Source organism: Meridianimarinicoccus aquatilis (assembly GCF_004358675.1).
Lineage (GTDB): Bacteria > Pseudomonadota > Alphaproteobacteria > Rhodobacterales > Rhodobacteraceae > Meridianimarinicoccus > Meridianimarinicoccus aquatilis.
Genome location: NZ_SMZO01000008.1, coordinates 1 through 109,741, shown reverse-complemented (window position 1 = coordinate 109,741; position 109,741 = coordinate 1). Strand labels below are relative to the sequence as shown.

77 protein-coding genes and 1 riboswitch are annotated in these 109,741 nt (G+C 57.2%); of the genes, 49 read left to right on the top strand and 28 right to left on the bottom strand.

What is annotated here, in order from left to right; translation table 11 throughout:
- From E2L05_RS05400 to E2L05_RS05345, 12 genes are all read right to left on the bottom strand, one after another.
- A partial coding sequence (locus E2L05_RS05400; RefSeq protein ID WP_208016229.1) for a hypothetical protein occupies nucleotides 1-264 on the bottom strand: 264 nt, incomplete at its 3' end.
- The gene (locus E2L05_RS05395; RefSeq protein WP_133341874.1) at nucleotides 261-1,280 is read right to left on the bottom strand and encodes a HupE/UreJ family protein; all 1,020 of its coding nucleotides are present in this window, start codon (nucleotides 1,278-1,280) and stop codon (nucleotides 261-263) included. The genes E2L05_RS05395 and E2L05_RS05400, both read right to left, overlap by 4 nt.
- On the bottom strand, nucleotides 1,277-2,107 hold the full coding sequence (locus tag E2L05_RS05390) for a peptidyl-prolyl cis-trans isomerase (protein WP_165971694.1): 831 nt from the start codon (nucleotides 2,105-2,107) through the stop codon (nucleotides 1,277-1,279). The genes E2L05_RS05395 and E2L05_RS05390 overlap by 4 nt, the downstream gene beginning before the upstream one ends.
- Before the next feature lie 17 nt (nucleotides 2,108-2,124).
- A complete protein-coding gene (locus E2L05_RS05385; protein ID WP_133341872.1) occupies nucleotides 2,125-2,712 on the bottom strand; it encodes a HupE/UreJ family protein in 588 nt (195 codons plus the stop codon).
- A 2-nt stretch (nucleotides 2,713-2,714) separates the two neighbouring features.
- Nucleotides 2,715-3,791 carry a hypothetical protein gene (locus E2L05_RS05380; protein WP_133341871.1) on the bottom strand — a complete coding sequence of 359 codons (1,077 nt, stop codon included), beginning with the start codon at nucleotides 3,789-3,791 and terminating at the stop codon, nucleotides 2,715-2,717.
- The gene (locus E2L05_RS05375) at nucleotides 3,788-4,405 is read right to left on the bottom strand and encodes a DUF3604 domain-containing protein (protein ID WP_165971693.1); all 618 of its coding nucleotides are present in this window, start codon (nucleotides 4,403-4,405) and stop codon (nucleotides 3,788-3,790) included. The genes E2L05_RS05380 and E2L05_RS05375 overlap by 4 nt, the downstream gene beginning before the upstream one ends.
- A 261-nt stretch (nucleotides 4,406-4,666) precedes the next feature.
- Nucleotides 4,667-5,626 carry an alpha/beta hydrolase gene (locus E2L05_RS05370; RefSeq protein ID WP_133341869.1) on the bottom strand — a complete coding sequence of 320 codons (960 nt, stop codon included), beginning with the start codon at nucleotides 5,624-5,626 and terminating at the stop codon, nucleotides 4,667-4,669.
- A 144-nt stretch (nucleotides 5,627-5,770) separates the two neighbouring features.
- Entirely contained in the window at nucleotides 5,771-6,802 is a 1,032-nt protein-coding gene (locus E2L05_RS05365) for a serine hydrolase domain-containing protein (RefSeq protein WP_133341868.1), read from the bottom strand.
- Nucleotides 6,799-7,521 carry a hypothetical protein gene (locus E2L05_RS05360; RefSeq protein WP_243721881.1) on the bottom strand — a complete coding sequence of 241 codons (723 nt, stop codon included), beginning with the start codon at nucleotides 7,519-7,521 and terminating at the stop codon, nucleotides 6,799-6,801. Before E2L05_RS05360 ends, E2L05_RS05365 begins: the two co-directional genes overlap by 4 nt.
- Before the next feature lie 9 nt (nucleotides 7,522-7,530).
- Complete coding sequence (locus tag E2L05_RS05355; protein ID WP_133341867.1) at nucleotides 7,531-8,385, bottom strand: SDR family oxidoreductase; 855 nt, start codon at nucleotides 8,383-8,385, stop codon at nucleotides 7,531-7,533.
- A 302-nt stretch (nucleotides 8,386-8,687) separates the two neighbouring features.
- Nucleotides 8,688-9,311 (bottom strand): outer membrane protein, encoded by a 624-nt coding sequence (locus tag E2L05_RS05350; protein ID WP_133341866.1) that lies wholly within the window; start codon nucleotides 9,309-9,311, stop codon nucleotides 8,688-8,690.
- A gap of 117 nt (nucleotides 9,312-9,428) precedes the next feature.
- Nucleotides 9,429-10,469, bottom strand: coding sequence for a GlxA family transcriptional regulator (locus tag E2L05_RS05345; RefSeq protein ID WP_243721880.1), 1,041 nt, complete (start codon nucleotides 10,467-10,469; stop codon nucleotides 9,429-9,431).
- 149 nt (nucleotides 10,470-10,618) lie between these two features.
- Between E2L05_RS05345 and E2L05_RS05340 the strand changes: the two genes are divergently transcribed.
- The 12 genes from E2L05_RS05340 (at nucleotide 10,619) to E2L05_RS05285 (ending at nucleotide 40,129) form a co-directional block, all read left to right on the top strand.
- Entirely contained in the window at nucleotides 10,619-10,963 is a 345-nt protein-coding gene (locus tag E2L05_RS05340) for a hypothetical protein (RefSeq protein ID WP_133341865.1), read from the top strand.
- 298 nt (nucleotides 10,964-11,261) lie between these two features.
- Nucleotides 11,262-12,914 carry a magnesium-protoporphyrin IX monomethyl ester anaerobic oxidative cyclase gene (gene bchE, locus E2L05_RS05335; protein ID WP_133341864.1) on the top strand — a complete coding sequence of 551 codons (1,653 nt, stop codon included), beginning with the start codon at nucleotides 11,262-11,264 and terminating at the stop codon, nucleotides 12,912-12,914.
- Nucleotides 12,907-13,506, top strand: a complete 600-nt coding sequence (gene bchJ, locus E2L05_RS05330) for a bacteriochlorophyll 4-vinyl reductase (protein WP_133341863.1) — start codon at nucleotides 12,907-12,909, stop codon at nucleotides 13,504-13,506. The genes bchE and bchJ overlap by 8 nt, the downstream gene beginning before the upstream one ends.
- A 230-nt stretch (nucleotides 13,507-13,736) precedes the next feature.
- The gene (locus E2L05_RS05325) at nucleotides 13,737-14,897 is read left to right on the top strand and encodes an ABC transporter permease (RefSeq protein WP_133341862.1); all 1,161 of its coding nucleotides are present in this window, start codon (nucleotides 13,737-13,739) and stop codon (nucleotides 14,895-14,897) included.
- Nucleotides 14,898-14,906: 9 nt separating this feature from the next.
- Nucleotides 14,907-15,731, top strand: a complete 825-nt coding sequence (locus E2L05_RS05320; RefSeq protein ID WP_133341861.1) for an ABC transporter ATP-binding protein — start codon at nucleotides 14,907-14,909, stop codon at nucleotides 15,729-15,731.
- Entirely contained in the window at nucleotides 15,728-17,176 is a 1,449-nt protein-coding gene (locus tag E2L05_RS05315) for an MlaD family protein (RefSeq protein ID WP_133341860.1), read from the top strand. Before E2L05_RS05320 ends, E2L05_RS05315 begins: the two co-directional genes overlap by 4 nt.
- A 15-nt stretch (nucleotides 17,177-17,191) precedes the next feature.
- The gene (locus E2L05_RS05310) at nucleotides 17,192-17,806 is read left to right on the top strand and encodes a PqiC family protein (protein ID WP_133341859.1); all 615 of its coding nucleotides are present in this window, start codon (nucleotides 17,192-17,194) and stop codon (nucleotides 17,804-17,806) included.
- Nucleotides 17,807-18,114: 308 nt separating this feature from the next.
- Nucleotides 18,115-35,772, top strand: coding sequence for a beta strand repeat-containing protein (locus E2L05_RS05305; protein ID WP_133341858.1), 17,658 nt, complete (start codon nucleotides 18,115-18,117; stop codon nucleotides 35,770-35,772).
- Entirely contained in the window at nucleotides 35,685-36,518 is an 834-nt protein-coding gene (locus E2L05_RS05300) for an Ig-like domain-containing protein (protein ID WP_133341857.1), read from the top strand. Before E2L05_RS05305 ends, E2L05_RS05300 begins: the two co-directional genes overlap by 88 nt.
- 378 nt (nucleotides 36,519-36,896) lie before the next feature.
- Nucleotides 36,897-37,448, top strand: a complete 552-nt coding sequence (locus tag E2L05_RS05295) for a heme NO-binding domain-containing protein (RefSeq protein WP_133341856.1) — start codon at nucleotides 36,897-36,899, stop codon at nucleotides 37,446-37,448.
- Between the two features lie 11 nt (nucleotides 37,449-37,459).
- Nucleotides 37,460-39,193 carry an ATP-binding protein gene (locus tag E2L05_RS05290; protein ID WP_133341855.1) on the top strand — a complete coding sequence of 578 codons (1,734 nt, stop codon included), beginning with the start codon at nucleotides 37,460-37,462 and terminating at the stop codon, nucleotides 39,191-39,193.
- Nucleotides 39,194-39,484: 291 nt separating this feature from the next.
- Nucleotides 39,485-40,129, top strand: coding sequence for a cyclic nucleotide-binding domain-containing protein (locus E2L05_RS05285; protein ID WP_133341854.1), 645 nt, complete (start codon nucleotides 39,485-39,487; stop codon nucleotides 40,127-40,129).
- Between the two features lie 78 nt (nucleotides 40,130-40,207).
- On the opposite strand, the gene E2L05_RS05280 is transcribed toward E2L05_RS05285, so the two are convergent.
- The gene (locus E2L05_RS05280; RefSeq protein WP_133341853.1) at nucleotides 40,208-40,798 is read right to left on the bottom strand and encodes a rhodanese-like domain-containing protein; all 591 of its coding nucleotides are present in this window, start codon (nucleotides 40,796-40,798) and stop codon (nucleotides 40,208-40,210) included.
- A 346-nt stretch (nucleotides 40,799-41,144) separates the two neighbouring features.
- On the opposite strand from E2L05_RS05280, the gene E2L05_RS05275 reads away from it, so the two are divergent.
- The 7 genes from E2L05_RS05275 to E2L05_RS05245 all read left to right on the top strand — a co-directional run bounded on the left by E2L05_RS05275 (nucleotide 41,145) and on the right by E2L05_RS05245 (nucleotide 47,550).
- Nucleotides 41,145-42,212 carry a LacI family DNA-binding transcriptional regulator gene (locus E2L05_RS05275; RefSeq protein ID WP_243721879.1) on the top strand — a complete coding sequence of 356 codons (1,068 nt, stop codon included), beginning with the start codon at nucleotides 41,145-41,147 and terminating at the stop codon, nucleotides 42,210-42,212.
- On the top strand, nucleotides 42,209-43,504 hold the full coding sequence (gene xylA / locus E2L05_RS05270; RefSeq protein WP_133341852.1) for a xylose isomerase: 1,296 nt from the start codon (nucleotides 42,209-42,211) through the stop codon (nucleotides 43,502-43,504). Before E2L05_RS05275 ends, xylA begins: the two co-directional genes overlap by 4 nt.
- Before the next feature lie 333 nt (nucleotides 43,505-43,837).
- Nucleotides 43,838-44,569: a zinc uptake protein ZrgA gene (gene zrgA / locus E2L05_RS05265; protein WP_133341851.1), complete on the top strand. Its 732-nt coding sequence runs from the start codon at nucleotides 43,838-43,840 to the stop codon at nucleotides 44,567-44,569.
- 1 nt (nucleotide 44,570) lies between these two features.
- The gene (locus tag E2L05_RS05260; protein ID WP_133341850.1) at nucleotides 44,571-45,266 is read left to right on the top strand and encodes an ABC transporter ATP-binding protein; all 696 of its coding nucleotides are present in this window, start codon (nucleotides 44,571-44,573) and stop codon (nucleotides 45,264-45,266) included.
- Nucleotides 45,263-46,513: an ABC transporter permease gene (locus E2L05_RS05255; RefSeq protein WP_133341849.1), complete on the top strand. Its 1,251-nt coding sequence runs from the start codon at nucleotides 45,263-45,265 to the stop codon at nucleotides 46,511-46,513. The genes E2L05_RS05260 and E2L05_RS05255 overlap by 4 nt, the downstream gene beginning before the upstream one ends.
- Before the next feature lie 33 nt (nucleotides 46,514-46,546).
- A complete protein-coding gene (locus E2L05_RS05250; protein ID WP_133341848.1) occupies nucleotides 46,547-47,047 on the top strand; it encodes a DUF3299 domain-containing protein in 501 nt (166 codons plus the stop codon).
- 26 nt (nucleotides 47,048-47,073) lie between these two features.
- Nucleotides 47,074-47,550: a DUF3299 domain-containing protein gene (locus E2L05_RS05245; protein WP_243721878.1), complete on the top strand. Its 477-nt coding sequence runs from the start codon at nucleotides 47,074-47,076 to the stop codon at nucleotides 47,548-47,550.
- 84 nt (nucleotides 47,551-47,634) lie between these two features.
- Here E2L05_RS05245 and E2L05_RS05240 read toward each other — a convergent pair whose 3' ends face one another.
- The 5 genes from E2L05_RS05240 to E2L05_RS05220 all read right to left on the bottom strand — a co-directional run bounded on the left by E2L05_RS05240 (nucleotide 47,635) and on the right by E2L05_RS05220 (nucleotide 53,999).
- Nucleotides 47,635-48,072, bottom strand: a complete 438-nt coding sequence (locus E2L05_RS05240; RefSeq protein WP_133341846.1) for an acyl-CoA thioesterase — start codon at nucleotides 48,070-48,072, stop codon at nucleotides 47,635-47,637.
- Nucleotides 48,073-48,109: 37 nt separating this feature from the next.
- Entirely contained in the window at nucleotides 48,110-49,138 is a 1,029-nt protein-coding gene (locus tag E2L05_RS05235) for an L-idonate 5-dehydrogenase (RefSeq protein WP_133341845.1), read from the bottom strand.
- 312 nt (nucleotides 49,139-49,450) lie between these two features.
- Nucleotides 49,451-50,977: a gamma-glutamyltransferase family protein gene (locus E2L05_RS05230; protein WP_133341844.1), complete on the bottom strand. Its 1,527-nt coding sequence runs from the start codon at nucleotides 50,975-50,977 to the stop codon at nucleotides 49,451-49,453.
- Between the two features lie 115 nt (nucleotides 50,978-51,092).
- Nucleotides 51,093-52,640 carry an amidohydrolase family protein gene (locus E2L05_RS05225; RefSeq protein ID WP_133341843.1) on the bottom strand — a complete coding sequence of 516 codons (1,548 nt, stop codon included), beginning with the start codon at nucleotides 52,638-52,640 and terminating at the stop codon, nucleotides 51,093-51,095.
- Between the two features lie 405 nt (nucleotides 52,641-53,045).
- Complete coding sequence (locus tag E2L05_RS05220) at nucleotides 53,046-53,999, bottom strand: MYG1 family protein (RefSeq protein ID WP_133341842.1); 954 nt, start codon at nucleotides 53,997-53,999, stop codon at nucleotides 53,046-53,048.
- Between the two features lie 263 nt (nucleotides 54,000-54,262).
- Here E2L05_RS05220 and E2L05_RS05215 point away from each other — a divergent pair, with 263 nt between their 5' ends.
- The 15 genes from E2L05_RS05215 to E2L05_RS05145 all read left to right on the top strand — a co-directional run bounded on the left by E2L05_RS05215 (nucleotide 54,263) and on the right by E2L05_RS05145 (nucleotide 76,351).
- Nucleotides 54,263-54,823, top strand: coding sequence for a helix-turn-helix domain-containing protein (locus E2L05_RS05215; protein WP_243721877.1), 561 nt, complete (start codon nucleotides 54,263-54,265; stop codon nucleotides 54,821-54,823).
- 11 nt (nucleotides 54,824-54,834) lie between these two features.
- Nucleotides 54,835-57,276, top strand: a complete 2,442-nt coding sequence (locus E2L05_RS05210) for a GcvT family protein (protein ID WP_133341840.1) — start codon at nucleotides 54,835-54,837, stop codon at nucleotides 57,274-57,276.
- Between the two features lie 27 nt (nucleotides 57,277-57,303).
- Nucleotides 57,304-59,751 (top strand): GcvT family protein, encoded by a 2,448-nt coding sequence (locus tag E2L05_RS05205; RefSeq protein WP_133341839.1) that lies wholly within the window; start codon nucleotides 57,304-57,306, stop codon nucleotides 59,749-59,751.
- A gap of 191 nt (nucleotides 59,752-59,942) precedes the next feature.
- On the top strand, nucleotides 59,943-61,145 hold the full coding sequence (locus E2L05_RS05200; RefSeq protein ID WP_133341838.1) for a TsoY family (seleno)protein: 1,203 nt from the start codon (nucleotides 59,943-59,945) through the stop codon (nucleotides 61,143-61,145).
- 683 nt (nucleotides 61,146-61,828) lie between these two features.
- Complete coding sequence (locus E2L05_RS05195) at nucleotides 61,829-63,001, top strand: PP2C family protein-serine/threonine phosphatase (RefSeq protein WP_243721876.1); 1,173 nt, start codon at nucleotides 61,829-61,831, stop codon at nucleotides 62,999-63,001.
- Nucleotides 62,998-63,342 carry an STAS domain-containing protein gene (locus tag E2L05_RS05190; protein ID WP_133341836.1) on the top strand — a complete coding sequence of 115 codons (345 nt, stop codon included), beginning with the start codon at nucleotides 62,998-63,000 and terminating at the stop codon, nucleotides 63,340-63,342. The genes E2L05_RS05195 and E2L05_RS05190 overlap by 4 nt, the downstream gene beginning before the upstream one ends.
- 5 nt (nucleotides 63,343-63,347) lie before the next feature.
- Complete coding sequence (locus E2L05_RS05185) at nucleotides 63,348-63,764, top strand: ATP-binding protein (RefSeq protein WP_164686896.1); 417 nt, start codon at nucleotides 63,348-63,350, stop codon at nucleotides 63,762-63,764.
- Entirely contained in the window at nucleotides 63,761-66,796 is a 3,036-nt protein-coding gene (locus tag E2L05_RS05180) for a PAS domain-containing hybrid sensor histidine kinase/response regulator (RefSeq protein WP_165971692.1), read from the top strand. Before E2L05_RS05185 ends, E2L05_RS05180 begins: the two co-directional genes overlap by 4 nt.
- A complete protein-coding gene (locus E2L05_RS05175) occupies nucleotides 66,793-68,472 on the top strand; it encodes a DUF3131 domain-containing protein (protein WP_133341833.1) in 1,680 nt (559 codons plus the stop codon). Before E2L05_RS05180 ends, E2L05_RS05175 begins: the two co-directional genes overlap by 4 nt.
- Nucleotides 68,469-69,623, top strand: coding sequence for an acyltransferase (locus E2L05_RS05170; RefSeq protein WP_133341832.1), 1,155 nt, complete (start codon nucleotides 68,469-68,471; stop codon nucleotides 69,621-69,623). Before E2L05_RS05175 ends, E2L05_RS05170 begins: the two co-directional genes overlap by 4 nt.
- Nucleotides 69,624-69,627: 4 nt before the next feature.
- Complete coding sequence (locus E2L05_RS05165) at nucleotides 69,628-71,466, top strand: glycosyltransferase (protein WP_133341831.1); 1,839 nt, start codon at nucleotides 69,628-69,630, stop codon at nucleotides 71,464-71,466.
- Complete coding sequence (locus E2L05_RS05160; RefSeq protein ID WP_133341830.1) at nucleotides 71,456-72,778, top strand: DUF3131 domain-containing protein; 1,323 nt, start codon at nucleotides 71,456-71,458, stop codon at nucleotides 72,776-72,778. Before E2L05_RS05165 ends, E2L05_RS05160 begins: the two co-directional genes overlap by 11 nt.
- Nucleotides 72,775-73,893 (top strand): hypothetical protein, encoded by a 1,119-nt coding sequence (locus tag E2L05_RS05155; RefSeq protein WP_133341829.1) that lies wholly within the window; start codon nucleotides 72,775-72,777, stop codon nucleotides 73,891-73,893. Before E2L05_RS05160 ends, E2L05_RS05155 begins: the two co-directional genes overlap by 4 nt.
- A complete protein-coding gene (locus E2L05_RS05150) occupies nucleotides 73,890-75,395 on the top strand; it encodes a hypothetical protein (protein WP_133341828.1) in 1,506 nt (501 codons plus the stop codon). The genes E2L05_RS05155 and E2L05_RS05150 overlap by 4 nt, the downstream gene beginning before the upstream one ends.
- A 20-nt stretch (nucleotides 75,396-75,415) precedes the next feature.
- A complete protein-coding gene (locus E2L05_RS05145) occupies nucleotides 75,416-76,351 on the top strand; it encodes an alpha/beta hydrolase (RefSeq protein WP_165971691.1) in 936 nt (311 codons plus the stop codon).
- A gap of 80 nt (nucleotides 76,352-76,431) precedes the next feature.
- Here E2L05_RS05145 and E2L05_RS05140 read toward each other — a convergent pair whose 3' ends face one another.
- Nucleotides 76,432-78,873, bottom strand: coding sequence for a calcium-binding protein (locus E2L05_RS05140; RefSeq protein WP_133341826.1), 2,442 nt, complete (start codon nucleotides 78,871-78,873; stop codon nucleotides 76,432-76,434).
- Nucleotides 78,874-79,505: 632 nt separating this feature from the next.
- Here E2L05_RS05140 and E2L05_RS05135 point away from each other — a divergent pair.
- The gene (locus E2L05_RS05135; RefSeq protein ID WP_133341825.1) at nucleotides 79,506-81,989 is read left to right on the top strand and encodes a DUF6851 domain-containing protein; all 2,484 of its coding nucleotides are present in this window, start codon (nucleotides 79,506-79,508) and stop codon (nucleotides 81,987-81,989) included.
- Between the two features lie 9 nt (nucleotides 81,990-81,998).
- On the opposite strand, the gene E2L05_RS05130 is transcribed toward E2L05_RS05135, so the two are convergent.
- Genes E2L05_RS05130 through E2L05_RS05120 form a run of 3 tightly spaced genes read right to left on the bottom strand, consistent with a single transcriptional unit; the run spans nucleotide 81,999 to nucleotide 85,395 of the window.
- Nucleotides 81,999-82,553: a hypothetical protein gene (locus E2L05_RS05130; RefSeq protein WP_243721875.1), complete on the bottom strand. Its 555-nt coding sequence runs from the start codon at nucleotides 82,551-82,553 to the stop codon at nucleotides 81,999-82,001.
- On the bottom strand, nucleotides 82,546-84,420 hold the full coding sequence (locus E2L05_RS05125; RefSeq protein WP_133341824.1) for a glycerophosphodiester phosphodiesterase: 1,875 nt from the start codon (nucleotides 84,418-84,420) through the stop codon (nucleotides 82,546-82,548). Before E2L05_RS05125 ends, E2L05_RS05130 begins: the two co-directional genes overlap by 8 nt.
- A gap of 57 nt (nucleotides 84,421-84,477) precedes the next feature.
- Nucleotides 84,478-85,395 (bottom strand): LysR substrate-binding domain-containing protein, encoded by a 918-nt coding sequence (locus tag E2L05_RS05120; protein WP_133341823.1) that lies wholly within the window; start codon nucleotides 85,393-85,395, stop codon nucleotides 84,478-84,480.
- 181 nt (nucleotides 85,396-85,576) lie between these two features.
- Here E2L05_RS05120 and ugpB point away from each other — a divergent pair, with 181 nt between their 5' ends.
- From ugpB to E2L05_RS05095, 5 genes are all read left to right on the top strand, one after another.
- Nucleotides 85,577-86,890 carry a sn-glycerol-3-phosphate ABC transporter substrate-binding protein UgpB gene (ugpB, locus tag E2L05_RS05115; RefSeq protein ID WP_133341822.1) on the top strand — a complete coding sequence of 438 codons (1,314 nt, stop codon included), beginning with the start codon at nucleotides 85,577-85,579 and terminating at the stop codon, nucleotides 86,888-86,890.
- 62 nt (nucleotides 86,891-86,952) lie between these two features.
- The gene (gene ugpA / locus E2L05_RS05110; protein WP_133341821.1) at nucleotides 86,953-87,834 is read left to right on the top strand and encodes a sn-glycerol-3-phosphate ABC transporter permease UgpA; all 882 of its coding nucleotides are present in this window, start codon (nucleotides 86,953-86,955) and stop codon (nucleotides 87,832-87,834) included.
- Nucleotides 87,835-87,854: 20 nt separating this feature from the next.
- Complete coding sequence (gene ugpE / locus E2L05_RS05105) at nucleotides 87,855-88,691, top strand: sn-glycerol-3-phosphate ABC transporter permease UgpE (RefSeq protein WP_133341876.1); 837 nt, start codon at nucleotides 87,855-87,857, stop codon at nucleotides 88,689-88,691.
- 3 nt (nucleotides 88,692-88,694) lie between these two features.
- Nucleotides 88,695-89,747 (top strand): ABC transporter ATP-binding protein, encoded by a 1,053-nt coding sequence (locus E2L05_RS05100; protein WP_133341820.1) that lies wholly within the window; start codon nucleotides 88,695-88,697, stop codon nucleotides 89,745-89,747.
- Nucleotides 89,744-90,691 carry a glycerophosphodiester phosphodiesterase family protein gene (locus tag E2L05_RS05095; protein WP_133341819.1) on the top strand — a complete coding sequence of 316 codons (948 nt, stop codon included), beginning with the start codon at nucleotides 89,744-89,746 and terminating at the stop codon, nucleotides 90,689-90,691. The genes E2L05_RS05100 and E2L05_RS05095 overlap by 4 nt, the downstream gene beginning before the upstream one ends.
- 34 nt (nucleotides 90,692-90,725) lie before the next feature.
- Here E2L05_RS05095 and E2L05_RS05090 read toward each other — a convergent pair whose 3' ends face one another.
- The 4 genes from E2L05_RS05090 to E2L05_RS05075 form a co-directional block, all read right to left on the bottom strand.
- Nucleotides 90,726-91,205, bottom strand: coding sequence for a 6,7-dimethyl-8-ribityllumazine synthase (locus E2L05_RS05090; protein ID WP_133341818.1), 480 nt, complete (start codon nucleotides 91,203-91,205; stop codon nucleotides 90,726-90,728).
- Nucleotides 91,206-91,279: 74 nt separating this feature from the next.
- A riboswitch (FMN riboswitch) is annotated at nucleotides 91,280-91,412 on the bottom strand.
- 64 nt (nucleotides 91,413-91,476) lie between these two features.
- Nucleotides 91,477-91,905, bottom strand: a complete 429-nt coding sequence (locus tag E2L05_RS05085; RefSeq protein WP_133341817.1) for a GlcG/HbpS family heme-binding protein — start codon at nucleotides 91,903-91,905, stop codon at nucleotides 91,477-91,479.
- A 55-nt stretch (nucleotides 91,906-91,960) separates the two neighbouring features.
- Entirely contained in the window at nucleotides 91,961-94,135 is a 2,175-nt protein-coding gene (locus E2L05_RS05080) for a malate synthase G (protein WP_133341816.1), read from the bottom strand.
- Between the two features lie 97 nt (nucleotides 94,136-94,232).
- Nucleotides 94,233-95,105 carry a MurR/RpiR family transcriptional regulator gene (locus tag E2L05_RS05075; RefSeq protein WP_243721874.1) on the bottom strand — a complete coding sequence of 291 codons (873 nt, stop codon included), beginning with the start codon at nucleotides 95,103-95,105 and terminating at the stop codon, nucleotides 94,233-94,235.
- A gap of 106 nt (nucleotides 95,106-95,211) precedes the next feature.
- Between E2L05_RS05075 and E2L05_RS05070 the strand changes: the two genes are divergently transcribed.
- The 8 genes from E2L05_RS05070 to E2L05_RS05035 all read left to right on the top strand — a co-directional run bounded on the left by E2L05_RS05070 (nucleotide 95,212) and on the right by E2L05_RS05035 (nucleotide 104,371).
- Nucleotides 95,212-95,994 carry an N-formylglutamate amidohydrolase gene (locus E2L05_RS05070; RefSeq protein WP_133341815.1) on the top strand — a complete coding sequence of 261 codons (783 nt, stop codon included), beginning with the start codon at nucleotides 95,212-95,214 and terminating at the stop codon, nucleotides 95,992-95,994.
- Nucleotides 95,991-96,500 carry a TRAP transporter small permease subunit gene (locus E2L05_RS05065; protein ID WP_133341814.1) on the top strand — a complete coding sequence of 170 codons (510 nt, stop codon included), beginning with the start codon at nucleotides 95,991-95,993 and terminating at the stop codon, nucleotides 96,498-96,500. Before E2L05_RS05070 ends, E2L05_RS05065 begins: the two co-directional genes overlap by 4 nt.
- Entirely contained in the window at nucleotides 96,500-97,825 is a 1,326-nt protein-coding gene (locus tag E2L05_RS05060) for a TRAP transporter large permease (protein WP_133341813.1), read from the top strand. The genes E2L05_RS05065 and E2L05_RS05060 overlap by 1 nt, the downstream gene beginning before the upstream one ends.
- Nucleotides 97,826-97,893: 68 nt before the next feature.
- Complete coding sequence (locus tag E2L05_RS05055) at nucleotides 97,894-98,931, top strand: TRAP transporter substrate-binding protein (protein WP_133341812.1); 1,038 nt, start codon at nucleotides 97,894-97,896, stop codon at nucleotides 98,929-98,931.
- A gap of 90 nt (nucleotides 98,932-99,021) precedes the next feature.
- Nucleotides 99,022-100,386: a glutamine synthetase family protein gene (locus tag E2L05_RS05050; RefSeq protein ID WP_133341811.1), complete on the top strand. Its 1,365-nt coding sequence runs from the start codon at nucleotides 99,022-99,024 to the stop codon at nucleotides 100,384-100,386.
- Nucleotides 100,387-100,430: 44 nt separating this feature from the next.
- Nucleotides 100,431-101,804, top strand: a complete 1,374-nt coding sequence (locus E2L05_RS05045) for an aldehyde dehydrogenase family protein (protein WP_133341810.1) — start codon at nucleotides 100,431-100,433, stop codon at nucleotides 101,802-101,804.
- Nucleotides 101,805-101,807: 3 nt separating this feature from the next.
- Nucleotides 101,808-102,953, top strand: a complete 1,146-nt coding sequence (locus E2L05_RS05040) for an iron-containing alcohol dehydrogenase (RefSeq protein WP_133341809.1) — start codon at nucleotides 101,808-101,810, stop codon at nucleotides 102,951-102,953.
- 95 nt (nucleotides 102,954-103,048) lie between these two features.
- Entirely contained in the window at nucleotides 103,049-104,371 is a 1,323-nt protein-coding gene (locus tag E2L05_RS05035) for a cytochrome-c peroxidase (protein ID WP_133341808.1), read from the top strand.
- Here E2L05_RS05035 and E2L05_RS05030 read toward each other — a convergent pair.
- Both E2L05_RS05030 and E2L05_RS05025 read right to left on the bottom strand, forming a co-directional pair.
- Nucleotides 104,368-105,993 carry a CRTAC1 family protein gene (locus E2L05_RS05030; RefSeq protein WP_133341807.1) on the bottom strand — a complete coding sequence of 542 codons (1,626 nt, stop codon included), beginning with the start codon at nucleotides 105,991-105,993 and terminating at the stop codon, nucleotides 104,368-104,370. The two genes, E2L05_RS05035 and E2L05_RS05030, sit on opposite strands and share 4 nt — an antisense overlap.
- Nucleotides 105,994-106,034: 41 nt before the next feature.
- Nucleotides 106,035-106,496, bottom strand: coding sequence for an Lrp/AsnC family transcriptional regulator (locus tag E2L05_RS05025; protein ID WP_133341806.1), 462 nt, complete (start codon nucleotides 106,494-106,496; stop codon nucleotides 106,035-106,037).
- A gap of 130 nt (nucleotides 106,497-106,626) precedes the next feature.
- Between E2L05_RS05025 and putA the strand changes: the two genes are divergently transcribed.
- On the top strand, nucleotides 106,627-109,741 hold a 3,115-nt coding region (gene putA / locus E2L05_RS05020; protein WP_133341805.1), incomplete at its 3' end, for a bifunctional proline dehydrogenase/L-glutamate gamma-semialdehyde dehydrogenase PutA.

The window sequence follows — 109,741 nt, the reverse complement described above, 5'->3', positions numbered from 1 at the left end:
TGAAAAGGCTAGATCCGGGCGCATGCCGATGGCGGCGTAACCGAGTGCCGCCGCTGCAAGGAAGATGGGCAGTGCCGGTCTCACGGTGGATAGCGGACGGCCAGCAAGAAAAGCCGCCGTGCCGAGAAGCAACACACCTTGCAGCGGATCAGCCAAAGGGTGCAGAAGGCTCGCGTAGAATGGCCCAAGGTCGCCGAAAGCGTCGTGTGCGAAGGCTGGGACGGGCGCGAAAACGGCGAGAATGGCAAACCGCAGTCCCCTCATGTGACGAAGCCTGCGACGCGCTCGATCACCCAGAAGGCGGCAAGTGTTCCGACGCAATAGGACACAGCCCGAAGGCCTTTGGTTCCAGGTGCCGTCAGGCCCTTTGCGAGGCTGGGATAGAGCCGACTGAATGCGGCGCCAAGTGCCAGAGCCAGAACGATGAAGACAATTTGTCCAGCCTCCACGCCGAGGTTGAACGCCAGCAGGGCAAGGGGAACGTCGCCCTCGGGGAGGCCGACCTCAAGCAACGCACGCGCGAAGCCCAACCCATGCAGCAGGCCGAAGGCGAAGGCGACGGCCCATGGATAGCGTTCTGACAGGCGTGGCTGGTCGCCGTGCTCGTGCAGAAGTTCGGCTGCGAGGAAGGCAATCGAAAGCGCCACGATGGCCTCGACCGGGGGCGCAGGCACAACGATCCAGCCCAAGCTTGCGGCAGCGAGCGATAGCGAGTGTGCGACCGTGAACGACGTAACAGCGGTCAGCAGGGGCCGCCACGCCCGGATCAGCACGATCAGCATCAACACAAAGAGCAAATGGTCGATACCCTTCAGGATGTGATCAACGCCAAGTGAAAAATAGCCTGCCGCGATCCCAAGTGGCCCCGCCTTGAGTGGCACAGTAAAGGCCGGTGCGGCTGCGGTCAGGCGTACGGCTTGCGGCGTCTCGCCGGGCGCGAGCGCGTAGCGGACCAGAACATCTGTTTGCGTCTGATCCAGCCCATCAATCTGGATCTCGCCGCCGGGCAAACCGTTCTCGCACTTGGCAATCCAGTTGGTCAAAAAGGCGCGCCCGTCAAATACGGGTGCTGGCCCGCGCCGCGGTGTACAGACCTCGGGTAGCACGGCGTCGATTTTCATAGGCGCCCCATTCACCTGCGGTTTGCGCCAGGTGATGCGCCATTCGTCGACGTCGAGCGGTTGAATTTCCAAAAAGCCCGGCTCGAGCGCATGGGCATTGGCCGTCGCGGGCGCAAGCAATGACAGACACAGCGCGATCAGGGCCAAGAGCCGGATCATTGCCGGAGTCCCTCGGGATCATCCGGACGGACGATCAGGTAGCGCGCGACAAGGGCCTTGTAGCGCTCTTCGCGCAATTGCACCGACATCACCGCGCGCCAGTCGCTTTCGACTCGCTCGCGGATTTCGGAGAGCGGTGGAAGCCGCGTGTCGCGCCGCTCGGTTACCCGAACAAGGTGGCGGCCAAAGGACGAAGTGACCGGCCCGGCCCATTTGCCCGTTGGCAGTGTAGCCAGCGCCTCGAAGAAGCCTGTGCCAAAGGTGCCATCGACCACTCGCGGCGGGCCCGCGGGCAGGGTGGGCGGCAACAGGTTCAGCCGAACGCCATCGGGGATGCCTCCGGCATCCATCAGTGCGCGAATTTCCATCAGCGCTTCGGTTCCGATGGTATCATCGATCATGACCTGTTCGAAGCCAACAAGTGGCGCTTGCGCAAAGCGTTCGGGAAAGGCCGCGAGGTGAGCTTCGAGCGTGGCGTCATCAGGCGTGATTGCCCCGGCGCCGCTCTCGGTCAGGAATTCCATCTTCATCTGGAGGCGGCTGCGGATCACCGCGTCGCCGCGGTCGAGCCCAAGGGCCAGCGCCTCGCGCACGTAAACTTCCTCGCGCACGAAACTGTCGATAAGGTGGTTCAGCTCGGTGGGGTTTGGCGAGCGCCGCCATGTCGCCTCGAACGCGCCGGCGAGCCTGCGAGCGTCGTCTTCGGTCACGGTGATGACCTCGGCAGCCACGGGTGGCGGGGTGTCGTCAAACAGGGCAAACAGGGCGAACACCGCCGCCCCGAGCATGAAGAAATGGACCAGAGGTTCGCGCAGAACAGCGTTCATCGTGTCATTCCCACGGATCAGGCGACCCCGGTCAGGAAGGCCGCGCCGACAAGGGCGACGACTGCACCTGCAGCCCGCACCGCCCATGTGCCCCAAGGACGATCCCAAAGCAGTCCGATGGCGATGCCTGCGAGATGCAGCAAGCCCGTAGCAACAACGAAGCCCACCGCATAGGCGATCGGATCGGCGGCTGTCGGCAATTCGGTGCCGTGGGCATGGCCGTGGAAAATCGCAAAGACCCCAACGATGACGGCTGCGACCCAAAGCGGTGCTGGCACGGCCAGCGCAACGAGCAGGCCGAGCACGACGCCCGACAGGGCAATCCCGACTTCGACGGCCGGTAGTGGTACGCCGGCGACACCAAGTGCGCCACCAAATGCCATCACCATCGGGAAAACGACTGGCAACAACCAAAGCGCTGGTCGCCCCAAGACAGCCCCCCAAAGCCCAACGGCAACCATGGCAACAACGTGGTCCCATCCGAAGAGTGGGTGCAGGAAGCCGCTGGCAAGCCCGCCAGTGACACCTTCGCCGGTATGTGCCTGAGCTACCCCGGCCGCCAGAAGTGCTGCCACCGTAAAGGCTGAAAACTGCAACTGTTTCATTTCTAATTTCCCTGAAGTGGATCAAATGCCGTGATCCCGGCGTTTTGCGATCTGTACAAGTAGCTTGCGGCTGCGAATAACTCCGCTGCGTCGATACGCTGCTTTTCTTTGGCTGGCAAACGCGACATGGCGCTGCTGATCACCTCAGCCCGAGAAAAATCCCCAATTTCGCCAAAAGCCACCGCGACCGAACCGACGACTTCGGGGCGCTGTTGCGGTAGGCGGGCAAGGGCAGCCAGGATCCCGGCCTTCAAGCTTGGGTCCCCGTATTTCGCATGGACGGTCAAAGCTGCAATGACGTCTCTAAGGGCTTCTGTGCTTTGGTGTGACGCCTCAAGCCATGTGTTTACCAACCGTGTCACACCTGCAGATCCGTCAACTTCAATCAGTGCCGTTGCCCAAGCATCCAGGTGCGCTTCGCCTTTAAGGCGGGCAGCTCGGGCAATGCGCTCGCGCACATGGTCGCGATCTTCGTTGCGGTCGCTGAGGCCGAGCATAAGGATGTAGAACGATTGCCATGGTATCTCGCTGCGGTCGGTTAAAGCTTGCCGCGCAACTGCGCCGTTTATTGGTTGCGCCATCTCGCTTATCAGATCGTATGAGGCACGGCTGAGTTCGTCGATGGCTTGTTCGCGTAGAAAGCGATCAGGACCATGCAGCATTGCTTCGAAGAAACTGAAGCGTGCTGTCGGATCAATCTGCCAGTCAGAACCATGCGCGAGGATCTTTGCGGCCGCGCTTCGCCATGCTGCGTTTGCATAGCCAGCGCGCGACCACGCGTTCCCTTCACGCAGCATCAAAACGCCATCCGCTGGGTTCCTGTCCAACCGTCTTTTTGTGATGCTGTCGACCAGGAAAGGGATGGGAACGTCATTCGACGCACCCAACAGGAACATGACAGGTGCAAAGCTGTAGGGATTGTCGCGATCTTCTCGTGCGATGACAACCGCGTCCGCGGCCAAGAGACGATCAGAGACCGTCTCTTCGGGTTTCTCGACGCAGACGCCACAGGCGAGAGCGATCTGCGCGTTCCCAAAGGCGAGAAGCGCGATGAGCCCGATACGCTGCCCCCGGTTCAAAGCGTATACCAGATGAGAGAGGTATAGGCGCGTCCCTGTGGCTCCATCCAGCTTTCCGCGTGGCCTTGGGCACCTATTCGAAAGGCGCCATGGGCCGTCCAGCGCGAGGTCGGGATATCGATCACCCGCGCGTGATGGAAGGCTGGCTGCGCAGTCTCAGGAAACAAGATGTCTTTGGAGAGGTTCCCGTCTTGCGCAATGGCGAGAACGTCGCCGCGCCTCACGTCTTGGGAATTCGCCATCCATTTCCATAGGCTGCCGGGGCTGCACGACCCAAAGGTACCCTCTGTCGTGAAGGGATCGCTCATCGACGTCTTGTTAACGCCGTCTCGATAGGCGACGAAACGGTGGATGTTTGTGCCCTCAATGAGAGATATCCAGTCTCCCACAAGCCCCGCCTCCCAGAAGTAGGAAGGGTGAAGATGGCTATCGCCCCAGATCACCCGGTTCTGAGAGTTGTGCCCGACGAAAGCCCAGCACTGGTCACCCGTTGACGGCAATTCGTCCGGTGAAACCGCAAAATCCGTGCCGAAGGCAGTGCTGATTTCCTGAGGCAACGCTGTGCTTGCACACAGCAGAGCAGCAACCGACACATACAAGGATCGTGATGTCATCATCGATTTTCCCCCGGAGGGTAATGCCTAGATGATTGATCATATCAATCAACATCTAATTAGCTACATCAATGGGTGTCGTCGGCAACCTATTAATACTTGCAAACGAGTGCCTGCTTGTAATCTCAGACCGCCCGCGCGTCGGCGCGACATGCAAGGCGGCAGACCAAGGCCGCGAAGATAAGGGGCCAGTTTGTGCTCCGCCGCATTATTTTCCGGCATAGGGCAGACCTGAACACGGACACCCGACCATGAAGAATTCTAGCTTGGCGAAACTTTGCGTGGCCGTCGGTGAAAATAGTGCAGCAAAATCCATTTGATGCAAAGCTGCGAGATGCGCGGATCGAGTTCTTTTGTCATAAGCTCATCATATCGATCAAATGACGCGGGCGCATCGTCGGCACGCAATATATGCGTCAAACCTCTAAGGCAGTGCGTCTCAACTGGCCCCTGCGCCATGTTCTCAATCGATTTGGCGTCACTTGGTAGACATTGGATGTCGTTCGCGCCGGCGATTGCGAGCACGGGCACCTGAACTTTCGCAATCCAGGACTTAGGATCATGGGCAAAAAGTTCCCGAAGCATTTTTGACGGAATGTGCTGCCCCATAGCTGTGAACGTGTCGCTTTCTGACGCTTTGATCCGGTCGATGAGTTTTCTCTGTCTTCTAGGAATGCCGCCTCTGATGCAGGCTGAAAACCGGGCCATTGCGCCACGTATGCCGGGTGTCGTTGCCACCCGCTCCGCCATGTTGTCCGCCTGCCGCATCAATGTGTCTTCGACCGGCTGTATCGTAGGGCAAAGAAGCACGAGACCGATGACCTTTGGTTTCAAGTGCGCGACGACTGGGGCGATTATCGTACCTTCGCTGTGCCCCAACAAGACAATTCCTTCGATGCAGGGAACGGATGCAAGCATGTCGACGGCGGCACAGGCATCGTCGATCAGATCCGAAAAACTCGCGGTATTATAATCTCCGCTGCTATCACCGCAGCCACGCTTGTCATATCGATAACTGTTGATGCCGACGCGTTCCAGAGCATCAGCGATTACATTGAAAATATGAAGGTTTTGACCCTCCATGTTTGCATTGCGATCAAGCGGGCCACTCCCATGGAGCATCAAGACTGCAATCGATTTGTGGTTCGGCGTACTCAATACAAGGCTGCCGCTTAGGGTCACCTTTTCCCGGTGTACTTTTGCTTCATAAGTTCGGCTCACGAAGGCCTCCAAGATGCTGCCATTTCGTCCATGCAGACAGCCATTTCTCAATCAGCGTTTCTTTGGTGCAAAGTGCACACGGCTGGCAAAGTAACGCAGCAGAATCGCCGATCGACGGGCAATCATTGACTGCTGCACTCAACATTAAGAAATCCCATGTCTTTCGATGATACGCAGTGCTTTCAGCATGAAACTGATGGGGCGCTGCGGCGCGTCAGTTTGGTTGAATGTACCAATCAAATAGATGTCCGGCCCCGGCGCATGAAACGCAAAGGAGCCGCTGGCCCCGGAATGGCCGATCAACTCTGGCGTGGCGCGAAACAGGGTCATCCAGCGCGGCAATTTGATCCGCATCACCCCGTATCCGTACTGAAACGGGAAAAAAAGCCGGTTCCACTGGCGGATCTGTGCGGCATTCTCGGGGTTGAAAAGCTGGCCTTGAATGAACGCACGCAAGAAAGTCAGCAGGTCATCCATGGTTGACAAGATGCCTCCGTCAGGCCCCATGCTGGCTAGGGTGCGTGGAACATTCAGGCTTTGGGATTTGTAGTAAATCGGAAGCCCCGCGTCGTCGTCGTTCAATACGGCAGTTTCCCTTAGCCCGAGCGGCTCACAGATACGGCTTTGTACTGCTTGGTCAAAGGTTTGGCTTGTGACCGCCTCGATTACCGCACCAAGCAGTTGGTAATTGGTATCGGAGTAGTAGGACCTGCCGCTATCGGGCGCGGCTTGTGGCGGGAGCGCCCGCGTCATCTGCAATACATCGTGCAGGCCAAAGCTGCGATCAATGTTCTGTTTCAAATCCGCTGACAGATTGCTGGCGTAGTAATCGGCCAGTCCGGAGGTCTGGTGGATCAACTGTCGAACGGAAAGACTTGGCCCGTAGTCGACACCTTTCACGACATGCAGAGCGGACAGATCGACAGTGCGCAGAAGGCTCTGCACGGTCTGGTTCAGGTCAATCTGCCCCTCTTCCGCCAGTTGCAGGATCAGTGTCGCGGTAAACATCTTGGAAATGCTCGCGATCGCGAAAGGCGCCTCGGGCCTGGCAGCCGCGGCGCTGCCTTTGAACCGAACCTGACCATTGCCGGACTCAATGCGCAGGATCACGTTGTGGGTGTTCGCCTTCGCGCATTCAGTATCGATCAGCCTTTGCAAGTCTCCATTCAGTGTCATGGCTTTGATCCTTGTGCAGTATGGACTGCCATGGATGCTTGTGGCGTGGGTGCTTCGTGTCTGAACACGAGTGCGACACCAATCGCGATAAACCAAGCGATTGCGCCAAGTCCAAAGACAGCTCCAGCCGCGTCGCCAATCATCGGGATCAGGGTCAGTATCCCGCTTGCACCGGTCAACGCGCCTAAGCAGGCGGTACGTTTCCCCAAGCAACGCCGGATCCAACCGGCACTGCTGACGCAAGCAATCCAGACGCCGCCCACAATCTCGTTGCCGCCGCCAAGGCCAAGTTCGACGGAATGCAAGATGTGCCAAAGAGTTGCGGCAGCCTCAGGGTCGGTGCGGTAAAGTTCCCCGGCTTGCTCCACCGCTACATTGGCAATCATTCCGGCAGCCAGAAGGAGTCCAGCCCAGATGAAACCAATTCCTTTGGTGACAGCGGCACAGCTCGGCGGGGCGCAGGACAAACGCTGCGCCAGCGCTGCAACCAGCACCGCAAGAGCCAGTGCGTTGATTATATAAATCGCAGTGTTCCAAGCGATGAATATGCTGGGGGAAGCGGCGCTGAACGCAACCACGGCACGTGTGTCGATATCGGCTGTGCCGTATCCCATGGGGGCCAAGTGCGTGATCAAGAACGCAAAGCCGATCAAGTAAGTTGCGCCGCACACAAGTGCGGACAATCCGCCTAAGCGTTGAAGTGTGAAGATGGTTTTCATTTCATACCTTCAATGAAGCTTTTGCCCCGTGATCGCCGCGAAATGCGCCTCAAGATGGCGGGTGCCATGCGGCGCGCCGACCATGTCCAACCCAAGCGCCGTGAGAAAGAACTGTGCTGGACCATGGATGCGGCGCGGGGTCAGGTACGGCAGCAAGACAAGGGCCACCTTGCGCAGCCAATCGGGCAGCCGTGTAATTTTCGCTGGCTTGCCAACGGCCGCGAATGCCGCCTTTGCAAGGTCTGATTGGCTGAAAACGTCAGGGCCGCCCACGTCCAACCAATCCTGTCCCCGGGCGATAGCATTGGCAGCAGTGGCGGCCAGATCTGCCCCATGAATTGGATTGATCCGGTGTGCCCCGGAGCCGAAAAGCCAAACGCGGCCGGACCGTGCCATCGTCAAAAAATCGGACATGTCCGAGAAGTATCCGGACGGGGCAATCACACTCGAAGCTATGCTTGCGCTTTGTAACGACGTGACAAAGGCCATCTTGGCCGCGACCAGAGGTACTTGGGCCATTTGCCCGGCGTTCAGGACGTGGATATAGGCAAAGTGCGGCACATGGGCACGCAGCGCTTCGTCTAAAAGATTCAGGTTCGCTTGATAGTCGACGTCCCAATATGCCAACCCCTCTGCTTGACGGGTAATGCCAAGTGCAGAGATGACCAGATCGGCCCCGTCCATAATGCCTTTGAGAGTGTGGGGCAGGGTGGCTTCAGCCGATATCAACTCGTCGGCGTCGAGTTGACGTGCCCGCCCGGGGTCCCGGACCAGAGCGCGAACGTGCCAGCCGCGCTTGCGGTACTCACTACAAAGGTGGCGGCCAAGATAGCCGGTTGCACCGGCGATGAAGACGGTTTGCATAAGGTGTCTTTCGGTTCAAAAGTTTCCAAGGAGTGCCGTTCCGAGAGTGCTTGCAACCATGCCGACCAGTCGCGGCCCAGAGCGGCGGCACGCAGTCTGGCAATCGTTCCAGACCGTGAAGTACGCCGCCCGCGCCTTTGCAAAATACGCGCGCTTTGTATCGCGCCGGACAGCGCCACTTAGGGTGCATAGAGATCGGCAGGGGCTCGATTGGTCGTGATGCCTGTCCCTGATGATGAGGCATGACTGCTGGCTCTGCGTGCCAGCAGTGCCTGTTGTTTCTTGATCGCCCGGCGCAGGTATCAAAATGTATAAGCGGCGCCGAAATTGATGCTAGAGGATGCGTTGTCGATTGAGACCGCACGCCCGCTGACATCGCTGACTTTGGTGTCAGCCCAATTTCGGTAGCGGTAATCTGCAAACACGCGAGCACCCTCAGTCAACTGATATCCAAGGCCAAGGATCAACTGACCACCCCAAACCTCGTCGGACCCGTTGAGGAGCGTGGTCCCGTTTGCGCGGTAATCGTCGTATTCCAGTTTGCCATGGCCGATACCTGCGCCAAGATATGGCACCCACTTCGACTGTTCGCTCAAGGTGAAGTCATGAAGCACGTTCAGGAACACCGCTTCTTCGGTATAGGTGCCTTCGGTTGCGCCGTCGGTCTCTGACGCGCGGCCTGAAAATTGCAGTTCGGTTCTCAGCGACCCCAGTTTGCCCACCTTGCCAAAATCGTATCCGCCAAAGATGCTCAGATCCGCGCCTCCATCGAGCGAGATCGTCAGGCCACCGGCGCTTCCGTCCAAATCCTGGTTCTGGTTCACGACGCCGCCAACCAATGCGCCAAGATAGAAGCCGCCCTCTGCGAAGATCGGAGTGCTTGCCGCGAGGACGATGGCAGTTGTTACAAGTAAAGTGCGTTTCATGTCATTTATCTTTCTGTGAGTTGGGTTTGGGTTTGGTCCGGGCACAGGTCTTCGTCCGCGCCAACCGTGATGCGGTTGACGCGTGAGACGTGGCCAATGGAAAAATTCGTGCGTGGGTCAGTCGGGGCCGTCGCGGATCAATGGTGTCAGTTGAGATCCGCGAAACCGCTCGCGATAGTCTGTGGCAGAGACACCAAGATGCCGCTGAAACGCCCGGCGCATCCGCTCTGCGTTTTGGAACCCCGTTTGCAGCGCGACCTGTTCGACACCAATCGTCGTCGTCTCAAGGGCCACGCGTGCGGCTTGGACCCGCGCCGTTTCGACATAGGCGGCGGGCGTCATCTCTGTGTTGTCCTTGAACCGCCGCGCAAAGGTTCGTTCAGACAGCCCGGCGCGTGCGGCAAGTGCAGTCACTGTCAGCGGGTCACCGGGATTGGCGAGGATATAGTCCAGCGTTGCGTTGATGGCCGGGTCATCCGCACGTTGGGCCACAAGGTGCGCGCTGAACTGCGATTGGCCGCCGGGGCGCATCATGTACATCACGTTGTACCGCGCGACCTGGAGGGCGATGTCATGGCCAAAATCCATTTCGACCAGCGCCAGCGCCAGGTCCATCCCGGCGGTCACCCCGGCCGAAGTCCAGATATTTCCGTCGCGGACAAAAATAGCGTCGCGGTCAACCGCAACGGCTGGATAGCGCTGTTCCAGGATTGGACACCACCACCAATGGGTACTGGCGCGTTTGCCATCCAGAAGTCCGATTTCGGCAAGGATCATCGCGCCTGTACAAATTGACACGATCCGCCGTGACCGGGATGCAGACTGCCGCACGAAATCGAGCAACTCAGGATCCTTGATCGCGGCCATGGTGCCATGACCGCCGCTGACGATCAGTGTGTCGATGGGGCTCGTATCGGTGGCGGCATCTGCAAAAGCACGGTGGGCCGTCAGACTTAACCCGGACGTCGTCGGTAAAGGGCCGGTTTTGGACGCAACCAGGGTAACCGCATAAGGCTCCGGGCCTTCGGGTAAGAAATACTTCGTCCCCGTCAGCACTTCGAGCGGGCCGACGATATCAAGGATGTGGGCCTGCGGGAACGCCACCATCACAACGCTGCGGGTCTCGTATTCTGTCTGATATGTCTGTCTTTGTGTCATGGCCTGACATTAGGAGAAATTTTGTGATGACCGTTAGGACAAAGACCCCACCTTTTCCGCCAAATGACGCGGTTGATTTGCGAAGCCTGTGTATGCTGACATCGAAAAAACTGTCAGTTGACTAATCTTTATGACTTGCAGATCAAGGTGTGATCAAAAAACAGGAGAGCACTGTGTTTGCTAACGGAATTTCACTAGCCCTAGCCTTTTCATCGCTCGCAGCAATCGCCAATGCCGCCTCCTGTCCAGCAAGTGCACCCGAAGGCTACAAATGGCTTTCAGGTTACGTGGATGAGTTCCGTGCGACTGGTACGGTCAGTTCTTGGTTTGCTGATAGTCGGGCACAATTCCCCGATGATATCGCCCTGCTTGGTCTTCAGGCCTATTTTGATACCGATGGCGATATTACCGCAGCACGCCAGTTGTTTCTTGAGCGGGGCGGGTCGGACGAGGCATTCTCGATTGCGATGGCCTGCGCCCAAATAAAGCAGTGATCAGATAAAAGCTGTCTCAGGATAGGTGATGGCAGCTAACTTCTTGGCTAGATATTTCTGGTTTTGCAGACGCCGTAGCGTACAGCCGGTGCCGGCAAAGAGCCGTGAAGCCCCCAGTGTGAAGGGCGCGGCCATGATCCTATGGGGTCGTCTGTCGAAACGAGACAGCAGAGTATCTGTAAGCCTCGTTTGCCAAAAGAACTGCCGCGTCAGGAGAAGCCGACAAAGTTGATTTGTGTCAATTATGAAGGGCACATAATAGTGTAACACAAAATGGACACTTTTGATTGGAGTCGATATGCGAATCCTTTTTGTCCATCCGAATTATCGGTCTGGTGGTGCTGAAATCGCCGGAACGTGGCCGCCCGCTTGGGTCGCATATCTTACCGGACATCTCAGGCAAGCGGGCTTTGACGACATCCATTTCATCGACGCGATGACCGATGGACTGACGGATGCGGACCTTGCCCAGAAAATTGAGGCGATTGCCCCGGATGTGGTCGGGGTCACGGCGATTACTCCTTCGATTTACAAGGCTGAAGATGTCTTGAAAGTGGCAAGCGAGGTCGCCCCCGGTGCGGTCCGCGTAATGGGCGGCGTGCATGCAACGTTCATGTACAAACAGGTGTTGACGGAAGCGCCGTGGATTGATGTGATCGTCCGCGGCGAGGGCGAAGAGATTTGCACCGAACTGATGCGTGCCATCGAAGACGGGCGCTTTCCTGCCGAGCGTGAAAAGATCAATGGCCTTGCCTTCATTGATGGCGATCAGATTGTTGCGACCCAAGCCGCCTCTACCGTGAAAGACCTGTCCAAGATCAAGCCCGATTGGTCCGTGTTGGAATGGTCAAAGTACATCTATATTCCCCTGGGAACTCGGGTTGCGATCCCTAACCTTGCGCGGGGATGTCCGTTCACCTGTTCATTCTGCAGCCAATGGAAGTTCTGGCGCGACTATCGTGTGCGTGACCCCAAGGACGTCGTTGATGAAATAGAAGATCTTGTCGACAACCACGGGGTCGGGTTTTTCATCCTCGCCGATGAAGAACCCACGATCAACAAAAAGAAATTCGTGGCCTTTTGTCAGGAACTCATCGACCGCGACCTGCCCAAACGGATCAACTGGGGCATCAATACCCGGGTCACGGATATTTACCGGGACAGGGACTTACTGAAATTTTACCGCAGAGCCGGTTTGGTGCATGTCAGCCTTGGAACTGAGGCCGCCGCGCAGATGAAGTTGGACGTGTTCAACAAAGAAACCAAAGTTGAAGAAAACAAAGAAGCAATCCGTCTGCTGCGCGAAGCGGACATTCTTGTTGAGGCGCAATTCATCGTCGGGCTGGATAATGAAACGCCCGAAACACTCGAAGAAACTTACCAGATGGCGTGGGATTGGCAGCCGGATCTGGCCAACTGGTCAATGTACACACCGTGGCCGTTTACTCCGCTTTTCCAAGAGTTGAAGGATCAGGTCGAGGTGTTCGATTTCAGTCGTTACAACTTCGTCACCCCGATCATGAAGCCGGCTGAAATGGAACGGGGCGAGTTGCTGGATGGGGTGATGAACAACTATCGTCGGTTCTATATGAAGAAGGCGCTGTTCCATTACCCTTGGCGCGGCACCGGGTTCAGGCGGCGGTATCTGTTAGGGTGCCTGTATGCGTTCCTGAAAGCGGGCGTTGGCCGGACATTCTATGACTTGGGCAAAGTCGGTTACACTGGCCCACAATCCAAAAACAAGTTGGATTTCCACTTCGACGAGACGCGCACCATCGCCGAAGCGCAGATGGAAGACTGGGAAGCCTCGGCCGACAAGGCGGCAAAGGCCGCAGAACGGCGTGAGGCCGTCAAGGCCCAGACGATTGAGCGGAAACAGGCGTTCAAATTGCCAAACGGGGCCGAAATAAAGGCATGCGGCGCTGGCAACCAACAATTGGAGGATGTCTAGAGATGGCAATGCATCCCAAGGTCTCATTGGTCCAAACGCAATTTTGCAATTTTTGCCGGTTCTTGATCGTTTTTGCGGTCCAGTGCGGCGCGCGCAAATATTAGCGGCCGCAGGGATTTTTGATATCCCGGATGGCCTCAGCATGATCCCGGAAACGGATGCTGCCCGTCTGCATAGACAAATTCGGAAAGAAGAACCGGCATTGGCGCCCACCTTGGCCGCCAAAGCCGGTTTTGAAACCGCGAACTATATTCTTGCAAACCGGATTCCGGATCTCGCCCAAACTGTGCTGAAGGTTCTGCCAAGAAAACCGGCGGCACGGATTCTGTCGGGCGCAATCGAAAAACACGCGTGGACTTTTGCAGGATCCGGCTCGTTCAAAGTCCAGTCAGCTTGGTCTTTCACAATCACAAACAACCCGATCGTGCGCGGTGAAGTCAGCGGCGTACCCTTGTGCGCATGGCACACGGCAGTATTCGAGCGGCTTTATCGTGTGTTGGTCTCACCTGATTGTCGGTGCGAGGAAACACTCTGCGCAGCCCAAGGTTCGGGCAATACATGCCATTTCAAAATGAGCTTCGGTGACGCTTGATGATCTTCAAAGAGCGGCAGTTCTTGCTAAGTTGCCGGGCTTGTCAAGTTCCGGACCGATCGAAGCTGACGGTGTAGCAGCAGCGACTATGGGCCAAGGTTGTCTTTCTACCACGTTAGCCGGTGTCTGTTGCCTGTACGGTTGCTAAAGTCTTGCCAAGTCAGAATATCAAGCGATGCTTGGCACATGGCGACTTATGAATTCATTCAAATGCGGTCGGGGTTCTTTTGATGACCCTCTCTAATCCGGGTCTTGTAGAGAAACGGCGCGGTGAGATTGCTCTACAGGCCAAGGAAAACGGTGCCGGGGTACTGGGTGTCTCAGGAGATTGGACGTTGCATTCGAAGGCACCCGGCGCTGCGGGAATGATGTCTGCTATCGACGCGGCAGAAAGCGTTCGATCACTCACATTTGAAACTAGTGATCTCACCATGTGGGACAGCACATTCGTGACTGCTGTTCTGCAAGTGATGGAAAAGGCGAAGGTCAAAGGAATTGAAATCGACCTTGGGGGCCTGCCGTCCGGAGCACAAAGGCTTGTTGCCCTTGCTTCCGCTGTGCCCGAACGGCAAGGCGCGCGTCGAACGACGTCGCGCGATGGTTTTCTGGTTGCGGTGGGAAAAGGTTGGCTCGATTTCCAAAAGACATCGCTCGCAACGATCACGTTCCTTGGCGAAGCGACCATCGCACTGGCCCGTTTTTCTGTAGGGCGCGCAAAATTCCGCCGTGTAGACTTCATGATTGCAATCGAGGCTTGCGGGCCAAAGGCGCTGCCCATTGTGACACTTATCTCGATCCTGATCGGGTTGATCCTGGCATTTGTCGGCGCGGTGCAACTGCGCCAGTTCGGCGCGCAGATTTTCGTGGCCGACCTTGTCGCGATCGCAATGGCCCGCGAGATGGCGGCGATCATGACTGGCATCATCATGGCTGGCAGGACAGGCGCAGCTTTCGCCGCGCAGCTTGGCACGATGCAGGTCAACGAGGAAATCGACGCGTTCCGGACACTTGGCTTTTCACCGATGGAGTTTTTGGTGCTGCCGCGCATGCTCGCGCTGATCGTCATGATGCCGCTTCTGTGCATCTATGCTAATATCCTTGGAATTTTGGGAGGTGCGATCGTCGGTGTCGGCATGATGGGGCTGACTGCGACGGAGTATTACGTTCAGACAATCAACAGTGTCAGTCTGTTTGATTTTGCTTTCGGCGTTTTCAAAGGTGTCATTTTCGGCATTGTCGTCGCGCTTGCGGGGTGCCTGAAAGGCATCCAGTCCGGGCGTAGCGCCTCTGCGGTTGGTGACGCTGCCACATCGGCTGTGGTCATGTCGATTGTTCTGATCATTGTTCTGGATGGTCTTTTTGCAGTCGTGACCAGCATTTTGGGGATCTGAGGTTTTGAAATGACAAATATCACGCCCCCGCCGCGCCCCCATATCGAGGTGACCGGCCTTGACCTTAGGTATGGCGATTTCGTGATTCAGAAGAACCTGACCTTCACTGTGGGCCGTGGCGATGTGTTCATCATAATGGGCGGTTCGGGCTGCGGGAAAAGCACGGTGTTGAAATGCCTGATCGGTCTCAAGCCCCCGGCGAAAGGACGTGTTCAGATCGGCGAGACCGATTTCTGGGGCGCCGAGCAACAGCAACGCGAGGCCATGATGCGCGGGTTCGGTGTGTTGTACCAAAGCGGCGCCTTGTGGAGTTCCATGACGCTGGCCGAAAACGTCGGGCTTCCGCTGGGCGAGTACAGCAATCTGAGCCCTGCGGATATCCGCGAACTTTCGGCAATGAAGCTCTCTCTCGTCGGGCTGTCAGGCTTCGAAGACTATTACCCGTCAGAGATCAGTGGCGGGATGCAGAAGCGCGCCGGGATTGCGCGTGCCATGGCCCTTGATCCCGAGATCCTGTTCTTCGATGAGCCTTCGGCGGGTCTTGATCCGATCAGTTCGAAACTGCTCGATGATCTCATCCTTGAATTGCGCGAAAGCCTTGGCACCACGATCGTGATCGTAACCCACGAGTTGGCCAGCATCTTTTCAATTGGCAACAATTCGGTTTTTCTGGACCCGATCACCAAGACGATGATCGCGCAAGGTAATCCAAGTGAATTGCGCGATCATAGCCCGAACGATGGCGTGAGAGAGTTTTTGAATCGTGGCAAAAGTCACGAAGATAGAAGCGGTCCAAGCTCTGTGTCCGTGAAAAATGCAGAGGCTGCGACGTGAGTCAGAAAACCAATCCAAAGCTGGTCGGACTATTCGTGGTTGGCGCCTTCGTGCTGGCAATTGCCGGTTTGGTGCTTTTTGGCGGTGCGAACTTCTTGAGTGCCAAGCGAACTTATGTCTTGTTTTTTCAAGGGTCGGTCGCGGGCCTTCAGGTCGGAGCCCCTGTGAATTTTCGCGGTGTTCCGCTTGGACAGGTGACGGACATCAGCGTTACGTATTTTCCCGAAGACACGGAATCGCTCTTTCTTATTCCCGTCTACATCAGCATCGAGCCAAACCGCATTCGCGGTCAAATTACGGGGGACGGACGCACACTCGATGACCTGATCGCATTTGGGCTGAGAGCCGAGCTTGGCATGCAGTCTTTCGTGACAGGGCAACTGAGTGTCGAGCTTGATTTCAAGCCGTCGACGGCGGTCAAGTTGACCGGGCTAGATCCGGATGCTGAGGAGATTCCGACACTCCCCTCTGACACCGAGAAGCTGAAAGCCAGTGTCACACGGCTGGCGGATATTCTTCAAAACCTTCCGCTGGAAGAGATCGCTACAAATGTTGAAACAGCCGTGACGGCTGCAACACGCAGCATCATCCAGATCAGTACATCTGTTGACGCCATCTCTGGCAGGATCGGCCCCTTGGCTGACGATATCAGCGCCACGGTCGCGGATGTGCGTGCAACCGTGGAAGAAGCGAAGGCGCGTCTGGCGATGGAACCCGGCGAAGTGCTGTATTCTGCTGCTCAAAGCCTCGACCTGCTGCAACAGATTGCACAGAGCCTTGAATCGGAAGTATCGACGTTGTCGTCAGGGGCGACCGACACAATACAGGCGATACAGACGATCGCGCAGGATGGTCGGGCCCTGATCGACAGTCTCGATCAGGAAATCACTCCAATTTCCAACGATCTGAAACAGGCTCTGGTCACGGCGAACAGAACGATGGAGGACGCACGCAGCGTCATCAATTCGTTCGACACAAAAGCAGCCCCCTTGCTCGTCGAAGCGCAAGCGGCACTGGCCACAGCCACACAAATGCTTGACGACGCCCGTGGTCCGATCGCCTCCGTCGGCACACTCGCCGCGGAACTTACCACCGAGATCGGGCCTTTTACTGACAAAGCCGAAGAAACGATGGCTGCAGCCCAAATGGCGTTGGACGATGGCGGGCTGGCTATCAATGAACTCAGAACGCTTATTGCAACTGTGGAGGGCGGCGTGGAGCCAATCTTCGGACAGGCAGATGCGATACTGGACAACGCTGACGCAGCCATGCGCGACGCACGCAATGCCCTCGCGGGCGCGAGGTCGGTGATCAGCCCGGACTCGCCAACGATTGCGCAACTCGATACGGCGCTCAGGGAAATTCGCCGCGCGGCGGTATCTCTGCGCGAGTTTGCCAACTTTCTCGAACGTAATCCCAACGCGCTCCTTACAGGCAGACGATAGAAACGGAGACCTATTATGTTGCGCCGACTTTCGGTCCTTGCCGGGCTTTTGCTTTGTGCAGTGGTCGCTGGATGCACCAGCCAACCATCGAACTTTTATATCCTTTCTGCGCCGGTCTCTGCCTCGACAGAGGCCGTGCAGACGACGCGCAGGCGCGGACCGTTGATTGGGGTCGGCCCGATCACCATGCCGCAATATCTGGACCGAACTGAAATTGTGACGCGCGACACCGCGACCTCGGTAAATGTGAACGAACAAAATCGTTGGGGCGGCGGCCTGACCGAGAACTTCCAGAACGTTCTGGCCGAGGTTCTTTCCGAGCAGTTAAGAACGGACCGGTTGTTCTTGTACCCTTGGACGACGTCGGGTGACATGACCTATCAAATCACCGTGCAGGTCAACGCGTTCGAGGCTCGACCGGACGGGCAAGTCGTGCTTGATGCGCGCTGGACCGTACTCAGCGGCGGCACGCAAGAGGTGATCACAATGGGCCGAACCCTGCTGCGTGAACCGGTGAGCACTGCGCCAACTGGCGTAAGCGGCCCTGATTACACAAGAATTGCCGCTGCGATGAGCCGAAGTGTCGCCCGCCTTGCCCAAGAAATCGCAGCTTCAGGTCTGCGGAGTTAGGCGATTTCAAACCGGTAACGCGAGTTCGTCACAAAACAACTTTTGCAAGAACACCGAAGGCGCACACGTCTTGCGGGAAAAACAGCCGCCCCAACTACCGGAATGCCTGTATTGTTACCAACTTTTAGACGAATCTGTTGACTTATGTATCGTCAACCGAACAGGTAATTATCAATAAAACTTTAACGGTGCGTATTAAATCGGAACAATGTTGCGTCTATCCTGATTGCACGATGCGCCATCGCTTTGTCTGGCTCGAGCGCAACATCAGTTTCTGAACCGCACTTTTGACGGGGAAATTGATTGCAATGAACACGCCGCTTACACCAGAAGAACTTGTCAACAGCTTCCGCGTTGGTGAACAAACCCAGCCTTCTATCACAAGCCTTGACGACGGCAGCTATGTTGTTGTCTGGACCAGCGCAGGTCAGGACGGCAGCGGCAATGGTGTGATTGCCCAGAGGTTCAGCGCCCAAGGCGAAAGAATTGGCCTTGAAACGGTGGTCAACACCGATCGCAATGGCGCGCAATCTGATGCCAGTGTGGCAGGCACGGCGGATGGTGGCTATGTCGTTGTCTGGACTGGTGTTGACGATAACGGCACGGGCGTTCTGGGGCAGCGCTTTGATGCCCAAGGCGCAGCCGTGGGTGGCGAATTTGCGGTTCCGACAACCACCCTTGGCACGCAATCCGAACCAACAGTGGTTGGCCTGCCAGATGGTGGTTTTGCTGTTGCGTGGTTCAGCGATTATGGGGCGGGCAATGTGTATGTGCGAAACGTATTCGCGCAAGTGTACAATGCCAGCGGCGCGCCCGTGGGCGGCGAATTCGCGGTCAATAGCACAGGGGTCGCAACATCGGCTCCTCAAGACAATCCGTCGATTGCAGCGATAGAACCCGGGGCGGCACCCGGCCTGCCCGGCGGCGGTTTTGTGGTCGTTTTCGAAACGCCGGGCGATATACGCGCGCAGCGCTTCGATCAGGCAGGTGTGCAGGTCGGCCCGGAATTTGCCGTAAACACAACGCTCGGCGGGACTCAGGAAGCCGCTCGGGTCACCGGGTTGGACGGTGGCCGGTTCGTCGTAACTTGGAATGACCAAAATGGCCAAGATGGCAGCAGCTATGGTGTGTTCGCGCGTGTATTCGAAGGTGATGGAACCCCAGTCACCGGTGAAATTCAAATCAACATAGAGACGTCATCGGTCCAGTACGAACCTTCGATTGCTGCTACAGACGACGGTGGTTTCGTTGTCACATGGTCTGCGTTTAACTCGGCCGGTTCGGGCGATGGCAGCAGCTATGGCGTGATCTCGCGTCGCTTTGATTCTGATGGCGTTGCTTTGACCGGTGAAACGGTCGTCAACACCGAAACGTTGGGCAATCAAGACAACTCTGTCGTGGCGGCATTGCCGAATGGGGCTTTCGTGGTTGCATGGCGCAGCGACACCAGTGGGTCCGCGGGCGACGGAAGCGGCAGTGCAATTGCGCAGCGTTTGCTTGGCGATCCTGCGAGTTTCACAGCCGCTTCGGCCCGGCCCGAGGTAGAGGCGGTGAACTCCACCCGCGTCTTGAGCGAAGCCGACCTGAATGTCGCCGCTCAGAGGATCGACGCAGATGGGGCTGCCGCGGTGTCTGATATGGACAACGCGGATTTTGCCGGGGGGCGTTTGATCGTCGGTTCGTTGTCCCAATCCTTGCAAGAAGATGACTTTGCGCCGCAAGATGCCTTTGGGCAGGATGTTTTCGGTCTGCTGACCAGCGGGGCGGTTTCTGTTTCAGGCACTGCGGTGAGTGTGAACGGAACCGTTGTCGGGACGATTTCGTCGCCGGGCACAGATGGCTTGCCGCTGATCATCGACCTGAATGCGAACGCCACGTCCACAGCCGTTGAGATCCTTGTTGAGAACCTGTCCTATCGTAACCTGTCGGACGATCCGCGCGAACAGATGTCATTGGCCATTCAGCTTGAAGATGGTTCTGGTTCGGCAAGCACGCCGATTGTGGTCGATGTCACCATCACGCCCGAAACTGACATTGATGGCCGTGTGCGCGGTGAAACGCGGGTAAACACGGTCACGGAAAATGCGCAACAGGCCCCGGCGGTCGCAACGCTGGCGGATGGCGGCTATGTGGCGGTGTGGCAGTCCACCAATCAGGACAATCCGGGTGACAACAATGTTGGCGTCTTCGCGCAGCGCTATGACGCGAGCGGTGTTCCCACTGGATCGGAGTTTCAGGTCAACACCACCGTGGTATCTGGCCAGCGCACCCCTGATGTGGCTGGGCTGACCGATGGCGGTTTTGTTGTCGTTTGGGATGACGATAACATCAGCGGTATCCGGCTGAACCGCTACGATGCGTCGGGCGTGTTGACGGTGACTGAACTTCAGGTCGAAACCGAAAGCTCGTCCAGCCAAGTCACACCCAAGGTCGAAGGGCTTACCAACGGCGGATACATCGTCACTTGGGTGTCCAACACGTCTGGGGCGGCAGGTGATGGAAGCGGCACTGGGGTCATAGCCCAGCTGTTCAACGCTGGTGGGGCCGCTGTCGGCGGTGAGATTATCGTCAATCAGCAGACAATCGGGGCTCAAAGTCAGCAAGAGGTCGCAGCCCTGAGCGGGGGCCGTTTCGTTGTCACTTGGACCGATAGCGATGTGGCAAACGGCGACGGATCTTCATCGTCGATTGTGGCACGCATTTTTGACGCAAACGGCACACCGGCGACAGGTGATTTCACTGTAAACACCACAGCGGCGAACGCACAAAGCCAATCCGTCATCGCAGCGTTGAATGGCGGCGGCTTCGCAATTGCGTGGCGGTCAGAAGCGCAGGATGGCAGCCAAGGAGGGATCTTCGTCCAGCGCTTCAGCGACACGGGCACGCCAATCGGGGGAGAGGTGCGCGTCAATGACAGCACGTCGGGCGACCAGACCGATCCTGCGATCATTGCCCTAGATACGGGCGGTTTCGTCGTGTCCTGGACCGACACCACCACACCGGCACCCGGTAGCGGCTCTGACGTATTCGCGCAGGTTTTTGATGCGGATGGAACGCGCCTTGACAGCGAAGTTCTTTTGAACACCGAAGTTGATGCAACGCAGGACCAATCTGCCATGACCGCGCTGCCAAACGGCAATTACGTGGTTCTGTGGCAGTCCGATGCATCAGGGACGGCTGGGGATGGATCGTCCGACGGTATTTTCCAACAATTGGTCGGTGATCCAGCCGAGCTTACGGCATCGGCGGCGCCGGTGGTTTCGGGCCTTGCGCAAGGGGTCGTTCTGACCGAGACGGCGGCCAATGCCGGTGCGCTTTTGTTCCCGGCAGGCGCTGCATCGATTGCGGATTCAGATACAACCGATTTTGGCGGCGGTTCACTGACACTGCGGCGCGTCACCACGTCTGTGGACATCCTTGATTACAACGCACCGGATGACGTGGCGCAATTCAACCTTTCCGTGCAGACGGGTGGCCGCGTCGGGCTGAATGGCCCCTCCACGTTGACGGTTGACGGAACAGATGTCGCGACGATTGCGGAAGATGGGCAAGCCGGGAATGATCTGCGTCTCGTGTTTTTGCCCGGCACGGATGCCAATTCCATTGAGACGCTTCTAAGCGCGCTGACCTACACGACCGTGTCGGATGACCCGGCAGCCCAGAGCACATTTTCGCTCAGCGTGGTTGATGGCCAGGGTGGGGTCACTGCGCCGCTGGTTTTCACGCTTGATGTGACGCCAGACCCCGAAGCGGATGCACCAACCCCGGCGGGCGGCGAAACGCAGGTCAACAGTTTCACTCCAGGCGCTCAAGACGAACCGGATGTTGCGACATTGAACGATGGCGGCTGGGTTGTCGCCTGGACATCGAACGACCAGGACAGCAATGGCGACGGTGTCTTTATGCAACGCTATGGGCCGGATGGGTCACGCGCTGGCGGCGAGATTCAGGTTAATTCTACTGAAGCGGGCGCACAGCAGCGCGCGTCGGTCGCATCTCTGAGCGACGGCGGCTGGGTCGTGACGTGGGACGGCAATGGCGTCGGCGACACGTCGGGCGTGTTCTTCCAGCGTTACGACGCAACTGGAGCCGCGCAAGGGACAGAAACACTGATCAACGCCGGGGATACTGGATCGACGCAAGACAATGCGTCTGTGTCAGGTCTGCCAGGCGGCGGTTTCGCGGTCAGCTATGACGCCTTTGGGCTGGACGGCAGTAGCAACGGCGTTGGGATGAGGATTTTCGATGCTGCCGGCGCACAAGTGGGCACCCCGGTCATTGTGAACACAGAAACGTCTTCTACGCAGAACGACAGTGACATCGCGGTTCTGGCCGACGGGCGGATCGTGGTGACATGGAGTTCAGTCACCTCTGGCACCGCCGGTGACGGAAGTTCAGGCGGGATCTTCGCACGGGTGTTCAGCGCGACAGGCGTGCCAACCGGTCCGGAATTCCAGGTGAACAGCGAAACCGCCGGGTCACAAGATTCCCCGTCAATCGGTGCAACCAGCGATGGCGGCTTTGTCATCGCATGGTCCGATGGCAGCGGGCAGGACGGATCAGGCACAGGTGTCGCAGCGCAGCGTTTCGGCTCTGACGCCCTTCCGGCAGGTGGTGAATTCGTCGTCAACGAGCAGCGGAGCAATACGCAAAGCGAGCCAACTGTAACCGGCCTGAGTGACGGGCGCTTCGCGATTACGTGGACGGATTTCGTAGGGACGGATGGTGTTTTCGGCCAAATCTACTCGGCGACCGGCGCGCGCCTTGACGGGCAGTTCCAGATCAACACGACCACCGACGGTAACCATCGGCTCCCCTCCATCGCGGCGCTTCCTGATGGAAACATGGTTGCCGTCTGGCAAAACAGCGTCGGCGATGGGTCCGGCAATGGTGTGTTCCAGCAGATCGTCGGTGATCCGTCCGACTTTTCGCTGGACTCGGCCCCCGTGATCGACGGGTTGTCGACTGATGTGACCCTGAGCGAGGCGGATGTGAACGCCGGTCTGACCCGGATCGACGCGGATGCCACAGTTGCCGTCGGTGATCTGGACAGTGCGAATTTTGATGGTGGTCAATTGGCCATCAGTATCGACGAGGCGTTCAACACGATTGAACAGTTCGCGGGCCGCGATGGGGTTGCACAAGACCAGCTTGGTTTGGTGACAGGCGATGTGGGTAATGGTGATGTGACGCTTTCGGGCAGCGGTGTGGGGTCGACCGTGTCGGTGGACGGCACCGTTGTGGGCACCATTGCGTCCGACGGCGCCGACGGTCAGCCTTTGATCATTGACCTAAACGCCAGCGCCACATCCGAGACGATCGAAGCGCTGCTTGGCAACCTAGGCTATTCAAATCCGTCCGATGACCCGTCACCTGTGCGCCGTGTCCAAGTGGACCTGTCGGATGGTGATGGAAATTCCGCACAAAGCCAGTTCGTGGATGTGACGGTTGCGCCTGATGCAGACAGCACATTTGTGGCCGGACCTGACCGAATTGTGAATGCGCACCACAATTCCGAACAGTCACAGCCGGATGTGGCAAGCTTGACAGATGGCAGCACTGTTGTTGTCTGGCGCAGCTACGATCAGGACAGCCAGTCTACCTATGGGATTTACGGCCAGCTATACGATCCTGCTGGCGTCCTGACCGGGACGGAATTCCTGATCAACAGCACGGTAGCAAGCAGCCAATACGAACCGACCGTCACTGCGCTCAGCAATGGGGGGTTCGCCGTCGCGTGGCGTGATGACAGTGGCGATACGTCAAGCGCGCGAGTGGCCGCGCAGGTCTTTGACGCCTCTGCAACTGCGGTTGGCGGCGAAATCCAGGTCAACACAACGACCACCTCGGCACAGGGTGATCCAGCCATCGCGGGATATGTGGATGGTGGGTTCGTGGTTGCCTTCTATTCCGACGCTGGCGACGGGAGCGTGGACGCGGTACTGAGCCAGCGCTTCGACAACGCGGGGATCCCTGTCGGAGCCGAGCAAGTGGTAAACGTTGCCAATACGTTGGGGAACCAAAACCAGCCTGCGGTCGCCACGCTTGTGGACGGGTCCGGTAACAATGACGGCCATGTGGTCGTGTTTACGTCTGCCACCAGCGGTGCGGATGGCGACGGTGATAGAGACGGTGTGTTTGCCCGCCGCTACGACGCGGCTGGAAATCCAATTGGTAATGACGTTTTGGTCAATGACCTGACCGCAGACGACCAGTCCGAAGCAACTGTGACCGGTTTGACCGGTGGCGGATATGTCATTGCATGGACAGATGATGTCGCCGATGGCAGCTTGGGCGGTGTATACGCGAAAATCTATGATGTTTCGGGCACGCCCGTCGGAAGTGCCTTCCGCGTCAATACATCGACGTCAAGCACCCAAGCGGATCCCGATGTCGTGGCGTTGTCTGATGGCGGGTTTGTTGTTGCGTGGCGAGATGATAGCAGCCGCGACGGGTCCGGTGCCGGGATTTTTGGCCAACGTTATGATGCGACGGGCCAGCGGATCGACGGCGAAACGCAGATCAACCTTGAGTTCTCGTCGACACAAAGCGAGCCTGCATTGGCCGCGACCGCGGATGGCTTTACCGCTGTTTACACCGCGACAACATCCGCGGGGTCCGGGGACGGCAACTCGACCGGTATTGCCTTGCGCCGTTTTGAATCCATCCCCGCGACCGACACAAGCCCGCAGGTCGAGGATTTTGAACTCTACAAAACCCTCTATGCCAATGATGTGACGACGGGTCCCCGTGCCTTGGACAATGGCGTCGCGATTGTCGATCCCGACGGGGGAACATTCGACGGCGGTGTGCTGGAACTTTTCTATACGAAGCCCAGTACTGCGTTCGATCAGTTGTCGGTTCTTTCAAGCGGCCCGGTGACCATCACGTCCGGGACCGAACTGCGCGTGGATGGCACCATCGTCGGCACTATCGATGCGACTATGGACGGCACGAACGGTGCTGGCCTGCGGATTGATCTTGTCGCTGCGGCGGATGCGGCGGCAGTGCAGCTTTTGGTTGAACATCTTGCCTATGAGTCCACCGATGCGGCCGCAAATGTTTCGTCCACGAACCGGTCCATTGGCCTGACTCTGACCGACGGATCCGGCGGACGAAGCGAGCCACAGTCGATCCATGTTTCAATTTCTTCGGGCAACGATCCGGCAAGCGGGCTGAGCTTGGGCGATTGGGGTCTGACAGAGAACCAACAGGAAAGAGAGCTTCCAGGGACAACGGAGACTGCGTTGATTGCGCAACCGCTGGTCATCGATTCCGATGTGGATTTCGATGATTTTGCAGGGACCACCTTCAATGGTGGGTATGTCCGAATAACCAACGTCTTCTCCGGTGCAACAACACAGCAATTGTCCGTCCTCGATCAGGGCACTGGTGCGGGACAGATCGGCTTTGACGGTACCAGTGTCACCTTTGGTGGCACCGTGATTGGCACGGTGAATGGCACAAGCACGGGTATCGATGGCGCCGCGCTTCAGATTGATCTGACCGCTGCTGCAACGGCGGACGCTGTGGAAGCCTTGGTAGAGTCGCTCACCTATCAGCTTACCGGTGGTTTCAATTCCACAACGGCCGGTTGGGACGTCGTTGTGCGCAATGGGGCCGGGGCGCAGACACAGTTCAACCGGGTCACTTTGCCAGTCGACCGTGACATTGTGGATATTGCGCCGGCATCGGGCGAAGAACAGCAGGTCAACACCTTCACCCCGAATGCGCAGGACGATGCACAGGTCGCAGCCTTGGCCGGTGGTGGCTATGTGTTTGTCTGGAAGTCGGACCGGCAGGAAAGCCCGAACGCGCAAGATGGCGTTTTTGCGCAGATTTACGATGAATTCGGCCAGAAGCAGGGCGCAGAGTTTCGTGTGAATGATGCCGCATTGGGCGCACAGAACGAACCGGTCGTGATTGGTTTGTCGACGGGCGACTTTGTTGTCGCATGGTCAGACAACAACGGGCGCGATGGCAGCGGGGTAGGTGTGTTCGGGCAGCGGTTTGATGCCGTGGGCACCGCTCAGGGCGCCGTTATCCAGATCAATGACGAGACTTCATCGACCCAATCCGAGCCTCAACTTGCATCCTTGGACTCGGGCCGCTTCATGGCGACTTGGGTGTCGAACACATCTGCCACGGCGGGAGATGGGAATGGCACCGGAATCTTCGGGCGGGTCTTTGACGCCGCAGGTGCGGCAGAAGGGTCTGAATTCCAGATCAATACCACGACCCTGAGCACGCAAAGTCAGCCGAGCATGGCAACATTGCCCGGCGGTGATGTCGTTGTCATTTGGACGGATTTTGGCGGGGAAGATGGCGCAAGCGGTGGCATCTATGCTCAGCGCGTGGAGTCCACTGGGGCACTTGTCAGCTTTGACGGAACCACCTTGGGCGCGGCCGAAACGCTGATCAATACCACAACGGCCGGAAGCCAGTCGAACCCGTCTGTTGCCGTGCTGGAAACCAGCGCGACCCTGCCTTCGGGTGGGTTCGTTGTGGTTTGGCAAGGGCCGGATGCCAGCAGTGAAGGTGTTTTTGCGCAGATTTACGATACGACCGGGGCCGCGCAGGGCAGTGAGTTCGAAGTGAACACGCAGACCGCGTCGGTGCAACAATTTGCTGCTGTGATCGGGCGACCGGGCGGCGGCTTCACGATCGCATGGGAAGACTCAAGCGGCGTGGCTGATCCCAGCGGTGTCGGGGTCGTTGCCCGTGACTACGCGGCAGATGGCAGTGCGCTTGGTATTGCCTACTTGGTAAACTCCGAAACCAGCAGCACGCAGGCGGGGGTCACATTGGCCACGCTGACCAATGGCACAATGGTGACCGGATGGCATTCTCAGACCTCTGCAACCGCCGGGGATGGATCATCCAACGGTGTGTTCCAGAAACTGTTTGATGCTCCTGCACGTCCCGCCGGGGCCGAAGCGCCCGTAATGGTTGGGTTGCCCGCCGACGCCAGCTTTGATGAGGCGGCGATCAATGGAGGGCCGCAACTGATTGACACCGATGGTGTTTTGTCGCTGACAGATGCGGACTCACCCGATATGGACGGCGGGCGCATTTTGCTGGCCCGCGTCGTGACCACTGACAGCGCGCTGGCTGGTCAACTCGGGTCAGAAGCCGGGCCGACGGCTGACGCCTTTGGCGTTCTTGCAGGCAATGGCGTGACTGTGGCGGGTACTTCTGTCTTGGTGGGCGGAGTGACGGTCGGGACGATCAGTGCCGCTTTGAACGGTCTTGGCGGCGCGGATCTTGCTATTGATCTGGGCGCTGGTGCGACACCGGAACGTGTCGAGGCGGTTCTGTCGCGCCTCAGCTTCGCGTCGACCTCACAGAACCCCGCTGACAGCCGCTCCGTCATCGTTCAGGTCAGTGACGGTGATGGTGGCTCTGTCACGAGTTCCCCAATTGTATTGACCGTTACCCCAGAACAGGATCGCACCGCGCTTCCTGTCGAAGGCGAATGGCAGGTCAATACACAAACCGAAAACAACCAGTTCAGCCCGTCTGTCGCTGCGGTGTTCGACACATCCGGCACCCAGATCGGTACGGTGTCGGTCTGGGCAAGCACAGGTCAAGATCGGTCACAGGACACGGGCAACGGCGTTTTTGCCCAGCTGTTTGATTTAAACGGTGATCCGGTCGGTTCAGAATTCCGCATCAACAGCCATACCGAGTTTGGGCAAGAGGCGCCCGTGGCAACCGGCCTGCCGACAGGTGGGTTTGCCGTGGCTTGGGTTGATACCAGCTCGGCCAACCCAGCGGCCGAAGCGGCCGGACAATCCAGTGGGAACGAAGTCATTGCGCGCGTTTTCAATACGGACGGGACCCCGGCCACGGCTGAATTTCTGGTCAATGATCAGTTCAGCAGCACTCAGTCCGATCCTGCAATCACCGCGACCGCAGCGGGCGATTTGATCATCGCGTACCGCGATGACAGCGGTGCGGATGGAAGCGGGGCTGGCGTGTTCCAGCGCGTGTTTACCGATACCGGCGTTGCAGCAGGGCCGTCCGTGCAGGTCAATTCACAGACGTCATCAACCCAATTCGAGCCGGCCGTTGCCGCACTTTCGGGCGGTGGCAGTGTCGCTGTCTGGACGTCGGTCGCTTCCGCGCCCGCGGGCGATGGTAACAGCAACGGTGTCTTTGCACGCTTGTTCGACGCAGCAGGTGCCCCGGTCGGGTCTGAATTTGCAGTGAACACGACCACGGTTGGCGACCAGTATGAGCCAACTGTTGCTGCTCTTGCTGGCGGTGATTTTGTTGTGGCCTGGCGCGATAACAGCGGCCTAGACGGTAGCGGCTCGGCTGTGATGCTTCAGCGGTTCACGGCCGCAGGCAGCCCGGTTGGCGGCGAAATCCGCGTGAACGAAGTGACGGTCAATTCCCAATATGACCCTGAGATCGTGGCGCTCACCACTGGTGGTTGGGTTGTCGTTTGGACGGATAATTCCGCCGACGGGTCGGGCGAGGGCGTCTTTGGGCAGGAATACGCCGCCAACGGCGATCGTGTGGACGGCCAGTTCCAGATCAATACCGAAGTCAGTTCCAGCCAGAACGCACCTGTGGTCACAGCGTTGCCGGGCGGCGGGTTTGTGGTCAACTGGGTGTCGGCGACCTCGGGAACGGCGGGTGACGGATCTTCAAGTGGTGTCTTCCAGCAAGTGTTCAGCAGCAGCGCTGCCACATCGGGCGCACCCGTAATCGTTGGAATTACGGACCTGAACCTCACGGAAAGCGCCGTGAATGCAAGCGCGCAACATATCGCGGAAACCATCGGACTCGGTGATGCAGATAGCGCCGATTTTGCTGGCGGCGTTCTGACCGTGTCCATGGTAGAAAATGCGACGGTTCAGGCGCAATTCGCCGCGCCAGATGACTTTGCGCAGGACCAGCTTGTGCTGATCCCGTCAGCGCAGGTTACCGTTGCCGGGACGACCGTTCGGGTGAACGGCACCGATGTGGGGACAATCGGGTCAGATGGCGCAAATGGTGCGCCGCTCGAGATCACGTTCAATGCGTCAGCCGACGCGAATGCGGTCAAAGCGGTCGTGCGGTCGCTTGGCTATGCCAATACGTCCGACGATCCGACAACGACGCGGGAAATCGCGGTGCAGTTGACCGACGGTGATGGCGGCGCAACGCGTCAGACGCTGAATATCAGCATCGCGCCCGAGACCGATGGCGGTGTCGCCGTTGGCGGCGAAGCGCAAACCAACAGCTTTACCATCGGCGAACAGACCGACAGCCACGTCGCCGCGATGGCAGATGGCGGCTATGTCATCGTGTGGACGTCGACCAATCAGGATGCGACTGGCGATAATGACCAGGGCGTCTTTGCACAGCGGTACGACGCAGCAGGCGCACCGGTGGGCGGAGAGATCCTAGTAAATACGACAACAGTGGGCAGCCAAAGCGATGCCGAAGTCGTGGGCCTGGGCAATGGGGGCTTCGTTGTCGCGTGGCGTGACACATCGCGGGTCAACAGTGACCACTTTGATACGGAAATCGTGTTTCAGGTCTTCGACGCAGCGAATGCGAAGGTTGGCGGCGAAGTGGCCCATGACAGCCCGGTTACGCGAAGCCCGTCTGCGCCGGTGCTAGAAGCGTTCGATGGTGGCGGTTTCGTGATGGTGCATCAGGCGCTGCAACGATCCACTTTCCAATCGGATCGGATTGTGGGCCAACGCTATGACGATCAGGGCGGCGCTGTCGGCGCAGAGTTTGAGATCGTGCAAGCAGGTGCAAACGGCCTCGCGAACCCCGACGTCGCGGCGCAAGCTGACGGCACCTTCGCGGTGGTGTTTCAAAGCAACTTCATCGACAATCCCGGCGTCAACGATGCGGGTGTCTTCTTGCAGCGCTATGCGGCGGATGGCACCGCGACGGGCCTTCCGACTTTGGTCAACACGACCGTTCGTGCATCGCAATATGAACCGCGTATCGCTGCTTTGGATGGGGGCGGCTATGTCGTCGTGTTCCGGTCTGACAGGGGCGATGACTTTTCCTATACGACCTCACCCGGGGTCTATGCGCAGCAGTTTGATGCGTCCGGCGTTCCTGTGGGCACGCAGTTCCTTGTGAACAGCGTCGTCAACGGAAACCAATACCAGCCGGACGTGGCAGCCACACAAGGTGGCGGATTTGCGATCACCTATTCCGACAGCAACGGCACTGACGGCTCGGGCATCGGGGTATATCTTCAACAATATGATGCAACCGGGGCCCGCATCGATGGGCCGGTCCAGGTCAACGAAGAATTCTCGTCCAGTCAAAATGAAGGCAAAATAGCCGCGCTTCCGGATGGCAATTTTGTGGTGTCCTTTACGTCGCAGACCAGTGCCGGTGCGGGCGACGGAAGCGGCAACGGGGTCTTCCATCGGATTATTGGTGATCCAACGGACTTCAACTTCGGGCAGGGTCCTGTGTTGGCAGGGGTGAACCGCACCGTCACTTATGCCGAGAATACGTTGAATGGGCTGCCGCAGCTGATTGACGCGAATGCGGCGGCGGCGGTTTCGCATCCGACAGCCACAGATTTCGCGGGTGGGTCAATCCTTGTCTCCAACTTGATTTCATCGGCGCCACTTATCAATCAGATCAATGCGCCAGATGACCTTACGCAAGACCAGCTTGGCCTGCGCCAAACAGACAGGATCAGCATTAGCGGCGTCGCGGTCAGCATCGACGGCGTATTGGTGGCGAGCATTGTGCAGAACGGCCAAAACGGTTCTGTCTTTGAACTGAGCCTGACCAACAATGCGACGCCCGAATTGGTCGAACTGCTGGTCGAAAATCTGACCTATCGCAACATTTCCGACGATCCGCTGCCGACGCGTGAGTTGCGCATTCAGGTGACGGATGGCGACGGTGGGGCCTCTGATCCGCAACTGGTCACGATCAACATAACACCGACGCCGGATGCGGCTGTTGCCGTGGGCGGCGAGCGTACGATCAACACCACCGACACCGGGTCTGAGGCGGCGCCAAAAATTGCCGGACTTCCCGGAACTGGGGGCGACTTTATCGCTGTGTTCGAAAGCAGTGGCGCAGATGGGTCCGGCACCGGGTTGCTGGCGCAACGCTTTGACAGTCTGGGCAACCCTGTTGGGCGCGACGGAACCGGGCTCGCCGATGGGGTAACCGACGAATTCCGCGTCAACACAACAAGCGTGAGCGGAACCCAAAGCGACGCAGACGTAGCGGGCTTTTCGACCGGCGGCTTCGTGGTCGTCTGGAGCGATCAAACCATCGACGCAAGTTCGACCGGCGTTGCGGCGCAAATCTTCAACCCTGACGGCACGCTGAGCGGCACAGAATTCATCGTGCCATCGCTGACGAGTTCCACGCAGAACAACGCGTCTGTTGCCGTTCTGAGTGATGATCGCTTTGTGGTGACGTGGGAATCCGTCAATTCGGCAGGGGCGTCGGATGGCGACAATCAAGGTGTTCTGGGGCGTATTTTCGACGCCAGCGGCACCGCGTTGGGCCAGCAGTTCGTGGTCAACACCACGACAGCAGGCAGTCAGGGTGACCCGTCCATAACCGCGTTGAATGATGGCGGTTTCCTGATCACATGGGAAGACAGAAGCGGCGCGGACGGCGACGTCAACGGGATCTTTGCCCAACGCTATGACGCGACCGGTCTGGCGCAAGGCACGGAATTCCAGATCAACACGACCACAGCCAGCTCACAGTCGGATCCGGTGATAACCGTGCTGGTCAATGGCGACATTGTCGTGGCGTGGGAAGACAACACGGCTGATCAAAGTTCGACCGGCGTTTTCGCGCAGATCTATGGCGTTGACGGCACGCCGGTCACAGAAGAGTTCCGGGTCAACGATCAGCGCATTTCGTCGCAATTTGATCCCGTCATCACGGGTTTGGATACCGGCGGGTTCGTGATCGCGTGGGTTGACAGCAACGGCACTGATGGCAGCGGCCAAGGCGTGTTTGCGCAGCAATATGATGCGGCAGGCAACCGGCTGGATAGTCAGTTTCAGGTCAACACGACGTTCCTGAGCACGCAGAACCAGCCCGACATCACGGCACTGCCCGGTGGTGGCTTTGTTGTTGCCTTCAACGGCTCAACGCTGTTGCAGGTCTATGGCAACGATGCACCGGTGCTCTCACCAATCAGCGCCACGGGTGTCGAAGATACGGCGATTGTCTTGGACGCATCCTTGTTCGACGCAGGCTTCTCTGACCCCGATGGGAACACGCTTCAGGTTATCCGCATCGATACCTTCCCCAATGACGGGGTGATCACCCTGTCGGGCACGCCAGTATTGGCCGGGCAGGAAATCGTTCGGGCAGACCTGCTTGCGGGCAATCTGGTTTACCTTGGAAATCAAGACTTCAATGGGGCAGACAGCTTTCAGTGGACCGGGTCGGACGGCATTTCCTTCGCTCCGACAGCGGCTTTGGCGGGTATCACGATAACGCCGGTCAATGATGCGCCCGGCCTCGAAGCCGGGGCGGATACCACCATCGGCGAAGGCGTGGCCTTGTCGCGGCAATTGCAACTGACTGACCCGGACGTCGATAGCCGGACCTTCACGGTTGATTTCGGCGATGGCAGCGCGGCGCAGGTCTTTACAACTTCGGACCTGACACCAACCTTGTCGCGGTCCTATTCAGCTGAGGGTGTCTATACCGTTACAGTGACGGTGGACGACAATTCTGGCGCCGCCAACGCAGTTGAAACCGACACATTTGTCGTCACGGTCGAGAACGCGGCCCCGATCTTGGGCAGCGACAACTTCACCGTAAGCGAAGACGGGCCGGCCAACACGGGCAACCTGCTGGCCAATGACGTTGATCCCGGTGGTGACGCGATCACCGTTTCTGCTGTGGATGGTCAGTCGGCAAATGTCGATGTGCAGATCACTCTGGCCTCTGGCGCGCTGCTGACCGTAAATGCTGATGGCAGCTATAGCTATGATCCGAACGGGCAGTTCGAAGGCTTGGCTGATTTCCAGTTTGGATCTGACAGCTTTAGCTACACGGCGACGGATGGTCTGCTGAACGCAACACGCAGCGTAACCGTGACGATTGACGGCCAGAACGACGCACCGGTGGCAGCGGATGATGGGGCCAGCGTGAATGACGACGCGACCGTGACCCTGAATGTTCTGACCAACGATACTGACGTGGATGGGAACACCGTTTCCGTGACCGGCTTTGACGCGTCGGTGAGCGCTGTCACCGATCAGGGTGGCGGTGTGTTCCAGGGGACTGTGACCGCGACGGGCGCGCTCGTAACACTTGATACAACGACCGGCGATGTCACCTATGATCCGAACGGGGCCTTTACCGGCTCGGGAGCCGACAGCTTTGGCTATCTGGTCAGTGACGGTCGTGGCGGCACAGATAGCGCCACCGTTGACATCACGATCAACGGCACCAACCAGAACCCAGTGGCGGGCGATGATCTTCAGATCGTGACCGAGGATGTGAATGTGGCCGGCGCGCCGCTTTTTGTCGGGTCGACCGGACCGGACAGTGACCCCGACGGCGATGCGATTTCCGTTGTGTCCGTGAACGGGCTTGCGGCCAATGTCGGCGGGTTCATCACGTTGGCTTCGGGCGCGTCACTGCGGGTGAATGCCGGGGGCACGTTCGATTATCAGCAGAACGGTGTGTTTGACGGATTGGGCATGGGAGAGTCGGCCAATGACGGCTTTACCTACACCATCGCCGATGGAAATGGGGGGTCCGACAGTGCATCGGTAACCATCCGCATTGATGGTGCGAACGATGCACCGCTGGCATTGTCAGATATCGCAAGCACCGATCAAGACACGGCAATCAGTGGCGGCAATGTGCTGACCAATGACACGGACCCAGATACCAATGATGTGCTTACAGTGGATCTGGTTGGCGGATCTGCTCTGGCACTTGGTGTGCCAACGGCGGGCAGCGCGGGCGGCCAGTTCACGATCAATGCAGACGGCACATTCGACTACGATCCGAATGGTGCGTTCGACGACCTGGCGCAGGGCGATACGCGGCTTGATGCGATCAGTTACCGCGCATCCGACGGCAATGGTGGCACAAACCCGGCTGTTCTGACCGTTTCGGTGACCGGTTTGAATGACGCGCCAGACGCACTCGACGACGCATTTTCGGTCGGCAAATCCGCAGTGCTGACTGGTTTGTCGCTGACCAACAATGACATTGATCCTGACACTGGCGATGTGCCCTTTGTCACGCTGATCGATGGCGCCGCAGTGGTCGGGACCCAGATCACTCTGGGCTCGGGCGCGCTGTTGCAAGTCAATGCCGGGGGTACGTTCAGTTATGATCCGAACGGGCAATTCGACAGCTTGCAAAACGGTCAAACTGCAAGCGAGAGCTTTACATACACGATCAGCGATGCCCGTGGGGTGACGGACACAGCGACAGTGACGCTCAGCATCACCGGGTCCAGCACTGCGCCGGTTGCATTGGATGACACAGGCACCACCGACGAAGACAGCACAACCGGTATTGCTGTCCTGGGCAATGACAGCGATGCAGATGGTGATACTGTCAGCGTGGCGACAATTGCAGGACAGGTCGCGACTGTTGGCGTTGCGTTGGCATTGCCATCCGGCGCACTGGCCACGCTGAACATTGATGGCACAGTCACCTATGATCCGAATGGTGCGTTTGACAGTCTCGCGCCGGGTGGGCCGTCTGGGTCAGACACATTTGTTTATAGCATCACAGACGGCAACGCAGGCACTGATACTGGCAGCATCACGGTCACGATCACGGGTGTGAACGATGCGCCGACCGCCTTTACCGATACCGTTGCCATTTCCGAAAGCGCCAGCGTTGTTGTCGACGTTCTGGCCAATAATGGCGGCGGTGCGGATAGTGACCCTGATGTCGGCACCGTTCTGGTGGCCGATCAGCTCAATGGTGGCAGCCTTGCCATCGGCAATTCAGTCTTGTTGCCTAGCGGGGCGCTTGTCACGCGTGATGGCGACGGGACTTTCACCTATGACGCAAATGGCGCGTTTGAGGCTCTGTCTGCCGGTGCGGCCGATACAGACAGCTTCACGTACCGACTTTCCGATGGCGATGGTGGAACCGACACAGCAACCGTGTTGGTGAACATCACCGGAGAGAACGACACCCCGGATGCGGTGGATGATCTCTTTGGTGTGGCTGTGGATGGGACGCTTAACGATACAGTGCTGACCAACGACACCGATGTCGACACTGGCGACACGTTGAACGTGATTGAGGTTCAGGGCGCAGAATCCGGACTCGGGAACGCTGTGGCGACCGATAGTGGCGGGCTTGTGACGCTGAACGCAGATGGGACCTTCACCTACGATCAGAACGGTGCGTTCACGGGATTGGGTGTCGGGCTCACGGCGTTTGATACGTTCAGTTATACCATCAGCGACGGCAATGGTGGCACTGATATCGCCACCGTGACCATTGCGGTGGGCGGGTCCAACCTTCCGCCAGTTGCCAATGCTGATGCAGCGGTTACGCCAGAAGACGGCCCGGCGATCGTCATAAATGCGACGAGCAATGACACCGATGGTAATGGCGATACTTTGACTGTCACATCGCTTGACGTGACCGGCACGCTTGGTCTTGTGACGGACAATGGCGACGGCACGTTCGGGTACGACCCCAATGGCGCGTTCGAGGCGCTGGCCTTTGGCGAGACGGCGACGGATACGTTCAGCTACACGGTGGATGACGGGCAGGGCGGCAGCGACACGGCGGTTGTCACGGTGACGATCAACGGGGCGAACGATGCGCCAGTTGCGTCGGCTGTTGCGGCGGCGGCAAACGAGGATGGCCCCTCGGTTGTGATCGCGGCGTCCTTCACCGACATTGATGNGGCGCGTTCGAGGCGTTGGCCTTTGGCGAGACGGCGACGGATACGTTCAGCTACACGGTGGATGACGGGCAGGGCGGCAGCGACACGGCGGTTGTCACGGTGACGATCAACGGATCTGACGAAGGGACAACAGACCCGGATCAAGTGCTGATCGGCGGCAACCGGGACGACGTTCTTATAGGCGGGACAGGCAATGACACACTGATCTTGCGCCTTGGCGAGGATAGCGGCACCGGCGGGGCCGGAGCGGATACATTCCGTTTTGACGGGCGCTATGCAGAACCGGGAGACACCCACACGATCACGGACCTGAACTTTGCCGAAGGCGACATAATCGAGTTTCGTGCCTTCGCGGGACGTACCAACATTACCTCGCAGGCGGATTTGCAATTCTATGTCGACAATGGCTTTGCATCGGTAACACCGGGTTCCGGTGGTGCGCTGAATGTGACCATGCAAGGGTTTGCGGACAATTTCGGTTCGCTGGATGGAACGTTCATTGGCAGCCGCAGAGACGATGTGTTCAACGGCGGGGCTGGAAATGACAGTTTCAACATGCGCTTGGGTGACGACACTGCCACTGGCGGCGGTGGGGCCGATACGTTCATTTTCGATGGGCGCTATGCGGGCAATGGCAGCAATCACACCATCGTCGACCTGGACTTCTCGGAAGGCGATGTGCTGGCATTGCGGCGCTGGATCGATGGGTCCACGACTGAAATCGGCGACGCGGCTGCGCTTGCGGCGTTGGATGCAGAAAGCTGGGCCAGTGTCACGACCACCGGCACAGGCACTGAACTGGAGTTGACCAACAGCCTTGGCGAAACGCTTTACGTGTCCATTGCCTGATACCTTTGTTTAAGCGGCACCTCTTCGTCCGTTCAGGGCGGTGAGGGCCGTTCACAATGGGCGTGGCAGCCTGCTGCGCCGTCCTCCCGGATGGCGTTATTGGCTTTCAATTACGCCCCACTACCTGCTGGTTCCGAAACTTATACTGTCACCTCTTATAAGAAAGCGAGGGCAGCCCTGTGGGACGCGTCGCCATCGGAGCGTGACACCCGCGGCTTTAACGGCATTCATGCGATTTTTGATATCTCATGGATGCGTGACACCAAGATGCAATTCAATTAGCATTCGCATATGATGTAATTGTCCGTGGTTGTATGGAAGAGCGGCTTCAACCACGGTCTTCGGGGCGTAAGCGGTAAAGCAAGAGTGGGGTGGGCCATGAAAGGCGTGGTATTTGTAGAATTGCTGAGCATGGCCGAAAGCGCCTTCGGCGAGGATGTGGTGGATAACGTCCTCGACAAGGCGGATCTTGAAAATGGTGGTGCCTATACGACTGTCGGCAACTACCCTTGCGAAGAACTAGTGAAAATCGTTCAGGCGTTCAGCGATCATTCCGGATTGAGCCCGGAAGTGCTTCAGCGAAAGTTCGGGCACTGGATGATGGAGTTTTTCGCACAGCACTACGGCGGTTTCTTCGAAGGCAAAGAAGGTTCCTTGGAAATGCTGGAAGCCGTGGATGGCGAAATCCATGTGGAAGTTCGCAAGTTATACCCGGACGCGGAATTGCCACGGTTTGATGCCCGGCGGGTGAATGACACCGAACTTGAGTTGCTCTATTCATCGCCGCGCCCATTGGTCGAATTTTGCCACGGATTGATCGAAGCATGCGTCGACCGGTTTGGCGAGAGCGGCAGCATTGATATTGACCCGACTGTAAAGCCCGGAAACAAGAACAGCACGATGTTCAATATCAAGCTTAACGAACAGTAAGGTTCCGGGTCTTGTCCACAGCAAACGAAGATCAGGTGTCGCGTCGGCGCTTCGAGCGAGAGAAAGCGGCACGGCAAGAAGCCGAACGCCTGCTGGAAGAGAAGAGCCGCGCGCTTTATTTGGCGAACGAAAAGCTGAATGCCTATTCCGAAGAACTTGAAAAGGCAGTGCTTGAGCGTACGGCTGATATGCGCCGCGCGCTGCAAAAAGCCGAGGCAGCCGCTGCGACACGGTCACGTTTTCTGGCGACAATGAGCCATGAGATCCGCACGCCATTGGGCGGGCTTCTGGGCATGATCGACCTTGTTTATGGGGATGAAACGAACCCTGAAACACGGGAATACCTTGAGTACGCCAAAACATCTGGACAAGCGCTGAAGCGCATCGTGAACGACGTGCTCGACTTTTCAAAGATGGAAGCAGGGGCGTTTCAGTTTGAGAACGAAAAAGTCGATATCAGGGCACTGATTTCTAGCGTTGTTGGTCTGGCTGGCGGCAATTTGGGTAGTGGTGAAAGCCGAATTCGGGAGAGCATATCAAGCTCTGTCCCAAAGCTCTTTCTCGGGGATGCGACTCGTATTCGGCAAGTCATTTCAAACCTTGTAAGCAACGCTGTTCGCTACTCCACCGACGGCCCGATCGAGGTGAGGGCGTTTTCAACACGGCACGAAAAGGGCGCATTGCTTCGGGTTGAGCTTGAAGACCATGGGATTGGGATCAGTCCCGAACTGGAAGAAACCCTGTTCAAGGATTTCTCCCAAATTCAGAACAGGTTGACCGCCGCAGCCCAAGGCACCGGCTTGGGTCTTGCGATCAGTAAACAGATCATCGAGGGGATCAATGGCACCATCGGAGTCGATAGTGTGCTCGAGGAGGGGTCCACGTTCTGGTTCGAAATTCCAGTCGAAGTGATTGAAAGTGTCCCTTCGAAAACCACCGGGAAATCAGATCTATCAAAAGCCGATCGCAGATCGGTTGCCGGGGTGCGCATTCTTCTGGCCGAAGATAATCCGATCAACCAAAAACTCATTCTGACGTTTCTAAAACGCATGAAAGCCGAAGTTGAACTGGCTGAGAACGGTGCCGTTGCAGTTCGCAAGTTCGCCCCGAACACGTTCGACCTTTTGTTAATGGATGTCGCGATGCCCGAGATGGACGGGCTTGAAGCTATTCGCACCTTGAGAGAATTGTATCCAGCCGAAGATATTCCGCCGATCGTGCTTTTGACGGCCCATGTGATGGAGGCAATTCACCAAGAAAGTAAAGGCGTCGGCGTTGCGCGGGTTCTGAGCAAACCGATAAGTTACGACGATCTAGAGGCTGGCATATCCGAAGTTCTGGAACTCCACCAATCCGAAACGCCCTCAACACGTGGCGTTGAGGCCCCCAGTCCTGCCAAGGCTGATGTGATAGATATGATGTCCGCGGATGTTGCCAAGCAGCTGCTGGATGCCATGCCCAAAGCCGATTTGCTGGCTATTGTTGAGGAGTTTATTTCGGATTCTCGTCGGCTTCTTGGCGAAATTCTGGCCCACCAGAATAACCAGAACGCTGCCTTGGTCGCCCAAAGCGCGCACTCTTTAAAAGGGTCCTCCGGGTCGCTGGGCTTTCCGCGAATTTCCGACGCGGCCAAAGAAATTGAAGGCGGTATTACAGAGTTGAGCAGCGAAAGAATATCGCAGTTGTGTCAAGCTATCCATGATGACTTGTCGCTTCTGGACCAAGCATTCGGAAAGCAAGCATAACAACATCTGCGGCAAAAGACTGAGATATTGATTTGCGTGCCGGATGTGGCCGCCAAAGGGGCACGCCCTTGTCGCGAGGAGGCAACCGACTCCTCGCCGAGGCCCGTGTGCGCCGCGCGGTGATGAAAGGCGTTCTGCCTTCGGCACTGGTCTTACAAAATCCGACGGAGCGACGTGTTTGGGGAACGTCCATGGCCGCCCCGAATTGGAAATTATACAACACGCGGCTTGGAGTGTGCAGGCCGACCAATACCGTCTACAAATCGAGAAAAAAGTGGGAGAAAAGGCGGTATGGGTCAGCTGACGTTGGTGGAATGGGTAGAGGCCCTTGGTTGGCTTGCGTCAATTTTGACCGTGGCCACCTACTCCATGAATACGATGATCCCATTGCGTGTTTTGGCGATCGTGTCGTCACTTTGTTTCGTCATTTATGCGCTGGTCCTTCAGTTATGGCCGCTTTTGGCGATGGAGTTGATCCTGTTGCCGATCAACGCCTACAGATTGTGGCAAATCCTTACTCTCAGGGGTCGTTTGGCGCGCGGCAAGGCGCACCACATTGCCGATGGTCATCCCGATTTTTCGGTTATGAAAACCTATGGAAAATCACGCCGCTTCGAGGCGGGAACAGTTATTTTCGAACGTGGCGATCGTGTTGATCAACTCTACTATGTGGCATCTGGCCGTGTTTTGATCCCTGAATTTCAAGTGGAAATGGCGCCCGGTGACATCTTTGGCGAGATTGCCTTTTTCACAGATGCTGCGAAACGAACGGCGACAGCCCGTTGTATCGAGGAAACCCACGTTTATGAACTCGACGAAAAGCGTTTCATGATGTTGCAGTTCGAAGACCCAAGTTTCGGCTTGTCGGTCATGCGCACGATGACGCGTCGTTTGCTGGCCAACAAAAGTCTGAGACCTTCTGAGCGAGAGGTTTAAGCCGTCTCGCGGTGTTGACAGAACGCTGCCTACCCCCGCAAAGCGCTTTCCAAGGGATAGGCAGTGACCTTTCCGTCTTTACTCGGCGGGCTCGGTAATGGTGAGACCCAGCATCTGCCAGCCTTGCATTCCAGCGCGGTAGTAGCTGATTTTCGAGGCGGGAAAACCGGCTTCGATCATCCGGCGCGCCGCCGTTGGCGATTGGCCGCACCAAGGGCCATTGCAATAGAGCGCCACCGACTTAACGTCTTCGCCGTCGCAAATCCATCCGTCGAAATCAATTTCGCACCCGAATTCTCCAAGCCGATCCGCCGCTTCGAAATACGGAACATTTATTGCGCCGGGAATAGCGCCTTTCACGAAGTCAGTCGTTACGCGGCCGTCCACAACGACGACATTCGGATCGTTCAAAAACGCGAGCACTTCCAATTCGCCGACCGGTGTTACACCCTCGGCTGGGATCATTGGCTGAACGCAAAAATTGGGGCAGGGGCGCGCTATGCGGGCAAAATCGCCTTCGATGATGGCGTCATTATCCTGCACCCGAGAAATCGAAACGCTTCCGCTGCTGGTTTCAACTTCGACGGCCATAAGGTCTGGTGTGATGCCGACGGGCTCGGCGTGTGCCGCACCTGCCGAAATCATCAAAGCGATTGTCAAAATACGCATATCTGTCCTCCCTGTTGTTCAAGCGCGACTTCTATGGTCGCAGTCCGAATCCTATTCACATATTCAAGTATGCTTCTATCTGAGAGCGGGCGCCAGACAGCGGTGTCACAACAGTCGCCGCACAGGGTGATCAAATTGGCGCAGTGACGGTTGAGGATGTGCGCCAGTGACGACAAATTGCTTTTTTCGTCTCTGCACCAAGCGGTTACTCGCCGCGACGTGAGCCGAATTCTCCGGCGTAAACTACAGCGGGACTGTGGTTGGGGATCATCAGCATCGCCGGCATGCGAGAAATGATTGACGTCTATCATTTTCACAGGTTATGACGCTCTCGCGGAGGAAAGTCATGAAATTGAAGGTGCCAACTTTGTCGGACGTGGCACGGCACGCTGGCGTAAGCTACGCGACCGCGGACCGGGTGGTAAACGCACGTGGCAGGGTGGCTGAGAAGTCTGCCAGTCGTGTGCGGGCGGCGATTGATGAGCTAGGATATGTCCGCAACGTTGACGCTGCAAATCTGGCACAACGCCGGTTTTATCGCTTTGCAATCGTGTTGCCGGTTGGATCGAACGCGTTTTTTACGAGGATGCGCAATCTGTTTCTGGCAGCAATGGAGCAACTTCAGGCCGAACGCGTCGCTTTGGAGGTGATTGAGGTAAAAGCCTTTCATCCTTCGTCGTTGCGCGCTGCGCTGGATCGCCTTGCAAACGACAAAGTGGATGGCGTCGCTCTTGTCGGAAGTGAAGATGCCACTGTGGTTGAGGCCATCGAGAAACTTCGCAAGGCGAAAATTCCGGTCATGACTTTGGTGTCGGATGTGCCTGGCGCGGACCGAAACGCGTATGTCGGGATCGATAATAAGGTTGCGGGTCGCACCGCTGGGCGTTTGATCGCCCTTGCGCACAGTTCCAGCCGTGGGCGCGTTGTTCCCATTGTTGGGGCGCTGTCGGCGCGCGACCACGCCGACCGGATTTCGGGCATGAGCGAGGTGTTGGAAAGTCAGCACGACATTGCGCCGGTGATCGAAGGATACGACCAGCATGATCTGGTGGAAGCCCGCGTCGCTCAAGTGTTGGAAGATGATAGGGACGTAACCGCGATCTACAGCGCTGGGGCAGGGAACGCGGGTTTGATCCGCGTTCTGGAACGACTTCCTGAATGTCGGCGGCGCCCCGTCGCAATTCTGCACGAATTGGCCCCGCATAGCCGCCGTGCACTTGAAAATGGCTTGATCGACATCGTTATCGACCAGCGACCAGAAGATGAAATGATGCGTGTTGTCGAAGGTCTGCGCCGCTTGGCCGACCGCCGCGCATTGCCCGTAACCGACCCCATAGTCCCAGCTATTTTTGTTCGGGAGAACCTGCCGCCGCTCCCTCTGGCGCGCACTGAAAGAGAAAGAGAAGACACATGAGCGATTTTTTCAAAGGGATTGACCGGCTTGCGTATAATCCCGGTTCTGATGGGTTGGCGTTTCAGCACTACAACCCTGACGAAGTGGTTATGGGCAAACGCCTAGAGGATCACTTGCGCTTTGCGGTTGCGTATTGGCACAGCTTTGCGTGGCCGGGTGGTGACCCGTTCGGCGGACAGACCTTTGACCGGCCTTGGTTTGGCGAGTCGATGGAAGCTGCTCGCCTGAAGGCGGATGTTGCGTTTGAAATGTTCGACTTGCTGCAAGTGCCTTACTTCTGCTTTCACGATGCGGATATCCGCCCCGAAGGCGCGACCTTTGTCGAAAGCCTTCGCAACTTTGAAGAGATCATCGATATCTTCGAAGCCAAGATGGAAACATCCAAAACCAAATTGCTTTGGGGTACGGCCAACCTGTTTTCGCACCGGCGTTTCATGTCGGGCGCGGCGACCAATCCTGACCCGGACGTGTTCGCGTGGTCGGCAGCGACAATCAAGACCTGCATGGATGCGACGCACCGTTTGGGCGGCGAGAACTATGTCTTGTGGGGCGGGCGCGAGGGGTATGAAACATTGCTCAACACGGACCTGAGCCGAGAGTTGGAGCAAATGGGCCGCATGCTGGCTATGGTGGTCGACTACAAGCATAAGATCGGCTTCAAAGGTGCAATCCTGATCGAACCGAAACCGCAAGAACCGACAAAACACCAATACGACTACGACGTCGCCACGGTGTACGGCAATCTCAAGCGGTTCGGACTTGAGAAAGAGGTGCAGGTCAACATTGAGCAGGGCCATGCGATCCTTGCAGGGCACAGTTTCGAGCATGAAATTGCGACCGCGAATGCCTTGGGTATTTTTGGTTCGATCGACATGAACCGCAACGATTATCAATCAGGGTGGGACACGGATCAATTCCCGAACAATGTGCCAGAAGTGGCCTTGGCCTATTATGAAATTCTCAAGGGTGGCGGGTTCACCAGTGGTGGCACCAATTTTGACGCCAAGCTTCGCCGTCAATCATTGGATGCAGTGGATTTGATCGCAGCCCATGCAGGGGCGATGGATACATGTGCGCGCGGGCTGAAAGCTGCGGCTGCAATGCTTGAGGATGGCAGTCTGGAAGACGCGCGCCGGGCCCGCTATGCAGGGTGGGACACACCAAAGGCACAAAAGATGCTGACCAGCGATTTGGCGACGATCGCGGCGCAATTCGAAGCGGACGATATCAAGCCAGAGCCTGTTTCGGGCCGTCAGGAAGTGCTTGAAAACATTGTAAACCGTTTCGTTTGAAGGCTATTTAATGAAGCTGCTGCGTGCTTTTTTCCGGGCACGCGGCAGCGTCACACAGCACCGGCGCGGAACTGCTGTGCAAGCAGCGCTGCCCTATGCGGTGTAAGTGCCCGCCACATGCCACTTAAAACCTCGAAGGGCTCGCATCAGGAGCTATGCTCTCCGCCTAAGGCGACTGCTTGCGAACTGTTATGATATTATATAACAAACCATAAAGGCCAAGACGAGATTGTTCTGCACACAGAGGGCAGGAAAACGGTCGCCGTCTTGTCCCGATAGCCTGTCACGTCAGCCCCGCTTGACCTTTCTATGTTCAATGAGATTGGATGCCTTATGAAACAGACACTTTCCCTGATCGCCCTTGTGGCCGCTAGCCCAGTGCTTGCCGAAGAGACCCGCCAACTATCGGCCCATGAGCACGGGGTTGGGGCACTGAACATCGCGATCGACGGTAATACCGTTGGGATGGAGTTTCACGCGCCTGGGGCCGATATCGTCGGCTTCGAGTACGCCCCCGAAAGCGAGTCTGATCACGCTGCGGTGGAGTCAGCGCTGTCATTGCTTGAGACTCCACTGGACTTGTTCGTTGTTCCACCAGCGGCTGGATGTTCAGTTGTTCAAGCCAGCGCAGAACTGGAACACGAAGAGAAAGACCATGACGATCATGATGAACATATGTCCGAAGCCGGGCACGAAGATCATGATGAGCATGACCACGAAAAAGAGCATGACCACGACACAGAGCATTCTGACGACCATGACGATCACGCGCACGAGGATGAACATCACACCGACGAGCACGAAGATCACGCACATGAAGATCACGAGCATTCTGGCGAGCACGAAGAGCATGATCACGCTGGCGATGCCGGGCATGCTGAATTTCACGCCGAATACACCCTGACCTGTGACGCGCCAGAAGAGCTGACGGACATCACCTTTGCGTATTTTGACAAGTTCGAAAATGCGCGCGAAGTCGTGGTTCAAGTCGTCACTAACTCGGGCGCCGAGGCGTTTGAGGTCGAGCGTGATGCGCCTACTCTAGATTTGCGAAGCCTGAACTGACGTGGGGCAGGCGGTCCTGAAGCTTACGGATGTCGCCTTTCAATGGCATGGAAGGACCAGGTTTGGGCTGTCCGTGCCTGACTTTTCGGTCGGCTCAGGCGAGACCGTCTTGCTGCTTGGCGAAAGCGGATCTGGCAAGTCCACTCTGCTCTCGCTGATCTGCGGCACAGTGCTTCCGATGTCGGGGCATGTGCAAATTGCAGGAACCGATATCGTCACCCTTTCAGGGGGCCAGCGCGACAAGTTCAGAGCAGAACAGATCGGTGTGATCTTTCAGCAGTTCAACTTACTCCCCTTCGGCACAGTGGCAGATAATATCCTGCTGCCACTGCGCTTTGCTCCTGCGCGGCGGAAGCGGGTCGGGGATGCCCGTGCGGTGGCGACCGAGTTGTGCTCCGCACTCGGGTTGCCCGATGGGGTCTTGAACGAAAAAGCCACCTCGTTGAGCGTGGGGCAACAACAGCGCGTGGCGGTGGCCCGCGCCTTGATTGGGCAACCTCCGCTTATTGTGGCTGACGAGCCGACATCAGCGCTGGACGCGAACAGCCAAGCGTCCTTCCTGGACCTGCTTTTTACGCAAGCGTCGGAACATGGAACATCGCTTGTTATGGTAAGCCACGATCCTCGATTGGGGGACCGGTTCGACCGCGTTGTGCGATTGGAAGACATCGCCAAGATGGAACGGAGCGCCGCATGATCTTTCGCCTTGCCATTGCGTCGCTTTTTGCACGGGCGCTGACGGTTGGCATGACCATCCTTGCCATCGCCTTGTCGGTCGCGCTTTTTCTGGGTGTTGAAAAGGTCAGGACAGGGGCAAAAGCAAGCTTTGCTGACACGATCTCTGGAACAGATCTTATCGTTGGCGCACGCTCAGGCTCGGTGCAGTTGTTGCTCTATTCCGTTTTCAGGATCGGCAACGCGACGAACAATGTCACATGGGAAAGCTATAGTGACATCGCTGCGCGTCCGTCTGTCGATTGGATCGTTCCGATTTCGCTGGGCGATAGTCACCGACAATTTCGGGTCATGGGAACGACACAAGGCTTCTTTGAACACTACAAATATAGGCAAGGTCGGTCTCTGGATTTGTCGCAAGGGGCGATCTTTGACGATCTTTTTGATACGGTGGTCGGAGCAGATGTGGCCGAAACGCTGGGCTACAGCGTTGGAGATCCAATTATCGTTGCCCATGGTCTTGCATCTTTCACCGAGCACAAGGACCAGCCCTTTCGCATTTCCGGTATTCTGGAAAAGACAGGCACGCCGGTGGATCGGACTGTCATTGTCAGTATGGAAGCGATCGAAGCTATCCATGTCGATTGGCAAAGCGGCGCGCGGGCTCCGGGGCAGTCGACGCCGGTTGATGTCATTCGGGCGATGGATCTAACGCCAAAGTCAATTACGGCGGCCCTTGTTGGCGTGAAAAGCCCGCTGCAGACATTTGCGCTGCAACGCGCCATCAATGAATATCCTCAGGAACCATTGCTTGCTGTTTTGCCCGGCGTTGCTTTGCAAGAGTTGTGGGCCATTGTAGGCATCGCTGAAACAGCGCTTTTTGCCGTGTCCGCGATGGTCGTTGTAACGGCGCTGATCGGGATGATGGCAACGGTTTTCTCCAGTCTGAACGAGCGTCGCCGTGAGATGGCAATTTTTCGGGCCATGGGGGCGCGGCCGACGTTGATTTTCAGTATGTTGGTGCTGGAGGCGATGCTGATGGCCGCCGTTGGTGCGGTATTGGGAATGGCGATGCTCTATGTCGGGCTTTTGGTTGCGCAACCTGTGATTGACGCAGCATTTGGATTGTGGCTGCCAATCGACGCGCCGACGCTGCGCGAAGTCTGGGTTGTACTTGCCGTTGTGGCCGCTGGCGCAATTGTGAGCATTGTCCCGGCTGTGCGGGCCTATAGAATGTCGCTCGCTGATGGTATGATGGTCCGAACGTAGTGCCCAAGTTTGGGGCCCAAGATAGGGATTGTGATGCTTAACCGTAGATCCGCGTTGATGCTTTTGTCGGCTGCCGCCGCCACGCCCAAGGTGGTGTTGGCGCAACCGGCAACGGAAATCACGTGGGACGATCTTATTCCGCAAGGCGTTGCGTATTCCGAGATCATCGGCGAAGGCGAGTTGGATGAAATCAACGATACCTGGAACCCGATCTATGACGCCAACGCAACCAAGCTGAATGACTCTTTGGACGGCGCCTATATCAGGATGCCGGGCTTCATCATCCCGTTCGATATTTCAGCAAAGGGCGTCACGGACTTTATGCTCGTGCCCTATGTTGGGGCCTGTATTCACACGCCGCCGCCGCCGGCCAATCAACTGGTTATGGTCAAAGCGCGCACGCCGTGGCCAGGTGACGAGCTTTGGGACCCGGTTTGGGTCACAGGAACGCTGCGCACGCAACTGCAATCCACCGAACTGGGCCAGACGGGCTACTCCCTCACTGCAGACGAAATGGAAGTCTACGTATGGTAGCTGTGAAACTGCATCGGAGGTCCGTCTTGGGCGGCCTTGTCACATCCACTCTGGTGCCCACACTTGGGTTCGCTGAGGAGGTCATTGATCTGGATTGGGAAGATCTTCTTCCTCAAGACAACAGCTCCGTTCCCGAAATTTTGCGCGGGATCGTGCAGCATGACAACGCGCCTTTGTCCAGCCAGCAGCCGACATCTGCGCAGGTTCGGACAGATTGGAACGGAAAGGTCGTGCGCATTCCCGGTTATATTGTGCCGATTGACTATCGCGGTACCGGGGTCGTTGCATTCATTCTTGTGCCCTATGTCGGGGCATGTGTGCATGTTCCGCCGCCGCCCGCCAACCAGTTGGTTCTGGTGACGACCGATAAACCTTATGAAAGCGTCGGTCTTTTCGAAGCAGTGCAGGTCACCGGCGTTTTTGGTGCCGCGTCTACCTCAACCCAACTTGCCGATATTGGATACGCTTTGTCAGCCGACACGGTGGAGCCGTTCAAAGGATAGCCCTATGGGGCGCGGGTAAAGGCCCAGCGATCCCTCGCAAGCCCGGCCTGCTCGGCGATCCCCCGTCCGTGACAGGCGGGGCGGTTACGTTCCCTCAAAGACGGGCCGCGCCGCGCCGTTCTCATCCAACGCTACAAAGACGAAATCTGCGTCGGTCACTTTCTCGGCCTTTTCCGAATACCTTGGCCGGGCCCAGGCATCGACGTGAATGCGCATCGATGTCCGGCCAACGTTGCGCAAGGTTGCATATAGAGTGACCTCATCCCCGACCTTGACCGGGCGCAGGAACTGCATCGCTTCTACAGACACCGTGGCACCGCGCCCCTGCGATACACGGCCAGCCATGTTCCCCGCCGCGAGATCCATCTGAGACATCAACCAGCCGCCAAAAATGTCGCCTGATGGGTTGGTATCCGCTGGCATGGCGATCGTGCGGATCACCAAAACGCCTTCGTCTTGTTGCCGTCCGTGCGACCCGCGCTGTTGGCCGCGGGCCAAGGTCGTTTGACTGTCTTCGCTCATGATGGAAGTTTCCTAGTGGCGGGGTGTGTGTTCAGGGCTAAAAGGTCAAATTCACTTTGATGGCTTGCGTCCGGTCCCCCGCCATGGCGAAAGCCGCTTCGGCTTCGTCAACGGTAAAGCGGTGAGTGATCAAGGGTGTCACATCAATCCGGCCACTCCGCATCATCTCAACCGCTGTGAAGAACTCTGAATGGAAACGGAAAGACCCTTTGAATTGCAATTCCTTGGCCGTCATGGCTTGCACGGGCAAGGTCATATCGCCGCCGAGACCCAGTTGTGCAATGGTTGCGCCGGGACGCAGCGCCGGTATTGCGCCGGCAAGTGCTTGCGCGACGCCTGTGCATTCGAAAAGAACGTCAAAAAACCCCTTTCCGGCTGAATATGGCTCAAGCGCTTGGGGGTGCTCGGCGGTGTTAAGCGCTTCATCTGCACCAATTGCGCGTGCCGTTGAGAGTGTGAACTCGGTGATATCTGTGGCGACGATATGCACCGCGCCAGCAGCTCGGGCGACCAGAACCGCAAGCAACCCGATTGGTCCGCACCCGGTTACAAGAACGCGCTTTCCCATCAGATCGCCCGCTTGCTTTGCGGCGTGCAGGACCACGGACAATGGTTCTGCCATCGCGGCCTCGCCAGATGTCAGATTGCCAGCATCCGCACATTGTGCAGCGTCGGCTACGACATATTCCCGGAACGCACCCTGAATATGGGGAAAGGGCATTGCAGACCCATAAAATCGCATGTTCATGCAATGGTTTTGTAGCCCTTCGGCACAATATTCGCAGGCGCCACACGGGCGAGACGGGGAAACTGCGACCAACGTCCCGATCTGCGGCTTGGCCACTCCGTCCCCGACGGCTTCGACATGGCCTGAAACCTCGTGGCCAAGGATCATGGGCTCTTTCAACCGAACGGTGCCGAAGCCGCCGTGATTGTAATAGTGCAAGTCAGATCCGCAAATGCCGCCGGCGGCCATTTTTACCAAGACCTGACCGGCCCCCAACTCCGGGACCTCACGTGTTTCAATACGCAGGTCCTTTGCGGCGTGGGCGACGACAACTTTCATGATCGGTCTTTCAACTTAGGGATAGGTGCAGGCCGCGAGCATCAGATAGCTACCACGCTGCGTCAGACATTGTACTACATTTGCGTGGTGTTGATGATAACGATAACAATTCTTCGAAATCAATGCTGCGTTTGACCGACAGAGCCAGCGCACAAAAGGGCTGACCGGCGTACCACGCACAGATGTCGTCGAGACTACGACCCACCTTGTCGCGACCCGTCGGACGTTTTCACCGTCCGAAGACTACCTGCCAGAACTGGGTTCGCTGCGTCGATTACATCATCTATGCACTGGTATCGGTGCAGTCGTGGTCTAACCGCCCCGGGGGTCGTGCGCGCCGTCGATGCTTCCGTCCGACATGATCCGGATCACCCCGGCTTGTCCGGCGAGCGGGCTGTGGGCGGGAATTGTAGCCACGTCGTGCCCCCGATTGGCCAGCGATGCGATCACGTCGTTCCCCAAGTGGGATTCCAATTTCAGGGTGTCATTGCTGTCAGAAAATGTACGGCCCAACAGGAACCGGCCACCATCAAGAGCCTCGCTCGCGGTTCGTTGATAATCAATCAAACGCGTCAAGATCATCGCCAAAGTCTGAGGCTGCCCATCGGCACCTTGAGTGCCGTAAAGAAGGCTTGGTTTGCCACCTTCCAAAGCGATGCCGGGGTTGAGCGTATAAAAGGGGCGTTTGCCGGGGCGGATCGCGTTTGGATGTTCCGGGTCCGATTGAAAAGCAGCACCGCGATTTTGCCACAAAATTCCGGTTTGCCCTGCCACGACCCCGCTTCCCCAGTCAAAATATGTGCTTTGCAGCACGCTTGCACAGCGGCCTTCCGCGTCGACAACCGCAAAGTAAACGGTATCTGCCGGCCGAAAGCGATCCGGCCACGGCATGGCCTCGGGGCCGATTTCCAGGGCACGTGCGGCAAGATAGGTATCATTCAGCTTGTGCGCGATCTGTGGGTCGCAAAAATCCGGATCGGAAAGCGCCTCGCGATCTTGAAACGCCCGTTTGACGGCTTCGACAACAAGGTGCAGATGTTCATCGCTGCCTTCTTGAAGGCTTGAAAGGTCGAAGTTTTCCAAAATCCCCATGATTTGCAATGTCGTTATCCCCTGCGTTGGAGGGGGCGGGGCCAGCAATGTCATCCCGCGATAGTCATGCCTGAGCGGCATTTCGTCCCGCGTTCGGGTGGCGGCAAGATCGGCCAGCGACATGGGTACGCCAGCCGCGTTTAAACCATCGATGATCTGATGCGCCAAGCGACCGTCATAGAAACTGCGCAACCCATCGTTGGTCAAACATTTCAGGCTTTCGGCCAAGTGCGGGTTCGTGAACGTATCGCCTGCGTTCGGGTCGGTCCCGCCGGGCCGAAATAGCGCATCAAATCCTGTCCATTCTGCCGTTTGCCCCGCCCGGAAACTCTGCCAATGGGCTTGCGATGCAGACACGGAAAATCCGGTTTCGGCAAGCGTGATCGCCGGGCCGAGCAAGTCGTCCAGACCGATTGGGCTTGGCCAATGCCGCAGTGCATGCTCCCAACTGTCGACCGCAGCGGCAGTCGTCAAAACGGATCCGGGGCCACGGGTAGGAATTGCCTCGCCAATTGGCGCGGCCTCAATTGCTTGGCCAATTCCCATCAAACACGCCGCGTTCCCGCTGTGATCCGCCAGCATCCAAACGGCATCCCCGCCAAATCCGCAGAAATGTGGATAAACGACGGCAAGAACGGCATTTACCGCCACCGCAGCATCGGCGGCCGTTCCGCCTGCGGCCAGAACGGTTTGCCCAGCCTGGGTTGCCAACGGATGCGGACTGATGACTTTTGTTTGTCCACTCATCGTGAAACGGCCCCGCACACTTGAAGCTGGAAATAGGGAAGAGACCGAAAAAGGGCTGCCTGAGATTGCTCAATGTCCGTGTCAGTCCTGTCGAGAGACGTGCGCATCAATGGTCCTATTCCGTTGGCTGTGCATTGAAACGATAGGGGCGATGCCGGGCATCGTGACCAGCACGGCGAAGATCTTGTTCAAGATGGGGCACAAGAGCGTCGACCATTGCGCGGGCATGCGCCTCTCGCGGTGTTTCTGGTGCAGATAGCGCGTCATGGATTTCCGCCATGACCGCCGCGCGATTGATCTTGGTCACCTTGCCGTCGTCAACGACCATATCGCCCTCAACGAACACTTGTTTTATCGCCGATTTCGTAAGTCGATGCAGCAGGGTATCGGCCACAGGCGTGCGTGGATCTACAAAAGGCCGTTCCATCTTGGCTTTGTCAATCAACACGATATCTGCCTTCATTCCCGGTTCAAGACGGCCAGTTTCGCCTTTGTATCCGACGCTTGCGGCCCCATGCTCAGTTGCTGATTGAAGGATTTGTGCGGCACTAAGACGGTCATTGAACAGTCCAGTGTCACGATGGAGCGCCCAAACAAGCTTCATTTCGGCAGTCATGTCGCGATCGTCAAAGATATTCGATTGATCGATGCCCAAAGCCACGGGAATGCCTTGGGCAACCATTGCATTGACCGGCGCAATGCCGCTGCCAAGGCGCAAACCCGAACTTGCGTTGTGACAGACAGAACACGCGCAATCGGCCAAAATCTCCAGATCGCGGGCGCTGGTCCAATTGCCATGGCCAATGGTGAGGTCAGGACCCAAACAGCCCAACCGACGCAAATGTTCCACTGCCGAACACCCGAATTTCTCTTGTGCGAAATGGGCCTGCCTTTCAGTTTCTACCAAGTGCATATGAAGGTTTGCACCGACATCCCGCGCTGTTTCGAACATCATCTGCAGGCTGTCATCGCTGCACCAGTGCAAGTTTGCCGGGGCAAGGTTCATCCTGACCCGGTTTGGCTCGCGCTGGTGCCACCTTGTCCGCATCTCGCGAAAGAAAGCCATGTAGTCTTGGGGTGGAGTCTTGCTGGCGGACAGGTGTTCGATCACCCAGTCACGCAGCGGCCCTTCCAGTCGTGCAAGCAAATCTGCGTCTGGCCCATAGCCGAACACATTCTGGTCCCGCATCATGAACGAGTACCCGGCGCGCATCCCAATGTCGCCATAAGCGCCCAAGACCGTATCGGTCGTGTCCATCCATTGTTCGTGCCCACCTACCAACCCGGAATGGATGTGATGCACAGTGGTCGTGCCGCTTTCGAGCATTTCAATCGCGGAATACAGCGTGTCCAGTCGCGGCCCGATCTGGCGCATTGCACGAAAGCGAGGCAGCCAAAGTTCGAGTGGCGCGAAAGGAATGCCGCCCATCAAGGGCGTAATTCCGAAATGGTGGTGGCTGTTCACCAAACCGGGAATGGCGATCATGTTGCTGCCGCCGAACCGGGGCAGGGACCCTTTGCCTTTTGTGAGGCAGGCCTGTGGGCCGATCTGCGCGATCACTCCGTCTTTGACGTGGATACTGGCGTCATGTCGCAATTCAGCTTCGCCCGATGCGCCGCGACCACACAAGATGGTGCCAGCTTCGATGATGCATTCAGTCATAGCGCGGGTCTTGCTGAAAATGGCTGGGCCCGAAGGCTCGTTTTGATCGGAAAGCAACGCGCCAAAGCTGGATCCTTGTTTTGCGGGTCTTTATATCATCGCAGCTTGCGGCCCGTTTTTGTCAAAGTTCAAGTTGCAGGCGGCAACCAGCTAAATCTGTTTTAACGTAGAAGCAGATTATGGCGCGCGAAGAACCACACTCAGAACAGAATGCTATCTCTGGCGCGGTTTCTAAACGCGCATGCCGTAGGTTGGGGTGTTGTTGGGTGCGCCCTTTGCAGCCGCGACCGCGTGATCCACGCGGACGAGGTTGAAAACACAACAACCGATCTGCCTGACATTTGACTTTGCCTGCAACGTTCCGCCCGCGCTCGGCATGCGTCAATTGCCGAGCCGTACGCCCGTTCAACGAAGCTGAGCGGCTTTCGTTGTCTTCTCGTCCTGCTCAGCGCTTTCAACAGCGAGTTTGGCCATCGCCAGAATGGCATCGCGGGTCTGTGCCGCAGCTATGAAGCGGCCGTTATGGCAAAATACGGCCCCTTTGACGCCAGACGCGTTTTCCAAGTCTGAGCCCGTCAATCCGGCCCAGTGCGCGGGAAGGTCTGCGCGTTGCTCAAACCCTTCGTCGAATTTACGGATCCCGCCAAGCATCCAGTCCTTGTCGCGCGGGGTGATGACGAACAGGAGGTGATCGGCGCCGGCTTTGACCACTGCCGGGCGGAATGGCATGCCCATTGGCAATTCAAGAACGCGCCCGGTGCCCGTGGTCTGAATGGCCTCATGAACCAAAGCCTCGGCGCGCAGTTTTGCGGCACTGCGCGCGACACGGGCTTCGACGAAGCTGCGGGCAATGCCAACGGCGGTGTGAAATGCGGTCAGTTCCGCATCCGGGTCTTTATTGTCAAAAACCGGTTTCAAGGTTTCAATCAAGCCGGGCAGGGTCAGAGACGACAGGGGCCCGGCTTCGGAGGGGCTGAGCTTGCCATTGTCGACAAGGTCCACAGGCAAGACAAAGCTGCCATCGAAAGAGTTGTGCACTTGGGCAATATCGGCCTGAGGAACATCGGAAGCCCGCAAATATGCCTCGCCAAAGTGTTTCCAGATCAAACCAAACGAACTGTATGGGTCGCCGTCGTCGCGGGTTGGTGCACCGCGTTGGTGATGATCAAAAATCATCCGGTCAGCATCATATGCCCCGCCAACATCATAGATAATCCGATCTTCGGCCGGTGTAATCCACTCGGGCGCGCGACTGCGTACAATTTCTGCATCGGGAAACAGGCGCGTGAGAATAACACTGGAAAGCACTTCGTCGGCGTGAAAGCCGCCGGAATGGGTGACGAGGTACGTAGGGTTCATGAGGAATACGCCGTTTTGCAAGGAGGGATCGCTGATGCGAGGGATGGCGGGAGATAGTCTGGCAGGGCCCCAAGACGCAAGCACAGTTCCCGCATGGCCGATTGCTGCGGTCCTGAAAGTGCATGGAAAACATGCGGTGCGGCTGACGCATGACAAAATTACCTTTAATCCAGTGGCGAAAAATCCGCGTCCGTGAAAAATAGTTTGACTTTTTCACGGGCGGGCGGTGAAAAATGGATTGAAATATTCATGAAGGCTTTCGCGTGACGCAGTCCCTCAGTTCTCTTGGCAGTGACCTTCGGGCTTTGCGCACGACGCGAAAGATGACGCTTGGGCAACTGGCAGAGCGGCTTGGGCGGTCTGTCGGCTGGCTTAGCCAAGTCGAGCGAGACATTTCAACGCCGACCATGTCCGATCTCGAAGGTTTTGCCGCGGCCTTTGAGGTCCCGATTTCCTTGTTCTTCGGGCAGGCAGACGCGCCCGAGGCTGAGCAAGGGCGTATCGTGCGCAAGAACCGGCGCCGGGTCATTGGCGAGCGGGAAAGTGGTTTGACCGAAACGCTGTTGTCGCCCGATCTGACCGACAGTTTCGAGGTTATTCATTCGACCTTTGAGCCGGGTGCTCAGCGCACAGAGATGCTGTCACGCGCGACGCAGGAACTCGCCTGGATCGCGTCTGGAAAACTGGACATCTGGCTTGATGAAGACCGTTTCACGGTGGGTGCGGGCGACAGCTTTCGGGTGCGCGGTCAAAGTTACCGATGGGCCAATCCCTATGCCGTTCCTGCCATCGCAATCTGGATCATTTCCCCCCCTGTTTACTGAGGAGCCTTTTTATGTCCCTACCTGACACAGCACGTGTGGTCATCATTGGCGGCGGGGTCGTTGGCGTTTCAACACTGTATCATCTGGCGCTGGCCGGGTGGACCGACTGCGTTCTTTTGGAAAAGAATGAACTGACAGCCGGATCGACCTGGCATGCGGCTGGCAACTGCCCAAGCTTTTCCGGGTCATGGGCCGTCATGAACATGCAGCGGTATTCCCTCGCTCTCTATCGCGGACTGGCCGAGAAGGTCGACTACCCCATGAACTACAATGTCACCGGGTCCGTGCGCCTTGCCCACAGCGCCGAACGGATGCGCGAATTTGAACGGGTCGCCGGGATGGGACGGCATCAGGGCATGGATCTGAAGATCTGCACCCCGTCCGAGTTGCAAGAGTATCATCCGTTCATGGAAACGCATGATTTGGCAGGCGGTCTTTGGGACCCGATGGACGGCGATATGGATCCGTCGCAACTCACGCAGGCACTGGCCAAGGGCGCGCGGGCCTTGGGAGCGGAAATTGCGCGTTTCACTCCGGCCACCGGGGTTTCCCGCGACAATGGCGAGTGGGTCGTTCATACGGAAAAGGGCGATATTCGCTGTGACGTCGTGGTCAATGCGGCAGGCTACTATGCGCCGCGTGTGGGCGATTGGTTCGTACCTTTTGGGGGGCGGCCCGTTCCGGCCACAGTCATGTCGCACCAGTATTTCCTGACCGAAGCCATTCCCGAGATTGAGGCATGGACAAAAGCGCAGGGGCACAAGCTTCCCATTTTGCGCGATGTGGACAGCTCTTACTATCTGCGACAGGATGTGAGTGCTCTTAACCTTGGGCCGTATGAACGGAACTGCAAGGCGCATTGGCTGACCGACGACGACCCCATGCCCGATGATTTCAGTTTCCAGCTTTATCCCGACGATCTGGACCGGCTTGAATGGTACATAGAGGACGCGATGGCGCGCGTTCCCTTGCTGGGCAGCCAAGGCGTTGCCCGAAACATCAATGGCCCCATTCCATATGCGCCGGATGGTCACCCGATGATCGGCCCGATGCCCGGTGTGCCCAACGCTTTTGAAGCACACAGCTTCACCTTTGGGATCGCCCAGGGCGGCGGGGCAGGCAAGGTGATGGCCGAATGGATCACCGAAGGCCAAACGGAATGGGACATGTGGGCCTGTGATCCGCGCCGCTTCACCGACTACACCGACCCAGCATTTTGTCGTGACAAAGCCATGGAAGTGTATGGCCACGAATATGCGATGCATTTTCCGCACCACGCGTGGCCCGCCGCCCGCGACCGCAAACTGTCGCCAGTCCATGACCGCATCGTTACGCTTGGCGGACAAATGGGCAGTTACAATGGCTGGGAACGAGCGAACTGGTTCGCAAAGGACGGCGACGACACATCTGAAAGCGCGACCCAGACATGGACCCGAAAGGGCCCTTGGCAACAACGGATCAAGGAGGAATGTGAAGCCGTGCGCGATGGCGTTGGGGTTCTGGATCTTCCGGGGTTTTCGCGGTTCGAATTGTCCGGGCCGGGGGCCGCAGAGTATTTGCGCGGCAAGATCGCAGGTGCCTTGCCAAAAATCGGACGCATGGGGCTGGCGTATTTCCCGAATGACCGCGGTCGCGTTCTGACAGAAATGTCCGTTCTGCGGCACGGCGAAGACCAGTTCACATTGATCACGGCAGCCAGCGCGCAATGGCACGATTTTGACGTTTTGAACCGGGATCTGCCTGATGCGCTGATGCTTGAGGATTGCACCCGCGATGTCACGACCCTGATCGTATGTGGGCCGGCATCGCGCGACCTATTCGACCAGATCGCCGAGGCTGATCTGACGTTGGGCTGGTTAACCCATCAGCAGGCCAAAGTTGCGGGGCGGTCCGCCATGTTGGTGCGTGCGTCTTTCGCCGGTGAATTGGGTTGGGAAGTCCACGCATCTTTCGAAGACATGCCGGCGATCTTTGAGGCGGTGATGTCGGCGGGCGCAACCCCGTTCGGGATGTTTGCGCTGAACGCGCTGCGGATCGAAAAGGGCTATCGCGCTTGGAAGGGCGATCTTTCGACCGATTACACCCTTGTTGAGGCCGGGTTGGAGCGGTTCATCAAGTTTGACAAGCGGCAGGACTTTCCCGGTAAGGCGGCCTTGGAAGCCGAGGCGCAGACAGGTCCGAGCAAGCGGTTTGTGACGCTCATCGTTGATGCTGGCGATTGCGACGCGCCTTACATGTCCAACATCTGGCACGAAGATCAGATCGTTGGTGAAACGACGTCGGGCGAATGGGGGTATCGTGTGGGCGCTTCGATTGCGCTTGGCATGGTGCAGGCCGATCTGGCCGTTCCCGGCATTGCGCTTGAGGTTGAAATCTTCGGCACCCGATACAACGCCACTGTCCAACCACACCAGCCGCTTTGGGACCCCGAAAACACGCGCCTTAAAGCCTGACCTTATATTTTTGAAAAGGATGACCCTGTGAGCATTCCTCCCCCTCATGCCCGTGTCGTCATTATCGGTGGCGGAGTCATCGGCGCGTCTGTTGCCTATCACCTTACAAAATTGGGCTGGAACGACGTCGTTCTGTTGGAACGCAAGCAAATGTGCAGCGGCACAACCTGGCACGCGGCTGGCTTGATTGCACAACTACGCGCGTCACAGAACATGACCCGTTTGGCCAAATACAGTCAGGAACTCTACGGCAATCTTGAAGCCGAAACCGGCATGTCGACGGGGTTCAAGCGTGTTGGGTCCATCACGGCGGCGCTTACTGCGGAGCGGCATGAAGAATTATTGCGCCAAGCGTCCATGGCACGAGCCTTTGGGGTCGAGGTGGAGCCGATCACGCCGGACGAGGTTAAGGCAAAGTACCCGCACCTGAACTGTGACGGGGTCACGGGGGGCGTTTATCTTCCCCTCGATGGCCAAGGTGATCCGTCGAATATTGCTTTGGCGCTTGCCAAGGGGGCGAAGCTGCGCGGCGCCGATATTTTCGAGAGGGTGAAAGTGACCGATCTACGCCGTGATGGTCGGCGGGTGACAGGCGTCAATTGGCAAAGCGAAGAGGGCAGAGGCACGATTGCCTGTGATCACGTGGTCAATTGCGCGGGGATGTGGGGCCACGAGGTTGGCAAAATGGCGGGAACCAACGTGCCGCTTCATGCCTGCGAACATTTCTACATCGTGTCAGAAAAGATACCGGGGCTCAGCCAACTGCCCGTCCTGCGCGTACCCGACGAATGCGCTTACTACAAAGAGGATGCGGGTAGCATTCTGTTGGGGGCTTTTGAACCAAAGGCAAAGCCCTGGGGGATGGACGGTATCCCAGAGAGTTTTGAATTTGATCAGCTGCCAGAGGACTTTGACCATTTTGAGCCGATCCTGGAATGGGCGGTCAATCGCCTTCCGATCCTGGCAGAGACGGGAATTCAGACATTCTTCAATGGTCCGGAAAGCTTCACGCCGGATGACGCCTATCACCTTGGGCTTGCCCCTGAGATGGACAATGTATGGGTTGCGGCCGGGTTCAACTCCATCGGGATTCAATCGGCTGGCGGTGCTGGTATGGCGTTGGCCACTTGGATGGATGAGGGCGAAAAGCCCATTGATCTTGGGGATGTAGACATCTCGCGGATGCAGCCATTTCAGGGCAATAAAACCTATCTCTTTGAACGTTCAAAGGAAACACTGGGTCTGCTTTACGCCGATCACTTTCCGTTTTTGCAAAAGACCACCGCGCGCGGCGTGCGCCGGTCGCCGTTTCACGAACATCTCAAAGCGCGGGGCGCGGTTTTTGGTGAACTGGCCGGATGGGAGCGCGCAAACTGGTTCGCAAACGAGGGGCAGAGTGCCGCGTACAATTATACTTGGAAGCGGCAAAACTGGTTTGAAAACAGGGCGCAAGAACACCGAGCTGTCCGAGAAAACGTCGGTATTTATGATATGTCGTCGTTCGGAAAGTTGCGCGTTGAGGGCGCGGATGCCGAGACGTTTTTGAACCATGTTGCGGGCGGCAATATGTCGGTGCCTGTCGGCAAGATCGTCTATACTCAGTTCTTGAATTCGCGCGGCGGGATCGAAGCGGATGTAACGATAACGCGACTATCGGACAGCGTATATTTAGTTGTGACGCCTGCTGCGACCCGATTGGCAGACGAGACGTGGTTGCGCCGCCATGTGGGCGACCAGCGTGTTGTTATCACCGATGTGACGGCTGGCGAAGCGGTTCTGGCCATTATGGGGCCCAACAGCCGAAAGTTGCTGCAAGCCGTGTCGCCGAATGATTTCAGCAACATCGCGAACCCGTTTGGCACGGCGCAAGTTATTGAAATCGGGATGGGTTTGGCGCGTGCTCATCGCGTGACCTATGTCGGGGAACTGGGTTGGGAAATCTACGTGCCCTCTGACATGGCAGGCCACGTGTTTGAAACGGTCAATGCGGCAGGCGAAGCAATGGCCGCGAAACTGTGCGGGATGCACATGATGGACAGTTGCAGGATAGAAAAGGCGTTCCGACACTTCGGGCATGACATCACCTGTGAAGATCATGTCCTTGAAGCGGGGCTCGGTTTTGCGGTGAGCAAAGATAAACCCAGCTTTATTGGCAGTGATGCCGTGCAACGTAAACGCGACAACGGACTGGAACGCCGATTGCTTCAGTTTCGGCTGAAAGATCCTGAGCCACTTCTGTACCATGCAGAGCCAATACTCCGGAACGGAGAGATTGTCGGTCATCTGACATCCGGAAGCTATGGGCATACGCTGGGCGGTGCGATTGGACTTGGATATTTGCCGTGCAAGGGTGAAACCGCTTCGGAATTGCTTGCGTCATCTTATGAAATAGAAGTCGCGGGACGGCGGGTATCGGCCGAAGCCTCGCTGAAACCGATGTATGACCCCAAGTCGGAGCGTGTGAAGCAAGGCTAGGGCGGGGACGTCTCTTTGACTGGAAAGTTTGAGTGGGTTGCGCACAATGCCCCTTGTTTTGCGCGATCTTTCGCTTTTCAGCTCGATCGTGCTTGTTGATCTGGGTCAAATACAAATTCACAAAAAAGAATATGTTGCGGGTCAAAATTCGTCACTGCATCACGCGTGACACGATATTTGGAGAAAGACCAATGTTGGCACCCGACATACGCCCCGCAGAAAAATACTCGCCACTCTATTTTTTGGCCTCATTGGGGGCAGGCGGTCTGACGGTCACGTTCTTCATGTATCTGATGTTCTGGGTGCCGCATCCCGGCAGGCCCGTTCCAATTTTCGAAGATATGCAAACCGTCTTGATGGGCGATACCCTGTCACTGCAAATCGCCGTCGTCGTGGCAATGCTGGGAATCGCTATCTTCGCTTTCATGAATGTAAAATCCCTTTTCTGGAATATGAAAGCGCTGTCTGGTTTCCGTAAAACTGAAGCTTATGCCAAGCTTCGCACTTCGAACGGCGAAACTACTTTGCTTGCGGCGCCGCTGGCGATGGCCATGACAGTCAATGCCCTGTTTATCTTGGGATTGGTCTTTGTTCCGGGCTTGTGGTTGATCGTTGAATTCCTCTTTCCAGCGGCCATGGTCGCGTTTCTGGCGATCGGTGTTTGGGCGCTTCGGCTGATCGGGGATTTCCTCGGGCGCGTGCTGACCAAGGGCGGATTGTTCGATGTCACGGCACACAATTCGTTTGCGCAATTGTTGCCCGCTTTTGCCCTTGCGATGGTGGCCGTTGGCCTTGCGGCGCCAGCGGCGATGAGCACCATGAGTGCCGTTGTCGGCATCTCACTGGTCTTGTCTACGTTCTTTGGCTTCGCTGCGATCCTTTACACTGTTGTTGCATCAGTCACCGCTTTTAATTCGATGCTGCACTACGGAACGGCCCGAGAAGCCGGGCCGACACTGATGGTGATCGTTCCCATTCTTACTGTGCTGGGAATTATGTTCTTGCGGCAGGAACATGGGCTGCACACCACCTTTGATGTGCACACAAGCGCAGGTGAAACGATGGTGTTTCTGGCACGATTGCTGACTGTGCAGATGCTGTTTTTGATGCTGGGAACACTTGTTCTGCTGCGACAGCGCTATTTTGATGATTTCGTCTTTGGTAGCGCCATCTCACCCGGATCCTATGCGCTGGTGTGTCCTGGGGTCGCCATCTCGGTGATGCTTCATTTCTTTGTAAACAAAGGTCTGGTGGCTTCAGGCTTGATCGCAAAGTTTGACATTATCTATTGGAGTCTGACCGGCATCGCGGTGTTTGCCCAATTGCTTATGATTGCGCTTGTTATCCGGCTCAACACTCAGCATTTTGCGCAGGCTGAGGAGGAGTTCGCATAAGAGCCTCGTCTCTTGAGCGCCTTAATGGATCGGCAGACTTTTCGTGAGATTGGTGGCAACCATCGCCTGTGCAGAATAAGCGTTGTAGAACTTTCGGTTTCTCAAGCTGTGATATCTGCCAACTCGGTCGTGTGCCTGAGAATGCCAAGATTCTGAAATGTCTGCCACGCCATTAGAACAGAACGGTTTCGTGACATTTGCGCCTGCTCTGGCGGGCGCGGTTCTTTGCATGGCATGACAGGCCGCCTTTGCGCGTGATGTTGCGATCGGCCTCAGTGCAGGAATTACACCCAGAAAAAGGAAACTCTCATAAAGGGTGTGAAGTAGATGGCCGCTGCTGTGAGGCGCGGGGCCAATTGCCTGTCGGTCCGTAACTCGACGTTGACAAAATATCGCTGGGAACGAGGTGTTTGGCTCAAAAAAAGTAGTTTTGACGCTCCGCATCAACTCAATTTCTACGTGTTAGGTCAGTTCGCGTGGCTTTTTCGCCACGATCCGTCTAGGTTGAAAGGTTGGTGCGATGAGTTTGATCCCATCGTGCCGCAAAAAGTGGATAGCTTGAGGTATATCATATAGAAAAGAGGTGGTTTGCTTATCAATGGAAGGCAGGTTAGCGGGCGAGATACATCCTGCTATCAAACCCTGCCGTTCTTGAAGGCACACCATAGCTGAGAGGAGACATCGTGTTAATTGTTGTGGCCGACGACGATGCTTCGCAGCGAATTTTCACATCGACCGTTCTAAAGCGGCTTGGCCATACCCCGCTAGAGGCCGAAGATGGCGATGTAGCGCTTAAATTGATACAAGACTCAAAAGCACCCATCCTTGTGTGCGATCTCAAGATGCCCGGCTTGGATGGGCATCAATTGACGCAGCAAGTGCGCGCGCTTGACCTTGGCTATTACGTTCACATCGTTATGGTCACGGGCAGGGATCAGGGAGCAGACCGCCGGCTTGCCCTAGAAGCCGGTGTGGATGACTTCATGCAAAAGCCGCTTGATGCGGCGGTGCTAACCGTGCGGATCAAAGCTGCTGCGCGTTTGGTTCAACACGAGGAAGCCCTATCAGAACGTAACCGTATCCTGAACGAAGCCAAGGAGCGGATTGAGGCGGACCTTCATGCCGCAGCCGATGCACAACGCAGGTTGTTGCCAGACCCACGGATAGAAATCCAAGGCTGCCGTTTTACGTCGTCCTTTGTGCCATCTACGTATGTGTCGGGTGATATGTATGGCTGCTTTGATTTGAACCATGAAGCCGTCGGTATCTATGCCGTCGATGTAGCCGGACACGGGGTTCATGCCGCGCTTTTGTCGGTTGCGATAGGGCATCTGGTATCCGCCGACTTCTTTGCCAATTATGCTTTGACGCCTTCAGGCGAGCATGATCCGGCTGCGCTTGTTCGGGAACTCAACGCGCGATTTTACAGCGATGAAGGATCCGACTATTTCACAATGTTCTGCGGCGTATTGGACCAGCGAACCGGGACGTTGACCTATTGCCAAGCTGGGGCGCCGTCGCCGTTCATGATCGCTTCTGATCAGGGCGTGACAGCCATTGGGGACGGCGGGTTCCCAGTCGCTTTGCTTCCGGATTTGGAATATGAAAATGGCACAGTGCAGTTTGAGCCGGGTGCCACGCTTGTTGTGTATTCCGACGGAGCGACAGAAGCTGAAAACGCGGATGGCACCCCGTTCGGTGAAGACAGACTGATGCAGTTAATTGCGGGCGTGGCCAAAGATGACGTGGCCCAGGTTCCCAAAGTCGTCACTGAGGCTCTTACAAAGTGGCGCAGCGGCGACCCGCTTGAAGACGATTTGACAGTATTTACTCTCGAAAGGAGTTCCAGCAAATGATCCAATCGGACATCCATCAAAATGGCATCTGCGTCGTTGTGCCAGGGACCGAGCGACTGACAGCGGCCACTGCAGGTGACTTCAAGTCAGAGGTTTCAAAACTTGTTGACGGTGGCCATGATCGACTGATCATCGATTTGTCAAAAGTCACATTTGTTGACTCCTCGGGGCTGGGCGCGCTTGTGGGCGTGCTCAAAAAAGTCGGCAACCGGGGCGAGATCGTTGTGTGCGCGCCGTCCGACAGTGTCGCGCAAATGTTCCGCATCACTCGGATGGATCGTGTGTTCGCCACATATCCAAACGTCGCGGACGCGCTAAAGACATTGCAAGGGCAGGGATGAAACCAATGACCTTCAGTATGGCGGCCAAAATCGACGACGTCGATCCGATGGTGTTGCAGCTGAAGGCCATTGCGGAAACAGTGCTGGACCCGGACCGGGTGGTTGCCTTCGAAATTGCGATCTCTGAGGCGCTGACCAATGTCGTACGTCATGGGATGATCGGACGAGAAGACGAAAGTGTCGCGATCGATTTGCAGCCAAAAGACGACGGTCTGGTCGTGGTCATAAGCGAAACGGGAACACCGGTGCCGCCTGAATTGATTGCGAACATCAGCGATCTGGACGACTTGGACCAATTTGCAGAGTCCGGACGAGGGATTGCTCTCATTAAGGCATGCGCCGACAGTCTGGAATACGCTTCCGAAAACGGCATCAACCGCTTGTTTTTGCGTTTCTCGAATTCGACGGAGTTGGAGAAGTGAAACCCAATGAGATGCGGCATGGATGGCGAGGTCAGGTTATCACCATTGGGGTCGCCATTGTCGTTCTGGGTGTAATTTCAGCCTTGGCCGTGGCTCCGATCTTGTTGAAAAACAATCTTGATACGGTGAATGCGTCTGCCTTGCGCAGTGAATTGTTCTCGCTTCATCTGGCGCTCGACGATGCGCGGGCCGCCGCAAGCGACAGGCTTGAAGGCACACCTGCAGCTGACACGCCGTTGAGAGAACGCAGCCAACTCTTGCTTCACAGGGTTCGTGTCGTTCTTGCCTATCCTGGGGCGACCGAAAACTTGCCGTCGCGGGCCGAAGATCTAATCCGTTTGGAGCGATTTCTTGAAAGTCGGCTGGACGCAATTGAAGGGTCAAGCGAGCAAGTAGATCTCGGGTTTACCAATTTGGCCCGCACCGTCCAAACGGAGGGTGCGAACCTTGATCGCTATGTCCTTGATGCGATGCACAGACTCGGGCGTGTCGCTTCGATGGAACGGACCCGGATCGAAGAGTTAAGCGTGCTTGGGCAACGTTTCGCTCTTTTTCTTCTAGTTCTGGGGATGATAACTCTTGCGACGCTTTGGTTTCAACGGCGCGAATTGAGCCGGACATGGGACACATTGCAAACCGCTGTGACAGAATTGGCCGAGGCGCACCGCATCGCCCATATCGGTACGGTACGTTGGGATTTTGAAAAGGATCTTGTTACTTGGTCCGACGAATTCGCGCGCATTTATGGTCTGGAACCAGATGGCCAAATGGACGGAGAGCGTTTTCAGCAATTGTTGGTGCCGGAAGATGTGCCCAAGGTTGTTGCCAGCGAGAAGGAAGCCTTGGCCCGGTCAGCGGTCAGTGGCAAGCCTGAACCACGCTTTGTGAGATATCGCGCATATCGGAGCGATGGCGCCATCTTAGAACTCGAGTCGCAATCCGAATTGCTGGCAAACGCGGCGGGCGAGCCGCTTTTGATGGTCTCGACCGTACGGGATGTTACCGCAGAGGAGACAGCTAAACGCGCGTCCAGCGAGAGCGAACGCCGCCTAGCTGCGGCGCAACGGATTACGAACCTTGGCAGTTTTCGGCGCAACATCAAAACGGGGCAACGGGTCTGGTCAAAAGAACTGTACCAAATGCTTGGCCTTGATCCGACGAGTAAACCGATGTCTCTGGAAGAAATCGTTCATCCAGATGAAGTTGATCGCATTACCAGCATGATGGCGGAGCTTATCCAGCCCGGCGAGCCGCTGAGCCGAAGAAGGCAAGAATTTGATACCAAGTTTGTTGTGACGGACGGTGGCTTGTTGGTTGTGCGCGGCACGGTTGAAGTGTCGTTTGATGAAAACGGCGCGCCTGATTCCTTAACCGGAGCGTTGCGTGATATTACAAATGATGTGAAACGCGAACAGGCTTTGCGCGCTGCATTGGAAGAAGCCGAACGCGCAAATGAAGCCAAAAGTCAGTTCCTTGCCATAGCAAGCCACGAACTGCGCACCCCAATGAATGGTGTGATGGGTATGCTGGCGGCGCTGGAAAATACGGAGCTGACCAAAAGCCAACAGACGAATGTCGACGTAGCCATGTCGAGCGCAAATTCTCTGATGACCATTCTCAACGACATTTTGGACATGTCGAAGATCGAAGCTGGTCGGTTGGATATACAACCTGAACCGTTTGAGCTGGCGGTGTTGGTTGAAAGTGTCGTGAAACTTCACTCGCAAAATGCCCACGCCAAAGGTCTTAGCTTGACCTATGACATCGACAATAACGTGCCGGAGTGGGTGAACAGCGATGAAGGGCGATTGCGTCAGATCCTTGTGAACCTCGTCGGAAATGCTGTGAAGTTCACTCTGAAAGGCGGTGTTCGCCTGTCTGTTGCAGCGGTCTCCGAGCAACAAGGCGAAAAAATCCGGCTGCGCTTTTCCGTTTCTGATACCGGGATCGGGATTCCCATGGAAAAGCACGATCAGGTATTCGAGAGCTTCAATCAACTTGATGCGTCATACACGCGGCGTTTCGGGGGCACCGGGCTTGGCCTGTCCATCAGTCAAAGCCTTGCCAAGTTGTTAGGGGGGACGCTCAGTTTTGAAAGCAAAGTTAACGTAGGTTCCACATTTAGTTTGGAATTGCCCGTTAAGCTCGCGGAACATGCAAATGTCGATCAAGCCACCGAGGCTGAGGCATACCTCGCGCCCATGCGAATTTTGGTGGCAGATGACAACTCGATCAATCTTGTCGTTGCCGAGTCAATGCTGGAGATCCTGGGGCAAAGCGGCGATTTTGTCGAAAACGGCCAAGAAGCTGTAAGCGCAGCGGAAACCAAGCATTACGATGTGATCCTTATGGATATTTCCATGCCCGTTCTTGATGGGCTGGAAGCGACGCGGCGTATTCGGGCGCTTGGCGGTGATTATGCCGATATTCCAATTCTGGCGCTGACTGCGCATGCCGGTCCTGATGAGAAAGCCAAGTGCGTGCAGGCTGGATTCAATGACATACTGACCAAGCCTGTCTCACGCGCCGTGCTGAGAGACACGCTTGTGCGCTGGCAGACCTTAAAGGCTGCCTCTGACGCGACTTTGCCTCCATCGGAGCCAGAGACTGGTGCAATTGATCCAAATCACGGCGGCGATACGTTTGACGAGATTCAATCGCTACAAGCCGCGATTGAAGAGCTGGCGGCGAACCTAGGTGAAGAGGCCGTCCCGGATATGCTTGGAGCAGGCGCAAGCGACTTGGATCGCCACATCGCAGTCATCGAAGCGTTTTGCACTGGGACAGCAGAAGACGATGCTGCGCTCGAAGGATCCTTTCATTCCATTGTTGGCATAGCCCGCCTGTTTGGATGTCCCGTTTTGGCAGAAAAGGCGCGCGCACTGGAAACAGCAGACAAACCACCAAAACCAAACGACCCGGACATTGCAGACGTGTTGCAGCAAGTGTCGGGACTTTGTGTCCAATTGAAATCTCGTTTTCAAAAAACGGAAATGAACGAGCCGCACTTATCTTCGGGAGTAGATACATGAGACATGAAAGCATTCTAAGAACGCTGGTTCTTGGTGTCGGAACGTATTTTCTAGCCGGGGTCTTGAATGGCGCCGATGCCCAAGAAGCTCCGAACCCGAACGCCCCGATCAGTTTGCCGGCTCTGTCAGAGCTGTTGATAGATAATGACTTGCCGTCTGAACCGATCTCGCCAACCTCGGATAATCTGGTCGGCACCCATTTCGGACGACATGGCCCATTAACAGATCGGGAAATGGCCATGGCCGAAACGGCGTGGCAATATTTCGTGAAACGGTTCCAGCCTGAGACGGGGCTTGTCAACGCCGTGGGCTCCTATCCGTCCACAACCCTGTGGGATACGGCGTCATATATGAGTGCGTTGGTCGCTGCACGTGAATTGGGCATTATCGATAAACGCGAATTCGACCGCCGCGCCACATTGCTGATCAAGACGATGCGCAATCTGGACCTTTTTCGGGGCGAAGCGCCTAACAAAGTTTACAACACACAAACCGGGGAAAAGGTGAACTACGCGAACAAACCCGGCGAGGTCGGTTTTTCGGTGTTGGACATCGGTCGCTTCATGGTTTGGCTGAAGATCATCAAAGAACGCTATCCCTATTTGGCAAACGCCGTCGACAGCGTGCCATTGCGGTGGAATTTCTGCAAAATGGTCAACGAAGACGGGCGGCTTTTCGGTACAATTCTGGGCGGAAACGGCGAAACCCGTTATGTTCAGGAGGGCAGGCTGGGTTACGAAGAGTACGCGGCGAAAGGTTTTGCTCTTTGGGGTTTTGACGTCGAAAAAGCGCTTGCGCCGGAGCCGATGGCTTATACGCGCATCTATGGCGTTGATGTACCCTATGACGGCCGCGATCCCCGCATCTTTCACAACCAGAACTATGTTTTGACCGAAAGCTATCTTCTTGATGGTTTGGAGTTGGGCTGGAACCTTCCAAACGATCCGCGTGTGCGCCCAGGCGTTGCCAGCCACGGGTGGCGAGCAGAATTCGCCCAGCGGATTTATCTGGTTCAGCAGTACCGATTTGAGCAAACCGGCATCATGACCGCACGCTCAGAGCATCAGGTCGATGGCAAACCATACTTCGTCTATGACTCGATCTTTGCGGATGGGTATTCATGGAATACTCTTGACCCAAGCGGCGTCTATCAGCCCGACCGGGCCGCGGTAGCCGCAAAAGCGGCTATCGGCATGTGGGCCTTGTGGGATACCCCGTACACCGACCTTTTGTTTGAATCGGTGGCCGACCTATCCACTGCCGATAGTGGTTTCTACGAAGGCGTGTACGAAAATGGCAACGGGTTTATCCCGCTTCAGACGGCGAACAATAACGGCATCATATTGGCGGGGCTTCTTTACAAAGCCCAAGGTCCGATCTTGCAACTTCGGAACAAAAATACCCAGGTCTGGGACATGGCGTATTCGGAAACCGATGTGCGTGAACTGAAGTGCTTGCCAACCCCGTTGATCCAAGAAGTTGCGTGTTGCGATTGTCAGAACCTGCCTGAAATAGAACCAACTGTTCCTTTGTCAGAGTTCAAATATTGCCGCCCAATCCCGGAAGAGACTGGCATTGCAGCGACGGATTGCCGCCCGGAAGAGCATAACCTACCGCTTCCAGAACCTGTCATCATTCTGCCCCAATCGTGCCGTGCACAGGTAACCTTCCAGTGAGCGCAGCAGAAAAACCCCGTCTGGTCTGGTTTGATGCAAACCGTGTTTGCGCCGCTCTGGGCGTGGTGCTGATCCATAGTACAACGGATTTTTCAGGGGGCATCTTTCCCGACGCAACAACGGGCGAGCGTTTCGTCCCGGTTTTCCTGCGCTCGGTGGCCGAGTTTTCCGGCTCTGAGATGTTCTTCATGTTCTCGTTGTTCCTGATGGCGATGCGCGTCGACCGTCACCGGCCGGGGTATTTCCCGGCCTTGGGCGAACAGGCCCGCCGCCTCTTGGTCCCCTTCGCGGTCTGGACAGTATTTTATGCGTTCTTCCGATTGCTGAAAGCGGATGCATTCAATTATGCGCCGTATATCTGGGGGCAACTCTCGGATTGGAAGATGTGGGTCAGCTACTTTGTACTGGGCAAGTCGCAGTATCACATGCACTTCCTTCCCACACTGTTTGCGTTGTTCATGTTCTTCCCCGTTATGCGGCTTGGAACGCGCTACCCCATTCTAGGAATTGCGCTTTTTGCAACCTTGGGTGCGATGAACCATATTCAGGCATATATCTGGAGCCTTGGCCTCGATCCGCTGCTGCGCGATTACCTCGTCCGCTTTACCAAGGTGATGGGCTATGTCGGCTACGGGTTGGCGGCCTTCGCGCTCTATAGCCTTTGGAAAGACGGGATCCCGCGCGGTGAGTCCAAGTTAATCCGCAAAGGCGGCTTCTACTTTGCTGCGATGGCGTACATCGCCACCCTGCCGTTCTTCGGGGTCGCCCTGTTCACTGGCCATTGGGGCGTCCGGGGTGGATGGGATTTCTATGGGCATTTTCTGATGCCTCTCCTGATGTTTTGCTTGTTCATGGGCGGTCAGTACCGCAACTGGTCACCGCGCTGGAGCCTGCTGGCGAAATACACGTTCGGTGTCTATCTGGTGCATCCCCTCGTGATCGATGTTTACGACGTGTTTGTCGTGACAACCGGTTTGTCAAAAATGATGGACCCATGGCTGATCGTGACGTCCCGCTACGCATTTGCATTGCCCGGATCGTTCTTGCTGGCGATAGGTATCGGAAAACTGAAGGCAACGGCTTGGACCATTGGCTTGGGCCCGGCGCCGTGGGAATGGCGGCGCAGCTCAGTCGTGCCGGGAGCAAAATAACGTCATGGATGACTATTTTAACGCGTTTGAAGACCGGCAGCCACCCGAACCGCTTCCCTATTCGCCTTGGCGCGAAGCACTTTGGCAATTCACAGCAACGCTGAGTTTGGTCATCGGTGCATGGTATATAACATGGCGCTGGATGCATTCGCTCAACTACGATGCAATGTGGTTTTCCGTTGCGCTTGCGTTGGCAGAAACGCTGGCATTCATCGGGCTGATCCTGTTCGTCTACAATTTGTGGAAAGATCAACCGATCCCCGACATTCCCGCCCCGGCGTTGATTGAAGATATCGTTCCGAACAGCCCCGAAGCGGGACGGCCCATCGCGGTCGATATTCTGTTTGCAACCTACAATGAAGATCCGGAACTGGTCAGGCTCGGGATCATAGATTCCAAGGCTATCAGATACCCACATCCAATTGATGTGCGTATCCATATTCTTGATGACGGACGCCGACCAGAAATGCGGGCGGTTTGTGACGAAGAAGGTGTCAATTACATCAGCCGCACCACAAACGAAGGATTCAAAGCCGGGAACCTGCGCAACGCGATGGAGCAGACTTCGGGCGATCTGATGGTTATTTGCGATGCCGACACAAGGCCATTCCCAACCATTCTGGAACGGACGCTTGGCCACTTTCGCGATCCAAAGATGGCATGGGTTCAGACGCCGCAATGGTTTTATGATCTGCCAGCAGGGGAGCGTCTCCCTGTGCGGTTGGGTCGGAAATTTGGCCCCATTGGCCAACGGCTGGGATGCGGAATTGAGGCGGTCTTTGGCAAAGTGAACTTGGGCGAAGATCCCTTCGTCAACGACCCGCAGATGTTTTATGACGTGATCCAACGGCGCCGGAATTGGGCAAATGCTTCTTTTTGCTGTGGGGCAGGGTCGATCCACCGCCGCGAGGCCGTGATGGAGGCTGCGTTGCGGTCGTTCGGAGCCAGCGTTGAGGAACGCGTCATTGCATCTGAAGAAGAAATCACCCTGTCCAGCAAGGAAAACCGTGTCGCGCCGGAACTGATGGAAGCGATGCGCACCGAGGCCGTCGTGTCGGAAATCCTGACCCCGTACCGGTTCCATGTTTCGGAGGACATCTACACATCGATCGTGCTGCATTCCGACCGCGAACGCGGGTGGAAGTCGGTGCTTCATCCGACGATTGAAAGCAAGATGCTATCACCGCAGGATCTGCTCACGTGGACAATTCAGCGTTACAAATACGCTGGGGGCAGCCTTGATATTCTTATAAATGACAACCCTTTGTTTCGTCCCGGCCTGACCTTTGCGCAGCGGATGATGTATGGTTCGACCTTCTGGTCTTACTTGGGGTCGATTTGGAACTTCATTTTCCTGATTGCGCCGATCTTGTATTTGGGTACAGGCCTGTCGCCGGTCTCGGCCTATAGCACGACCTTTTTCCTTCACATTGTTCCATTTCTGATTACCTTGGAATTGGCCATGATGTTAGGGACTTGGGGGGTCGCAGGGTACGCCAGTAAATCCAGTTATCTCGCCTTTTTTCCTGTAGGTCTGCGGGCTATTGGAACTGTTCTGCGCGGAAAGAAAATTTCCTTTCCGGTGACACCGAAAGACCGCCAGTCAGGTCAGTTTTTAAACCTTGTGCGGCCGCAAATCGGAATTGTTGTTCTGACGCTTCTGTCGTCGGTTTGGGCTGTCGTGGCGCTTTCGGCCGATATGGACACGCCCCATTCCCTAACGGGTGTGGTTACGAACATTCTTTGGGGCTTGAACAACTGTCTGGCAATGTCAGGCATTATCTTCGCGGCGATGTGGCAGCCCGGCGAAATCGACGGAAAGGAAAACGAAGATGGACTTTAAGACAAACTTGGCCCGGGCAAGAGGTCATATCATCTTTGTTCTTGCGCTGATTTGTGGTTTCGCGCTGGTCGTTTACCTTGATGGGCTTGAAAAGGTGTCACTCATGCCGCGCGAAGAAGACCCCATGTCACGGTTTGATGAAATGGTCCCTCTGCCTCTGGCAATAACGGGGTCGGTGACGCCCGAGTATCTGGACTATGCCCGCACCGCATGGCGCTATTTCGAAAACAATACTGATCCCGTGACAGGGCTGGCCGGTTCGGCCGACAAGTATCCATCGACCACTATGTGGGAAACAGGGTCCTATTTGATCGCGACGGTATCGGCGGAACGTCTGGCGATTGTGAGCCGCGATGAAGCGGCGCAACGGATCGCGAAGGTCATCGAAAGCCTTGGCCAAATGGTTTTGTTCGAAGACAGTCTGCCCAACAAGGCGTACGACACTCGCAGTCTTCAGATGGTCGATTATGGCAACAACCCTACCACGATTGGCTTGGGCTGGTCAGCGCTGGATGTTGCGCGCGTTGTCGCCGCTTTGGTCATTGTGCAACATAACTATCCTGAACAGGCGACGGCAGTTGAAGATCTGTTCGACCTTTGGGATCTGGACCGCGTCGTACGCGAAGGCGAATTGATTGGTACGAATGTTTCCGATGGAGTTGTGCGCGAAAATCAAGAGGGCCGCGTCGGATACGAACAATACGCCGCCAAGGCGATGATGCTGTTGGGGTATGACGCATCCATGGCATTGGAAGTGCGGAGCAATCTGATGGTCAAGGATGTTGAAGGCGTGCCAATCCCGGTCGACACGCGTTTGAACCGCAATAAAGTGCCGGCATTGACCACAAGCGAGCCTTATCTCTTCGACGGATTGGAATTCGGCTTTGACACCCGATCACGTTTGTTTGGTACGGCTGTCTATCGGGCGCAGGAATTGCGCTATCGCAAGACCGGAATCCTGACTGCCGTGAGCGAAGGGCACATTACCGTTGAGCCATACTTTGCCTATGCGTCAGTTTGGGGTGGTGGGCAGCCATGGGCGGTACTGACGTTTCAAGGGGATCGCGCGGACAGTCGTCGCACACTCAGTACCAAGGCCGCGTTTGGGTGGGATGCATTGTTTGCCACAGATTACACAAGCGAATTGGTCGATGCGATTGTTCCCATGGAAAACAAGGAACGTGGATGGCCAGAAGGCATTTATGAAAACGGCGGAGAGGTGAACGACTCGTACACAGCGAACACAAATGCTGTCGTACTTGCATCTATCGCATTCCGGGCGGATGGCCCCCTGATGAGGGATGAAAAATGACATCACTAGGTGGATGGATGGCGACCTCGCTTTTGGCCGCGGTTTATCCGCTGATGGCAACTGCGCAGGCGCCCTGTGTGGCGTCTGCGTTTGATAAACCATTGCCAGCGGCCGAAAACGTCGTGACCAGATATGCCGATGTTCCTGCGGCAAATTTTCCGGGCAGATGGCAAGAGGGTCAAATCCACGACTACATTTACCAGCTCTTTCCTGATCTGACCGGCACAGTTGGGTCGCCCCCGCGCATGAACGATTGGCGGGTCGAGGTATCGTGCGATGAACAAGCGCGAACTTGCGTGACAGAACCGAGTGATGCGGCACCTGAATTGGCAGTTTTGATTGCAGAAGTGCTGGGGCGGTGTCTTTTGGGGGCAAATATCACAGCTGAGGCCGTGGAAAGCCTGTGGACCACCCCAGAAGTCGTACCTGTGCCGCTTCCCGACGCGCCGCCCGCTGTGGTCGAGGTGGAGCAGATCCCAGAGCCGGAGCAAGACTTGGCCGCAACCCTACAGGACGAAGAGGCAGAACGGGGCGCGGCTATTCCTCCGTCATTCTTGCTCGCAGAGCAATCAGACGAAACGCCTGATGAACAATCTTCGGATAGCGAGCCACGGCCGCTACAGCCGTTAACGTCGGCGCAAGACGAGGCAACCACGGAACCGGCTTTAGGTGCGGAAGCTTTGTCAGAGCCGTCTATTTCCTCTGAAAACGGAACAGACACCGACGACACGATAAGTGTAGAGACGTTACCAGAGTCCGTGAGCCCGACGCTGGATGACGCGGGAACGCCACAGACTGAAACTGTGGCGACCCTGCCAAGTTCGGATGGCGACAGCAATCCAAACCCCTCATCAAACCCGCGCCTCGAGTCACCAGAGTCGGAGGCGTCGCCGCAGCCGCCAGCAGATTGCGGCCTCCAGTTGGTGCAGGAGGGCCCGCCAGTGCTAACCCTTCAAAGGCTGCTTGTTATCGCAGAACAAGATCCGGGGCCGCTTGACGGGCTGATGGGTCGGCGGACCGGGGCCGCATTGGTTGCCTATCTTGGGCCGGACGCTGCCGATCTGTCCATCGAAGAAGCTATTCGCCAAGTCGATCTGGAATTGTGTAACCAATGACTTTCATCGGGCGAGCGACCCGCCCGATGGCTCGTGTGGCCATGGTGAGCTTTGCTTGTTTCATTCCAATGAACGCCGCTGTTTCGCAATCGTCCGGACAGGAGGCAGGCAGCCCCGCCGCATCGGTCGACACGTCAGTCCTTTTTACGCCGGGTGCGCAGGAAATATTGCGGGACAGTCCGAATGTTTTTTTCTCGTCCCGTTTTCAGATTGGGCGCGTCGGGTCATGGAGTTATCGGCTTTTCCCTGACGGATCTGCTCTTGTTCTTCCTGATCGCGACAACTCCGCAGCGGATTACAGCATTGATTGCCCGACCCGAGCAAGTTGCGTCATCTCCGGTTCTGATGGCAGCACGGAAACTGTGACGGCGAATTCTCCCTCGCCTGTGGAGCCGGGAACCACCGATGGGCGCGCTCTGGCGCAGACGCTTGCATACTGGATCATGACGGGGAAGTACCCGCCGGCGCAACCTGTGTTCGTCCCCTCGGCACCGACATCGCCCGCGCCCGCCGCCTTGTCATCCGAACCGCTGTCAGGACAAGGCCTGTCAACCGGTGCAGCAAAGCCCGCTCTGGCCTCGCAGCCGAGCATCCCCACCGTCGCCGGTGCAGTTTTGGAAGCTCCGGTTCGGTCAGTGCCGACTGAACCTGAAGAAGTTGAGGTCGAAGTTGCGCAATTAACCCCAGCCGAGGCAGAGATTGTCAATGAAGAACTGCAACAGGATTGGACGCCGGAACCAACAGCGGTCGTGATCCCGGTGCTGACAAATCGCAAAGCACCGACACCTACAGCAGAACCTAAAGCGACCAATGAACCGAAAGCTCGCGAAACTCTGGCCGAAAAGTTCCGTTTAAGCTGTTCTGTCAGCGCTGTCTTCGGTTTGCAGTTCAACGATTACAAAGACGGCAGCAAGGAATTCGGCAAACAGACGGCCAGTTTCGGCTGCGGCGCGCGCCTGACCGAACGATTGTCTTTGCGGTTGTCTGTGATTGCTTATCGCGTTCAGGATCAAAAAGCCCCTTGGGACCCGAATTTCACTTATGCCTTGTCCTATCGGTTCACGGATTGGCTCACGCTCGGGTATTCAAGTTACTCAGCGCAGTTCAGTGATCCGGGCGGGAACCTGCTAAACGCGTTCAGCAGCGGCAGTTTCCAGTTGTCGGCAAAGCTGCCTAATCTGCCACTTGGTGAAACCAGAAATTTGGCGTGCTCATCGTTTGTGAGCGTACCTCAGGACTACGATCACCGTTTCGGTCTGTCTTGCGGGATCCGTGCGACTGAAAAACTCACGGTTCGTGGCACGATTTATGCGTACCCCAAAAGCGGTCAAGAGCCTTGGGACCCAGATTATGTGTATACTGCGGCCTATGCTTTGACCGATGACATTCGCATTGAATATGCGAATTATGCTAACAATCGTTGGCCTTGGAACGGGTCCACAAGCACAGAACCGGGGCCGCTTGGTGGCACGTTTCGCGTGTCCTACCGGCTGAAGTTCTAGAGAAAATGGAAAGGCTTGCAATGCCCGTCAACATTCCTTCGTTCGTTTTCACAATGCTTGCATGCACAGTCGTCGGCGCACCTACAATGGCGGACATGTCCCATGGCACCGTCCGCAGTGATACGACGGTGACAAGCACGATCTTGGAAAAACCTGTAAGTTACGCGCTTTATCTGCCGCCGGGCTATGACACTGACAGTCGGTCGTATCCGGTGATCTACCTGATGCATGGGGGGGGCACCGGGGCGCCTTTTGACTGGTTTTCACTAGCCGGGGCCGACACTGTCTTTGATCGGCTGATTGAAGAGGGCATGGTGCCACCCTTCATCGCCATTGCACCAGATGGGCGGCGTGATGCCGCCAATGAAGTCGCCACATATTTCATGAACGACGCGGATGGGGCGCATAATTGGGAAGACATGTTTTTGCAAGAATTCGTGCCTTTGATGGAGGTACGCTATCGTGCAATGTCGTCGTCCAAGTCGCGCGGCTTGCTTGGTATTTCCATGGGCGGACATGCGGCCATAGCGTATACGCTGCGCTATCCCGATGTGTTTGCCGGGTCTGTTTCCCTGAGCGGGGCGTTTAGAACGGCTGAGCAAATTACGGCGCTGAACCAACCCGCCTATGAAAGTCGATATGGCAAGGCATGGGGTGAGGGATTAGAGGGCGATGCCCGCTTGAACGAGGCCTGGGCCAACAGTGATTTGCCTCAAGTCGTTGCCGAAACCGATGCCGCCGGGTTTCGAAGGGTGCCGCGGATCTTCATAGATGTTGGGGCGGACGATCCGTTTTTCGAAGGCAATGCTGACCTGCATTTGGATTTAAAAACTGCGGGGATCCGTCATCGTTTCATGGTGCGAGAAGGTGGGCACAACTGGCCCTATTGGCGCAGTGGTTTGGAAGAGGCGGTCGTTCATCTAGGTAAGATCTTTACCCGCGATTATGGCGAATAGCTCAAAGACCAAATCACCCTGCTCAAAAGACAAAAGCCCCGATCCTTGCGCAAAGGATCGGGGCTTTTCTATCTACAAGATCAGAAGATGAAGTTGTCGTGGCCCAGATCTGCCAGTTCGACCGACTTCAGGATCAGCTTGTCGCCTTCGGCTGCGCCTTCCAGCTTGCTGAGGTCCATGATGGTTGCCCAGCCTTGGTCCGTCGCGGTGCACATCGCAGTTTCCAGATCGGTGTTATAAGCGCTCAGGTCCAAGATATCGAGGTCAGCTTCGAAATCGTGGACGAAGTCTTTGCCGTCGCCTGCTTTGAACACGAATGTGTCTGCGTCGCCGTCAGCGGACCAGTTGCCGCCCCAAAGCTGGTCGTCTCCGCTTCCGCCTTCGATCACGTCAGAACCTGTGCCGCCAACCAGCTTGTCCGCAGCGTCGCCACCGTTCAGCGTGTCGTTGCCGGTGCCGCCATCAAGATAGTCCTGACCAAACCCGCCCGAGATTGCATCATTTCCAGCTTCACCGCGCAGTTTGTCGTTGCCCGCGCCGCCAAAGATTGCGTCGTCGCCGTTCGCGCCGGCCACGATGTCGTTGCCCTGGTCGCCGTACAGGCTGTCATCGCCGGATCCGCCGTTCAGGTCGTCATCGCCTTCGTTCCCGTGGATCTCGTCGTTGCCTTCACCGCCGCGCAGTGTATCGTTTCCGCCTTCGACCAGTGTCAGCACCGGCTCACGCAAGAGAACTGCTGCTTCAGCGTCAATTTCGGCGAATGCATCTGCCGAGCGCGGATCAACGGCACCGTCATTCGATCCTGTTGCTGGCGCCTCGGACATGAACTCAGAATATGCGGTACCTGCGTCCCAATCGGCATTGACCTTGAAAATGCCGCCTGTTGAACCGGTCGAAATGTCCAAGTCGTGGTCGCCGTTGTTCATGCCGTAGTAAAGGTTGCCTTCGCCATCAAAGAAGACCGCGCCGTATGCCCCTTTGGCCATGCCATTTTCCATATTGGTGCCATAGAGCGTTCCAGTGATTGCGATTTCCGAAAATGTTGGCTGGCCACCGTCTTCGACGTTGCTGACGTCGATTTTTACAACCTTGCCGTCACCACCATTTTTGTTTGGGGCCACAACAGCATAAAAGGCGTTTGCTGCGGCGCTGTATGCCAGGTCATAGGTCGCGCTGGTGAACATGGACGTTGGGAAATGGAAGTGCTTGATCGCAGGATTGCCGTCGGCATCGCGGTCATCAACATCCACAACGCTGATGCGGTTCAGTTTCGAGTGGAACGTCCAAAGGTTGCCTGCGTCATCGAAATCACCAACGTAATCCGCATAGAAACCGTCGCCGACCCGGTATGTCGCGCCATCTGCATCGATCATAACGATGTCTGTGTTGCTGACTGCATTGCCGAGCGAGTCTGTGCCATTCGATTTGGCAACACCATAGATCAGGTCGTCTTCGACGTTGAAGCCGACTGCGTTGATCTTGAAGTTCGGCGCAGTGCCGACCTCGGTGTACGACTTGCTTTCGGTGTCGAAGATATGCAGGTGGCCGTCGATGACCTGGTACAGCTTTGCCTGGCCAGCAGCGAAAGCGCTTACAGTGACTTCTTCGCCGCCAACCGTGACGTCCTTGTCATAGGACACGATTGGACCGTCAAAGTTGAAAGACTTGCCGTCGCTTGCTTCGACTGCGCGGAAGGTCAGCGCCCCTTCTTCACCAGTGCTGACCACATCGACTTCAAAAGTCTGATAGGCACCGGAAACTGTTTCAACAGTGTCGACAACTTCGCCGTTCCAGATCACTTCGACCGCTGCCGACGACTTCCCGCCAGCAAGGTTTGCCGCCAACTCGAACGAGATGGTGTAGGTTTCGCCTGCCAGTGTCTGTGCAGAGTGCGAAATTGCCTCGTTGCCCAAGTCGTCTGTCATGGTCCATGCGCCGGCCTGTTCAAGCGCACCAAAGGTCGTCGCAGCGGCGCCAGTGTCAGACAGCAGGTTGTCGCCCTTGTTGTCGCCATAGATCACGTCATTGCCTGCGCCGCCGTTGACGATGTCGTCACCCAGCCCGCCTTCGGCATAGTCGTCGCCATCTTCGAGGTTCAGAATATCATTGCCTTCTTCACCGAAAGCCCGGTCATTGCCGCGACCGGCGTTCAGAATGTCGTTGCCCGCGCCAGCGAACAGGCTGTCATGGCCGCCGTTGCCCAAAAGCACATCGTCGCCCATGCCCGTCACGATGACGTCGTTGTAAGAACGCGTCAGGCCGTAATCGCTCACGACAAGCTTGGTGATGTCAAAAACCCAGAATTCACCGTTGAACGACCACTCATCGCCAACCATGTCGCCAGCTGCCAGGTCGTTGCCAAGGCCGGTGGAAATAGTGTCGTCGCCCTGACGACCATTGACCCAATCGACCTTGTTGACCGCTTCGATCAGCGAAACGCCTTGGTCGTTTTCAAACCCATCAGCGATGGTGTCTTGGTTGGATGTGCCAAGAAATTCGTAGACTGTCTGGGTAAGGGGCATAGAAGTTCCAATCAGGTTGTTAGCGTCTGGTGAAGCGTTGAAACCGGTTCGTTTGGTTCAGGCTCTGTGCGTTCGTTTCGTTGCAGCAGGTATCGCACGGCCGTCTTGGAAATGATTGTGAGCAACAGGTTAATTGAGTGACCAAAAGGATAGTCGCTTTGCACTTCTGCAGTGGGAATTGCTTAAAAACAGGGGAGTAGTGTTGTGTTTTGCCCTGCCACAGTAGAATCGCCCTTCAAGCAGACCTGCTGCGATCGCGAAAATGCTGGTTCCGGATTGCGCATTTCCATTTGCGAGGCGGAAATGTGTTCTAGCCTGCCAAAAAGGCGGCTCGCACTTTCGGGATGCGTTTGTGCCATCTTTGGGTGGACGGCACCTTGTTTCGTGCAATAAAGATATATTTCGAACGCAACAAAAATGCAGTTGACGTTGAATTGGGCCGAAAACCCATACTTATCACACCAGACATAGCCAAAAGGATATCGGTTCTATCCCGATGCTCCAATTCATAGCCTTTGTCTTAGAGCGTGCCGTGCTACGAAGCTTCAAGCTACAACTTATGGTCGATTTTTTATGCCTAAGTCGATTTGGAATTGGCGTAATTATACGTCGCCAGACGGAGGAGATGGTTGATGGGACGTGGAACATACCTAACGAGCGTGTCTAGCTGGTTGTCGCACCGGAATGTGTCAGACCGGTATTATGTCGGCACCAATAGAGACGATAATGTCATTTTGAGTGCCCAGGCACGTGCCGCGTTCTTATTGAACGGCGACGATACATTACTCGCATCCGCCTATATCCCGCGCATTGTGGCGGGTAATGGCAACGATCACATCACCCTTGAGAATGGTGGGGCGATCGTTGATCTCGGGAACGGCAATGATGTTCTGGTGTCCGATGGTCCGGTTGGCCTTCTGACCGCTGGCAACGGAAACGATGCAGTTACACTCGCCGATGGTGGCGAGAAGATCGACTTAGGCAAAGGAAGCGACGCGCTGACGGCCGATGGACATGTCACCGTGCTGAAGGCTGGAAAGGGGAACGATACGGTCGCCTTGTCCGACGGAGCGGGTCATGTCGATCTGGGCCACGGAAACGATACGCTGGTTGCAGACGGCTATGTCGACACTGTTGATGCCGGAAACGGCAAGGATGAGATCACCCTAACTGCTGGCGGAGGTATGATTGATCTGGGTCGCGGCAATGACACGTTGACCGTCGGACCCGAGGCCGCAACGTTTGCCGATGGCGGGCGCGGAAAGGATGCCTTGGTCTTCACCGATGATATCGGCCAGTTCGATATAGCCCTGTCAGGCGATGAGATCGTGTTCATCGGGCGATTCTCTGGTGAAGAATTTACAGCGAAGAATTTTGAAACCTTTACCTTCAACGATGCGGACCTGTCCCTTGAGGAACTGCGCGCAGCCTATGACGAGGATGCGTTGCCGGTCATCAGCGTCGGCGGTGGTACACAAACAGTAACAGTGAACGATGTCAGCCCGACGGTCAGCGTCATCTGGGATCGCACCGTTCAGCAGATGATTATCGAGAACACCGGTCCAAACGGTCCCACTATCGCGTCACGTGCCTATGCCATGGTTCACACCGCAATCTACGATGCCTGGTCCAGCTATGATGATACGGCTGTTCGCGTCTCGTTCGACCTGGAAGGCGACAATACAGCTTTGGAGGCGGGGGCGGTTTCGTCTGACGCCAATAAAGAAAAGGCGATGAGCTATGCCGCCTTCACCGTTCTGTCGCACTTGTTGCCTGGTCACGACGCGTTGCTTGAAACAGTCATGCAGGATCGGCTTGGTTTTGATCTGACAGATGACGGCAGCATAGAGGCAGCGATCGGAATCGACGCAGCCGAAGATCTCTTGGCCTTGCGCATTGATGACGGATCGAACGAAGCGGGCGGTTATACCGGGACGTTCACGCCGACCAATCCCGATCCGTCGCAGATCAACGACATCACGGCCTGGACACCGGAAAGCGTGCCGATCGATCCAGAGGGCGTTGCGCCATATCAGGAGTTTCTGACGCCGCAGTGGGGTGATGTTGAAAGCTTCGCTCTTCTCGAAGATGCCGATGGCGAGACCGATTTCAGCGACACGCTGCCGGTGCCGCCCAAGGCGTTCTTCACAGATGAGTACGCAGCATCCGTGCTGAATTTCGATGCAGCGACAATTACGCTTTCGGCTGATTTTGAACTTGATGGCGTGATCTACTTGGCTGGCGAAACGATTGATGTCTCGAAGGCCCTTATCGGGTCGGTCATCAATCAGGGTTTTATTGATCAGGCCATGGAAATCGTGAATATCTCGGCCAATCTGACCGACGAAGAAAAGATTATCGCAGAGTTCTGGGAAGACGCAGGTCAAACCGCCTTTCCGCCGGGCACATTCATGACTTTCGCGCAATTCGTGTCAGCACGCGACGACCATTCGATAGATCAAGATGCTGCGATGTTCCTTGCCATGGGCAATGCGGTCTTGGATGCCGGCATTGCCACATGGGAAGCCAAGGTCGAATACGACTATGTCCGGCCTGTACGTGCGATCCGCGACCTGGGTGAATTGGGTCTGATTGGCGAAATGGGCGTCGATGAGATTACTGGCGAGACGGGGTATGTGATTCAGGCCTGGGGCGGGGTCGATGAAACCGGGGCAGGGCGGGGCACTATGACCATTCTGGCCGAAAACTTCGTCACCTTTCAGCGTCCGAATGCTGATGCGTCGCCGCCCTTCGCGGAATACACGTCAGGGCACAGCGGTTTCAGTTCCGCCGGCGCGGAAGTTCTGTTGCGGTTTACCGGGTCCGATGAATTCGGCGGGTCGGTGACGTTTGAACCCGGCTCGACACAGTTCGAACTTGGCGTGCCATTGGTGGAAACAACCCTGTCTTGGGACACATTCACGGAAGCGGCGGATGAAGCGGGGATGTCACGTCTTTACGGGAATATTCACTTCACCGACGGCGATCTGTACGGTCGCGACCTTGGCAGGCAGGTGGGCGCAGATGCGTACGATTTGGCGCAGATGTTCGTGGATGGAACAGCCGTCGATTCAGATCGCCCGTTCTATACCGACGACTTCCTCTTCATGGTCTAGATCGGCCACCTAAGGAAACTCTGGCAAGCATTGGGCAAATCCATAGCCCCAACGCCATGGCAGGCCACTACACGGTCCCCCCCCAAGGCGGACGGCATTGAACATGGCGTCCGCCAATTGGTCATAAGGCAACGGTGTGGGGTCGTCTGCGGCCCCGGTTGTTGCCACGCATGTGTGCAGGGCGAGGTCGGCTGTCAGTCGTGCGGCATAGCTTTGCTCGATGTCTTGTGCGCCTTCGACAGCATGATAGGCCCTGTCATGTGTAACACAGCACGACTCCCAAGGGGGCTCGGCATCATAGGTTTGCGAAAAGCCCGGCACCACGTCTGACAACAAGGCCCAGCCCGCCGACAAACCACCGCTACACCCGTCAGTTGTAAACGGAACAGGGGTTCCCCCCGCATCCGCAACCACGCGCATCAATCCGCGATGGCCGGGCAATTCAAACGTGCGCTGAACAGTGTCCGGGACAGGACCGGTCACGTCTTGGGCGTTGATGTGCGTCGCAAAGGCTGCTGCAAGGCAGACTACAAAGGCGCCAATTTTTATCTCTGCATCAGGCATCGACACCGTCCACTTGCAAGTCAAAGCGGCCGATCCGGAACCGGTCCGTCAGCCACAAGATCAGGCGCTCTGGCACGGACAAGGCGTCTCGGGCCAAGATCACCTCGCGGGCCAGTGCCGGCTCGTCAGTGATCAATCCATCAATTCCCATTGAAAGCATGCGCGACATGGTTACGGGGTCATTGACGGTCCATGCATAGACCTGTTTGCCTTGGTCGCGTGCACGGCGAAGCACCTGCATGGAAATCTGACCCGTGTTCAACGCCAGGAAATCTGCATCGAGCCGCGAGAGGTTGCCAATCGACGTTGCAGCCAAAACGCCATATCGCCAGTCAGGCCGCAATGCGCGCATCTTCTGTATGCCGGGATACTTTAGAGACATGATCGCAACGTCCTGCACCATCTCTGTTTCTTCGACGATATCGGCGACCCGTTGTTCCAGATTTACGTCGTGGCCGTAATATTTCAGCTCGATCAAAACCTTGCCGCGCCCCTTCGCCGCGAGTAGCACGTCGCGCAGCATCGGGGTGCGTTGATCGGCATAGGCCGGGTCGAACCAGCTTCCGATATCGATATCGGCAAGGTCTTCCATTGTCGCGTCCCACACCTTGAGTGGGTTGCGCCCCAATTTCATAAAATCGCTGTCATGGGCGACAATCACCTGACCGTCCGCTGTTTCCTGCACGTCGATTTCGACCCAGTCGGCGTGATCGTCGAGCGCTTTGTTGACTGAGGAAATCGTGTTCTCGGGTCTGCTTCCAGCCGCGCCGCGATGTGCGATGACAAGGACATCGCGATCTGCGCGAACTTCGTCGAGCAGGTTATCGGCAAAGAAAACGCCAACGGATATCGCACCAAATGCCGCAATTCCAAAGGCCGCGAAGGGCAAAATCCCGGCTGTGCGGCGCCACCCATCGGGTAAGGGGGCCTGCGCAACGTCGGGCTTTACGCTGGTGAACAACCGGTCCAGCATGTCGGCGAGCGTGCCGTTGGCCAATGTCGACACGACGGACCCCAAGGTTGCCCAGGCGACGAGAATCGCAAGGCTCACGGCGGCGGCGGTTGCAAGATGGTTGCCAAACAAACCGGGCACCGCCGAGACGAGCGCGCCAGCAAGGCTGCTGAGAATGGCCGCCGCAAGGGCCCGCGCACCGGTCCAGGCGCCAAGGCGGATCACAACGCCTGTCTTGTACCCTTTGAGCAAGCGGGTGCTTTCGGCAAAGGCGCGACGGGGCGCAACATCGCTGAACAGGACAAGATGAAGCGCAATTGCCCAACCGGAGAGTCGCGGCAACACTATGGCAAGCAGCGCCAAAAGAACCACGGTAATAAGGCCCGACGCCACCAAGAACGAGGGCGGCATATAGGTCAGGTAGTAGTTTATGTCGTACTCGCGCAGCGTAAAGGCTGCGATGCCGGCCGCAACGGCAAGAAAAGGTGCCGCTAGAACAAGCAGCCGTATCACAAACAGGGTTGCAAAGTGAAAGAGGGCACTTGCGCGGTTCAGAACCATGTGCAGCCCGATGTTCAGGGCGCGGTGCGCCCCAGCCGCCACACTGCCATTGCGGGCACGGTCGCGCAGGATTGCTGTCATGACGGACATATCCAAAACTGCGGCGCAGATTGTCAGGCTTACGACAGTCAGTGTTGCAACGAAACCCCACGGTGTGAGGAGGAACATCGCGATATCCTGATCGGTGAGCGCGCTTTGATCCGATGTTTCAATCGCAGCGCCAAGCAAGAAAGTTGCAATTGGCGCGATTATGGCGATGACGATCAAACGGATCGCAAGATGCACGACGAAAAACGCCCAAAGGTTGCTCCATGCTTTATGCAAGCCGGATCGCAGGTCAGTCACGATGGTCATTAGTGTCCCCGATTGAGTTGCCCTATCATGCGGCTCAGCGCGGCCATGTAAACCGGCCTAAGTGCGCGTTCGGGCGTCGAGTTCAAAGGGCCGCAGACTTTCACGAAACCGGGCCATGAACTCCAGCGTGACCATTGAGGGGCGTTTATGGATCGGGCGGACAAGCGCCATTCGGTGTGGAACGCATTCAGAAAAGGGACGGGTTTCCACCCCGCGACCGCGATAGCCGGCCGCGTCCAACGCGCTGATGATGGACACACCGGCTTTGGCGGCCACAAGTTCACAGGCGGCAGTAAATTGGCGCGTTTCAACAACGGGGGCCATTGTGGCGCTTTGCGCATCGAACGCATCGGCCAATTCGCGAAAAAACGCGCTGTCGCGGCGCGTGTGGATCAAGGGGATGCCATCCAGATCGGCAGGTGTGATCCGCCGTTTGCGGCCCAGCTTGTGGCCGGTCGGGAAAATACACACCGACCGGATCAGGATCGTCTCACTGTCCACTGCCGGGTGATCTTCGAAATTGTCGGTGATGCCGCAATCATACTGCTCGCCGATGATCCATTCGAGAATGCGTTCGGGGCGGTCCGGCTCAAGTGTTGCCGTGACCCCCGGATGATCCGAAAGAAATTGCGCCAAGATACCCGGAAGGTGGCTGGTCGCGAAGCCGGGCAAACACGCGATCCGCAGATGCCCCGCTTTGCGTTCCGTCAAATTGCGACCGACTTCCGAAATATGGGTCATCATCTCTAGCAGGCGATTTATGTCCGGGATCAAAACCCGCGCTTCTTGCGTCGCAATAAGCCGCCCACCGTGCCGGTCGAACAGCGAGAAGCCCAACTCTGCCGACAGATCCGCCAACAGCCGACTTACGGCGGGTTGAGAAATTTCAAGATCCTGCGCCGCGCGTGTCATGGACCCATGTTGGGACACAGCTTTCAGCGCTTCGAGTTGTCGCAATCTGAGGGATGAGCGCATTTTGCAAGTCCAAGGTTCGGTCGCGTTAAAAATTCATAACATGATGTTATGACTGGGCAAGAAAAAATAGGATTGTCTTATGACTGTCATGTTGTAGTTTTATGGAATGGCAGCGCAGGCGGCACGGTTAACGGGCTTGTCTGGGGAAACCTCAATTCGTTGCCTCTTTGGGAGGGAAATCATGAAGAAATCAACGCTCGGCGCGCTTGTCGCCGGAACCGCTGTGTTGTTGCCGATGGCTGCAATGGCGCAAACCGAAATCCAGTTCTGGCATGCTTTTACGGGCCGCCTTGGTGATCTCGTTGCAGAGCAGGTCGACACCTTCAACGCAGGCCAGTCCGACTACACTGTCGTAGCCAGCCACAAAGGCAACTATTCCGAAACGCTGAACGCCGGCATCGCGGCCTTCCGCGCAGGAGAACAGCCTCATGTGTTGATGGTGTTCGAAGTGGGCACCGCGACCATGATGGCGGCCCAAGGCGCTATCAAACCCGTTTATGAAGTCATGGAAGCGTCGGGTGCAGCATTCGATCCCGATGCATACATCGGGGCAGTGAAAGGCTACTACACCAGCACCGATGGCCAGATGCTGTCTTTGCCGTTCAACTCGTCCACGCCCGTGCTTTGGGTGAACCGTGACGCGCTTGAGGCCGCTGGCATCGACCCCAACACAGACCTTAGCACGTGGGAACAGGTCGGCACGGTTCTTGATACACTCAAGGACTCCGGCAGCGACTGCCCGCTCACGACCGCTTGGCAAAGCTGGATCCATCTGGAAAATCTCTCGGCATATCATAACGTACCTTTCGCAACGCAGGATAACGGCTTTGCCGGGACTGATACGGAATTGGCATTCAACAGCCCGCTTCAAGTCGCGCACATCGGTGCGATGGGTGAATGGGCGCAGGAAGGCAAATTCATCTATGCGGGCCGCCGAAATGAAGATGGTGCAAACTTCCGTGCCGGTGAATGTGCGCTCTTCACCGAAAGTTCTGCCGGATACGCAGGCATCAAATCCGAAGCCGAGTTTGAATTTGACGTGCGCCCGCTGCCATACTGGGCGGCTGCGGAAGGGGCACCGCAGAACACGATCATTGGCGGCGCGTCGCTTTGGGTGATGGAAGGCAAAGACGCCGGTGACTATGAAGGTGTCGCAGAGTTCCTGTCGTTCCTGTCTTCGACGCCGATTCAAGCAAAGTGGCATCAGGATACCGGGTATCTTCCGATTACGACCGCCGCAGGCGATGCCACACGCGAAGCCGGTTTCTATGACGAAAACCCTGGAACCGACGTGGCCGTCATTCAGATGACGGCGAATGAGCCAACCGCGAATTCCAAAGGTCTTCGCCTTGGGTCGTTCGACCAGATCCGCGGGATCATCGACGAGGAACTGGAAGCTGTTTGGTCTGGCGACAAAGACGCCCAAACCGCATTAGACAGCGCCGTGGAGCGCGGCAACCAGTTGCTGCGCCGCTTTGAGCAAGCCAGCCGCTGATCACTTAAGGCGACCGCCGGGCGAGCCTTGAGTTTCGCCCGGCACCAAATTCCGGGGCACAGATGGAAAAACGCGTCACATTCAAAGGCTGGCTGCTGCCGTTTCTGCTGATCGCGCCGCAGATCATCATTTCCGGCGTATTCTTTTTCTATCCGGCGGGGCAGGCGATCTGGCAATCACTGTTCATTCCGGACCCGTTCGGGCTTTCCATGCGCTACGTCGGGCTGGGGAATTTTGAATACCTCCTCTCGGACCCCTACTATCGCCAATCCTTTGTCACCACGGCCTTGTTTTCAACGCTTGTGACGTTGGTCTCTATGGTGCCGGCTTTGTTTCTGGCCGTGTTGGCCGACCGGCTTTTGCGGGGCGCGGGCGCCTACCGGACACTTCTGATATGGCCCTATGCTGTCGCGCCAGCCGTTGCCGGCGTTCTGTGGCTTTTCATGTTCAACACACGCGTTGGTGTCATTTCTTGGTATCTGGGAAAACTCGGATATGACTGGAACCACGTGCTGAACGGCGGCGAGGCGATGGGACTTGTGGTTGTCGCGTCAAGCTGGGGGCGGATCAGCTATAACTTTCTGTTCTTCTTCGCGGCTTTACAGGCTGTCCCCCGATCAGTCATCGAAGCCGCCGCAATAGACGGCGCGCGGTTCTGGCGGCGGTTCTTCACAATCGTTCTGCCATTGCTGTCGCCAACCACCTTTTTCCTTTTGGTCGTGAACATCGTCTATGCCTTCTTTGAGACGTTCGGAGTAATCCACACCATCACCAGCGGCGGACCGCAACAATCCACCACCATCTTGGTCTACAAGGTCTTTTCTGACGGGTTTGTCGGGCAGGATTTGGGATCGTCTGCGGCACAATCCGTGATCTTGTTGGTTGTGGTCGGCCTTTTGACAGTGGTGCAGTTCAAGGTCATTGAAAAAAGGGTGCATTACTGATGGCGCGTGAACGCACAGGTATGGTCGAGCGGCGCGGTGCTGGGCTGTGGTTAACGCATTTGGGCATGATCGCAGGCGTTCTTGTGATCTTTTTCCCGATCTGGCTCGCCTTCGTCGCCTCAACGGTGACGCAATCTGAAATCGTGCGCCCACCCATGCCGCTTTGGCCCGGGGATGAGTTTTTAGCAAATTATAGCAAGGCACTATTGTCCGGAGTTAATGTTCCGGTCGCGACGATGCTGGTGAATTCCTTTGTGATGGCCATGGGCATCGCTATCGGGAAGATCGTGATCTCGCTGCTGTCTGCGTTCGCCATCGTCTATTTTCGGTTCCCGGGCCGAAACGTGTTCTTCTGGCTTATTTTTCTCACACTCATGCTGCCAGTCGAAGTGCGCATCGTGCCCACCTACGAAGTGATCGCGGGGTTCGGGATGCTGAACAGCTATTCCGGCTTGATTTTCCCGTTGATCGCATCGGCCACAGCCACGTTCCTGTTCCGGCAGTTCTTTTTGACGGTGCCGGACGAATTGGCAGAAGCCGCGCGCGTTGACGGGGCGCGACCGATGCGGTTTTTCATCGACATCCTTTTGCCTATGAGCCGGACCAACATTGCAGCATTGTTCGTGATCCTGTTCATTTATGGATGGAACCAGTACCTCTGGCCGCTGCTCATCACCACAGATCCTGAAATGAACACCATCGTGATGGGCATCAAACAGATGTTCCCATCAGGCGATGACGTGGCCGACTGGCCGGTTATCATGGCGACCTCCATTCTGGCGATGATCCCGCCGGTCATCGTTGTGGTCTCCATGCAAAAACTGTTCGTCCGCGGCCTTGTAGACAGCGAGAAATAAGACATGGCGACTGTACAACTGGCCGATATCCGCAAGCGGTTTGGGAAGACCGATGTGATCCATGGGGTGAGCATTGACATAGAAGATGGCGAGTTTGTGGTGATCGTTGGCCCGTCAGGCTGCGGAAAATCCACGCTGCTGCGCATGGTGGCGGGACTTGAAACCATTTCAAGTGGCGAAGTGCGGATCGGTGGCACTGTCGTAAACGACCGCGAGCCGATGGACCGCGACATCGCCATGGTGTTCCAAAACTACGCGCTTTATCCACATATGAGCGTCGCGCAGAATATGGGGTATGGGCTGAAAATCGCGGGGCTGCCCAAGGCGGAAATCGCAAGAAAGGTTCACGAAGCAGCGTCGCTGTTGCAACTCACCGATTACCTTGATCGGCGGCCAAAGGCATTGTCGGGCGGCCAGCGACAGCGTGTTGCCATGGGGCGCGCCATCGTGCGTGAACCGGCCGTGTTTCTGTTCGACGAACCGCTTAGTAACCTTGATGCGAAATTGCGGGTGCAAATGCGGCTGGAAATCAAGGAACTTCAGGCGCGCATGGGTGTCACAGCACTTTATGTGACCCATGATCAAGTCGAAGCGATGACCATGGCCGACCGGATGATTGTGATGAATGGCGGCATTGCAGAGCAGATCGGCAGCCCGCTTGACGTTTATGAAACGCCGCGCACCCTGTTCGCTGCGCAGTTCATCGGCAGCCCGTCCATGAATATCGTTGATGCCGATGCCCGCGAAGGTCGGCTGCATCTGGGCAATATTATCTTGGATGGGGTGGGGCCTGCGCAGGGTGCGGTCAAGTTGGGCCTGCGTCCTGAGCATGTGGTGCCTGACCCTGCAGGACCGATAGAAATGCAGGTGCAACTGGCAGAGCCCCTGGGCGCAAACACCCTGCTTCACGGCACACTGACCGCGACCGGCGATGCGTTTACCGCTAATCTGCCCGGCGTTCGCCACGTGGCACAGGGGGGGGAAGTTCTGAACCTGTCCATTCCACCCGCAGCCATGCACCTTTTTGACGCTGCAACGGGTGAGCGTTTGTCATGAGCTTCGCAAGGTTCGAACATCTGCGCCGACGAACTGATCGCGTGTTAATCTATGGCCATCGCGGCGCGCGCGGGGTCTTCCCGGAAAATACGTTGCAGGGGTTTGACTATCTTTCCCAAATTGGAATTGACGCTGTCGAGATCGATGTCTTGACAGCAAGAGACGGCGTGCCGGTGGTAACGCACAACCCCTACTTATTGCCGGAAACAACGCGGGATGCGGATGGGAACTGGCTTACCGAGCCATCGTCGCGCGTTTGCGACATGGACACGGCCGAGTTGGCAAGCTTCGATATTGGCGCCATCCGTCCGGGCACGCGGTATCACACGCGCTTTTCTGAACAGGCCCGGCTAAATGGTGTCTCAGTGCCAAGTCTTGATGCCTTCTGTGAGTGGGCAAAGGCAAGTCCTAATTTTATTTTAGATATTGAAATCAAATCGTTCGCATCCGAACCTCATCTTACTTTGCCGCCAAAGGAACTTGCCACAGCGGTTTTGCAAACTGTACAGCGGCATGGGTTGATGGATCGTGCGATTTGGCAGTCTTTTGACTGGCGCGTGCTACATGCCATGCGCGAGATCGAGCCCGATGTGCCACTAGGATATCTAAGTCAGATACTACAACCCGAAAGGGATAGTGACGGGAATATCTATGAGGGCAGCCCGTGGACGGATGGTATTGTGCCTGGCAATTACGATGCCGGTTTGCCGGACGCGATCATCGCCGATGGCGGTGACTTTTGGTGCCCCCATTATAAAGACCTGACCGCCACTTCAATGGCGCGGGCGAAGTCCTTGAATTTGCCGGTAAACGTCTGGACAGTGAACGACCCATCAGACATCGCGCACATGGCCCTGATGGGCGTGGACGGGATCATCACCGACTTTCCCGCCCGTGCGCAAAATGTGCTGACCAATCTGGATATCGGTTGGCGATTGGCGTGATGCGCAGGCATTAGAATACCTTTGCACATTAGCCTTATTGTGCTGGAACACTGCGCAATTCGGAGGATGCCAACGCGCCATAGGCGCCCGACGTGACCGCCAAGGCGGCATCCGCGGCTTCTGCGCCTTTTTTGACGAAATGCGCGCTGAAAAAATCAATGTGGTCTTCGGTCGGCTGAAAATGATGCGGCGTCAGAGACACCGACAATACCGGCACGCCCGTTTTCAACTGGACGTCCATCAATCCTGTAACAACAGCCTGTGCCACGAAATCATGCCGGTAAATTCCGCCATCCACGACAAGCGCAGCAGCGACGATCACGTCAAATTCGCCCGATTGCGCAAGGCGCTGTGCAAGCAAAGGCATTTCAAACGCGCCGGGGACATCAAAGGCTGTCACCTTGGCCGGGCTATCAACTTCGGCTAGCCGCTGGAGGAACCCCTCATGGGCCCGGTCCACGATATCAGCATGCCAACGCGCCTTGATAAAGGCGATCTTCGGGGATTTTGTCATCGCTCTGTTCCTTTCACCACGTGACAGAATCCCAGAGCGAAGCAGACACAAGGCGCGGGAACTCCAGCACCTTACGCCATTCTCTTCCATCCGGACTTTAACCGTCGGCCCCGGAATTTCACCGGATCTGCTGACCCTTTCCAAACAGAAAGGCGCTCGCGGGCTATAACCGCCGGTGGGGAATTTCACCCCGCCCTGAGAATGCCCCGGACATAGGAAATATCTTGGACGGTCTCAATGGCTTTTTGCGAGTGTTCGGTGGAACGGTGCGTCAGATTTCGGCCGTCAGACCCGCCGCCTCAATCCCTGCAGTAGCGGCGGCGGCGTCGTTGTCAGACGTGTCGCCGGTCACCCCAACGGCACCGATCACCTCGCCTGTGCTGCCGCGCACCAGAACACCGCCCGGCACCGGCACCAGCTGCCCGCCGAATGCCGCGTTGGCGCATGTGATGAAATAGGCTTGCGCTTCGGCGCGCTGCATTTGTGCGGTGCCGCCGATCCCGAGCATAACTGCGCCGTACGCTTTGCCCTGCGCGATCGCAAACCGACCCGGGCTCGCGCCATCTTCACGCTCAAACGCCAGCGGGTGACCACCTGCATCCAAAACGATCACGGAAAGTGGTTTGAGATCAAGTTCGCGGGCTTTGACGAGCGCTTGCGTGACGATTTGGCGTGCGGCAGCATGGTTGATCTTGGTCATATGTGTTCCCTCCCTTGGGGTGGGACCGCGCTTGGGCGCGATCCCGGTAGCTGTATCAGCCCTGTGCCTTGCGTTCGATGCGGCGCGCATGAAGAACGGGCTCTGTGTAACCAGACGGTTGCTTGGCACCAAGGAACACCAGATCACAAGCGGCTTTAAAGGCGATGCCATCAAAGCCGGGGGCCATGGGCGTATAGGCTGCGTCGCCCGCATTCTGACGGTCCACGACTTCGGCCATTTTGCGCATGATTTCCATTGTCTCGGTTTCGCTGACCACGCCGTGATGCAGCCAGTTCGCGATGTGCTGCGCAGAAATGCGGCACGTCGCGCGGTCTTCCATCAAGCCGACGTCATTAATATCGGGAACCTTGGAACAGCCAACACCTTGATCGATCCAGCGCACCACATAACCAAGTATGCCTTGCGCGTTGTTTTCGACCTCACGGCGGATTTGATCGGCACTCCATTTCTGGAAACTTGCGATCGGGATCCCCAAAAGCGCATCCACATATGCGCGGCGCCCGCCTTTTTTCAGACCATCCTGAACGGCGAAAACGTCAACCCTGTGGTAGTGCAGGGCATGCAATGTCGCCGCCGTGGGGCTTGGCACCCAAGCGCAATTTGCGCCTGCCTTGGGATGTTCGATCTTGGCTTCGAGCATCGCTGCCATCTTGTCGGGCATGGCCCACATGCCTTTGCCGATCTGCGCTTTGCCGGACAAGCCGCATTCCAGCCCGATATCGACGTTCTGGTTTTCGTACGCGGTGATCCATCCCTTGCGCTTGATGAAATCCTTGCGCGAGAAGGGGCCTGCTTCCATCGAGGTGTGAATTTCATCGCCGGTGCGGTCCAGGAAACCAGTGTTGATGAAGCACACGCGGTGCAATGCGGCGCGGATGCACTCCTTCAGGTTGACGGATGTGCGCCGTTCTTCATCCATGATGCCAAGCTTGACAGTGTTCTGCGGCAGGCCCAGCGTCTTTTCCACATGGGTGAAGATATCGTTGGCAAAGGCCACTTCGTCGGGGCCGTGCATTTTGGGCTTCACCACATAGACCGACCCAGCGACGGAATTGCGCGTGCCGCCTGTCTTGGACAGATCGTGCATTGCAATCAACGCGGTCGTCATCGCGTCCATCAGCCCTTCGAAAATCTCGTTTCCATCGCGATCAAGGATCGCGGGGTTGGTCATCAAGTGGCCCACATTGCGCACCAGCATGAGGGCGCGGCCTTTCAAGGACATCTCGGAGCCATCGGGTGCCGTGAACACCGGATCAGGGTTCAAGGCGCGCGTGATGGTCTTGTCACCCTTGGCGACATTCTCTGTCAGATCGCCTTTCATCAGGCCAAGCCAGTTGGAATAGGCCAGCACCTTGTCTTCGGCGTCGACACAGGCAACGCTGTCTTCGCAATCCATGATCGCGGAAATCGCGCTTTCCAAACGCACATCGGCCAGCCCGCACTGATCACGGCTGCCGATCATATGCGTACGGTCAAACACCAGTTCTGCATGCAGCCCGTTATTGCACAAAAGAACGGCTTCCGGTGCGCGGGGATGACCACGATATCCGACAAACTTCGATGGATCGACCAAGGGCATGTCATCCACCAACAGCGCGCCGTCCTGGATGTGGTATCTGCGTGCATCGGCGTGACTTGCACCCTGAACTGGGAATGCATCGTCAAGGAAGACCCGCACCCGCGCAACAACCCGTGCACCGCGACCGCGATCATACCCGCCTTTTGATGGCGCGCTGCCCATCGCATCCGTGCCGTATAATCCGTCATAAAGGCTGCCCCAACGAGCATTGGCCGCGTTCAGAGCGTACCGCGCATTGGTGATCGGAACCACCAATTGCGGGCCGGGGACGGTCGCAATTTCTGGGTCGACATTGGCGGTTTCGATGCTGAAATCGTCGCCCTCTGTGTGCAAGTACCCAATTTCATGAAGAAACGCTTTGTACGCCTCATGATCATGCGGCTTTTCACGGTGCTCAACGTGCCAGGCATCGATTTGACTTTGCAAAGAGTCCCGCGTTTTCAACAGCTCGGCGTTGCGCGGCCCAAAGTCATGCTGCAGTTCAGAAAGCCCGGCCCAAAATGCCTCGGGCGTGACACCCGTGCCTGGAAGGGCTTTGGTTTCGATGAAATCCGCAAGGACGCTGGCGACCTGAAGTTCTGCGCGCTCGACGCGGTCGGTCTGCGCCGTCGAAGAAGGCTGATCGGTCATACGTGTCTCTCCAGTTAATGTTACGCCGATAGGTATCTGGCCCGTTCGGGGTGTTCAAGTCGGCGCGGAAGGGTCCAAAAGATTGCCTTGAGGGGCATCAATTGAAGTCGCGAAACATGCGCGTTGCAGTGAACATTGATTCCAATTCTTCAATGCGCGTTCGGCTTTCATCGGCCAGTAAGGTCTGCACCTCGGCAATCAACGCTTCGATCAGAAGCATCACTGCTATGGTGCTGTCCCAACTTGATGGCGCTTCGACGTGGCTGTTGAAACATATATCCGCCAACTGCCCAATCGGAGAACCCCATTGATCCGTGAACAGAACGATCCGGCTCCCGCGCGCTTTGGCGAGCTTTGCCAGTTTCAGCAGATCGCTTTCATAGCGGCGAATGTCGAATAGAACGAGGACCGAGTTCGCATCCATATCCAGCAGGTACTGCGGCCAAACGCCGGACGAGCGGCCCAGATCCGTCACGCCCGGCCGAATGATCTGTAAGTGATTGAACAAATAATCTGCGTTCGACCGGGTGATACGGCCACCTTCGATAAAGATGGACCGGGCAGGGTCCGCCATCAGCGCTGCGGCCGTATCGAATTCGTCCTGATCGACGCGCGCCAGTGTTCCGTGCAGATTTCGAAAGACAGCGGCGGCAAACCGGTAGAGTTTATGGGCCTCTTGATCCTCGGCCGCAATTTCGTCGAGTTTCGACATTGGCTTTTTTATCTGGTCGGAAATCTCGCTGCGCAACGCTTCCTGCAAAGCTGAAAATCCATCCAGGCCCAATTTCCGCGCCATCCGTACAACAGTGGGCGTCGAGACCTGTGCAGCTTGCGCCAGTTCCGTGATCGATTGCAGGCCGGCGATGGGGTAATCTTCCATCAGAACGCTGGCAAGGTGGCGTTCTGAAAGCGTCAACTGTGCCATGTGACGCCGCATAAGCGCTTTGACCGTCTCGCCTGTCGTTGCCAATGGAAATGCCCTTTTCTTGATCTATCCGCCAAGCGTAGATTTGCTTTGTAATGGCGTCTACGAAAATTTCTTGACAGGATGAAAATTAATGTAGTGATGTTTACACATGTCAGATGCCAACGTGAAAAGTCTTGCCGAATTTGGCCCCGCGGTTGAGGTCACCAATCAACATGGTGGTGGACGGGTCGTTTTGGCGTGCGAGCATGCCAGCGCGTTTGTGCCGCCGTTTTTGAATGGTCTTGGTTTGGACAAAGAGGCAGCAGTGTCTCATGCAGCATGGGACATAGGTGCCCTGGACGTCGCCAAGGGTTTGGCCGAACGCCTTGATGCGCCCTTGGTGGCAGGGCGACTCTCTCGCCTTGTGTATGACTGCAATCGTCCCCCAGATGCCCCCGACGCCATTCCCGCACGCAGTGAAATTTTCGAAGTTCCTGGCAATCGCGACCTGAGCGATGCCGACCGACTGCTACGGGTGACGCACGTCTATCGCCCATTTCATGAAACGCTGGCCGCCGTTATCGCCGAACGACCGAAACCAACGGTTCTGGTTACAATGCACAGCTTCACACCTGTGTATAATGGCAAGTCCCGCGAGGTCGAATTGGGGTTGTTGCACGGCAAGGATGACAGGCTTGCCCGATCGATGCTGGTGCATACTGGCCAAACCGGATGGCTCTCTGCGCTCAACCAACCTTATGGCCCAAAGGACGGTGTTCTGCACACCTTGGACCGTCACGCAGAACCCGCCGGATTGTTGAATGTCATGATAGAGTTGCGCAACGATCTGCTTCTTACACCAGAAGACATTCAAGGCGCGATCGAACGAATTTCCGCAGTATTGAATGTGGCGCTGGACGATATTGGAATGTCACAAGAGGCCGACGCATGATCGGGCTTCTTCAGGGATATGTGCGGGTTGTTGACGGGGTTAATTACCGCATTGGCCGTGTCGTGATGTACGGCATCTTCGTGATTATGGGCATCCTGATGTGGTCATCCGTGTCCAAGACGTTTTTCACACCATCTTTGTGGACGCTCGAAATGGCGCAATTCGCCATGGTCGCGTATTACATGCTTGGCGGACCCTATTCGATCCAAATGGGATCGAACGTGCGGATGGATCTGCTCTATGGCGAATGGTCGGCACGCCGAAAGGCACAGGTGGACGCAATCACCGTTTTGTTCCTGATCTTCTATCTCGGCATTCTGCTGTGGGGCGGTATCGACAGCACGCTATACTCATTTAAATATGGCGGCGAGCGCAGCCCGACAGCGTGGCGCCCCTACATGTGGCCGATCAAATGCATCATGGTCTTCGCTTTGGTCCTGATGTTGCTTCAGGCGATTTCAGAATTGGCCAAGGACATCCTGCGCCTTAAGGGAGAGCAGGTCTGATGCCCTATGAACTGATTGCCGCGCTCATGTTCTCGACCATGATGCTGATGCTGTTGACCGGGCAGCGCGTGTTCGGTGCCATCGGTTTTGTCGCTGTGATTGCCGCACTGCTGCTTTGGGGCGACCGGGGCGGATATGACATCGGCTTTTCTGCGGCGATGAAGCTGATGAAATGGTATCCGCTTCTGACGCTGCCCATGTTCATCTTCATGGGCTATGTGCTGTCTGAATCCCGGATCGCCGAAGACCTCTACAAGATGTTCCATGTCTGGATGGGCGGGCTGCGCGGCGGGCTTGCCGTTGGCACCATCGGATTGATGGTGCTGGTTTCCGCGATGAACGGTTTGTCGGTTGCCGGCATGGCCATCGGGGCCACGATTGCCCTGCCTGAACTGCTGCGACGGGGCTATGACAAACGCATGGTGACGGGGGTCATTCAGGCAGGGTCCAGCCTTGGCATTCTGGTTCCGCCTTCGGTTGTTCTGGTCCTGTACGCCATGATCGCGCGCCAACCGGTTGGTCAGTTATGGCTGGCGGGGGTTGTGCCGGGGCTAATGATGGCCGCGCTTTTCATCGCCTATATCGTGATCCGCTGCCGAATTAACCCAGACCTGGGTCCGGTACTCGACCCGGCCGAGCGCGATGTCGGGCGTGCCGAAAAGATGCGCTTGCTGCGTGCCGGGATGCTGCCTTTGGTCATCTTCGCGACCATGATGGTGCCGTTTGTGAACGGATGGACGTCGCTTGTGGAAAGCTCGGCCATCGGGGCGATCGCGGCCTTCTTGGCGGCGGTCCTGAAGGGGCGGATGACGCGCAAAGTGTTTGAAACGACGGTACGCCAAACGCTGGCGATAACCTGCATGTTCATGTGGATCATCCTTGCTGCGCTGGCATTCGGGGCGGTGTTTGACGGGTTGGGTGCGGTGAAGGCCATTGAGACACTGTTCACGGAACGGCTGGGCCTCAACCCTTGGGTCATTTTGATCCTGATGCAGCTCAGTTTCATCCTGATGGGGACATTCCTTGATGACACTGCCATGCTTGTCATCGTTGCGCCGCTGTATGTGCCGCTTGTGGGGGCATTGGGCTTTGATTTGGTGTGGTACGGTATCCTGTACACAATCACCTGCCAGATCGCCTACATGACGCCTCCTTTCGGCTATAATCTGTTCTTGATGCGGGCAATGGCTCCGCCCGAGATTTCATTGCGTGATATCTATGGATCGATCACACCTTTTGTGTTGGTCATGGTTCTGGCGCTTGCGCTGGTGATGATCTTCCCCGGCGTGGCGCTTTGGCTCCCGAATGCCGTCTACGGAAACTAAACCAAGAACCCCGGAACACTGGGGCATGAGATACCTAAACCTGAAACCAATCCCGACAGGAGAAGACGATGACCACCAGAAGAAAGTTTCTGACAGCAGCCGGCGCAGGTGCGCTTGCTGCGCCGCTGGCCGCCCCGTCCATCGTGAAGGCGCAGGCCCCCATCAAATGGCGTTTCCAGACCTATGCGGGCGCCGCGCTTGGCGAGCATGTCACCAAGCCGATCATCGACTACATCAATGCCGCAGCAAACGGCGAGATGGAGATCGAGCTGTTCTATGCGGATCAGATCGTCCCAACGGGCGAATTGTTCCAGGCGCTTCAGCGCGGTACGATCGACGGCGTGCATTCGGACGACGACAGCATGGCGTCACCCACGCCCCTGCGCCAGTTCGGCGGGTATTTCCCGTTCGCGACCAAGCACATTCTCGATGTGCCAGTGCTGTTCAACCAGTATGGCCTCGCGGATATCTGGCGTGAAGAATACGCCAAGGTTGGCGTGCAATGGCTTTCTGCGGCTGGGCAAGACCCGTGTAACTTCAACACCAAAAAGGAAATCACGTCGCTCGACGATCTTGATGGCTTGAAGTTGTATACCTTCCCCACAGCCGGCCGGTTCTTGTCGAAATTTGGCGTTGTGTCTGTGAACATTCCCTATGAGGACGCAGAAGTCGCCGTCCAAACCGGCGAGCTGGACGGCATGGCGTGGTCGGGCATCACCGAAGACTACACCGTCGGCTGGGCCAACGTGACGGACTATTTCCTGACCAACAACATCTCGGGCGCGTGGATCGGGTCGTTCTTCGTCAACCAAGAGCGTTGGGCTGAACTGCCCGATCATCTCAAGCAGCTGGTCATGGCCGGCATAGAAGCAGGCCACACTTATCGCAACCAATGGTATTGGGGCGGCGAAGCGCGCCTGCGGGCCACGGGCGACAAACTGGCCCTGCGGTCCGTGCCGGCCGAAGAATGGGCCGTGGTCGAAGACGCCGCGAAAGAGTTCTGGGCGGAAATCGCGGAAGAGGGCGAAATCCAGACCAAGATCGTGAACATCTTCCGCGAATATAACTCGGTCATCAACCAAGCCGGTCCGCCGTACACGTTCTAAGGTTTGGCCCCACTTAAAACGGTCGGCTCCTGCAACGCCGGGGCCGACCATATCCGCATCACACCCGACCGCAAAATGCCAGGAATGACCATGCCAGCTGTGTTGAGCTTCGACGATCTGAAAATGTCTGTGGACGAGGGCCGCATCGACACTGTTCTAGTGTGTTTGACCGACATGCAGGGTCGGCTGATGGGCAAACGCTTTCATGCGCGGAATTTCGTGGACCATTCCTATAAGGAAACCCACTGCTGCAACTACCTGCTGGCAACCGACCTGGAAATGGCCACGCCTGATGGATACGCTTCGTCAAGCTGGGCGACGGGATATGGCGATTACACCATGCGCCCGGACCTGAGCACCCTGCGCCCCGTACCGTGGCTTGAAGGCACCGCCATGGTGATGTGCGATGTTCTGGACCATCACGGTCACGCCCCCGTTGCCCATGACCCGCGCGGGATGCTCAAAGCGCAAGTTGCCCGGGCCGAGGAAATGGGGCTCAGCTCCATCATGGCGACCGAGCTGGAGTTTTTCCTGTTTGAAAAGCCGCTCGAAGTGATGCGCGCCGAAGGCTATCGCGATCTGGCGACGCTGGGAAAATACAACGAAGACTATCATATCTTTCAGACCACCAAGGAAGAGGCGATCCTGCGTCCTGTGCGCAATCATCTGGTCGCCGCAGGCATCCCCGTCGAAGGTACCAAAGGCGAAGCAGAGGCCGGACAGGAAGAGCTGAACATCCGGTATGCAGATGCGCTGGCTTGCGCTGATCACCACACGATTGCCAAGCACGCGGTCAAGGAAATCGCTTGGGCAACGGGCCATTCGGCCAGCTTCTTGCCCAAACTCGCCCCTAACCGGGTCGGCAGTTCAAGCCACGTTCACCAATCGCTGTGGCGCGACGGCTCGCCTGCGTTCTTCGATGAAACGGCTGATCTGGGCATGTCGGCGCTGATGAAATCCTATATGGCCGGGTTGATCGCTTATGCGCCGGATTACACCTTCTTCCTCGCACCCTATGTGAACAGCTACAAGCGGTTCGCCAAAGGCACCTTCGCACCCACGCGCACGGCGTGGTCGGTGGACAATCGCACCGCCGCCTTCCGGCTTTGCGGTGACGGAACGCCGGGTGTTCGGGTCGAATGCCGCATCGGTGGATCCGACCTGAACCCCTATCTGGCACAGGCGGCGATGCTGGCCGCTGGACTGCAGGGCATAGAAGAGGGGCTAGAGCTTGCACCGCCCATGGACGGTGACATCTATGACAGTGACGACGCCACCGAAGTCCCCCGCAACCTGCGCGACGCGACCGAAACATTGCGTGGGTCCAAGATGCTGCGCGCCGCCTTCGGAGACGAGGTGATCGACCACTACACCCGCTGCGCCGAGTGGGAGCAGGAAGAATTTGACCGGGCGGTCACCGATTGGGAAATCGCTCGCGGCTTTGAAAAAGCCTGATACACAGACCCGCGCCAATTGGCGCGCCATTTAAAGGAAACCCCGTGAGAACGCTCGACTGCATCTCGCCCATTGACGGCTCGGTTCTTGCCAGCCGTCCTGTTCTTTCCCTTGAGGCTGCGCAAGACGCGGCCGCCCGCGCCAAAGCCGCGCAGGCCGGTTGGGCTGCACGCCCGCTTGAAGAACGCATTGCTCTGGTCCGCAAAGCCGTTGACATTGTCGGCACCCAAACCGATCGCATGACGACTGAATTGGCCCACCAGATGGGCCGCCCTGTTCGCTATGGCGGCGAATTTGGCGGTTTTGCTGAACGTGCCCGGTATATGGCTGACATCGCACAAACCGCTTTGGCCCCTGTTGTGATCGAAGACAGCGATGCGTTCACCCGCAAGATCCTGCGCGAGCCGCAGGGGGTCGTGCTGATTGTGGCGCCCTGGAACTATCCGTATATGACAGCCGTCAACACGCTGGCACCGGCGCTGATCGCGGGCAACACCGTGTTGCTAAAGCATGCGACCCAAACGATCCTTGTGGGGGAACATCTGGCCGAAGCATTCCACGCGGCGGGCATCCCCGAAGACGTGTTTCAGAACGTTGTGCTGGACCATGACACCACAAGCACGCTGATCGCGGGCCGGGCGTTTGATTTCGTCAACTTCACCGGCTCTGTCGGAGGAGGACGCGCCATGGAACGCGCGGCTGCGGGCACGTTTACCGCTGTCAGCACCGAACTGGGCGGCAAAGATCCGGGTTATGTGCGCGCCGATGCAGATCTGGATGCCGCGGTGGATGGGCTCATGGACGGGGCGCTTTTTAACTCCGGGCAGTGCTGCTGCGGGATCGAACGGATTTACGTGCATGAAAGCCTGTACGATGCGTTCGTCGAAAAGGCGGTTGCGGTGGCACGCGGCATGACACTTGGCAATCCGCTTGAGGCGGAAACCACACTCGGACCCATGGCGAATGTGCGTTTTGCAACGGAAGTGCGCAGACAAATCGCCGATGCCGTGGCCGCTGGAGCGACCGCTCATGTGGCCCCAATGGCAGCCGATGACGGCGGCGCGTACCTGACGCCGCAGGTTCTGACCGGCGTGACCCACGACATGACGGTGATGCGCGAGGAAAGCTTTGGCCCCGTTGTGGGCATCATGCCTGTCAGCGGCGATGACGAAGCTATTGAGTTGATGAACGACTGCCAGTTTGGCCTGACCGCCGCGATTTATACGCGCGACGCCGATGCGGCGGATGCCATTGGCGCCCGGTTGCGCACCGGGACAGTGTTCATGAACCGGTGCGACTATCTTGACCCGGCCTTGTGCTGGACCGGCTGCAAAGACACGGGGCGCGGCGCGGGCTTGTCCATGTTGGGCTTTCAAGCCCTGACGCGACCAAAATCCTATCACCTTAAGAAGGCGTAACCGATGAAACTGGTTGGCAACTGGTCCTATCCCACCACTATGCGCTTCGGCGCTGGTCGCATTTCCGAATTGCCCGACGCGTGCCGCGCGGCAGGCATGAGCAAGCCGCTTCTGGTCACTGATCGCGGGCTTGCGAGCCTGCCGATTACGGCGGCGACGCTGGATTTGCTGGACGCTGCTGGCATGGGGCGCGCGATCTTTTCCGAAGTCGACGCGAACCCATCGGGCCGCAACGTCGAAGACGGTCTTCGCGTCATGCGTGAAGGCGGGTTTGACGGCGTCGTTGCGTTTGGCGGCGGCTCGGGCCTTGATCTTGGCAAGACGCTGGCCTTCATGGCTGGACAGACGCGCCCTTTGTGGGACTTTGAAGATGTTGGCGATTGGTGGACCCGCGCAGACCCCGATGGGATCGCCCCTATCGTGGCCGTGCCGACAACGGCAGGCACAGGGTCAGAAGTGGGGCGCGCCGGCGTCATCACCAACGAAGAGGTGGGCGAGAAAAAGATCATCTTTCACCCCAAGATGCTGCCAGCGCAGGTCATCTGTGACCCTGAACTGACAGTTGGAATGCCCCCCGCGATCACGGCGGGAACTGGCCTTGATGCGTTTGCTCATTGCGTGGAAGCATATAGCTCGCCCCATTATCATCCCATGAGCCAAGGCATCGCATTGGAAGGCATGCGGCTGGTCAAAGACTACTTGCTGCGGGCCTATGCCGATGGAACCGACCTTGAGGCGCGGGCACAGATGATGTCTGCCGCAGCCATGGGGGCCACAGCCTTCCAAAAAGGTCTGGGCGCGATCCATGCGTTAAGCCACCCCATCGGCGCGGTGCACCACACCCACCACGGCACCACCAACGCGGTTTGCATGCCCGCCGTTTTGCAACTGAACCGGCCAGCCATTTCCGACCGCTTTGATATGGCGGCCGCCTATCTTGGCATTGCAGGCGGCTTTGACGGGTTCTGCCAGTTCGTGGACGATTTCAACGCCCAGTTGGGCATTCCCAAGACCCTCACGGAATTGGGTGTAAAAGACCCGGATATCGGCGCGCTGACCGAAGCTGCGCTGCGCGATCCAAGTGTCGGGGGAAACCCGATAGAGATGACCAAGGAAAACACGACCGCGCTTTTCGAAGCGTTGCTGTGATCTTGTAAAGGGTCCGCATGATGACTGGAAGGGGGCGCATCAGCGCCCCTTTTTGTGGGCTGGCGGTCGGCGCATAGTTGGCCCATGATCTGCTCATGAAACGTGTTCTTGCTTCGCTCTTGTTTTTTGCCGCGCCCGTGACCGGCCTTGCCGACACTCTGCCGCGTGCGCTGACAGATGATGACTTCATTCCCGTGTCCGAGGCGGAAGCACGACTGGGATGGCTGTTATTCTATGACCCGATCCTGTCTGGTAATCGGAATATATCATGCGCCAGTTGCCACCATCCGCGCTTTGCGACGTCGGATGGCGTGTCGCTGACATTGGGCGAGGGCGGTATAGGGCTGGGTCCGGACCGTTACGCTGATCCCGACAACATCCCTGAACGGCGATTGCCGCGGAATGCGACGGCGTTGTTCAATCTTGGCGCCCGCGATCTACCTGCCTTGTTCCATGACGGGCGGATCGAACTGGACCCGACCCGCAAGGCCGGTTTTCGCACCCCTTTGGAAGATGACATGGCGACCGGGTTTTCCGGTATTGTGTCGGCGCAAACGATGTTCCCGGTGCTGAGCCAAGATGAAATGGCCGGTCACTATAGCGAAAATGATATATCACAGGCTGTTCGCCAAGGGCGGATCACGGGCAAGGGCGGCGCATGGGACATCATTGCCCGGCGCGTTTCCGGGATCCCGGATTATGCTGACGACTTTCTAAGCGTGTATCCCGATCTGACGTCGCCCGAGCAGATTCATTTCACCGACATTTCCAACGCGATCGCGGCCTTCATGGCTTTTGAGTGGCGCAGTGATGACAGCGCTTTTGACCGCCATTTGCGCGGCGAAGCGGTGCTGACCGGGTCGGCAGCGGCGGGGATGGAATTGTTCTTTGGCGATGCAGGCTGCGGGACGTGTCACAGCGGTCCGTTCCTGACAGATCATTCGTTTCATGCCATGGGGGTGCCACAGATCGGCCCCGGCAAAGTGGGCCGGTTCGAACGGCACAGCCGCGACGAAGGCAGGTTTCGGGTGACGGCTGATCCGGCTGATCTTTTTGCGTTCCGCACGCCGCCTTTGCGCAATGTTGCCCGCACCGGCCCTTGGGGGCACGACGGGGCGTATTCGGATTTGTCGGTTTTTCTGGCCGCTCATGTTGACCCGCAACGCGGTTCAGATGGCTATGACCGCGCCCAGGCTATTCTGCCCAGTCTGGATGGCCCCGATGACTTTGCCGTGCTCGATGAACCTGTGGAAATGGCGGCCGTACGGTCGGCGGCAGTGGATTATCGGGCGGAGGTGTCTGCGCAAGACAGGCGCGATATTCTGGCCTTTCTCGAAAGCCTGACCGATGACGCCGCGATTGCGGGAAGGCTTGGTGTTCCGGATAGGGTGCCAAGTGGCCTAGAGGTTGAACGTTAGCGCGCAATCAAGCTGCTGCCGTCACGCCATAATGTCACTGCCCGATCCGTATTGACCTGTGCCCAGTCAGAAATTGACCCGTCTGGCCATGTGATGCGGATTTCCACTTGATCAGCGGGGCCTAGCCCGAAATGGAGCGGCCCGGCCTGACCCCCGGCATGACCACCCCCGACTGTCATTTCTTGCGCTGTCACCGTGCCATCGGGCAAGCGAGCCTCAACCCAAGCGCCCACAGCATGGGTGTTTGTGCCAGTCTGGCGTGGGGTGATGGCGATCCAGTGCCCGACATCCACGGTTTCGTTCTGCCACAGCTCCAGCGGCGCGCGCCGGTTGACCACCACGATATCGAGCCTGCCATCGCCGTCCAGATCCGACAGCGCGGCCCCGCGCGCACGGTCCGTTGTGGCAACACCTGCCGTGATAGACGTTTCGACAAATGTGCCATCGATGCGGCCCATGAGCAGGTTGTTGGGGTCGCGCATGGCGTTATCAGGCATCTGATCCACGTTGCCCTTTGCGATGAACAAATCGGCCAGGCCGTCATTGTCCACATCCCCGAATTGCGCGTGCCAGCCCGTTGATGGGCGGCCATCATCGCCCAGATGCGGGCGCGTGGCGTGGCTTCCGGTGCCCCAAGGCGCGTCAATATATCCGGCTGTCTCTGTCGCGTACTGCAACAGTTGATCGCCCATTGATGTCAACATCACGTCAGGGCGCCCGTCGCCGTTCAGATCGCGGCTGGCAATGCCCATGCCCCAAATGGAAATCGGACGCCATCCATCATCCGGGCCCAACAGGCGCAAGGGGGCCATCTTCCACATCTGCTCAGATCCGGCGCGCACATAATAGTGCCGGTCATTGGATAAACGCAGATCCGCACGGCCGCTGCGGGACCAGTCCGAAAACAGGGCGGAAAGCGCGCAGTAGCCGGGGCTGAGTGCGATGGCAGGGCCATAGCCCGCCCCATCCGGGCGAAGCAGGGTGTTGTCGTCGCACGCTTCGAACGGGCCGTCTGGATCGTCTCTGTCCACATAGTTGCCGATAGCAAGGGTGGGAAAGGCGTGGCCCGGCTCCCATGTGGCCGAAAAGGCGGTGGACCATGCGTCGCCCGGGTCAATTCCCCACGCGGCCGTGGCATCGGTGAAACCGCACATGCCATCACCGCGCAGCGCCAAGTTCGCCCCTGCGCGCAGAACGAACAGATCCATCGCGCCGTCGCTGTCGATGTCCAGCGGGTAGGCCCCGGTGATGCCTGTCATCCCGTCAAGCGGGGGAATGTCCAGTGCTTCGAAACGAAGCGCGCCGCCGGTTTGGGTAATGTTTCGATACGCGGTCGAAGGATGTTCACCGCCAGCCGCCAGCAAATCAGGTCGTGCGTCCCCGTCGCAATCAAACACCGCAACGCCGCCGCCAACGAAATGCTCCCAGCCGCCGCCATACACATGTGGTTGCCCCGGTAACGTCTGGGCACGGTCTGCAAAACGCGGCCCCGGTCCCGAGGCTGGCTCTGCCGTTGTCTGCAAAGGGCGCGTGACCGGACCGGTCGCGCGGTAGCTGTCCTCAAGGGCGAGGGCAGGGAGTGAAAACAGGGCGGCAGCACACAGGGCAAAAGACAATCGCATGTCGGCACCATGGCCATGATTGCCGTTCCCGCGCAACCCGGTCAGAGCGTTTGGTCCTTCACCGCCTGCATTGAGACATGCGTTGAGGTGCTGCCCACATGCGGAAGCTGCGAAACACGTTCACCCAGAATGGTACGGTAGGCCATGATATCGGATGTCCGAACCTTCAGCAGGTAGTCGAACGCCCCCGCGATCATGTGGCACTGCTCGATCTCTGGAATGGCGCACACTGCCGAATTGAAGGCCCGCAAGGCGGGCTCGGTCGTGTCGGTCAACTTGACCTCGACAAAGGCGATATGCGTGCGGCCCAATCGCGCCTGATCAAGGACTGCACTGAACCCCTGAACATAGCCTTCCGCAATCAACCTTTGCATGCGAACCTGAGTCGGAGATTTAGACAAGCCGATGCGCCGCGCCAATTCTGTGACTGAAACGCGCCCGTCGCGTGTCAACTCGTCAAGAATACGGCGGTCGTATGGGTCAAGTGTATCGTCATTCGACATATCAAAGTCCAATTGGACCGCTTTTGGCCCTTAAATCAATGCAAATAGGCTCTCGATTGAGTATCTTCGGTCAGACAGCCTTTGGCAAGCAGGTGTAGAGACAGCGAAACCCTGCAACAGGAGTTGCGCCATGACAAAGCTTCAGACCATCCGCGAAACCATGCGCGGCCAAACCCTTGCCGCAGATGCAGACGTGATCGCGACACTGCGCGGATCAAGCCGCATCGACGATGCAATGCGCGCAGCAACCCATGTGCGGGCCACATCGCTGGTCAAAGGCATTCGCGACGACAGCCGTCCCGGCCTGATGGAAGTGTTTTTGGCGGAATACGGTCTGTCAACAGAAGAAGGCGTCGCCTTGATGTGCCTGGCCGAGGCGCTTTTGCGGGTGCCCGATGACGAGACCATTGATGCTTTGATCGAAGACAAGATCGCGCCCAGCGAATGGGGCGCGCATTTGGGGCATTCGTCTTCCTCTCTGGTGAACGCGGCCACGTGGGGGCTTATGCTGACCGGCAAGGTGCTGAAGGACGGCACCGGTATTGCGCAAACCCTTCGCGGGGCAGTGCGCCGATTGGGCGAGCCGGTCATCCGCACCGCCGTAGGCCGGGCCATGCGCGAGATGGGGGCGCAATTCGTTCTGGGTGAGACCATCGAAAAGGCGGTCGCGCGCGGCAAAGACATGCAGAAAAAGGGCTACACCTATTCCTATGACATGCTGGGCGAGGCGGCTTTGACCGCCCATGACGCGCAGCATTTCTATGACGCCTATGAGGCCGCCATCGCCAAGCTGGCGACCGAGTGCAAATCCACAGACACACGGCGCAACCCCGGCATTTCAATCAAGCTCTCGGCGCCACACCCGCGATACGAAGAAACCCAGCGCGCCCGCGTAATGGACGAACTTGTCCCGCGTACTGTGGCGTTGGCCAAGATGGCGCGCGATGCGGGGATGGGGTTGAACATCGATGCGGAAGAAGCGGACCGCCTTGATCTGTCACTTGATGTGATCGAAGCGGTTTTGAGCGACGAAAGCCTAGCCGGATGGGACGGGTTCGGAGTTGTCGTGCAAGCCTATGGAAAGCGCGCCAGTCTCGTCATCGACTGGCTTCATGCCCTGGCCGAACGGCTAGACCGCAAGATCATGGTCCGCCTTGTGAAGGGAGCCTATTGGGATACGGAAATCAAGCGCGCTCAGGTCGAAGGGTTGACCGGCTTTCCGGTGTTCCAGCGCAAGGAAGCGACAGACGTGCATTACATGCTTTGCGCCGAAAAGCTGCTGGGCATGACCGACCGCGTCTATCCGCAGTTTGCCACACATAATGCGCATACTGTCGCCGCCGTTCTGGAACTTGCTGGCGATGACCGCGACAGCTTTGAATTTCAGCGTTTGCACGGGATGGGCGCAGCCCTGCACGATCTGGTGATCAAGAACGCCAAAGCCCGGTGCCGGATCTATGCTCCCGTGGGCGCGCATCGCGATCTGCTGGCCTATCTTGTGCGCCGCTTGTTGGAAAATGGCGCAAACTCCAGTTTTGTGAACCAGATCGTCGATGACAACGTGCCGCCGGAAACAGTTGCGGCGGACCCGTTCACAGCCTTTGACCGGGGCGGTGAAAATCGTGCTGTAACACATCCGTCTGACCTGTACGGAGCCGAGCGTCGCAATGCGCGCGGCTGGAACCTGCGCGATGTTGTCGATCTGGCCGAAATTGAAGAGGCACGCGCGCCCTTTGCCATGTCGACTTGGACGGCGGGACCGATTTTGGCTGGCGACCCTGTCGGGGGGGGCGAGACGCTTGAGGTGCGCAATCCGGCACGCCACAGCGACCTGGTAGGCCACTGCACCTTGTCCAGCGCAGCAGATGTCGAGCAGGCATTGGCGACGGCAGAGGTCTGGAAGGCCCCGGCCGGCGACCGCGCCGCCGCGTTGACCCAAGCCGCGCAGCTCATGGAAGATCGCTTTGGCGAGTTCTTTTCGGTACTGTGCCGCGAGGCGGGGAAAACCCAGTTGGACGCCATCGGCGAGTTGCGTGAAGCGGTGGATTTTCTGCGGTATTACGCGGCTCGGGGGCGCGAGTTGGATGCCCCTGCGCGCGGTGTGCTGACCTGTATTTCGCCATGGAACTTCCCGTTGGCCATTTTCACTGGCCAGATTGCGGCCTGTCTTGCTGCGGGGAATGGCGTGCTTGCCAAGCCTGCCGAACCCACTGCGTTGACCGCCGCACTTGCCGTGACCTGCTTGCATGATGCCGGCGTGCCGCGCAGCGCGCTACAGCTGCTGCCAGGGGACGGAAAAACCGTCGGGGCAGCACTGACCGGCGATGCACGCGTGGCGGGCGTCTGCTTTACCGGCTCCACCGCGACCGCCCAAATGATCAACCGGTCGATGGCCGAGGTGATGGCGCCGACGGCACCACTCGTGGCGGAAACCGGCGGTCTGAATGCGATGATCGTGGACAGCACCGCATTGCCAGAACAGGCCGTGCGCGACATCGTGGCCAGCGCGTTTCAATCAGCTGGGCAGCGGTGTTCCGCCCTGCGCTGTCTTTATGTTCAGGAAGACGTGGCAGAAACGGTTCTGAAGATGCTCTACGGCGCGATTGATGAACTGCGCCTCGGCGATCCGTGGGATGTGACCACCGATTTGGGGCCTGTCATCACCGCGCAAGCACAGCGCGACATCACCGCCTATATCGAAGCCGCGCGCCGCGACGGGCGCGTGCTCAAGCAATTGAGCGCCCCCACTGAGGGAACATTTGTTGCGCCGACCGTGATCAAGGTCGCAGGACTTCAAGACATGGACCGGGAGATTTTTGGCCCCGTCCTGCATGTTGCGACCTACAAGGCGCGCGATCTGCAAAAGGTCCTCGCGGCGATCAACGCATCGGGCTTTGGCCTGACCTTTGGCATCCATTCACGGATCGATGACCGGGTGGCCGAAATCACCGAAGCGCTTCAGGTCGGCAACATTTATGTGAACCGCAACCAGATCGGGGCCATCGTGGGCAGCCAACCGTTTGGAGGCGAAGGCATGTCCGGCACGGGGCCAAAAGCCGGCGGACCGAACTATGTTGCGCGATTCACCAAGCCAGCAACGCGGCGACTGGACCCGGCCTTTGGCACAAATGCCGATGTGGCCGCTGTTCAAAGCGCCATCACAGCCGCTGATGGGGCACAGCCCGGCGCCCTCAGCAGCGTGTCGTTGCCGGGGCCGACCGGCGAAAGCAACCGCTTCTCTGTTC

Bases quoted from the DNA above. Each gene is read 5' to 3' on its own strand.
- E2L05_RS05285 (WP_133341854.1), top strand. From the start codon at position 39,485: ATGGGTCAGCTGACGTTGGTGGAATGGGTAGAGGCCCTTGGTTGGCTT.
- E2L05_RS05160 (WP_133341830.1), top strand. From the start codon at position 71,456: ATGGACTTTAAGACAAACTTGGCCCGGGCAAGAGGTCATATCATCTTT.
- E2L05_RS05040 (WP_133341809.1), top strand. From the start codon at position 101,808: ATGAAACTGGTTGGCAACTGGTCCTATCCCACCACTATGCGCTTCGGC.
- E2L05_RS05085 (WP_133341817.1), bottom strand. From the start codon at position 91,905: ATGACCAAGATCAACCATGCTGCCGCACGCCAAATCGTCACGCAAGCG.
- E2L05_RS05185 (WP_164686896.1), top strand. From the start codon at position 63,348: ATGACCTTCAGTATGGCGGCCAAAATCGACGACGTCGATCCGATGGTG.
- E2L05_RS05035 (WP_133341808.1), top strand. From the start codon at position 103,049: ATGAAACGTGTTCTTGCTTCGCTCTTGTTTTTTGCCGCGCCCGTGACC.
- E2L05_RS05395 (WP_133341874.1), bottom strand. From the start codon at position 1,280: ATGATCCGGCTCTTGGCCCTGATCGCGCTGTGTCTGTCATTGCTTGCG.
- xylA (WP_133341852.1), top strand. From the start codon at position 42,209: ATGAGCGATTTTTTCAAAGGGATTGACCGGCTTGCGTATAATCCCGGT.
- zrgA (WP_133341851.1), top strand. From the start codon at position 43,838: ATGAAACAGACACTTTCCCTGATCGCCCTTGTGGCCGCTAGCCCAGTG.
- E2L05_RS05140 (WP_133341826.1), bottom strand. From the start codon at position 78,873: ATGCCCCTTACCCAGACAGTCTACGAATTTCTTGGCACATCCAACCAA.
- E2L05_RS05230 (WP_133341844.1), bottom strand. From the start codon at position 50,977: ATGAGTGGACAAACAAAAGTCATCAGTCCGCATCCGTTGGCAACCCAG.
- E2L05_RS05050 (WP_133341811.1), top strand. From the start codon at position 99,022: ATGCCAGCTGTGTTGAGCTTCGACGATCTGAAAATGTCTGTGGACGAG.
- E2L05_RS05100 (WP_133341820.1), top strand. From the start codon at position 88,695: ATGGCGACTGTACAACTGGCCGATATCCGCAAGCGGTTTGGGAAGACC.
- E2L05_RS05065 (WP_133341814.1), top strand. From the start codon at position 95,991: ATGATCGGGCTTCTTCAGGGATATGTGCGGGTTGTTGACGGGGTTAAT.
- E2L05_RS05190 (WP_133341836.1), top strand. From the start codon at position 62,998: ATGATCCAATCGGACATCCATCAAAATGGCATCTGCGTCGTTGTGCCA.
- E2L05_RS05030 (WP_133341807.1), bottom strand. From the start codon at position 105,993: ATGCGATTGTCTTTTGCCCTGTGTGCTGCCGCCCTGTTTTCACTCCCT.
- ugpA (WP_133341821.1), top strand. From the start codon at position 86,953: ATGGAAAAACGCGTCACATTCAAAGGCTGGCTGCTGCCGTTTCTGCTG.
- E2L05_RS05295 (WP_133341856.1), top strand. From the start codon at position 36,897: ATGAAAGGCGTGGTATTTGTAGAATTGCTGAGCATGGCCGAAAGCGCC.
- E2L05_RS05275 (WP_243721879.1), top strand. From the start codon at position 41,145: ATGAAATTGAAGGTGCCAACTTTGTCGGACGTGGCACGGCACGCTGGC.
- E2L05_RS05355 (WP_133341867.1), bottom strand. From the start codon at position 8,385: ATGCAAACCGTCTTCATCGCCGGTGCAACCGGCTATCTTGGCCGCCAC.
- E2L05_RS05175 (WP_133341833.1), top strand. From the start codon at position 66,793: ATGAGACATGAAAGCATTCTAAGAACGCTGGTTCTTGGTGTCGGAACG.
- E2L05_RS05360 (WP_243721881.1), bottom strand. From the start codon at position 7,521: ATGAAAACCATCTTCACACTTCAACGCTTAGGCGGATTGTCCGCACTT.
- E2L05_RS05135 (WP_133341825.1), top strand. From the start codon at position 79,506: ATGGGACGTGGAACATACCTAACGAGCGTGTCTAGCTGGTTGTCGCAC.
- bchJ (WP_133341863.1), top strand. From the start codon at position 12,907: ATGTCTAGAGATGGCAATGCATCCCAAGGTCTCATTGGTCCAAACGCA.
- E2L05_RS05210 (WP_133341840.1), top strand. From the start codon at position 54,835: ATGTCCCTACCTGACACAGCACGTGTGGTCATCATTGGCGGCGGGGTC.
- E2L05_RS05365 (WP_133341868.1), bottom strand. From the start codon at position 6,802: ATGACACTGAATGGAGACTTGCAAAGGCTGATCGATACTGAATGCGCG.
- bchE (WP_133341864.1), top strand. From the start codon at position 11,262: ATGCGAATCCTTTTTGTCCATCCGAATTATCGGTCTGGTGGTGCTGAA.
- E2L05_RS05070 (WP_133341815.1), top strand. From the start codon at position 95,212: ATGTCAGATGCCAACGTGAAAAGTCTTGCCGAATTTGGCCCCGCGGTT.
- E2L05_RS05090 (WP_133341818.1), bottom strand. From the start codon at position 91,205: ATGACAAAATCCCCGAAGATCGCCTTTATCAAGGCGCGTTGGCATGCT.
- E2L05_RS05240 (WP_133341846.1), bottom strand. From the start codon at position 48,072: ATGAGCGAAGACAGTCAAACGACCTTGGCCCGCGGCCAACAGCGCGGG.
- E2L05_RS05165 (WP_133341831.1), top strand. From the start codon at position 69,628: ATGGATGACTATTTTAACGCGTTTGAAGACCGGCAGCCACCCGAACCG.
- E2L05_RS05320 (WP_133341861.1), top strand. From the start codon at position 14,907: ATGACAAATATCACGCCCCCGCCGCGCCCCCATATCGAGGTGACCGGC.
- E2L05_RS05390 (WP_165971694.1), bottom strand. From the start codon at position 2,107: ATGAACGCTGTTCTGCGCGAACCTCTGGTCCATTTCTTCATGCTCGGG.
- E2L05_RS05375 (WP_165971693.1), bottom strand. From the start codon at position 4,405: ATGACATCACGATCCTTGTATGTGTCGGTTGCTGCTCTGCTGTGTGCA.
- E2L05_RS05155 (WP_133341829.1), top strand. From the start codon at position 72,775: ATGACATCACTAGGTGGATGGATGGCGACCTCGCTTTTGGCCGCGGTT.
- ugpB (WP_133341822.1), top strand. From the start codon at position 85,577: ATGAAGAAATCAACGCTCGGCGCGCTTGTCGCCGGAACCGCTGTGTTG.
- E2L05_RS05345 (WP_243721880.1), bottom strand. From the start codon at position 10,469: ATGACACAAAGACAGACATATCAGACAGAATACGAGACCCGCAGCGTT.
- E2L05_RS05080 (WP_133341816.1), bottom strand. From the start codon at position 94,135: ATGACCGATCAGCCTTCTTCGACGGCGCAGACCGACCGCGTCGAGCGC.
- E2L05_RS05250 (WP_133341848.1), top strand. From the start codon at position 46,547: ATGCTTAACCGTAGATCCGCGTTGATGCTTTTGTCGGCTGCCGCCGCC.
- E2L05_RS05130 (WP_243721875.1), bottom strand. From the start codon at position 82,553: ATGCCTGATGCAGAGATAAAAATTGGCGCCTTTGTAGTCTGCCTTGCA.
- E2L05_RS05145 (WP_165971691.1), top strand. From the start codon at position 75,416: ATGCCCGTCAACATTCCTTCGTTCGTTTTCACAATGCTTGCATGCACA.
- E2L05_RS05060 (WP_133341813.1), top strand. From the start codon at position 96,500: ATGCCCTATGAACTGATTGCCGCGCTCATGTTCTCGACCATGATGCTG.
- E2L05_RS05125 (WP_133341824.1), bottom strand. From the start codon at position 84,420: ATGACCATCGTGACTGACCTGCGATCCGGCTTGCATAAAGCATGGAGC.
- E2L05_RS05150 (WP_133341828.1), top strand. From the start codon at position 73,890: ATGACTTTCATCGGGCGAGCGACCCGCCCGATGGCTCGTGTGGCCATG.
- E2L05_RS05385 (WP_133341872.1), bottom strand. From the start codon at position 2,712: ATGAAACAGTTGCAGTTTTCAGCCTTTACGGTGGCAGCACTTCTGGCG.
- E2L05_RS05325 (WP_133341862.1), top strand. From the start codon at position 13,737: ATGACCCTCTCTAATCCGGGTCTTGTAGAGAAACGGCGCGGTGAGATT.
- E2L05_RS05235 (WP_133341845.1), bottom strand. From the start codon at position 49,138: ATGAAAGTTGTCGTCGCCCACGCCGCAAAGGACCTGCGTATTGAAACA.
- E2L05_RS05350 (WP_133341866.1), bottom strand. From the start codon at position 9,311: ATGAAACGCACTTTACTTGTAACAACTGCCATCGTCCTCGCGGCAAGC.
- E2L05_RS05310 (WP_133341859.1), top strand. From the start codon at position 17,192: ATGTTGCGCCGACTTTCGGTCCTTGCCGGGCTTTTGCTTTGTGCAGTG.
- ugpE (WP_133341876.1), top strand. From the start codon at position 87,855: ATGGTCGAGCGGCGCGGTGCTGGGCTGTGGTTAACGCATTTGGGCATG.
- E2L05_RS05220 (WP_133341842.1), bottom strand. From the start codon at position 53,999: ATGAACCCTACGTACCTCGTCACCCATTCCGGCGGCTTTCACGCCGAC.
- E2L05_RS05095 (WP_133341819.1), top strand. From the start codon at position 89,744: ATGAGCTTCGCAAGGTTCGAACATCTGCGCCGACGAACTGATCGCGTG.
- E2L05_RS05055 (WP_133341812.1), top strand. From the start codon at position 97,894: ATGACCACCAGAAGAAAGTTTCTGACAGCAGCCGGCGCAGGTGCGCTT.
- E2L05_RS05200 (WP_133341838.1), top strand. From the start codon at position 59,943: ATGTTGGCACCCGACATACGCCCCGCAGAAAAATACTCGCCACTCTAT.
- E2L05_RS05225 (WP_133341843.1), bottom strand. From the start codon at position 52,640: ATGACTGAATGCATCATCGAAGCTGGCACCATCTTGTGTGGTCGCGGC.
- E2L05_RS05120 (WP_133341823.1), bottom strand. From the start codon at position 85,395: ATGCGCTCATCCCTCAGATTGCGACAACTCGAAGCGCTGAAAGCTGTG.
- E2L05_RS05255 (WP_133341849.1), top strand. From the start codon at position 45,263: ATGATCTTTCGCCTTGCCATTGCGTCGCTTTTTGCACGGGCGCTGACG.
- E2L05_RS05280 (WP_133341853.1), bottom strand. From the start codon at position 40,798: ATGCGTATTTTGACAATCGCTTTGATGATTTCGGCAGGTGCGGCACAC.
- E2L05_RS05025 (WP_133341806.1), bottom strand. From the start codon at position 106,496: ATGTCGAATGACGATACACTTGACCCATACGACCGCCGTATTCTTGAC.